The 115,343-nt window shown below is 62.8% G+C and carries 92 protein-coding genes, 1 tRNA gene, 1 pseudogene and 1 riboswitch (1 of these 95 cut by a window edge); of the genes and pseudogenes, 47 read left to right on the top strand and 47 right to left on the bottom strand.

All coding sequences use genetic code 11. The features are described from left to right. Nucleotides 1-18 precede the first annotated feature (18 nt). From fcl to HWX91_RS33580, 7 genes are all read right to left on the bottom strand, one after another. Complete coding sequence (gene fcl / locus HWX91_RS33610; protein ID WP_028199883.1) at nt 19-978, bottom strand: GDP-L-fucose synthase; 960 nt, start codon at nt 976-978, stop codon at nt 19-21. A gap of 5 nt (nt 979-983) precedes the next feature. Next, complete coding sequence (gmd, locus tag HWX91_RS33605; protein WP_028199884.1) at nt 984-2,102, bottom strand: GDP-mannose 4,6-dehydratase; 1,119 nt, start codon at nt 2,100-2,102, stop codon at nt 984-986. A gap of 98 nt (nt 2,103-2,200) precedes the next feature. Beyond that, nucleotides 2,201-4,435 carry a polysaccharide biosynthesis tyrosine autokinase gene (locus HWX91_RS33600; protein ID WP_028199885.1) on the bottom strand — a complete coding sequence of 745 codons (2,235 nt, stop codon included), beginning with the start codon at nt 4,433-4,435 and terminating at the stop codon, nt 2,201-2,203. A gap of 50 nt (nt 4,436-4,485) precedes the next feature. After that, entirely contained in the window at nt 4,486-5,628 is a 1,143-nt protein-coding gene (locus HWX91_RS33595; protein WP_028199886.1) for a polysaccharide biosynthesis/export family protein, read from the bottom strand. Nucleotides 5,629-5,695: 67 nt separating this feature from the next. After that, a complete protein-coding gene (locus HWX91_RS33590; RefSeq protein ID WP_028199887.1) occupies nt 5,696-7,081 on the bottom strand; it encodes an undecaprenyl-phosphate glucose phosphotransferase in 1,386 nt (461 codons plus the stop codon). 63 nt (nt 7,082-7,144) lie between these two features. Next, nucleotides 7,145-8,716 (bottom strand): mannose-1-phosphate guanylyltransferase/mannose-6-phosphate isomerase, encoded by a 1,572-nt coding sequence (locus HWX91_RS33585; RefSeq protein WP_028199888.1) that lies wholly within the window; start codon nt 8,714-8,716, stop codon nt 7,145-7,147. Between the two features lie 112 nt (nt 8,717-8,828). Beyond that, a complete protein-coding gene (locus HWX91_RS33580) occupies nt 8,829-9,812 on the bottom strand; it encodes a helix-turn-helix domain-containing protein (protein ID WP_028199889.1) in 984 nt (327 codons plus the stop codon). Between the two features lie 819 nt (nt 9,813-10,631). On the opposite strand from HWX91_RS33580, the gene HWX91_RS33575 reads away from it, so the two are divergent. The 4 genes from HWX91_RS33575 (at nt 10,632) to HWX91_RS33560 (ending at nt 16,254) form a co-directional block, all read left to right on the top strand. Then, nucleotides 10,632-12,908, top strand: coding sequence for a hypothetical protein (locus tag HWX91_RS33575; protein WP_028199890.1), 2,277 nt, complete (start codon nt 10,632-10,634; stop codon nt 12,906-12,908). Nucleotides 12,909-13,103: 195 nt separating this feature from the next. Then, a complete protein-coding gene (locus HWX91_RS33570) occupies nt 13,104-13,253 on the top strand; it encodes a hypothetical protein (RefSeq protein WP_167346779.1) in 150 nt (49 codons plus the stop codon). A 20-nt stretch (nt 13,254-13,273) separates the two neighbouring features. After that, complete coding sequence (locus HWX91_RS33565) at nt 13,274-13,726, top strand: GDP-mannose mannosyl hydrolase (RefSeq protein WP_028199891.1); 453 nt, start codon at nt 13,274-13,276, stop codon at nt 13,724-13,726. 146 nt (nt 13,727-13,872) lie between these two features. Then, a complete protein-coding gene (locus HWX91_RS33560) occupies nt 13,873-16,254 on the top strand; it encodes an RICIN domain-containing protein (protein ID WP_028199892.1) in 2,382 nt (793 codons plus the stop codon). Between the two features lie 41 nt (nt 16,255-16,295). Here HWX91_RS33560 and HWX91_RS33555 read toward each other — a convergent pair whose 3' ends face one another. Continuing rightward, nucleotides 16,296-17,381: a glycosyltransferase family 4 protein gene (locus tag HWX91_RS33555; protein WP_028199893.1), complete on the bottom strand. Its 1,086-nt coding sequence runs from the start codon at nt 17,379-17,381 to the stop codon at nt 16,296-16,298. Nucleotides 17,382-18,101: 720 nt separating this feature from the next. Here HWX91_RS33555 and HWX91_RS33550 point away from each other — a divergent pair. Next, nucleotides 18,102-20,054 (top strand): glycoside hydrolase family protein, encoded by a 1,953-nt coding sequence (locus HWX91_RS33550; protein ID WP_028199894.1) that lies wholly within the window; start codon nt 18,102-18,104, stop codon nt 20,052-20,054. A 125-nt stretch (nt 20,055-20,179) separates the two neighbouring features. On the opposite strand, the gene HWX91_RS33545 is transcribed toward HWX91_RS33550, so the two are convergent. Both HWX91_RS33545 and HWX91_RS33540 read right to left on the bottom strand, forming a co-directional pair. Next, complete coding sequence (locus HWX91_RS33545) at nt 20,180-21,718, bottom strand: amino acid permease (RefSeq protein WP_030101995.1); 1,539 nt, start codon at nt 21,716-21,718, stop codon at nt 20,180-20,182. Nucleotides 21,719-21,794: 76 nt separating this feature from the next. Continuing rightward, nucleotides 21,795-22,571: an SDR family NAD(P)-dependent oxidoreductase gene (locus HWX91_RS33540; RefSeq protein ID WP_030101996.1), complete on the bottom strand. Its 777-nt coding sequence runs from the start codon at nt 22,569-22,571 to the stop codon at nt 21,795-21,797. Between the two features lie 270 nt (nt 22,572-22,841). Between HWX91_RS33540 and HWX91_RS33535 the strand changes: the two genes are divergently transcribed. Beyond that, on the top strand, nt 22,842-23,816 hold the full coding sequence (locus HWX91_RS33535) for a helix-turn-helix domain-containing protein (RefSeq protein ID WP_028199897.1): 975 nt from the start codon (nt 22,842-22,844) through the stop codon (nt 23,814-23,816). Nucleotides 23,817-25,091: 1,275 nt separating this feature from the next. Here HWX91_RS33535 and HWX91_RS33530 read toward each other — a convergent pair. The 4 genes from HWX91_RS33530 to HWX91_RS33515 all read right to left on the bottom strand — a co-directional run bounded on the left by HWX91_RS33530 (nt 25,092) and on the right by HWX91_RS33515 (nt 30,034). Then, nucleotides 25,092-26,576: an MFS transporter gene (locus tag HWX91_RS33530; RefSeq protein WP_028198768.1), complete on the bottom strand. Its 1,485-nt coding sequence runs from the start codon at nt 26,574-26,576 to the stop codon at nt 25,092-25,094. 91 nt (nt 26,577-26,667) lie between these two features. After that, nucleotides 26,668-27,924, bottom strand: coding sequence for a CaiB/BaiF CoA transferase family protein (locus tag HWX91_RS33525; RefSeq protein WP_028198769.1), 1,257 nt, complete (start codon nt 27,922-27,924; stop codon nt 26,668-26,670). After that, a complete protein-coding gene (locus HWX91_RS33520; protein ID WP_028198770.1) occupies nt 27,921-28,898 on the bottom strand; it encodes a hydroxymethylglutaryl-CoA lyase in 978 nt (325 codons plus the stop codon). Before HWX91_RS33520 ends, HWX91_RS33525 begins: the two co-directional genes overlap by 4 nt. A 242-nt stretch (nt 28,899-29,140) precedes the next feature. Then, complete coding sequence (locus HWX91_RS33515; protein WP_028198771.1) at nt 29,141-30,034, bottom strand: LysR substrate-binding domain-containing protein; 894 nt, start codon at nt 30,032-30,034, stop codon at nt 29,141-29,143. Between the two features lie 179 nt (nt 30,035-30,213). Here HWX91_RS33515 and HWX91_RS33510 point away from each other — a divergent pair, with 179 nt between their 5' ends. Both HWX91_RS33510 and HWX91_RS33505 read left to right on the top strand, forming a co-directional pair. Then, complete coding sequence (locus tag HWX91_RS33510) at nt 30,214-30,867, top strand: LysE family translocator (RefSeq protein ID WP_028198772.1); 654 nt, start codon at nt 30,214-30,216, stop codon at nt 30,865-30,867. Between the two features lie 178 nt (nt 30,868-31,045). After that, a complete protein-coding gene (locus HWX91_RS33505; protein ID WP_028198773.1) occupies nt 31,046-31,834 on the top strand; it encodes a sulfite exporter TauE/SafE family protein in 789 nt (262 codons plus the stop codon). A gap of 50 nt (nt 31,835-31,884) precedes the next feature. Here HWX91_RS33505 and HWX91_RS33500 read toward each other — a convergent pair whose 3' ends face one another. Beyond that, entirely contained in the window at nt 31,885-32,133 is a 249-nt protein-coding gene (locus HWX91_RS33500) for a hypothetical protein (protein ID WP_028198774.1), read from the bottom strand. A 338-nt stretch (nt 32,134-32,471) separates the two neighbouring features. Further along, complete coding sequence (locus tag HWX91_RS33495) at nt 32,472-32,822, bottom strand: BON domain-containing protein (protein ID WP_028198775.1); 351 nt, start codon at nt 32,820-32,822, stop codon at nt 32,472-32,474. 723 nt (nt 32,823-33,545) lie between these two features. Between HWX91_RS33495 and HWX91_RS33490 the strand changes: the two genes are divergently transcribed. The 3 genes from HWX91_RS33490 (at nt 33,546) to HWX91_RS33480 (ending at nt 36,940) form a co-directional block, all read left to right on the top strand. Beyond that, entirely contained in the window at nt 33,546-34,994 is a 1,449-nt protein-coding gene (locus tag HWX91_RS33490) for a TAXI family TRAP transporter solute-binding subunit (protein WP_042276207.1), read from the top strand. Between the two features lie 94 nt (nt 34,995-35,088). Continuing rightward, nucleotides 35,089-35,733, top strand: a complete 645-nt coding sequence (locus tag HWX91_RS33485) for a 2-hydroxychromene-2-carboxylate isomerase (protein WP_028198776.1) — start codon at nt 35,089-35,091, stop codon at nt 35,731-35,733. A 223-nt stretch (nt 35,734-35,956) separates the two neighbouring features. Continuing rightward, nucleotides 35,957-36,940 carry a LysR substrate-binding domain-containing protein gene (locus HWX91_RS33480; RefSeq protein ID WP_028198777.1) on the top strand — a complete coding sequence of 328 codons (984 nt, stop codon included), beginning with the start codon at nt 35,957-35,959 and terminating at the stop codon, nt 36,938-36,940. Nucleotides 36,941-37,009: 69 nt separating this feature from the next. Here HWX91_RS33480 and xdhC read toward each other — a convergent pair whose 3' ends face one another. The 3 genes from xdhC to xdhA all read right to left on the bottom strand — a co-directional run bounded on the left by xdhC (nt 37,010) and on the right by xdhA (nt 41,610). Beyond that, on the bottom strand, nt 37,010-37,576 hold the full coding sequence (gene xdhC, locus HWX91_RS33475) for a xanthine dehydrogenase accessory protein XdhC (protein ID WP_042276210.1): 567 nt from the start codon (nt 37,574-37,576) through the stop codon (nt 37,010-37,012). Between the two features lie 108 nt (nt 37,577-37,684). Further along, on the bottom strand, nt 37,685-40,051 hold the full coding sequence (xdhB, locus tag HWX91_RS33470) for a xanthine dehydrogenase molybdopterin binding subunit (protein WP_028198779.1): 2,367 nt from the start codon (nt 40,049-40,051) through the stop codon (nt 37,685-37,687). Between the two features lie 29 nt (nt 40,052-40,080). After that, complete coding sequence (xdhA, locus tag HWX91_RS33465; protein ID WP_028198780.1) at nt 40,081-41,610, bottom strand: xanthine dehydrogenase small subunit; 1,530 nt, start codon at nt 41,608-41,610, stop codon at nt 40,081-40,083. Nucleotides 41,611-41,998: 388 nt separating this feature from the next. On the opposite strand from xdhA, the gene HWX91_RS33460 reads away from it, so the two are divergent. Further along, nucleotides 41,999-43,210, top strand: a complete 1,212-nt coding sequence (locus HWX91_RS33460) for an MFS transporter (protein WP_028198781.1) — start codon at nt 41,999-42,001, stop codon at nt 43,208-43,210. Between the two features lie 1,100 nt (nt 43,211-44,310). Here the strand turns inward: HWX91_RS33460 and HWX91_RS33455 are convergent. The 4 genes from HWX91_RS33455 to aspT (HWX91_RS33440) form a co-directional block, all read right to left on the bottom strand. Then, entirely contained in the window at nt 44,311-45,540 is a 1,230-nt protein-coding gene (locus tag HWX91_RS33455; protein ID WP_028198782.1) for a pyridoxal-phosphate-dependent aminotransferase family protein, read from the bottom strand. A 110-nt stretch (nt 45,541-45,650) separates the two neighbouring features. Beyond that, the gene (locus HWX91_RS33450; protein ID WP_028198783.1) at nt 45,651-47,315 is read right to left on the bottom strand and encodes a bifunctional aspartate transaminase/aspartate 4-decarboxylase; all 1,665 of its coding nucleotides are present in this window, start codon (nt 47,313-47,315) and stop codon (nt 45,651-45,653) included. 103 nt (nt 47,316-47,418) lie between these two features. After that, nucleotides 47,419-49,101, bottom strand: coding sequence for an aspartate-alanine antiporter (gene aspT, locus HWX91_RS33445; RefSeq protein ID WP_028198784.1), 1,683 nt, complete (start codon nt 49,099-49,101; stop codon nt 47,419-47,421). Between the two features lie 118 nt (nt 49,102-49,219). Continuing rightward, the gene (gene aspT, locus HWX91_RS33440; protein ID WP_028198785.1) at nt 49,220-50,902 is read right to left on the bottom strand and encodes an aspartate-alanine antiporter; all 1,683 of its coding nucleotides are present in this window, start codon (nt 50,900-50,902) and stop codon (nt 49,220-49,222) included. A 539-nt stretch (nt 50,903-51,441) separates the two neighbouring features. Here aspT (HWX91_RS33440) and HWX91_RS33435 point away from each other — a divergent pair. After that, the gene (locus HWX91_RS33435) at nt 51,442-52,440 is read left to right on the top strand and encodes a 2-hydroxyacid dehydrogenase (RefSeq protein ID WP_028198786.1); all 999 of its coding nucleotides are present in this window, start codon (nt 51,442-51,444) and stop codon (nt 52,438-52,440) included. Here the strand turns inward: HWX91_RS33435 and HWX91_RS33430 are convergent. Next, a complete protein-coding gene (locus HWX91_RS33430) occupies nt 52,437-53,054 on the bottom strand; it encodes a plasmid fertility inhibition factor family protein (RefSeq protein ID WP_028198787.1) in 618 nt (205 codons plus the stop codon). The genes HWX91_RS33435 and HWX91_RS33430 overlap by 4 nt on opposite strands. A gap of 80 nt (nt 53,055-53,134) precedes the next feature. Here HWX91_RS33430 and HWX91_RS33425 point away from each other — a divergent pair, with 80 nt between their 5' ends. The 3 genes from HWX91_RS33425 to HWX91_RS33415 all read left to right on the top strand — a co-directional run bounded on the left by HWX91_RS33425 (nt 53,135) and on the right by HWX91_RS33415 (nt 56,687). After that, nucleotides 53,135-53,959, top strand: a complete 825-nt coding sequence (locus HWX91_RS33425; protein WP_028198788.1) for a crotonase/enoyl-CoA hydratase family protein — start codon at nt 53,135-53,137, stop codon at nt 53,957-53,959. A gap of 243 nt (nt 53,960-54,202) precedes the next feature. After that, on the top strand, nt 54,203-55,369 hold the full coding sequence (locus tag HWX91_RS33420) for an MFS transporter (protein ID WP_028198789.1): 1,167 nt from the start codon (nt 54,203-54,205) through the stop codon (nt 55,367-55,369). A gap of 157 nt (nt 55,370-55,526) precedes the next feature. Continuing rightward, nucleotides 55,527-56,687, top strand: a complete 1,161-nt coding sequence (locus tag HWX91_RS33415; protein ID WP_028198790.1) for an MFS transporter — start codon at nt 55,527-55,529, stop codon at nt 56,685-56,687. Nucleotides 56,688-56,866: 179 nt separating this feature from the next. Here the strand turns inward: HWX91_RS33415 and fahA are convergent, their stop codons facing one another. Genes fahA through HWX91_RS33400 form a run of 3 tightly spaced genes read right to left on the bottom strand, consistent with a single transcriptional unit; the run spans nt 56,867 to nt 60,929 of the window. Continuing rightward, nucleotides 56,867-58,195 carry a fumarylacetoacetase gene (gene fahA / locus HWX91_RS33410; protein WP_028198791.1) on the bottom strand — a complete coding sequence of 443 codons (1,329 nt, stop codon included), beginning with the start codon at nt 58,193-58,195 and terminating at the stop codon, nt 56,867-56,869. Then, complete coding sequence (gene hmgA / locus HWX91_RS33405; protein WP_028198792.1) at nt 58,192-59,538, bottom strand: homogentisate 1,2-dioxygenase; 1,347 nt, start codon at nt 59,536-59,538, stop codon at nt 58,192-58,194. Before hmgA ends, fahA begins: the two co-directional genes overlap by 4 nt. 47 nt (nt 59,539-59,585) lie before the next feature. Continuing rightward, nucleotides 59,586-60,929, bottom strand: coding sequence for an MFS transporter (locus HWX91_RS33400; protein ID WP_028198793.1), 1,344 nt, complete (start codon nt 60,927-60,929; stop codon nt 59,586-59,588). 346 nt (nt 60,930-61,275) lie between these two features. On the opposite strand from HWX91_RS33400, the gene HWX91_RS33395 reads away from it, so the two are divergent. Further along, the gene (locus HWX91_RS33395; protein WP_028198794.1) at nt 61,276-62,109 is read left to right on the top strand and encodes an EAL domain-containing protein; all 834 of its coding nucleotides are present in this window, start codon (nt 61,276-61,278) and stop codon (nt 62,107-62,109) included. Between the two features lie 61 nt (nt 62,110-62,170). Here HWX91_RS33395 and HWX91_RS33390 read toward each other — a convergent pair whose 3' ends face one another. Beyond that, nucleotides 62,171-62,956: an IclR family transcriptional regulator gene (locus HWX91_RS33390; RefSeq protein ID WP_028198795.1), complete on the bottom strand. Its 786-nt coding sequence runs from the start codon at nt 62,954-62,956 to the stop codon at nt 62,171-62,173. A 104-nt stretch (nt 62,957-63,060) separates the two neighbouring features. On the opposite strand from HWX91_RS33390, the gene HWX91_RS33385 reads away from it, so the two are divergent. Then, nucleotides 63,061-64,251 carry an acyl-CoA dehydrogenase gene (locus tag HWX91_RS33385; RefSeq protein ID WP_028198796.1) on the top strand — a complete coding sequence of 397 codons (1,191 nt, stop codon included), beginning with the start codon at nt 63,061-63,063 and terminating at the stop codon, nt 64,249-64,251. 152 nt (nt 64,252-64,403) lie between these two features. Here the strand turns inward: HWX91_RS33385 and HWX91_RS33380 are convergent, their stop codons facing one another. Next, nucleotides 64,404-65,042, bottom strand: a complete 639-nt coding sequence (locus tag HWX91_RS33380) for a peroxiredoxin (RefSeq protein WP_028198797.1) — start codon at nt 65,040-65,042, stop codon at nt 64,404-64,406. A gap of 397 nt (nt 65,043-65,439) precedes the next feature. On the opposite strand from HWX91_RS33380, the gene HWX91_RS33375 reads away from it, so the two are divergent. The 3 genes from HWX91_RS33375 (at nt 65,440) to HWX91_RS33365 (ending at nt 66,891) form a co-directional block, all read left to right on the top strand. Continuing rightward, complete coding sequence (locus HWX91_RS33375; protein ID WP_028198798.1) at nt 65,440-65,742, top strand: ElaB/YgaM/YqjD family protein; 303 nt, start codon at nt 65,440-65,442, stop codon at nt 65,740-65,742. Nucleotides 65,743-65,886: 144 nt separating this feature from the next. After that, entirely contained in the window at nt 65,887-66,273 is a 387-nt protein-coding gene (locus tag HWX91_RS33370) for a phage holin family protein (protein WP_028198799.1), read from the top strand. 138 nt (nt 66,274-66,411) lie between these two features. Continuing rightward, a complete protein-coding gene (locus HWX91_RS33365) occupies nt 66,412-66,891 on the top strand; it encodes a DUF3318 domain-containing protein (protein ID WP_028198800.1) in 480 nt (159 codons plus the stop codon). Nucleotides 66,892-66,967: 76 nt separating this feature from the next. Here the strand turns inward: HWX91_RS33365 and HWX91_RS33360 are convergent, their stop codons facing one another. From HWX91_RS33360 to glyA, 7 genes are all read right to left on the bottom strand, one after another. Beyond that, on the bottom strand, nt 66,968-67,399 hold the full coding sequence (locus HWX91_RS33360) for a type IV pilin protein (protein ID WP_028198801.1): 432 nt from the start codon (nt 67,397-67,399) through the stop codon (nt 66,968-66,970). A gap of 10 nt (nt 67,400-67,409) precedes the next feature. Next, on the bottom strand, nt 67,410-67,988 hold the full coding sequence (locus tag HWX91_RS33355; RefSeq protein WP_235429668.1) for a pilus assembly PilX family protein: 579 nt from the start codon (nt 67,986-67,988) through the stop codon (nt 67,410-67,412). Then, nucleotides 67,985-68,794 (bottom strand): PilW family protein, encoded by an 810-nt coding sequence (locus HWX91_RS33350; RefSeq protein WP_028198803.1) that lies wholly within the window; start codon nt 68,792-68,794, stop codon nt 67,985-67,987. Before HWX91_RS33350 ends, HWX91_RS33355 begins: the two co-directional genes overlap by 4 nt. Beyond that, nucleotides 68,791-69,249: a type IV pilus modification PilV family protein gene (locus tag HWX91_RS33345; RefSeq protein ID WP_028198804.1), complete on the bottom strand. Its 459-nt coding sequence runs from the start codon at nt 69,247-69,249 to the stop codon at nt 68,791-68,793. Before HWX91_RS33345 ends, HWX91_RS33350 begins: the two co-directional genes overlap by 4 nt. Beyond that, on the bottom strand, nt 69,246-69,806 hold the full coding sequence (locus HWX91_RS33340; protein ID WP_028198805.1) for a GspH/FimT family pseudopilin: 561 nt from the start codon (nt 69,804-69,806) through the stop codon (nt 69,246-69,248). Before HWX91_RS33340 ends, HWX91_RS33345 begins: the two co-directional genes overlap by 4 nt. A gap of 205 nt (nt 69,807-70,011) precedes the next feature. Next, entirely contained in the window at nt 70,012-70,494 is a 483-nt protein-coding gene (nrdR, locus tag HWX91_RS33335; RefSeq protein WP_027799387.1) for a transcriptional regulator NrdR, read from the bottom strand. A 6-nt stretch (nt 70,495-70,500) separates the two neighbouring features. Continuing rightward, nucleotides 70,501-71,748 (bottom strand): serine hydroxymethyltransferase, encoded by a 1,248-nt coding sequence (gene glyA / locus HWX91_RS33330; RefSeq protein ID WP_028198806.1) that lies wholly within the window; start codon nt 71,746-71,748, stop codon nt 70,501-70,503. A 166-nt stretch (nt 71,749-71,914) separates the two neighbouring features. Continuing rightward, a riboswitch (ZMP/ZTP riboswitch) is annotated at nt 71,915-72,023 on the bottom strand. Nucleotides 72,024-72,261: 238 nt separating this feature from the next. Here glyA and ydfG point away from each other — a divergent pair. From ydfG to HWX91_RS33285, 9 genes are all read left to right on the top strand, one after another. Further along, nucleotides 72,262-73,008 (top strand): bifunctional NADP-dependent 3-hydroxy acid dehydrogenase/3-hydroxypropionate dehydrogenase YdfG, encoded by a 747-nt coding sequence (gene ydfG / locus HWX91_RS33325; RefSeq protein WP_028198807.1) that lies wholly within the window; start codon nt 72,262-72,264, stop codon nt 73,006-73,008. Nucleotides 73,009-73,078: 70 nt separating this feature from the next. Continuing rightward, nucleotides 73,079-73,558, top strand: a complete 480-nt coding sequence (ybgC, locus tag HWX91_RS33320; RefSeq protein ID WP_028198808.1) for a tol-pal system-associated acyl-CoA thioesterase — start codon at nt 73,079-73,081, stop codon at nt 73,556-73,558. A gap of 155 nt (nt 73,559-73,713) precedes the next feature. Beyond that, a complete protein-coding gene (gene tolQ / locus HWX91_RS33315) occupies nt 73,714-74,391 on the top strand; it encodes a protein TolQ (RefSeq protein WP_012431821.1) in 678 nt (225 codons plus the stop codon). Between the two features lie 10 nt (nt 74,392-74,401). Continuing rightward, nucleotides 74,402-74,845 (top strand): protein TolR, encoded by a 444-nt coding sequence (tolR, locus tag HWX91_RS33310; protein ID WP_028198809.1) that lies wholly within the window; start codon nt 74,402-74,404, stop codon nt 74,843-74,845. Next, on the top strand, nt 74,842-75,849 hold the full coding sequence (gene tolA / locus HWX91_RS33305) for a cell envelope integrity protein TolA (RefSeq protein ID WP_028198810.1): 1,008 nt from the start codon (nt 74,842-74,844) through the stop codon (nt 75,847-75,849). Before tolR ends, tolA begins: the two co-directional genes overlap by 4 nt. A gap of 139 nt (nt 75,850-75,988) precedes the next feature. Then, complete coding sequence (tolB, locus tag HWX91_RS33300) at nt 75,989-77,281, top strand: Tol-Pal system beta propeller repeat protein TolB (protein ID WP_028198811.1); 1,293 nt, start codon at nt 75,989-75,991, stop codon at nt 77,279-77,281. 32 nt (nt 77,282-77,313) lie between these two features. After that, nucleotides 77,314-77,823, top strand: coding sequence for a peptidoglycan-associated lipoprotein Pal (pal, locus tag HWX91_RS33295; protein ID WP_028198812.1), 510 nt, complete (start codon nt 77,314-77,316; stop codon nt 77,821-77,823). A gap of 19 nt (nt 77,824-77,842) precedes the next feature. Continuing rightward, nucleotides 77,843-78,592, top strand: a complete 750-nt coding sequence (ybgF, locus tag HWX91_RS33290; RefSeq protein ID WP_028198813.1) for a tol-pal system protein YbgF — start codon at nt 77,843-77,845, stop codon at nt 78,590-78,592. A 200-nt stretch (nt 78,593-78,792) separates the two neighbouring features. Then, nucleotides 78,793-78,868, top strand: a tRNA-Lys gene (locus HWX91_RS33285). Between the two features lie 75 nt (nt 78,869-78,943). On the opposite strand, the pseudogene HWX91_RS33280 reads toward HWX91_RS33285, so the two are convergent. Next, a pseudogene (locus tag HWX91_RS33280) lies at nt 78,944-79,201 on the bottom strand (inositol monophosphatase family protein); the annotation flags it as partial. 259 nt (nt 79,202-79,460) lie between these two features. On the opposite strand from HWX91_RS33280, the gene HWX91_RS33275 reads away from it, so the two are divergent. Beyond that, complete coding sequence (locus tag HWX91_RS33275) at nt 79,461-79,832, top strand: hypothetical protein (protein WP_028198815.1); 372 nt, start codon at nt 79,461-79,463, stop codon at nt 79,830-79,832. Nucleotides 79,833-80,025: 193 nt separating this feature from the next. Then, nucleotides 80,026-80,838 carry a mechanosensitive ion channel family protein gene (locus HWX91_RS33270; RefSeq protein WP_028198816.1) on the top strand — a complete coding sequence of 271 codons (813 nt, stop codon included), beginning with the start codon at nt 80,026-80,028 and terminating at the stop codon, nt 80,836-80,838. A gap of 122 nt (nt 80,839-80,960) precedes the next feature. On the opposite strand, the gene HWX91_RS33265 is transcribed toward HWX91_RS33270, so the two are convergent. Continuing rightward, nucleotides 80,961-81,632 carry a DedA family protein gene (locus HWX91_RS33265; RefSeq protein WP_028198817.1) on the bottom strand — a complete coding sequence of 224 codons (672 nt, stop codon included), beginning with the start codon at nt 81,630-81,632 and terminating at the stop codon, nt 80,961-80,963. A gap of 262 nt (nt 81,633-81,894) precedes the next feature. Between HWX91_RS33265 and mutL the strand changes: the two genes are divergently transcribed. Both mutL and miaA read left to right on the top strand, forming a co-directional pair. Next, nucleotides 81,895-83,934, top strand: coding sequence for a DNA mismatch repair endonuclease MutL (gene mutL / locus HWX91_RS33260; protein ID WP_028198818.1), 2,040 nt, complete (start codon nt 81,895-81,897; stop codon nt 83,932-83,934). A 43-nt stretch (nt 83,935-83,977) separates the two neighbouring features. Beyond that, complete coding sequence (gene miaA, locus HWX91_RS33255) at nt 83,978-84,934, top strand: tRNA (adenosine(37)-N6)-dimethylallyltransferase MiaA (RefSeq protein ID WP_028198819.1); 957 nt, start codon at nt 83,978-83,980, stop codon at nt 84,932-84,934. Nucleotides 84,935-85,002: 68 nt separating this feature from the next. Here the strand turns inward: miaA and purM are convergent, their stop codons facing one another. Further along, nucleotides 85,003-86,058: a phosphoribosylformylglycinamidine cyclo-ligase gene (purM, locus tag HWX91_RS33250; RefSeq protein ID WP_028198820.1), complete on the bottom strand. Its 1,056-nt coding sequence runs from the start codon at nt 86,056-86,058 to the stop codon at nt 85,003-85,005. 258 nt (nt 86,059-86,316) lie between these two features. On the opposite strand from purM, the gene HWX91_RS33245 reads away from it, so the two are divergent. From HWX91_RS33245 to HWX91_RS41180, 8 genes are all read left to right on the top strand, one after another. Continuing rightward, nucleotides 86,317-87,393 carry an AI-2E family transporter gene (locus tag HWX91_RS33245; RefSeq protein ID WP_028198821.1) on the top strand — a complete coding sequence of 359 codons (1,077 nt, stop codon included), beginning with the start codon at nt 86,317-86,319 and terminating at the stop codon, nt 87,391-87,393. Nucleotides 87,394-87,475: 82 nt separating this feature from the next. Further along, nucleotides 87,476-88,270, top strand: a complete 795-nt coding sequence (gene hda / locus HWX91_RS33240) for a DnaA regulatory inactivator Hda (protein ID WP_028198822.1) — start codon at nt 87,476-87,478, stop codon at nt 88,268-88,270. After that, on the top strand, nt 88,263-88,949 hold the full coding sequence (locus tag HWX91_RS33235; RefSeq protein WP_028198823.1) for a histidinol-phosphatase: 687 nt from the start codon (nt 88,263-88,265) through the stop codon (nt 88,947-88,949). Before hda ends, HWX91_RS33235 begins: the two co-directional genes overlap by 8 nt. Continuing rightward, nucleotides 88,946-90,526: a polynucleotide adenylyltransferase PcnB gene (gene pcnB / locus HWX91_RS33230; protein WP_028198824.1), complete on the top strand. Its 1,581-nt coding sequence runs from the start codon at nt 88,946-88,948 to the stop codon at nt 90,524-90,526. Before HWX91_RS33235 ends, pcnB begins: the two co-directional genes overlap by 4 nt. 48 nt (nt 90,527-90,574) lie before the next feature. Further along, nucleotides 90,575-91,123, top strand: a complete 549-nt coding sequence (gene folK / locus HWX91_RS33225) for a 2-amino-4-hydroxy-6-hydroxymethyldihydropteridine diphosphokinase (protein ID WP_028198825.1) — start codon at nt 90,575-90,577, stop codon at nt 91,121-91,123. After that, entirely contained in the window at nt 91,120-91,800 is a 681-nt protein-coding gene (locus HWX91_RS33220) for a deoxynucleoside kinase (protein ID WP_028198826.1), read from the top strand. Before folK ends, HWX91_RS33220 begins: the two co-directional genes overlap by 4 nt. Before the next feature lie 36 nt (nt 91,801-91,836). Continuing rightward, complete coding sequence (gene panB / locus HWX91_RS33215) at nt 91,837-92,652, top strand: 3-methyl-2-oxobutanoate hydroxymethyltransferase (RefSeq protein WP_028198827.1); 816 nt, start codon at nt 91,837-91,839, stop codon at nt 92,650-92,652. Nucleotides 92,653-92,794: 142 nt separating this feature from the next. Beyond that, nucleotides 92,795-92,929, top strand: coding sequence for a hypothetical protein (locus HWX91_RS41180; RefSeq protein ID WP_255246808.1), 135 nt, complete (start codon nt 92,795-92,797; stop codon nt 92,927-92,929). A gap of 98 nt (nt 92,930-93,027) precedes the next feature. On the opposite strand, the gene pabB is transcribed toward HWX91_RS41180, so the two are convergent. The 7 genes from pabB to hrcA form a co-directional block, all read right to left on the bottom strand. Next, nucleotides 93,028-94,926: an aminodeoxychorismate synthase component I gene (gene pabB, locus HWX91_RS33210; RefSeq protein ID WP_028198828.1), complete on the bottom strand. Its 1,899-nt coding sequence runs from the start codon at nt 94,924-94,926 to the stop codon at nt 93,028-93,030. Nucleotides 94,927-94,950: 24 nt separating this feature from the next. After that, entirely contained in the window at nt 94,951-96,090 is a 1,140-nt protein-coding gene (dnaJ, locus tag HWX91_RS33205) for a molecular chaperone DnaJ (RefSeq protein WP_028198829.1), read from the bottom strand. Nucleotides 96,091-96,356: 266 nt separating this feature from the next. Next, the gene (gene dnaK / locus HWX91_RS33200; RefSeq protein WP_028198830.1) at nt 96,357-98,309 is read right to left on the bottom strand and encodes a molecular chaperone DnaK; all 1,953 of its coding nucleotides are present in this window, start codon (nt 98,307-98,309) and stop codon (nt 96,357-96,359) included. A 425-nt stretch (nt 98,310-98,734) separates the two neighbouring features. Continuing rightward, on the bottom strand, nt 98,735-99,319 hold the full coding sequence (grpE, locus tag HWX91_RS33195; RefSeq protein ID WP_028198831.1) for a nucleotide exchange factor GrpE: 585 nt from the start codon (nt 99,317-99,319) through the stop codon (nt 98,735-98,737). A 521-nt stretch (nt 99,320-99,840) separates the two neighbouring features. Then, complete coding sequence (locus HWX91_RS33190; protein WP_028198832.1) at nt 99,841-100,248, bottom strand: RNA-binding S4 domain-containing protein; 408 nt, start codon at nt 100,246-100,248, stop codon at nt 99,841-99,843. A gap of 7 nt (nt 100,249-100,255) precedes the next feature. After that, complete coding sequence (gene hemH / locus HWX91_RS33185; RefSeq protein WP_028198833.1) at nt 100,256-101,326, bottom strand: ferrochelatase; 1,071 nt, start codon at nt 101,324-101,326, stop codon at nt 100,256-100,258. A gap of 184 nt (nt 101,327-101,510) precedes the next feature. Beyond that, on the bottom strand, nt 101,511-102,530 hold the full coding sequence (gene hrcA / locus HWX91_RS33180; protein WP_028198834.1) for a heat-inducible transcriptional repressor HrcA: 1,020 nt from the start codon (nt 102,528-102,530) through the stop codon (nt 101,511-101,513). Between the two features lie 351 nt (nt 102,531-102,881). On the opposite strand from hrcA, the gene HWX91_RS33175 reads away from it, so the two are divergent. Then, on the top strand, nt 102,882-103,784 hold the full coding sequence (locus HWX91_RS33175) for an NAD kinase (RefSeq protein ID WP_028198835.1): 903 nt from the start codon (nt 102,882-102,884) through the stop codon (nt 103,782-103,784). A gap of 95 nt (nt 103,785-103,879) precedes the next feature. Beyond that, nucleotides 103,880-105,547, top strand: coding sequence for a DNA repair protein RecN (recN, locus tag HWX91_RS33170; protein WP_028198836.1), 1,668 nt, complete (start codon nt 103,880-103,882; stop codon nt 105,545-105,547). A 169-nt stretch (nt 105,548-105,716) separates the two neighbouring features. On the opposite strand, the gene glnE is transcribed toward recN, so the two are convergent. Further along, complete coding sequence (gene glnE / locus HWX91_RS33165) at nt 105,717-108,509, bottom strand: bifunctional [glutamate--ammonia ligase]-adenylyl-L-tyrosine phosphorylase/[glutamate--ammonia-ligase] adenylyltransferase (RefSeq protein WP_028198837.1); 2,793 nt, start codon at nt 108,507-108,509, stop codon at nt 105,717-105,719. Nucleotides 108,510-108,706: 197 nt separating this feature from the next. Here glnE and HWX91_RS33160 point away from each other — a divergent pair, with 197 nt between their 5' ends. The 3 genes from HWX91_RS33160 to tldD all read left to right on the top strand — a co-directional run. Then, nucleotides 108,707-112,918 carry a YhdP family protein gene (locus HWX91_RS33160; protein WP_028198838.1) on the top strand — a complete coding sequence of 1,404 codons (4,212 nt, stop codon included), beginning with the start codon at nt 108,707-108,709 and terminating at the stop codon, nt 112,916-112,918. A gap of 118 nt (nt 112,919-113,036) precedes the next feature. Next, entirely contained in the window at nt 113,037-113,924 is an 888-nt protein-coding gene (locus tag HWX91_RS33155; protein WP_028198839.1) for a carbon-nitrogen hydrolase family protein, read from the top strand. 96 nt (nt 113,925-114,020) lie between these two features. Then, on the top strand, nt 114,021-115,343 hold the 5' portion of the coding sequence (gene tldD, locus HWX91_RS33150; protein WP_028198840.1) for a metalloprotease TldD. The gene runs 144 nt beyond the window's last position; 1,323 of the gene's 1,467 nt are visible here — the first part of the coding sequence; the start codon lies at nt 114,021-114,023; its stop codon lies off the right edge, out of view.

The raw sequence follows: 115,343 nt of genomic DNA, 5'->3' as shown, positions 1-115,343 counted from the left end.
CGCCCGCCCAGTGCGCGCCTAGGCCTGCAAGGCGGCGGCAGGTGTCGAGCCGGCGTGTGTTGCCACGAATTCCCGATAGGTGGACGCGATACCCTCTTCGAGGCCAATGCTCGCGTGCCAGCCCATGTTCGCGAGCCGCGATACGTCGAGCAGCTTGCGTGGCGTGCCATCGGGTTTGGACGCGTCGAACACCAGTTCGCCCTCGAAGCCCGCCACCTTGCAGATGCATTCGGCCAGCTCGCGAATCGACAGGTCCTCACCTACCCCGACGTTGAACAGGCCGTCTGTCACGTTGTGCTCGAGAACGAAGAGCGTTGCCGCGGCGAGATCGTCGACGTGGAGAAACTCGCGGCGCGGCGTGCCCGAGCCCCAGACCGTCAGGGTCGCGGAGCCGTTCACTTTTGCTTCGTGCGCCTTTCTCAGCAGCGCCGGCAAAACATGGCTGCTGTTCAGGTCGTAGTTGTCGTTAGGGCCGTACAGATTGGTCGGCATCAGCGAGACATACTGCGTGCCGTATTCGCGGTTGTACGCCTCGCACAGCTTGAGACCGGCGATTTTCGCAATCGCGTAGGCGTCGTTGGTCGGCTCGAGCGGCGAGCTGAGCAGATACTCTTCGCGGATCGGCTGCGGACTTTGCTTCGGGTAAATGCACGACGAGCCGAAAAACACCAGCCGCTCCACCTTCGCGCGATACGCGGCATGAATCACGTTGGTTTCGATCACCAGGTTGTCGTAGATGAACTCACCCGGTTGCGACGCATTCGCAAGAATGCCGCCCACCCGCGCGGCCGCGAGCAGCACCACGTCGATCTTTTCCTGCTGGAAAAAGGCGTTCACGGCGGCCTGATCCTTGAGATCGAGTTCCGCCCTCGAACGCGTGACGACGTTGTGGTAGCCCTCGGCATTCAGCCGCCGGACCAGCGCCGAGCCAACCATGCCACGGTGGCCCGCGACGAAAATGCGTGCTTGTTTGTTCATCGCCGTTACTCGTGATGTTCCAGTGCCGTGAAACCGGCCAGCGTGACAAGCGCGTCACGTCTTGCGATCTGATAATCCGAGCGCACCATCTCCTTCACGAGCGCGCTGAACGGCGTGGTCGGCTGCCAGCCGAGCTTCGCATGGGCTTTCGACGGATCGCCCAGCAACGTCTCGACTTCGGCGGGACGGAAGTAGCGCGGATCGACACGTACGATCACATCGCCGGGCGACATCTTGATCTCGCGCCCTTCCACCTTCTCGACAATGCCGACTTCATCCACACCGGTACCTTCAAAACGCACCGTGACACCCAGTTCGGCGGCGGCGTGCTGAACGAATTCACGCACGCTGTACTGCACGCCGGTGGCGATGACGTAGTCCTCAGGCTGCTCCTGTTGCAGCATGCGCCATTGCATCTCCACGTAGTCGCGCGCATGGCCCCAGTCGCGCAACGCCGACAGATTGCCGAGATACAAGGTCTTCTGCATGCCGACCGCGATGCGCGCCACGGCGCGCGTGATCTTGCGCGTCACGAAGGTTTCGCCGCGCACCGGCGATTCGTGATTGAACAGAATCCCATTGCAGGCATAGAGTCCATACGCCTCGCGATAATTGACCGTGGTCCAGTACGCGAACAGCTTGGCGACCGCATACGGGCTGCGCGGATAGAACGGCGTGGTCTCGGACTGCGGCACCTGCTGCACGAGGCCGTACAGTTCCGAGGTGGAAGCCTGGTAAAAGCGCGTCTTGTGTTGCAGATCGAGAATCCGGATCGCTTCGAGAATCCGCAGCGCACCGAGGCCGTCAGCGTTGGCCGTATATTCCGGCTCCTCGAACGAGACCGCCACGTGGCTCTGCGCTGCGAGGTTGTAGATCTCATCGGGCTCCACGCGCTGAATCACGCGCAGGATGCTGGTCGAGTCGGTCAGGTCGGCGTGATGCAGAAAGAGCCGCTGCTCGGGGTCGTGCGGGTCGCGATAGAGATGGTCGATCCGGTCTGTATTGAACAGCGATGTCCTGCGTTTGATGCCATGCACGTCGTAATTCTTGCTGAGCAGAAGCTCGGCAAGATACGACCCGTCCTGTCCCGTGATGCCGGTGATCAGCGCGACCTTGCGTTTCATGGAACTCTCTCCCTCGTTGAACTTTGCGATGCCGGTTTCGCGGCACGATCAAGTAAGCGGCTCCGTGAGCGAGCCGCTGCTGCATAGACCTGCCGCCGTCAACCGGCGATGCTGTCGTAGCCGTAATAGCCGCCCTGATAGCCGGAACCCAGGAAGGCCCCTTCCTGAGGCACGTCGGTGAGCAATACGCCTTTGAGCGACACGCCGCCGTTGAACAGCCGTTTGGCCGTTTCGGCAATTTCATTCAGCGGATGGCGGCCGTGTCGCACCACCAGCAGCGTCGTACCGGCGTACTTGCCGATCAAAGTCGAGTCCGTCACGGCCAGCACCGGCGGCGTGTCGACAATGACGATGTCGTAGTGCGATTTCAATTCCTCGAGCATCGTTTCGAAGCGTTTGCTCATCAGCAATTCGGACGGATGCGAGGGCAGCGTGCCCTTGGCGAGCACGTCGAGTCCGGGCAGCACATCGCGCTGGATCATCGCGCCGAGATCGCCGCCGCTCAACACATCAGAGAGCCCGGGCTGATGGCCGATGCCGAAATGCGAATGGACGTCGCCGCGCCGCATGTCGCCGTCGATAATCAGCACGCGCTTGTTTGCCGACGCTACCAGCGCCGCCAGATTCACCGACAGGAACGACTTGCCGGCGTCGGGCCGCGAACCCGTGATCATCACGACGTTGTTCTCCGCGTGGTCGAGCGACAACTGCAGCGAGGTCCGCAGGTTGCGCACCCCTTCCACCGCGATGTCTTCCGGCGCCTGCTGCGCAAGCACATGAAGCCCGCGACGGCGCAGCATGACGTTTTCCTGCAGGCGCAACTGGGTCTGACTGCGCGGCACGATCGCGAACACCGGCACGCCGAGCACCGCTTCGAGTTCATCCGGGCGCTCCACGCCGCCGTACATCGCGCGCTTGAAGAAGGTCAGCATGATGCCGATCAGCAAGCCGCCGCCGAGCGAGATCAGGATTGCCAGCACGCGCTTCGGACGCACCGGTTCGTCAGGCGTTTCGGCGAAGTCCACTACGCGCACGTTGCCCACCTGGCCCGCTTTCGCCACCCGCAGTTGCTGCGCGCTGTTCAGCAGATTGGTATAAAGCTCCGTGTCGACGTGCACGTCGCGCAGCAGGCGCAACGCGGTCTGCTCGGTGTCCGGCATCACGGCCACGCTGCGGTTCATGCTGGCCGCCGCGTTCTGCAATGCGGCGATCTGTGCGTCGAGCGCCGCCACCGCCGGGTGATTCGCCGTGAAGCGCTGTGACATCTCCGCGCGTTGCTGCTGCAGATCGAGCAGCTTGGTCTTGTTGTCGACCACCTGTTGCAGCAGCAAGCGGCTTTCCTCGCCGAGATCGACCGTGCCGTGCTGGTTGCGGAACTTGTTGTAGCGTTGCTCGGCGTCGTCGAGTTCCTTGCGCAAACCCGGCAGTTGCTGATCGAGGAAGGCCAGCATGTGCTCCGCTTCGGTCGAACGGCTCTCCACATCCTGACGCACGAATTCGCGCGCCATGCTGTTGACGATCGCCGCGGTCAACACGGGGTCGCCGCCTTCGAGGCTCGTGCGGATCACGCCGGACTGCAGCGTGGTCTCCTGGATCACCAGCGCCTTCTGCAAGCGGTCCACCGTCCCCAGCGTCGAGAAGCGCTGCAACTCGAAACGCGAGCCGGGCGCGCCGACCAGCTTGTCGACGTGCAGCGTGATCGGACCGTCGGCGGTATCGGTTTGCACGGTCTCGCCAACATGGCCGGAGAGAATCGCGATACCGTTCTTGTCGCGCAGCACGTACGAACCGCCCTCGCCGGCGATCAGCGTGAAGGTCGTATCGTAGAGTTCGCTTGTCGTGTCGAACTGCGACACGGCAATGCTTTCGTTACCCCATGCGTAACCCGACAGGTTGATGAACGACGGTAGCTTGAAACCCCATTGCCCGTTCACCAGACCCGCGATCATCCCGCCGATGAACGGCAGGGTGCGCGGCGCGGCCGAAATGTCGAGGTGCAGTTTCTTGACCGTTTCCTCGGTGACGAGCCGCGACTTCAGCAGCTCGATCTCCGCCGCCGTGGAGGGCTTGGTGTCGAACATGCCGGTCAGCGGCGGCAAGGAATCCTTGCCGTTCGCGTTGGCATTGGCCGTCTTGTCCTCGACGTGGAACAGCACATCCGCGCGATACGTAGGCGGAGCAAGAAACGCGTACGCGCACCCCAGCGCGAGCGCGACCAACGTCGCCACGAGGATCGTGCGCCAGCCCCTCACGATCGTGCGCAGATAGTCCGACAGATGCAGCTCGTCCGGTCCGGACACGTCGATGTAGCGATTTTCGAAGTTGATTGCCATTTTTGGTCACCCAACAGAACGCGGCGGTTCAAGGTCACGTTGCACGGTTGTTATTTCGCAAGAACTGCCCCCGTTACAGCCGCATTGATCGCCGGCAGCAGCAGGTTCAACACACGGTTGAAGCGGACCAGTCCGCCCTGGCCGACATACACCACGTCCTTCGGCTGCAGCTCGAACTGATTGGCGAGCACCATGGACACCGGCGAAGTCGCGTCGAGGTGATAGACCTGCGGCGCCTCGCTGGTCGAATTGCGGATCACGAACAGCTGTCTTGGCGCCGACGTGTTCGAATCGAAACTGCCGCTATCGGAAATGGCCTGTGCAAGCGTCAGGGAGCCGTTGCGCATCGGCTGGATGGTTGCCGGTTTGTTGACTTCGCCCATCACGTAGACACCGCTGTCTTCGCGCGAAGCCACTCGCACGATGTCGCCTGCCTGAAGGTAGATGTCCGACGGATTGCGGCCGCGCTTGATCAGGTCATCCACGTTGAGCGGATACGTCACGCCGTTGCGGATCAGTTCCACCCGGCTGCGGTCCGCGTTGGCGCTGAAGCCGCCGCCCTGATTGATTACGCTCGTCAGCGACATCGGAATGTCGTTGAGCGACTGGGCGCCCGGCGTGCGCACTTCGCCGTCCACATACACCTGGGCGTTACGGAACGAGGCGACCCGCACCGTCACTTCCGGCTTCTGATACACGTTGCTCAGGCGCTTGTGCAGTTCTTTCTGGATCGATGCGACGTCCTTGCCGGCCACATGCAGATTGCCTGCATACGGGAACTGGATATCGCCGTTTTCGTCGATCAGAAAACCGGGAGCGGCATCCGTCGGTTTCGTGTTCTGCGCCGGCTGGCCAAGCGCGGCGGCCAGTTCCGGGTGGTCCCACACGACGATTTGCAGCACGTCGCCCGGGCCGACCTTGTATGCCGTCGGTTTGCCGAACAGGCCGAGCGTCTGCGGCGGCAATGCGGCCGACGTCTGCGCCGTACGCATCTGGCGCAGCAGCGCGAGGTTGATATCGGTAATCGGAATCTGCTGTTGCTGCGACGGTTCCGTGCTGTAATCCCCACCCGTGTCCTGAATTGCGGCTGGCGTGATCATCCGTTGCCCCGGGACGGACCCGCATCCGGAAAGCAGTGCTGTCACAGCTGTGAAAATCACGAGACTTCCCGTGCGTATACCAAGCGAGCTCATGGTGTTTCCTCCTTGCGCCAGGGCCTTGTCCTCGGGGGAGGCAGCGCCCAGCGTGCTTGTTAACTACTTAGTAAGCGTTTCGATGCACCAGTCCGGCGACAATCGTCGCGCCGATAATCCGCATATCGAGCGCGAACGACCAATGCCCCAGGTAATACAGGTCATGTTCGACGCGACGCTCCATCTTCTCGATGCGGTCGGTTTCGCCACGAAAGCCGTTGATCTGCGCCCAACCCGTAATGCCCGGCTTGATCCGATAGCGATTGATATAGCCCGCGACCACTTTCTGATAGAGGTCGTCGTGCTCGAGTGCGTGGGGACGCGGTCCAACCACCGACATGTCGCCACGCAAAACGTTGAAAAATTGCGGCAGTTCGTCGAGGCTCGTGCGGCGCAGAAATGCGCCGACTTTCGTGACGCGCGCGTCGTTGCGCGTGGCCTGACTAAGCGTGCCTTTCTCCTCGGTATGCAGTCGCATCGAGCGGAATTTGTAGATCGTGAAGACGCGGCCGTCCGCACCTTTACGCTTCTGCCTGAAGAAAACCGGGCCGCGCGACGAGAGCTTCACCGCGATCGCAATGGCGAGCATGATCGGTGCGAGTCCAATCAGCGCCGTCGCGGCGAACAGGCGGTCGAAGATTTCCTTCTTCAGCATCGAACTCGCGGACAGCGGCGAGGCGACCAGGTTGATCGCCGGCACGCCGAGCAGATCGATCACGCCGCTGCCTTCGAAGAGCGCGAGGCTGCGCACGTCCGGCATGAAGCGGATATTCACCAGATCGTCGCGGAATTCGCCAATCAGCGAACAGATCAGCGGCTCCTCGGCGAGCGAGAGCATCAGCCAGAGTTCGTGCACGTCGTTGGTGCGGATATAGCCGGCGAGCGCATCCACGGTGTCGAAGACCGGCACGCGTGCACTGGTAACGGACGACACGTCAGGACGCGTGTTATAGACGGCTGCCGCGCGAAACCCGGTGGTCGGCGCCGACTCGATCCGGCGGATGATCGCGTCGCACTGCGAGCCGCTTCCGACAATCGCGACCTGATGCAGATTCAGACCGGCGCCGCGCGCACGCGCCAGCACCGCGTGCGCGATCAGCCGCGAGGAGATCAGCAGGCCACCCGTCACCGCCGTCCAGTAAGAGAACCACAGACGCGAGACGAAGTCGGTACGGTGCAGCGAGTACATCAGCACAAGCGCACTGCCTTGCACCATCAGCCATGCGAGCGACGCCTGCCCGGCCAATGAGAGCTTGGAGCGGCCGCGCCACGATTCATAGACGCCGAAAGCCGGAAAAATGGCCAGCGCGAAGGCAGCAGAGAACATCACGAGCGCCCAGTAAAACCCCGATTGGTTGAGGTACTCGAAGCGGATCCGCGACGCCACCGCCGCCCCCGCGATTACTAATCCCACATCGAACACTCGCGCGAGCAAATCCTGAAACTTGCGCATTTTGCTTACCTCGTTCTGGCTCTGGCCGTTCGTTCTTTTCCGCAGATAATCCGTGGCGCGCTGTTACGAGCAGCGGCCGTAGGTGTCGTTGAACCTCACAATGTCGTCTTCACCGAGATAGGTGCCTGACTGGATTTCAATAATTTCGAGCGGTACCTTGCCGGGGTTTTCGAGCCGGTGACGGGTGCCGATCGGAATGTAGGTCGACTCGTTTTCGCTCAGCAGGAACTGCTCTTCGCCGCGCGTGACGAGCGCCGTACCGCGCACCACGACCCAGTGTTCGGCGCGGTGGTGATGCAGTTGCAGCGAAAGCTTCGCGCCCGGCGTGACGACGATGCGCTTCACCTGGAAGCGTTCGCCGTGGTCGATGGAATCGTAGAAACCCCAGGGGCGCCGCACCTTGCGGTGCACATCGGCCTCGGGGGCGTGCTGCGCCTTGATGCGCGACACCAGACCCTTGACGTCCTGCACGTGCGAACGGTCGACCACCAGCACCGCGTCGGCCGTTTCGACCACCACCACATTGGTCGTGCCGACGCACGCAACCAGCCGGCCCTCGGAATGCGCATAGCTCGACACCGCGCCTTCGAACGTCACGCGGCCACGCCCGGCATTGCCGTTGGCGTCCTTCTCCATGGCGGCCCAGACGGCGTCCCATGAACCGAGATCGGACCAGCCCGCATCGAGACGCACCACCACGCCGGCAAGATTCGCAGCGGGAGCTTGCATGTCCGTGCGGTGGGAAGCGTCGGCCTCCTCCGCGATACCTACGTCAGTGAGACGTTCCATCACCGCGTAGTCGATCGAGTCGGCGGGCGAACTCAGGAACGCGTCCGTCAGCGGACGGAAATGCGCGCCTTCTGTACGGCCGTTCACGAAGGCCCGCTCGCAGGCCGCATGCATGTCGGGCTGCAGGCGCTTCAGCGTGTCGAGCCACACACTTGCCCGCACCACAAAGATCCCGGCGTTCCACCAGTACGTGCCCGCAGCAACGTATTGCGCGGCGATTTCCTCAGCCGGCTTTTCGACGAAGCCGTCGATCGCATAGCCACCGTCAGACAATTGCGCGCCAATGCGGATATAACCAAAACCCGTATCGGGACGCGTGGGCGGTACGCCCAGCGTGGCGATCGAGCCCCGTTCCGCGTAACGCGCCGCACATTCCAGCGCGCCTTGCAGCGCGGGCACGTCCGCGATCGAATGGTCGGCCGGCATGACAATCAGAATCGCGTCGTCGCCGTCCGCGCATGCGAGCGAGGCCGCGAGCGTCAACGCCGGCGCCGTATCGCGCCGCGCGGGCTCGACGATCAGACGCGCTGCCATGCCGTTTTCAAGGAGCTGTTCGGCGATCACAAAGCGATGTTCTTCACCGCACACGACGATCGGCGACGCGTCGACCTTCCAGCCGGCGGGAAAGCCGTTCATACGACGTGCGGTCGCCTGCAGCAGCGAGTCGGAGCCGACCACGTCGATCAGTTGCTTCGGAAAGTTTTCGCGCGACACCGGCCACAGCCGCGTGCCCGAGCCCCCGGCAAGAATCACCGGGACGATGCGCAAGCAATGCGCACCGGCAGCCCCGGCATGGGCGCTGTCCGGATTCGCCGACGCAGCGCTTTCAGCTCCCTTAATCAACATATTCGCATTCCTTATAATTCTGTAAAGCAGACGAAACACTTACCGAGACGCTGCCTGACGGGCGCGCCTGGCCAGACGCTCAGCCGCGCCGGGCCAGTTTGCGTCATGTGCGCTATCCGCCCACCATGCGGCGGCTTTGAATCCGGAATTCCGTTGGGGAAATTCGCATCCGTTTGCGGAAGACTTTCGCGAGCCGGTCACCATTGCCCATACCGGTGCGCCGGGCGATCTTGTCCACCGGCAGCTCCGACTCGGTCAGCAGACTGCAGGTCACCGCGAGGCGTTCATGCAACAAAAAACTGGAGGGCGTGATACCCATTTCCATCTTGAAGCGGCGCAGGAAGTTACGCTCGCTCATCGCGGCAAACTGGGCCGCATCGGCAATCGAAATCGACTGCTGGCAGTTTTCTTGCAGCCAGCGGGCCGCCGCGCGCACTTTGTCGCCGGGGCTCAAACCACCGTCTTCGCCAAGCAGCGGCGCAAGGTTCGAGCACGAGTCCGCGAGCAGGCGCTCGGCCACGGTGCGCGCGGTCGCGCCGCCGAGATCGCGCTTGATCATCGCGAGCGCGCTTCTCATCGATTCGAGGCGGTCGCCCGCATCACCGTTCTGCTCGGCCTGGCGCGGCATCGACTGCGGCTGATGAAAATCTCCCGCTTCCCGGCTGTCCGGCACGTAGGCCGCTTCCAGCAACGCACGCCCTTCCGCGATCGGCCGGATCATGCCGGTATTGCGGCGAACGCGCCGCAACCACGCGATCAGGCGCTCGTCGCCGGCTGCGGCGAATGCACCTTTACCGCCGGCGACATATAGCGCGTCGAAGCCGCCGTAATGCCGCGCGTCAAGTCCGTCGGTCCAGACCCGCAGGGCCGATGACGAGGTCACCATGCCGCCGTCGGCCGACAGGAAGGAAACGTCATACAAGCCGCCGCCCGAACCGGACGATGCCAGTTCGTTCGCAGCCTGGAACACCTCGGCAACCACGCCCGCGCCCTGCAGCGAGCAGTCGTTGAACATCAGTATTGCGATGCGACGCGTACCCTTGTTGGGTGCGTGCACCCGGCGCAGCATTGCTGACTCGAGACTCGCGCAGGTCATAGTCATCCTCTCACCAGAAAACGGATCTACTGGATCTACTTTTCAACCTTGAACGCACTCCGCAGAACGATGCTCTGTGCAGTGCATCATAGTCATCCGCAATCAAGCATTTAGCCGCCATGACCGAAACCGCAGACATGTTGGCGTTTAGATATGGTGGCCGCCCAGTGATTTTCGGAACAATCCCGCCATCACCTGTTTGGCAATGAATTAAATACCGTTTCTGCATATGAATGCATTTACGACCTGCGAATCATAATGCTAATTGGCGCGAGTTTTTGTGCGTTGTCACACACATCATCGCTACTCGAAATGGTCGAGTTGCAATTTGATCCGCCCGCCATTCCGCAGATTTGAAGTGACTTCTTTCCCTCACGCCGCGAGAATGAGCGTAGCCGCCCTGCACACACCTGTCATTGCTCTTACCAGATGCCCACAGGGCTTTCTTCTGACGATATTTTTGCCTGGCAGAGACGTGTAAAACAGTGTCCAATATAAGCAATTTTCCAGAGACAAAATTATTTAATTGGTTGTTATTGGATCCGGATAATATAAACGGAACGATTAATGTTTCAAACGTGAAACACAGAAATAAGACAACTTTAGACCGCCCGGCAATAGACGGGCCAATGGCGGATTCTGTCGGATCGGAGGCGGTACATTTCCGCCATCGAATTGCGGAAATGCTCTATGCGGTTTGCGCAACAGATCGCGGCACGCAGTAGCCTTAGGCGGGTCTGGCCTGGTGAACTAGCCATCCGACGACGTTCCATCATAGGAACTCGCCGGAACAGGTACGTCGAATCACACGGGGAACACATGTCGAATGTATGCGAATACCAAGCGCTGCGACCACTCACCAGGGCCCGTGTCGCCCACGGGTTGGCGCTCTACATCGCTGCCTCTGCGGCGGTGTTTATCCTGCTGGGCGGCGTCGCCTCTGCGTGTCATGCGGCGGGGGCTTCAGCCGGGCCTGACAGCGCGAGCAATGCCGAACTTGATGTCGAAGGCAGAAAGTGGGCACCCTGCGCGGCGGAATACGGTACTTGCCGATTCAGCGGCACGCGCGACGTGCTGTATGGCACCGTCGAACACCATGTCATCAAGACGTTCTCGAACAGCGCCGATTGCAATAACGGTGTGTTCGGCGATCCGGCACCCGGAGTGGAGAAGCGCTGCGCGGTCGCGCTCACGGCGGCGAAGGCAGTTGCTGGAGCCCCGGCAAACCAGAACGCCGTGCCGGACACCGGGGGCGCGCTGCCTGCCGCATTGAAGGCGCCACCAGGACCGGGCCTGCGCTGCGCCGCGCCCTCCTCTCAAGCGCGCGCGGCGGCAAACGGCGATCTGCTGGAAGCGGACACGCCGAGCGACGGCACCCGCTTGTTTTCAACCGACAAACCCTTCGCACTCGTCTTCACAACACGTCCGACGCAAAGCGACACGCTCAACTGGCAAATCCGTGACAGCTGGAATACCGTGCGCGCCAGCGGCCGCTTTCCTGTTGCAGCGGGCGCCACGCTATCTACCCTCAGTTGCGCGTCGAGCATCGCCGGCTATTTCGCCGTCTCGGCTTCGCTGGAACGCGCACACGGCCGGCTCGAATCGCGCGGCACACGTCCCGCGGGCATCGCCACTTTCGGCGTGCTGCCCGACACCGCCGCTGCATTGCCCGCAGTGCGCTTTCCCTACGAGGACCTGCATCGATTCGGCGGACAGGGCACGGCCTACCTTGCACCCGGCCAGCACTGCTGCGACGGCGACGGCTACCGGCCGGTCTATACGGCGCTTGGCCTTTCGTGGGCAAACGACAACCGCAACTGGTATACAGAAGAGCCGAAAAGCGCGGGCACGTTCGATCTCGCGAACAAGCAGTTGCTCCCCTATTTCCGGCGCGGCGACATCATGCGCCTGATCCAGCTTGACGGCATTCCTCAGTGGGCCAGTCCGACCGGTAAAGAGACCCACAGCTATGCGCCGACTTCGCTCGTACAAATGAAGGACTACATGGCAAAAGTCGGCGCCGAATCCAATCGCGCGCGGCTCACCTACTTCCCCCAGCAACGCGACAACTACTATCAGGTGACATGGGAGCCGGATGCCGATGGCGGCCTGCCATGGCGCGACACCGACGCGAATTTCGTCGCGATGTATAAGGCCGTGTGGGAGGGCATTCATCAGACCGACCCTCACGCCGTGGTGATGGGTCTGACGTATGCGTCGGTGCAGGCGAACGTCGAGTGGATGCGCCGTCTCGGTCCGCTCGGAATCGGCCGCTATATGGACGGCATGACCATTCACGGGTATTACGACATCGGCACGACACCGTCGCATCCTCCCGAGCGTGTAGCCGATCCAGGCAATCTCGGCACCGTGCAGGGCGCGCTGCCCGCCGCGATGCGGGCGCTGCGTCACGAGATGCATCTGTACCTGAAACCCGGCGCGCCGCTGTTCGTCACCGAGACCGGCATCAGTTATGACATCGGCGAGGCGTACGGCAAGAACTATCCGAATGCGAACGTGCTCTACGCGCAAGCCGCGGTGGTGGCGCGCACGCATCTCATTCTGCTGGGTGAAGGCGCGGATATGACCTATGTGTTCTATCTCGCCGACATGCCGGATGCAGCGCCTGGCTACGGGATTTTCTTCGAACTCGATCATCCGACCGGCGCCTACGGTCCCAGTCACATCAGCCCCAAACCCGCCGCGCTCGCGGTAGCGGCAATGACGCGAATTATCGACGGCACGGATACGCTCGGGCCGCTCAAAGGATTGCCGAAAGGGGTTTATGCCTACGCATTCCGCCGGCTCGGCGGCGGCAAGATCGTGACCGCACTATGGACGCACGACAACGACACATGGAACGCTAAAACTGGTTTCAGCGCGAGTCAGAGTGCGGATTATCGTTTGCGGGTCGACGCGCCCGGCAGCTCGGGCGAAGTGACCGTACTCGACATGATGGGCAACGCATCGGGCCTGCCGTATCGCGACGGCTTCGCGAACCTCAAGCTGTCGCCGGCACCCATCTACGTCGTCTCCACCAATGCCGCCGTGCTCAAGGACGCGGTCAGCACGCCGGAGGGTTATGTTGCCCGCTAGCCGTACCTTACAAAGCGTGCATGTCACACGCTGCCGGCACGGCGTGAGCACCCCCGCGCGCGCTTCGATCAACACGGTTCGCTGTCGCCATGCACCGATACTTCGGCGTGTTGTGACAGTGCAGCCGCCTGTCGACCCACGTAGAATCCAGGCGATTGTTGGTTCGTACGCCTATCAACGCGCTGGAGCCAGGAGATGAGCGGGCTCGCATGGACAATGCTGGTGCTGGCCGCGATGGTCGGGGCGTTCCTCTTCGCCACGATCGGCGCGGTTCTGCTCGCATTGCTGCTGGCCAGTGTCTCCAGCCGTCTTACCGAGGACGATGAGCATCGTCGCGATTACTAGCGCCCCTTTCAGGAGAAACCATGCTGACTGAGATCGACTTCCTCGACGTGGTGCGTCTGACGCCACTGGTCGCAATCGATCTGATCGCGCGCGATGCCGAGGCTCGCGTGTTGATCGGCCATCGGCGCAACCGCCCCGCGCGCGACACCTGGTTCGTTCCCGGCGGACGCATTCATAAAGACGAAACACTCGACGCCGCATTCGCACGCATTGCCGACGCCGAACTGGGCATCGCCAGACTGGCGCGCTCGACGGCACGCTTCGAAGGCGTTTTCGAGCACCACTACGAGGACAACTTCGCCGCCGAGCCCGGCGTGTCGACACACTACATCGTGCTCGCCTATGCGCTGCAACTCACCAGCACCGTTCCGGTGGGCCGGCTCGACCAGCACCGCGAATATCTCTGGCTTTCGCCTGCGGCGCTGCTCGCGCGCCCCGACGTTCACGAGAACACCAAGGCTTACTTCCGCTGACGGCAAGCTTACTGCCAACCCCAGTCGCCCTGTTGCCGGCGCCTGCCGTTGCCCGCGGGCGAAATTAATACCCACTGTGAGTTCGCCAACGTGGCGACCCACGCCGATACAGTATGATCGAGCTCACCATCAGAGCTCGAATCAATATGCGATCATCGGCAGCCAGGCTCGTTCGCGATTCATCCCTTGCTTTTCTAGCGCTACTCTTCTTCGCTCTCATTCCCGCCTCGGCGCGCGCGGCCGATTGCAGCGCCGGTACGCTGGTCACGGTCGTCGCTCACCTCGATGACGATCTGCTCTTCGTGGACCCCGCTATCAGCGAACGGCTCGATGCCGGCTGGTGCATCACCATCGTGCATCTGATCGGCGGCGCCAATGGGGCGAACTTCGCTTACGTACAGACTCGCGAGCGGGCTTCGCGGCTCGCCTACGCGCGGATGGCGGGAGTGCCCGACGAATGGATCGAAACAAACCTTCCCATTGCCGGCAAGCTCGTGCATCAGATGGTGCTGAAGGCGAAGCCGCAGGTGCGCCTGCTCGAATTCCGGCTGCCCGGCGGCGCCGTGCGCGGCGGCCGCGTACCGCTCGGCCTCCTGTGGGAGCAGCACGCCACGCTCTCCACCTATCCGATGAATGCCGACGGATCGGTGCGCGTGCAATACGATCGGGCCTCGCTGTCGGCCACACTGAAAGCGATACTCGCCGAGGCTTCGCAGATCTACACGCTCAATCCCGACACGGTGCCGTTTCTCGAGCATCCCGATCACATCTACGCCGCACGTATTACACGCCACGTCGCCCAGACGCTGAACAAAAGCGTGCCGATCGTCTATCACGTCACCTATCCGACCGGCGACTGGCCCGGCAATGTGCCGGCGGCTGAAGTGCAGCGCAAGCGCGATATCGTCGCCAGCTATTTTTCTATCGACGGCAACGAGTCCTCGCACGTATTCGGCGAGTTCCAGTGGGACGGCAACTGGGTCGCGCGCCGCTATGCGTTTGCCGATCGCAGCGACCACCGCATCGCGGATTTTCAGTCGCGTCCCATACAGCTCTTCAATGCGGCGGCAAACCGCTGCCTAACTTCCGCGGGCAGCGGCCATGCGCCGACACTCGCCGAGTGCACGGGCTCTGCCGCACAACAATGGCGCTGGGATCCGCTCACTGTCTATCCTGGCAATACGCAGAACGCCGCGCTCGTCAGCGTCGCGACTTCGCAATGCATCGCCGAACGCGACGGCTATCTGATCTCCGAGGCCTGCGATCAATGGGACATGGCGCAGCGCTGGACACCGTGGGACTTCGGCCTCGTCTATACGCCGCTGCGGCACTGCCTCGGCGAGAACGACGGCAGGCTGACCATGCGCGGCTGCACGGCGCTTACCACACGCTACCGTTGGGCAACCACGCAACACACCCAGGCAACCGATTTGCGGCTCGCCACTGCCATGATCGGCGACATCGCCGGCACCGGTGAAGCTTCCGCCGTGTACGTGCAGCGACAGCACGACGGGCCCGGATTCAACGTCTATGCGGCGTCGCTCGTGAAAGCCTCGCCCCCCGCGCTCTGGTACGCGAGCACGGTCCCATTCGATCCTCGCGCCACCGCGCCGAGCTGCACGAATAACGCGCTGTGCTTCGACAGCGCACGTTTTCTGCTCGGCGATTTCGACGGTAAAGGCAAGGCTGATTTGATGGTCATCACCGCACGCCAGGGCGGCACTGCGTTCTGGCTGCTGCGCAGTACCGGCGAGCGCTTCGAGGCGCCGCGTCTCTGGCTCCAGACCGGCAATGCGTTCAGGCCTGAGTTGACGCAGCAGTATGTGGCAGCGGATTTCAACGGCAGCGGACGTGCCGGCGTGCTGATCGCGCAGAAGCGAACCGACAGCGGACTCGACCTCTGGCTGGCGTCTTCCACGAACTCCGCGGGCACGGCGCCCACGCTCGTGGCCCAGGCCAGAGCCCTGCCGCAAAACGTCAATCTTCTCCCGGTTCAGGTGCCGGGGTCACGCGCGTCATTAGTTGCGGTGGGGGCTGCGAACGGTCTGCTCGCGCTCACGCAGATCGCCAACGACGGCACTCGCATGAGTGTCGGCGAACGCCGGCTATTGCCGGTGAATTTCCAGCCCGATTTCGTCAAGGTGACCCTCGGCGCCGTACATGGCAAAGCGAGCAATACGCTGATTCTTTCGACACCGCATTTCGACGGCGCAACCGATGACGCGGTCATCGATATCGCCACGCTCGATACAGCGGATGCGAGCAGCGTACCTGTGCAGGCGGCGACATTACGCGGCATGTCCTGGTCGGACGTGTTTCCGTTTTTCGTGCGCGACAAACGCAATGCGGCACTCGTGTTGTTCCGGAGAACCGATGCGACGCTGGGCAATTTCTATTTCACCGGCGGCGCGCCGGCGCTGACGCGCTACCCGGTCGGCAACGGCTTCGCGCTGGGGCCGGCCCAAGACCTCGGCGAGTTGCCGGGACTATTTTCGGAGACGGTGCGGATCGACCGGTTAGCGCAGTAACGGGCACCGTAACGCGTGCCGACCGATCGATCCAGCGTCCTTCAGGCCGACATCTGCAGCGGCTGGACGAACTGCCTCGCGATCTTCATGTAGCGATCCGCGGTGTCGTGCAACGTGTAGCCCGCCAGTTGGCGGCTGGCGCGCGGCGTGTCGAGTGCCTTGAGCAAGGCGCGGCCATAGGCTTCGGGATCGGCCGTATCGACGAGATTGACGCCGGCAAATCCGCTGGCAAACAGGAACGATGGAATCCGGCTCGCCACGACAGGAATACCCGAAGCGAGCGCCTCCAGAAAACCAATGCTTTGCGCCTCGAATTGCGACGGCATCGCAAAGACACGCGACGAACGCAGGATCGCGGCGACATCGGAGCGCGGCCCGCACACAGTCACGCGGCTGTCCAGACCGAGCTGATTAACGAGCGACACTACCGCCTCGTGATAAGCGACGTCTTCGACCACACCACACAGGAGCAGGCGCGCGTCGGGCTCGCTCTGCACGACACGCTCGAACGCGCGGATCGTGTGCAACTGACTCTTGCCTTCTATGTAACGGCCTAGCTGAACGATCTGCTTCGCGGGCGCGGCGCTATCCAGTACCGGTGCGCCGTTGTCCTGCGCGAACAGCGATGCATCGACCCCGTTCGGGATCACGACCAGCGCCGGGTGTTTGCCGATTTCTCTTAGATACTCGTCGATATTTTTCTGCGACACGCCGATCACCGCTCTGGCCCGCCGCGACAGCAGCCGCTCGGCCTGCTTGAGCGCGCCGTTCTCGAAGTCATTGACGCCGGAGTGCATGACCCACGCGATCGGCGTATGCACGGGCAGAAGACGCACATAGAGTGCGGCGAGCGTGGCATGAGCCACGATGAAGTCGGGGCGAAACTGACGCACGACGCGATACAGGTGCAACAGCTTGCCCACCCTGCCGTACTGGACACCTGGAAACAGGCAGGTGACGCCCGCGGCCTCGAGCTCCGCGCGAATGTCGACGAAATCGTCCTGCTGGGGAAGCAGCGATGCGATGCAGACCTCATGGCCGCCGCGCTGATGATGAATCGCAAGCCCCTTTACCAGCACCTCTGCCCCGGAAAGTCGCGGTGCGTGAACCAACTGAAGAATTCTCACGATTTATCTCTCTGGATAACCGCCCTTTTTACGCAGCGGATGGGGATGCCTGCTAGCAAGTACCGGCCCTAAAAAACATCGGCATCCCATCATGTTTGTCTGGCGCACCCTTTTGCGGAACGTCGCCTGGTCTTCCGAAAAAACAGCGACAGTTCCGCCGCGAAGTCACTGTCGCGAGGAAACGTTACACCGAAGGCCCAGCACTTTTACGCCATCCCCAAGGCGCAATCGGCTATGGAATGAGCGCTACCGCCCACTTCCCGGTGGTTCACGCCTATTCGACCAGTTAGGCATCCACCACAAATCTTTTCGACCCCACTTCTGAATGGCGGATAAAGACTAGTCTATCCAGACAATTATTCTGATGTGATCAATGCAATTAGTACTGCATTATTGTTCATACGTAACGACTCGTTACTTCTTTTAAACACACTCCTGCGTATCGTTGCGGTCGATTCTCCCCAGCAGTGGCTTTCCTTCTTACAGAACAGTAAAAAGTTCATCGAGCGGCGCCATGGACTCAGGCACTGCGATATGAATTGCGCTGTGGCTCACGACATTGGTTGTTTTCGTCGCACCTTCCCGGGCCGTCCGATTCCGCCAGATCCGCCATGACGAGCGGCGCGAATTCGTACGACGTTAATTTCTGTTCACTTCGTCTCCCGCCGCGCGTTGCGCGAAGAGACGCAAATGTTCAGCTCACGCATTGGTTAGAGATTGATGAAATCGCAACTCCTCCTACTCTCGACACTTTCCCTCGCACTAGCCGGCTGCGGTGGCGGCGGCGGTGGTAGCGCCGGCACCAGCGCCGCGACCCAGGCCAACGGCAGCGCCGCTCCATCCAGCGCCGCCAACCTGAGCGCGGCAGGAAACAGCAGCACCGGCGGCACCGCCACGGTGAATGGCGCGGGCACCACGGCCGCGGCACTCAGTTGCGCAGCGCCGGCCGTCTCGGCCGGCTCGGGCAGCGCCACCATTTCAGCCGATACGCCGAGCACGGACGGCACGCGTATCTTCGCCGCCGGAAGCACATTTCAGCTCGCCTTCACCACCAACGTACCGAATGCCGACACGCTGAAGTGGGCCGTCACGGACACCCTCGGACGGGTGGCCGCGAGCGGCAGCACCGCCGTGCCGAGCGGTTCGAAAACCATCACGTTCAACTGCACCTCGACGCTCGCCGGCTATTTCGCGGCGACCGGCACGCTTGCGCAGAACGGCGGGCAGTTGCCGCAAGCGGGCACCCGTCCGGTCGGCATTGCGAGCTTCGGCGTGCTGCCGAACCTGGCCGGTGTCGTGCCGGCCGTCACCTACGCGCACCAGGAGCAGCATCGCTTCGGCATGCAGGGCGCGAACGACAACGGCCCGCTACTCGCCGCCCTCGGTATTTCGTCGACGATCGACGATCGCCAGCTCTCGACCATGGAACCGAACGGACCGAACACATTTAATCCGTCAGCCAACAGTCTCGATCCGTTCTACACGAGCGGCAAGGTGATGCGCCTGATCCGCCTGGACGGCATTCCCGCATGGGCGAGCGGCACCGGCGCGTTCCAGGACGATACGAGCGTGCCGACCAATCTGTCGTACTACCAGAGCTATATGAGCCGCGTCGGCACCGAATCGAACGCGATTCGTGCGGCGTATTTCCCGACCCAGTTGGCGAACTACTATCAGGTGACGTGGGAACCCAACCAGTTCTGGACCGATACCGACGCCAACTTCATCGCGCTGTATCAGTCCGTCTATCAAGGCCTCCACTCGACCGATCCGAATGCGGTGGTGATGGGTCCCGCCGATGCGTTCCCGAGCCTGACGACGACCCGTCTGAAGCGCCTCGCGCCGCTCGGCTTCGGCCAATACATCGACGCGGTTGCCACCCACGGCTACTACGACGCGGGAACCTCGCCGTCGCATCCGCCGGAGCGCTACGATGCCGACCCGTCTACCGCGGAAGGTTCGCTGCGCGGCCAGATGCGTGATCTACGCGCGGAAATGGCCGCCGATTACCGTCCGGGCATGAAGCTGTTCTCGACGGAAGCCGGCATCAGCTACGACCTCGGCACCTCGTACGGCCCGAACTATCCGACTGCCAACGTGCTGTATGCGCAGGCGGCGGTCGCGGCGCGCATGCACATCATTACGCTCGGCGAAGGCGCGGATCAGACCTACGTGTTCTACGGCGCGGACTATCCGGGCGAAGTCGGCTATGGCACCTTCTTCGATCTGAACGACGCGCAGGGCGCATTCGGTGCGACGAACATCAGCCCGAAGCCGGTCGCGATGGCAATCAGCGCGATGACGCATACGCTCGACGGCACGCATACGCTCGGACCGGTAAACGGCACGCCGACCGGCATCTACGCGTACGCGTTCCAGCAGGTGGGCAACGGCGCGGTAATCACGGCGCTGTGGACGCACAACAACAGCGTGTGGGACGCGAGCGTCGGCTTCAGTTCGAGCTACAGCGTGCCCTATAGCCTCACGGTGGATGCCCCGGGCACGAGCGGCACCGTCAAGGTTATCGACATGATGGGCAATGCGTCGAGCGCGAACTACAGCAACGGTACGCTGACGCTCAACCTGACCGAATCGCCGGTGTATGTGGTGTCGAACAACGCGTCGGTCGCCAAAGCCAACACGACGGTTCCGGTGGGATACGCCGGGATCTGAGCCTCATCCGTCACACCATGCGGCAGATGTAAAGACGTCAGCCGGCTCCAGGGCCGGCTGACGTTTGTTCTTTCAGACATGAAGGGCGGCCGCGGGCCGCGCGTTCGCAGAGTTTCGGTCTGCTTTCAGCTTTCCCCCAGCCGTCCCTCCAGGCCGCTCAGCTCCTGCTCGCGCTCCTTCGACACCTTGCCGACCGGCGGCCCTGCAAAGCTCTTGCGCACACCGGCGCCGTACCAGATCGCCAGCAGTACCGCGAGCAATCCGACAATCACGTACACCACTTTCTGGTTCGGCGGCTGCATGCCGACGTAGGCGAGCACGAGTGCACCGAACACCGCGGCCACTGCGAACGGCTTCGACAGCATGCCTAACTGGAATGGTCCCTTCTCTTTCCACGTGCGGCCTTCGGCAAAAATACCGGACGCAATCGGCATGGCGTAGGAGATGAACAGGAATACGGCGCTACCCGCGCTCAGCACCGTGAACGCATCGCCGTACAAGGTCACGACGATTGCCAGCACCGCCGAGGTCCAGATCGCGGCACCCGGCGTACGGTGCGCCGCATTCACTTTGCGCAACCACTTCGAACCCGGCAAACCGCCATCGCGAGCGAATGCGAACATCATGCGCGAGGTCGATGTGACGGCGGCGAGACCGCATACGTAGTTGATGAAGAACATCAGCAGTTCGATCAGGATGCGCAGCGGTCCCGGAATCGGCGCGAGAATCGCTTCGAAGAATCCCGTGCCCTGCTTTACCGCAGCACCGATATCCGGCATGACCAGCACGAAGGCGCACACCATCACGTAGCCGAACGTGGTCGACCAGAACACCGAACCGACAATGCCGCGCGGCACATTGCGCGCCGCCTGATGGGTTTCCTCCGAGGTATGCGCGGAAGCGTCGAAGCCCGTGATCGTGTAGGCGGTCAAGAGCAGGCCCGACAGAAATGCCATGGCGATAGTCTGCTTGGGCCACGCGCCGCCATCGACACCGGTGAAGTTGGTGAAGGTATAGAGCCGTGACAGATCGATCTTGACTGGCGAATAGACCAGCAGAGACACCACCAGCATGATCGTCACCACGAAGATCAGATAACCCGACAGGTCCGTGATCTTGCTGGTGATGCGAATGCCGCGATGATTCAGGAATGCTTGCGAAGCGGTAATCGCCGTCAGAAAGAGCGTCTGCTGCCACCAGCCGAGCGAATCGGGACTGACACCGAACATCGGCGCGATCAGTGTGCGAAAGAACGGATCATAGGTGCCGTAATTGATCGCGGCGACAACAAACACGAGACCGAGCAGATTCAGCCACGCGGTGAGCCAGCCCCACATCTTGCCGCCCAGGATGGAACTCCAGTGATAGAGACCGCCGGCGGTCGGATAGGACGACGCAATCTGCGCCATCGCGGCCGCCACGATCAACGCGAACAGCGAGCCGAGTGGCCAGCCGAGTCCGATCGACGCCCCGCCCGCCGCCGACAACCCCATCTGGAACGACGTGATGCCGCCCGACAGAATGCAGATCAGCGAGAACGACACCGCGAAGTTCGAGAACGCCCCCATGCGCCGTGACAGTTCCTGCGCGTAGCCCATCTTGTGCAACAGCTTGACGTCGTTGTCGACGGGTTCCGCCGACGGCACGGCCGTGTTGATGTCCATGACGCGATCCTTTGAACAGGGTTATGGCGAAGCGGCTAAGCAATAGACCAGCGTGAGCGCGCGACGCAAGACCGGCTCACGCAGCCGTAAAGCAGTTATCCACGTACAGGTGGGCGCCGTTGACGAAACTGGCGTCGTCGCTGGCGAGAAAGAGCGCGGCGCGTGCGACTTCTTCCGGCGCGCACAGACGGCCTTGCTGCACCGACAGAGCCGCTTCGCTCGCATCGAAACCATATTTGGCGAGCGCGCTGATTTCGCGCCGTCCGTGCGGCGTGTCGATGAAGCCTGGGCACACCGCATTGCAGCGAATGCCGCGGTCGCGATACTCGACCGCAATCGAACGCGCGAACATCGCGCACGCGCCTTTGGTCGTGCAGTACAGCACTTCGAGCGGCGTGGCCGCCACTGATGAGATCGACGCCGTACACACAATCGAGCCGCCGCCCGCGGCGAGCATGTGCGGCAGCACTGCGCGCGTCATCATGAACATGCTTTTCACGTTGACGTTCATGAGCCAGTCGTAGTCTTCGTCGGTGGTATCCACGAAGGGCTTCACGACGATGCTGCCCGCGTGGTTGAACAGCACGTCGATACGCCCGAAACGCGCCATGACGTTCGCCACGGCGGCATCGACCGCTGCGCGCTTCGATACATCGGCGGCAAACAGTTCGGCTGTTCCGCCTGCCGCGCGAATGCGCGTCACGACTTCCTCGCCCGCATCGGTATTGATATCGACCACCGCGACCTGCGCGCCTTCCTGCGCGAACAGCAGCGACGCCGCGCCGCCCGCGCCCGTCGCGCCGCCCGACACGATTGCGATCTTGCCTTCCAGCCTGCCTGCCGATCTGCTCATGCGTGACTCCTCTTCCAGTGCCTGATGCGTTGCATTGCGTGACGTGTTGTGCACAAAGTAGGGGCGGCAAAAAGCGGCGACTATCCAAAATTGGCAAAAAAGTAAAAATCCCGTAAAAATTCGGCTTGCTGACAAATGCATTACACGCTGACATTCGTGCGCCCTGCTGCCTGTGCGGACGGCCTGCTCCAGAAGCGCGACGCGGTTTTTTTTCGCATACACTGGTCGGCACCATGCGTTTGGGGAGCGCCAACAGAATCGGGAGAAGCTATGCAGCCGGTCAATCAGACAAGCAGCGCCGTCGAGATCCACTGTTGCCGGAACATCGACGAACAGGCGATGTTGCTCGACGCGTGGAATCAGAGCTATTGCCAGATTTCGCGCGGCGCCTTCGACGGCTCGGTGAGTTCGTTCTCCGCGGGCGGGGTACGGGTGCTGGTGGAGCGCCTGAACCGCACGGTTTATCAACGCGGGCAGGTCGCGCTCTCCAGGCTGGCCGTGGGCGTTCCATTTCAGCTCGAAGGACATGCGCTGCTGTGCGGGCAGACGAGTCATCGTGACGGTCTGCATGTTTTTTCCGGCGATGGCGGGTTTGAGTTTTTATCGCCCGACAAGCACGTGGTGGTGAACCTGGAGATTGAGCCTCGCGCGATTGCCGATGAACTGGTGCGCGTGCAGCTCGAGGACATCGCGCCGTTACTGGGCGCGAGGCCTGGCGTACTGAATGTCGACCCGGCGAGGTTGCAGGGCTTTCGCGAGGTGCTTAAGCACTTGCTCGACGCGGTGGCGGCTACGCCGACGTTGCTCGATAACGCGGGCGTGGCGGCTTCGTTCGAGAAGTCGGTGATCTTTGGTCTTGCCGAGGTATTGCAGGGGATGCGGGATGCCGATCCGCACGGGCAACTCGAGGCGCGGACCGCGCGGAACTGGCAGCTTGTGCGCGGTGTACGCGAGATGGTGGAGGAGTCGCCGGATTGTCCGCTGTCGGTCGCTGAGCTATGCGCGCGGTTTCGCGCGAGCCGGCGGACTTTGCAGTATGCGTTTGAGGATACGGTTGGGGTGAGTCCTTCGGCTTATATACGAGCTGTTCGGCTCGATCATGTGCGGCGGGAATTGCGGAGTGCCGGGTCGGTTACCGAGGTCGCTACGCGGTGGGGGTTTTGGCATTTTGGGAATTTTTCCAACGAGTATCGGGGGCAGTTTGGGGAGTTGCCGAGGGAGACCTGGCGCAGGAGTAGAAGTTAAGGGAGTTTTTTTTGCCTGCCCGGCAGGGGAGGTCTTCGCGACGATTGTTGGTTTTGTGCCGTTGGCCTTTTGGTTGATCTGGATTTTTGGATTTCCTTGCGGTGCTCGTTGTCTGCTCTGGTGTTGGTCTTTTGGCCTTTCCTTGCTTTCTTATCGGTCTATTAGCGTTGCCGCTGTGCTGGTGTTGGTCTTTTGGCCTTTCCTTGCATTGTTAGTGGTCTATTAGCGTTGCCCCTGTGCGGGGCGGCACCTACTTTTCTTTGCCTGCCGCAAAGAAAAGTAGGCAAAAGAAAGCGGCTCAAACCGCTAATTCTTAAGCGGGTCCCCCGCGCAGTAACGGTAGTGGTGCATCTGGAATCCGTGCCCCCGCGCACTCCGCGCTAGTGACAAGGCGCTCATCAGCTCCCACTCCGCACTGCGTGCGTCGCGGATGGGTCTGCCAGGGAAACCAGTGGGGTTGCTTCGCGCAGCGAGCAGGCCGCAAGGGCTTACGCTGTTAAAAGTTCGTCATTCGAATGGAATGAGGCCGGCGATAGAGGCTCACCAGGCACCGGCGGCCCGCACGACATAATCGATGTGTGCGAACCGTAGAGACGGTTTTAAGAACTGGGTATCGGCGCGCGCAGCGCCGCCGGAGGTATGACTGCCTTGTCACTGGGGCGGAGTGTGCGAGGCGACAGATTCCAGATGCACCACTACCGTGGCTGCGCGGGGGACCCGCTTATGAGCTTGCGGGGTGAAGCCGCTTTCTTTGCTTATCTTTCTTTGCGGCGGCAAAGAAAGTAAGTGCCGCCCCGCACAGGGGCAACGCTAATAGACCACGAACAAAGCAAGGAAAGGCCAAAAGACCAACCCAAACAGACCACGAACAATTCAAGGAAAGGCCAAAGACCAGAAGGGCAACGCCAAACCAAACCACAAACCCAGCAAGGCACCGCCCAAATTCCAGATCAACAAAAAAAGCGTCGCGAAGACCCCTCCCAGCCGGGCAGGCAAAAAAAACCCCGCCAAAAACACCAAATTCAGCGCACACTCCGTAACTGCTCCCTCGCGGAGGGACAAACGCCTATTGGGGAGCCCATCATGGCAAAAGGTCAAATGCGCAGCAACCGCGAAGTAAAGAAACCGAAACAGGCCAAGAAACCTACACCGGCCACAACACCGTCGGGCGCGCCGCCGATCCGCGTTGCCCCAAGCAGCTCGGCAACCCAGAAAAAGAACTAGGCAAGCACCAACCCGGCAGCAAGCCCGCCCCCACCAGGCGGGCCTCAACCATCACTTCGAAATATCCTCCAGCGCAACATCCCGTGTCTTCGGCCCAAGCGTTCCGATCGCCACCATCACCACCACCATCGCGCCCGAAATAAACACGAACACGCCATTCACACCAAAACGGCTCAAACACCCCGCAATCACAAACGCGGAAAACATCGCGGAAAGCCGGCTCCACGAATAAACAAATCCCACCGCCCTCGCCCGAATACCAGTCGGAAATAGCTCGGCCTGATAGGCGTGGTAGCTATACGAAATGATATTGCCCGCCAGCACGAGGCACACACCCAGACTCACGAGCAATACCGTCTCCCGAGCCTGGCTGAACAGCAGCCCGCACACCACGTTCACCGCCGCCATGCAGATAATCACCGTCTTACGCTCGAAGCGGTCAGCAATCAGCATCCCCAGCAATGGTCCCAACGGCGCAGCAATCGCAATGACGCTCGCATACATCAAGCTCGTCGTGACCGTAATGCCCTGCCTGATCAACAACGTCGGAATCCAGTTCGCAAAACCGTAATAACCCATCGTCTGGAACACGTGGAAAATAATCAGCATCAGTGTGCGCTTGCGGTACGGCGGCATCAACAGATCGCGAAACGCCGCACGCGCACGCACCGGTTCGGGCAACGCCGGCTCCGGCAAAGGCCGTCCATATTCCCGCTCGACGCGCGCTTCAAGCCGCTTCATCACCGCGTCGGCTTCCTCGATGCGGCCCTTCTGCGCGAGCCAGCGCGGGCTCTCCGGCAAACGCCGGCGAATCCACCACACCACGATCGCGCCCACTACGCCGGTCAGCACAACCAGACGCCAGCCGTCGAGACCGAAGTAACGGTGCGGCACCAGCAAGTACGATAGAAACGCCACGATCGGCACCGCGCAGAAACCGACAGCCTGCGAAAAGGCCGCTGCGCGACCACGCACGTGCTTCGGCACGAGCTCGGAGATGTACGTGCCGATCGTCACGATCTCCACGCCAATGCCAATCCCCGCGATGAAGCGCCAGAGGTTCAACCCAAGCGCCGTGTCCTGGAACGCCATGACGACGTTGGCCGCGGTGTACCAGAGCAACGACCAGGTGAAGATCGCGCGCCGCCCGAAACGGTCGGCGAGAAAACCGCATGCCGCCGTGCCAATGAACAGGCCGGCAAACAACGCCGCGATGAAACTCGCCACGCCGCTCGTGCCGAACAAACCGTGCGTCGTCGCGGTCAGAATGCCGCTACGCACGAGACCCGGCGCGATGTAGCCGGAGAACATCAGGTCATACAGCTCGAAGAAAAGCCCGAGGCTCAGCAGCATCACCAATTGCCAGATCGAGCGCGTGGCGGGCAGGCGGTCGAGCCGCGCGGAAATGCGCGCACCGCCTAGCGCGATCTCTTCAGCGCGGCCGCCCGCCGATGCACCAGCGTCCGAAGGCAAACCACCCAGCGCGCCAGCATCGCCAACCGCTGTCGCATATACCGCATGATTCGACGATTTCATCGTCTGTCTCCATGATTTCCGGTCTGATGCCGGATGAGATTGATCGACTACGTTTCATGCAACGAGTACTCACTGCCTCACACCATCACGCTCACGCAGCTTCTCGCGGCACCTGCCCCGCACCGCCGCCCAACGCCGCGATCTGTGCCTCGTCGTAGCCCAAACCGCGCAGGACGTCGGCGGTGTGCTCGCCGATCTTTGCGATTGGCTGGCGCGGTTGCAAACGCGCGCCGTCCATCGAAATCGGCAACAGGGGCATCGCAGTTTCGCTGCCGTCGTCGAGGGTCAATCGCGCAAGGCCGCCGCTCTCGTTCAGGTGCGGATCGTCGAACAGGTCTTCGGGTTTCGTGATCGACGCAAACGGAATGTGGTCACGCTCGAACAGCGGCACAAGCGCGGCGCCTTCGAAGCGGCTCAAGGTTTCGCCGAGCGTCTGCAGCAGCCACTCGCGCGCCAGCACGCGGTCGTTGTTGGTCGCAAGGCGCGGGTCGGCCAGCAGGTCGGCACGCTCGAGAATCGCGCACAGCGCGCGCCATTGGCCGTCACCGGTGGCAGCGATAAACATCTGCTCGTCGTTGGCAAGCCGGAACACGTCGTAGACCGCCCATGCGCTGATGCGCTCGGGCATCGGCGCGGCAGCCACGCCGGTCGCGGCGAACTGCTGCATGTGCTGCGCGGACAGCAGGACGCAGTTTTCGAACAGCGCGCTCTGCACTTCCTTGCCGCACCCGCTCGTATGCCGCTCGTGCAACGCCGCAAGCACGCCGATCGCGCCGAACATGCCGCCCATGATGTCGTTGACCGAACTGCCCGCCCGCAACGGACGGCCTACCGGCCCGGTCATGTAGGCGAGACCGGCCATCATCTGCACCACTTCGTCCAGCGCGAGACGGTGTTCGTACGGACCGTTCAGAAAGCCTTTGTGCGAGACGTAAATCAGCCGGGGATTGCGTTCGCGCAGCGACACATAATCGAGACCCAGGCTCGCCATGCGGCCCGGCTTGAAGTTCTCGACGAAGACGTCCGCGGTATCGACCAGCTTGTGCAGCGCGGCCAGTCCCGCTTCGCTATCGAGGTCGAGTGCGACACTCTTCTTGTTGCGATTGAAGGTGCGAAAAAAACCCGCACCCGTGCCAAGCAAACGGCGCGTACCGTCGCCGCGCGGCGGTTCGACCTTGATGACTTCGGCGCCAAGGTCGCCAAGAATCATCCCGCAGGTCGGCCCCATCACCATATGCGACAACTCGACCACGCGGATGCCCGCCAGCGGCAACGCGCCCTGTTGCTCCGCCAGAGAAACGGATGCGGAAGTGGTCGAAGAAACGGGAGCGGAAGAATCTGAAGTCATTGCAACACCTGTGAGTCGGAAGGTTCGATACGTTGCGGCGCGGCGCTGAACTGCTTCGGCAAACCGGCTCGCGCCAGATAGCCGTACAGAGGTTCGCCAGGTAGCGCCTCAGCGAGAATGCGGCGCGAGGCGATGAGTCGAGTAAGGTCGATGCCGGTGTCGTAGCCCATGCTGTCGAGCATGAACACGACGTCTTCGGTGTTCACGTTGCCGGTTGCGCCCGGCGCATGCGGGCAGCCACCGAGACCGGCCAGCGACGCGTCGAATTCACGGATACCGTGCTGCAACGCGATCAGCGTATTCGCGAGGCCGAGGCCGCGCGTATCGTGGAAATGCAGCGAGCGCAACTTGCTTCCCGCCACCGCTCGCACCAGCTCGATGATCTCGCCCACCTGGCGCGGCGTCGCTTCACCCGTGGTGTCGCCGAGTGCAATGGCATCGGCGCCGGCCTGCAACGCGGCGCGCGCAATCTGCTCGATGTCGGTATAGGGCACCGCGCCTTGCAGCGTGCAGCCGAACACGGTCGACAATCCCGCAATCAACTCCACGCGCCGCGCGTTTGCACCAGCCGCGCTATCGATCAGCTCGCGCATCGCGGCAAACGATTCGATCATCTCAGCGGGTGTCTTGCGGACGTTGGCAAGGCTATGCGCCGTACTCACCGAAATCGGCGCGACGATCCGATGTACACCGGACGCGAGCGCGCGCTGTGCGCCCTTCAGGTTCGGCACCAACGCCGTCACGATCAGATCGCCGTAGGTCAGCGCGTGGGCGATCACGTCCTCGGCGTCGGCCATTTGCGGCAGCAGCTTCGCCGGCACAAACGACGCGACTTCCATATGCCGCACGCCGGCGGCATAGGCCGCGTCGATCCAGCGTCGCTTGAATTCGGTGGGCATCGTGCGCGCAATGCTTTGCAGACCGTCGCGCATGCCGACTTCGGTCACGACGACGCGCTCATGGGTGTCACTCATGGTCTTGAATCCCGGTCTTGAATCTTGCGTGGAGGGCAGGGAAAGAAGTTGCTGAGCGACAGCGTGCCCGCGCGCGGCCGCGCGGCAAAGTCTGCGTTGACGACGTTCTCCATCGCCGCTCGCGATGGCGGCTCAGGCAAGCTGGACGGGCGTGCTCCGTCACAAAGGGAAAACCCTTAAGGACTTGTCAGAGGGTGTTCAGAGCGCGTTCGACCCGCGCTCAATCTACGTTCCGCGCACGCTCAGGCGAGGCGCAGCAGATGGTCGAGCAAATTCGACGCCGCCAATGTCAGCGCCTTCCGGTCGCGCATGCAGATCACGAAGCGCCGCTCGGCCCATGCTTCGCTCAACGGCACGGCAGTAATGCCGTACTCGTCGGCGGCATGCCGGGACAACGCCTCACGTGGCAGGATCGCGACCGCAAGGCCGGCCTGGATAAAACGATAGGCGGCGTCGAAGGTCGATACGTAAGTTCGGTAGTTGAGCTCGTGGCCTTTTTCCGCCGCAATGCGCTGCATCAGCGCGTTCATCGAGGCGTTCGACGCAAGCCCGAGATGGTCGAACGCCAGGCTCTGCTCAAAACCGATTGCGGCCTCGCCGGCCAGCGGATGATCGCGCGGCACAAGTAGCGCGAGATGATCGGAGCGATACCGCAACACGTCGAGATTGCCCATAGGCACCGAATCGCGGCAGATGCCGAGATCTGCCACGCCCTCTTCCAGACCGCGCACGATCTCGGTACTGACGCGCTCTTCGACATCGACGCGAATCTGCGGATTGGCCTTCAGAAACACCGACAGCGCCTCGGGCAAGAACTCGACCATCGACGACACATTCGCCAGCACCCGTACATGACCGCGCGCGCCGGCCGCGTATTCGCTGAGCTCGGCCTGCAGGCGTTCGTGGCCCCGCATGATGAGCCGCGCGTGCCTGAGCAGCGCCTCGCCGGCGGCAGTCGCGCGCACGCCGCGCTGGCTGCGCGAGAGCAGCGCGACGTCGACCAGCGCTTCGAGATCGGCGAGCCGCTTGCTGACCGCGGACGGCGCAATGAACTCGCGTTCGGCCGCGCGCGCGATCGTGCCCTCCTCGCAGACGGCGATAAACAAGCGCAGTGTCACCTGATCGATTTGCCACATGGACGGGCGTGCCCTGGGTGTTTGGAGTCGGAAAATTATGCCCGAGGAACGCGGCGGGCAGCTTGCCCGGGATTTTCGCTCCGACTATGCTTGTGGACGCGCCGGCCGGACGCCTGCATGCACACTAGAAGCGCGGCGCGCGGCCCACCACCGAACAGAACAACCTATCAAGGCTCTCCATGTCCACCGCCAGTCTCTTCGTCACCTCCGCCGGTGTCGGCCTCGCGATTGCCGCGCCGGTCGGCCCGATGGGCATGCTGTGCATTCGCCGCACGCTGACGGGCGGCCCGCGCGCGGGGCTCGCGATCGGCTTCGGCATTGCCACCGGCGACGCGGTTTACGGCCTGATCGCGGCGCTCGGCCTCGTCGGCATTTCGCAGTTCATGCTGGCCTACGACCGCCCCTTGCATCTGGTCGCCGGCCTGTTCCTGCTGTATCTCGGCGTGCGCACGCTGTTGCAGAAAGCTCCAGCGGAAGCCGCCAACGGCAATGGCGGCAGCGACGCTAACGGCAAACTCGCGCAGGTGGGCCGCGCCGGCGCGCTACGCGCGTATGCGAGTTCATTGCTGCTCACGCTGACCAATCCGCAAACCGTCATCATGTTCGCCGCGCTGTTCACGACACTCGCGCCGCGTGGGGCATTTTCATCGAGCATCGCATTGACCACGGTCGGCGGCGTATTTTGCGGTTCGATCGCGTGGTGGTGTTTTCTCGTGACGGTCGTGTCGCTCGCGCGTCATGCGATCGGCAGCAAGTTGCGCGTCGCGATCGACCGGATCGTTGGGTTCACGCTGGCGGCATTCGGTATCGTCGAAATTCGCCGCGCGCTTTGAGTGGGGTTTAAGGCCTGGCGGCGCGCTTCGTACGCGAGCGCGGCAGTTTTGCGACAATAGCGGCTTTCGCCGTGCCGCCACGCGCCTGCCGCCGACCTTCGCCGACACTCGAAGGCCGGTGCGCGTAGGCCTTGCCGCCTGATCCGTCCAACCCACCCGACCGTCACCGGTCCGCTCAATGGCTCTTCCCCACATCGATCTGCTGTACTCCGTCTCCGGCCTGTTCGTCGGCTTCCTGGTCGGCCTGACGGGTGTCGGCGGCGGCTCGCTGATGACGCCGATCCTGGTTCTGCTGTTCAACGTGCATCCGGCTACCGCGGTCGGCACCGACCTGCTGTACGCGGCCGCCACCAAGGCGACGGGCACGCTGGTACACGGCCTGAAAGGCTCCGTCGACTGGCAGATCACACTGCGTCTCGCGGCCGGCAGCGTACCGGCCGCCACCCTCACCTTGATCCTGCTGCATCGGTACGGGATGGACACGCCGGGCGCGAGCCGGCTGATCCAGATCGTGCTCGGCGCCGCGCTGCTGGTCACTGCCGTGGCGCTGGTGTTCCGTCCGCAACTCGCGGCGCTCGGCGCGCGCCGCCGGCGCGCCCCGCGGCAAGGCCGCACGCTCGCGCTCACCATACTGACCGGCGCGGTGCTGGGGGTGCTGGTGTCGCTGACTTCGGTGGGGGCCGGCGCCATCGGCGTGACGGTGCTGCTGCTGCTCTATCCGTTGCTGCCGACCACGCGCATCGTCGGCTCCGATATCGCGCATGCGGTGCCGCTCACACTGCTGGCGGGCGCGGGGCATTGGCTGCTGGGCTCGATCGACTGGTCGATGCTGTTGTCGCTGCTGGTGGGTTCGCTGCCCGGCATCGCGATTGGCAGCTATCTGTCGTCAAAGGCACCGGACGCGCTGCTGCGCAACGTGCTCGCCGCCACGCTCACGCTGGTCGGTGTGCGCCTCGTGCTGGCGTGAAGCGGGCCTGAGAGACATAGACGGCGGCGCTGGCGGCCCCGCTTGCGCTTCTATTTGAAAAACCGGCAGGTCAGGTCGGCTTCGAACTGCTTGACCCATTGCCCGCGACGGTCCGGATAACTCTGTGCCCAGCCGCCGCGACGAACCGTGACGAGGCGCTCATGTGGAGCCTCGCCCGGATTCAGGCGGGCGCTGATGTCGAAATGCACCGGCGCAAAGCCGTGCCGTGCGCATACCAGTTCGAAAGCCGCCCGATCGCCGATAGGCAAATCGGTGTAGCGCAAAAGCGTGATGTCCATGGCGAAGGCTCCCGTTTCCCTCACATCACAGTACGCTTCATGACGCGTTAATTGTGTGTCGCAGCGCACGCAGGGGCCGTTGCGGCGCCGGCGTCCGACCCGCAACGGGTCTAAGCCATCATCGCCGCTTTAAAAATAATCGCCACGAAAAATAAAGCGAAAAAAAAGCTCCGGGTATTAGCCGGAGCCCTCGCACTGGCATGCCTCAGAATGACGCATAACGATCTTGAATCGCCCACGCCCTCCGATACAGCTTTGCGCGCCTGACGGCGCCTCGTGCGCCAGTTGCAAACTGCTGGTGCCAGGCCGCCTGATGCGGCCTGCCGATTGCAACTGTCTTACTGCTGTACAACGGTCAGCTTGTTGGTTACCGACGTCACGCCGGCAACGCCCTTGGCCACCGTACCGGCGTTGTCGATCTGGCCTTGATCAGGCACCGAGCCCGTCAGGGTCACCGCACCGCCACGAGCACGCACGGCGATGTTCGACACGTCGATACCTTGCGCCTTGGCAAGCGCGCTGCGCACCTTGCGGCCGAGTTGGCCATTCGCCTTCTTGGTGGCCTTGGCGCTTGCAGCCGGCGCGGCGGTCGTGCCCATCGTTGCATCGCTTGCCTGAGCGTACACGTTGCACGCCACCACCATTGCCACGACCGAGCCCAGCGTTTTCAGAAAACCGACCGATTTCATAGTTTCTATTCTCCTTAGCTACACATTGGACCGCATATACCAGCAGCGGCTTCGTTACGACTACGTGCGGCTATCCAGGACGCGACAAGGCGCGGCTCAGCGACGGCCGACTATGGCTGCAACACGGTGTGCGAGAGGCGAGAGAAGCCGGCCGCCGTTATCGCATGCGCATCCACGCATACATGCGGTACGAGAGCCGGCAAGCCGCGAAGTCCGCCGGCGCGCCCGGTTCTTATCTGTCGTGCCGGGTCACGCCGCGCAAACATTTGTTCGCGACAGCGATGCACAATTTAATCTAGCCGCGCCAGAAGCGCAAAGGGTTTAGTCATCCCTCGAGGTGGCTGCTGGTTGTCATCCGGTCATGGATCGTGTTTTATTCATGCACTGTTCATATTTTTGGCCGGGAGCCGGTTCACCGGCCGCTCACGAGGCCGTCATGGACCATTCGTGCGTCATTCATGCTTCGGTCATTTCCCCTTCACGGGCTGTTCACACGCTGTTCACTCGCTGTTCACGAATTGTTACGGGTTTGACAGCGCCCGCGCCGGCCCGGCGCTGCGCCACCGCGCGATTCTCGGGTACCATCGGCGCGACGCGCGCTGCCGTGCGGCGTGCCGGTTCGGCGTGGTCGCCGGCCCGGCATGGCGCGCGCCTCGTCCCGGTTCGCGTGCCGCACGGCGCCGCCACCCTGTCCACTTTCGACCGTAGCCGTCACGTCACCCGATGAAGCCAGCCACCGGCCGCAAACGCCCTCCCCGCCTCGTCGCCCGTTTTGTCGCGATCTCCTGGCGCGATCTGGCGGTCTCGTTCGGACCGCTCGTGCTGATCGCCGTCGCGGCGATCTGGGTCGCCGTGCGCCTGATCCAGCCCGCGCCGCCCAATACGCTGACGATCAGCGCCGGCCCTGAAGGCAGCACCTTCTGGAACGCCGCACAGAAGTACAAGGCGATTCTGGCGCGCAACCGCATCACCCTGAACGTCCTGCCCTCGGAAGGCTCCGTGCAGAATCTGAAGCGGCTTTCGGACCCGAAGTCGAACGTCGATGTCGCCTTCGTGCAAGACGGCATTTCGCCCGGCCCGGTCAGTCCGGACCTGATGTCGCTCGGCAGCGTCGCCTATGTGCCGCTGGCGATCTTCTATCACGGACCGACCATCAGCCGGCTCTCCGAATTCAAGGGCTTGCGCCTCGCGGTCGGCGCCGAGGGCAGCGGCACGCGTGAACTGGCGCTCGCGCTGCTCAAGGCCAATGGCATCGTGCCAGGCGGGCCGACCAAACTGCTGCCGCTCTCGGGCGACGACGCCGCCCAGGCCCTCGTTGCCGGCAAGGTCGACGCGGCTTTTCTGGCCGGCGATTCGGCACAACCGGCGGTGATGGGCAAGCTGAACCGCACGCCAAATGTGCAGTTCTACGATTTCACCCAGGCCGATGCCTATACCCGCCGGTTCCCCTATCTGACGCAGCTTCAGATACCGATGGGTGCGTTCGACCTCGGCAAGAATCTGCCGGCCGCGCCGATGCACATGGTGGCGCCGACCGCCGAACTGGTGGCGCGCGACTCGCTGCATCCGGCCCTCTCCGATCTGCTGATCGAAGCGGCACGCGAGGTCCACGGCAAGGCAAACATCCTGCAGCGCGCCGGTGAATTCCCCGCGCCGCTCGCGCACGACTTCCCGATCAGCGACGACGCCGCCCGATACTACAAATCGGGCAAGAGCTTCCTCTACCGGGTCCTGCCGTTCTGGCTGGCCAGTCTCGCAGACCGGCTGCTGGTGGTCGTGGTGCCGCTGATCGTGCTGCTGATTCCGGCGCTGCGCGTGGTGCCTTCTCTGTACACGTGGCGGGTGAAGTCGCGCATCTACCGCTGGTACGGCGCGCTGATCGCGATCGAGCGAAGCGCGCTCAGCGAGCATTCGGCCAGCGAACGCGCGTCGCTGATCGAACGGCTCGATGCGATCGAAGAATCGGTGAACGGTCTGAAAATGCCGCTCGCCTATGCGGATCAGTTCTACGTGCTGCGTGAGCACATCGGCTTCGTGCGCGAGCGGCTCACCCATAGCCGCGAGGCCCAGCGCGACGCAGCGGGCGAGCCGGACGAGCCCGGCGATCCGGATGCACCGGGCGAGTCCGGCGGCGGATCCGAACCGGCCGTCGCGGGTCCAAAGTCATATTGATCGGTGCAAGCCTCGGCTGCACCGCGTAAGATCATTACAAATCCGACGATCCAGCAGACAACATCGTCTGGAACAGGCAATCCGGGAGACATTTATGACCGTTGGCATCGACGCCAGGCAACCGCTGTGGTTTTACGATTTTGTCTCGCCGTTCACGTACCTGTTGCTTGAGCAACACGACAAATGGCCGGGCTTCGACTTCGCGTTCACGCCGGTCGTGCTGAACGAGTTGTATCGCCACTGGGGCCAACGGCCCGCTTACAGCGTGCCCGCAAAGCGCACTTTCATGTATCGCCACGCGCTGTTTCGCGCGGAGCAACTCGGCATTCCGTTCAAGATGCCGCCGGCCCATCCGTTCGATTCGATGAAACCGCTCCTGCTCGCCACCGCGGCGAAGGGCGATATCGGCTTCGTACGCGAGATTTTCCGTTTCATCTGGCGCGAAGGCCGCGATCCGTCGAGCGATACCGCATTCGCCGAACTGTGCGAGCGCGTGGGCATGCCGGACGGCCCGGAACTCATCAAGAGTGAAGAAGTGAAAGCGCAACTGCAACGCAACACCACGGACGCAATCGGTCTGGGCGTGTACGGCGTGCCGACCTTCTTTCTGAACGATCAATTGTTCTGGGGCGAAGACGCGTTGCCCATGGTGCTGTATTGCGCGCGCACCCCGAACTGGCTCGACTCGAAGGAAGTGAAACGGATCAGCTCGCTGCCTTCGGGACTTGCGGACGTTTGAGCGAAAGCAAAAAGTAATGTTCGTGCAATCAGGCTCGCTTTTGCGGGCCTGATTGCGCCAAAAAGCCCGTCCTGATGCCGGCCATACCGTGCCCGCTATGCCGCCACACCATAAACGGCCTAAGGTTATAACCTTTGCGCCCTGCTCTCGCGATCCGGCTCGCCGGCGGCTCCGTAAGACGCTTCATCCGGACCTGACCTGCTTGCATCGCCTCCCCTGAACCATGGACGACGACTCCGCCGCCTCCCTCGACATCTGGCTTGTGCGCGTGCTGCGCACGCTGATCGTCGAGCGCAGCGTCACACAAACCGCGCTACGTCTGAACCAGACCCAGCCCGCCATCAGCACGGCGCTGCGCAAATTGCGCGAAACGCTGAACGACCCGATCCTCGTGCGCGGCAAGTCCGGCATGGTCCCGACGGAATACGGCGAATCCTTGCTGGCCTCGGCGCAACGTGTGCTGCGCGAAGTCGATTTCGTGGCGACGCCGCACGGCGACTTCGATGCCGGCCGCTCGCGCCGCACCTTCCGCGTGGCCGCGCCGGATTATCTGAACGACTTCTTCATGCCCACCGTGATCGCGCAATTTCGCGAAGCGGCGCCGCATGCGCGTCTGGAGATCGATTCGCTGAGCCCAATGCTCGATCATTCGGCCGCGCTCGACGCAGGCGAACTCGATCTGGTGATCGGCAACTGGCCGAAACCCGAGCCGCGTTTCGAACGCAGCGATCTGTTCTCCGATACGGTGGTGTGTCTGATGCGCGCCGATCATCCGCTCGCACGCGCGCCGATGACGCGCGAAGCCTACCTCGCCGCGCCGCATCTCGCGCCGACGCCCTATAGCGGCGCGAGCGGCGGCGCCGTCGACATCGGTTTCGCACGGGCCCGCGCCGAGCGGCGCATCGTCGCCACGCTGCCTTACTTCGGCCTCGTGCCGCAAACGCTGCTGCAATCGGATCTGATCTTCACGACGACACGCCGGTTCGCGATGCACTACGCCAACATGCTGCCGCTCGCGGTGGTCGACGTGCCGATTCCGTTTCCGCGCATCAAGTGTTATCAGCTATGGCATCCGCAGCCGGACCGGCCGAGCGATATCGGCTGGCTGCGCACCTTGATGTCGCAAGTTTCGGACGCACTGGTCGCACAGAAGGTTCGGCGCACAAAAGGGCCGCCGAAAAAGGCAACGTCAGCCGCGGCGGACTGACGTTCTCGTTTGAACTGCTGGCTTGAACTTACGCTGAACGCCTGATGCCAGGTGTCTTGCTCTACCGGTTCACACGCTCGCGCAGAGTTTCTGTGTCGCTGTCTGCGCCATAGCCTGACGCGTACGGATCTGCAGCAACTCCGCACACACCGCGACCGCGATGGCCGCAGGTGCTTTATCGACAATGCCGCCGACGCCGATCGGGCACGTCATCTCCACCAGCCGATCCAGATCCACCCCGCGATCCAGCAAACGGCGCTCGAATTTCACGCGCTTCGTTTTAGACCCGATCATGCCGAAGTAGGTGAAATCGCGCCGCCGCATGATGCGCGCGGCAAGCGAAAAGTCGAGCGCATGGTTATGCGTCATCACGAGAAAATACGCGCCGGGCGGCGCCGTATCGACGATCGCATCCGGCGTGTCGGTTGCTTCGACCTGCACGTTGGCGGGCGTTTCGTCAGGGAACAGTTCATCGCGCTCATCGACCCACTGGACGACGCACGGCAAGCTGCCGAGCAGCGTGACGAGCGCATGGCCGACGTGCCCCGCGCCGAACAGCACGATGTGCATCGGTGCCGGACGCGGTGCTTGCTCGGCGCTGCGCCGGCCGATCTGAACGGAAGAAAAATCGTTCATGGCGATCAATCCAGTTGGTTTCAATGATTGCACAATTGCGTTGGCGGGTCAGTGTGTTAGCCGATCATGGCGCGACCCGCGAAAGGCCGCACCATGCGCACCGCTCGCTTACTGCCGCGCCGCCGCAGTCGCAGCCCGCACGGCACCGACGGCCTTGAGGATTTCCTCGCTGGTCGCAGGCGCGTTCAGCGGCGGATTGACCTTGTGGTCGCCCACGGCCGAGATGGCATCGCGCACCGCGAAGAACACCGAGAACGGCAGCAGCAGCGGCGGCTCGCCGGTCGCCTTCGAGCGATGGATGCTGTCCTCCGCGTTGCGGTTCTTGAACAGGCGCACGCGGAAATCGGGCGGCGTATCGTTGACGGTCGGAATCTTGTAGGTGGACGGCGCGTGCGTCATCAGCTTGCCGCCGGCATTCCACCACAGTTCTTCGGTTGTGAGCCAGCCCATGCCCTGGATGAACGCGCCTTCCACCTGACCGACGTCGAGCGCCGGGTTCAGCGACGCACCCACGTCATGCAAAGCGTCCGCGCGCAACACGCGCATTTCGCCGGTCAGCGTGTCGATCACCACTTCCGACACCGCCGCGCCGTACGAGTAGTAGTAGAACGGCCGGCCTTGCAGCTTCGATTGATCCCAGTAGAGCTTCGGCGTTGCGTAGAAGCCGTCCGACCAGAGCTGGATGCGCGCGACGTAGGCCTTCGCGATCACTTCTTCGAACGGCACGATCACTTCGCCGATCACCACGCGGTCGTGCACGAAACGCACGTCCGAAGCCGCCACCTGTCCCGCGCCGAAACGCTCGGCGGCAAACGCCGACAGACGTTCGCGCAACTGGCGCGCGGCATCTTGCGCGGCCTTGCCGTTCAGGTCCGAACCGGTCGATGCGGCGGTCGCCGACGTGTTGGCGATCTTGCTTGTATCGGTCGCCGTCACGCGAATGCGGTTGAAGCCGATCCCGAGTTCATGCGCGACGACCTGCGCGACCTTGGTGTTCAAACCCTGGCCCATTTCGGTGCCGCCGTGGTTCACCAGCACGGAGCCGTCGGTGTAGATGTGGACCAGCGCGCCGGCCTGATTGAAGTGGGTCACGTTGAACGCGATGCCGAACTTGACCGGCGTGAGCGCGAGCCCCTTCTTCAGCACTTCGTTGTTCGCATTGAACTCGTTGATCGCCTCACGACGCGCGCGGTATTCGCTGGTCGCCTCGAGTTCGTCGATCAATTCGTGAATCACGTTGTCTTCGACCACCTGACCATACGGCGTCTGGTTGCGCTCGGTCTTGCCGTACAGATTGCGGCGGCGCACGTCGAGCGAATCCTCGCCGACCGAGCGCGCGACGTTGTCCATGATGTACTCGATCGCGAACGCGCCCTGCGGACCGCCGAAGCCGCGGAATGCGGTATTCGATTGCGTGTTGGTCTTGCCGCAGAAGCCGTCGATCGACACGTCGGACAACCAGTACGCGTTGTCGAAGTGGCACAGCGCGCGCGTCATTACCGGACCGGACAGATCGGCGGAGAAACCGCAACGCGAGGTCATGTCGACGCTCACGCCGTCGATCACGCCCTTGTCGTCGTAGCCCACTTCATACGTGTAGTGGAAATCGTGGCGCTTGCCGGTCACCATCATGTCGTCGTCGCGGTCCGGTCGCAGCTTGACCGGGCACAGCAGCTTCCATGCAGCCAGCGCCGCGCAGCACGCGAACAGACCCGATTGCGATTCCTTGCCGCCGAAACCCCCGCCCATGCGGCGGCACTCGATCAGCACGTTGTGCGAGGCCACGCCCAGCGCGTGCGCGACCATGTGCTGCATTTCGGTCGGGTGCTGCGTCGAGCAGTAGACGTGCATGCCGTCGTCGTCCTTCGGCACCGCGTACGAAATCTGGCCTTCCAGATAGAACTGTTCCTGGCCGCCAAGCAGCATCTCACCGGCTTCGCGATGCGCTGCACGGGCGATCTTCGTGCCGGCGTCGCCGCGCGCCAGTTTCATCGGCGGCAGGACGTGCTGGTTCGCGGCGCGCGCCTGTTGCGCGGTGAGGATCGCGGGCAATTCTTCGTAGACGACTTCGGCGCGGCGCGCGGCGAGACGCGCGGTTTCATGCGAGGTCGCGACCACGATGAACATCGGCTGGCCGACGTATTGCACGACGCCGTCGGCGAGAATCGGATCGTCGCCGTGGATGATCGGGCCGACGTCGTTGACGCCGGGGATATCCTGCGCGGTGAAGATCGCAACCACGCCGGGCGTGGCGCGCACTTTATCGAGCGACATCGAGACGATCTTCGCGTGCGCTTTCGGCGACAGGCCGAGCGCGGCATGCAGCGTGCCGGCGAGCGTCGGGATGTCGTCGGTGTAGGTTGCGCGGCCGCTCACGTGCAGATGCGCGGACTCGTGCGGACGCGAGATGTGGACCTGGGTAAAGTCGTCGAGATCCTGAAGGTCTTTCAGGAACGGTTCGGCATGCTGATTCATTCTTGTGTTCTCCGTATCCTTGTGGCGTCTCAGGCGCTTGCGCCGACCGGGGCGCAGGCAGCGGCAACCGCGCGAACATCCAGCGCGCTTCTCGGCAGCGGATTGTTCGGACGCGTTTCGAGCCAGAAGCGGTACAAGGTGTTCTTCGCCGCTTCGAGGCGGTAGTTGCTGGTCGCGCGCATGTCGCTGAGCGGCGCGTAGTCGTTGCCGAGCGCGAGCATCGCGGCCTGCGCGGTGGCTTCGTGCCATTCGGCGTCGCGCAGCACGGCTTCGGCGTGCGTCGCGCGCTTCGGTGTGGCGGCCATGCCGCCGAACGCAATGCGCGGCTCGCGGATCAGGTTGCCGTCGGCGATGAAGGAAAATGCGGCGCACACGGCCGAGATGTCCGAGTCGAAACGCTTCGACAGTTTGTAGGTGCGGAACTGCAGGTTCTTGCGCGCGCCGGTACGGGTCGGCACCTTGATCCCGACCACGAACTCATGCTCGGCCATGTCTTTCTTCTGATACGCGAGGTACAGATCTTCGAGCGGCATTTCGCGTTCGATCTCACCGCCGCGCACGATCACATGCGCGCCGAGTGCGATCAGGCCTGGCATCGAATCGCCGATCGGCGAACCGTTGGCGACGTTGCCGCCGAGCGTGCCGGCATTGCGGATCGGCAGCGATGCGAAGCGTTGCCACATTTCATGGAGTTCCGGATATTGCTTCGCCAGCTCAGCGTACGCCTTCTCGACCGTTACGCCCGCGCCGATCTCGATCCAGTCGTCATTGGTTTCGAGCTTTTGCAGCGCGGCGATCTGCCCGACGTAGACGATGTTGCCCAGTTCGCGCATCTGCTTGGTCACCCACAAGCCGATGTCCGTGCTGCCGGCAAGGATACGGGCGGCCGGTTCGGCTTCCTTGATTTTCGCGAGCGCGTCGACGGTGCGCGGCGCATTGAACTGCTGGCCCGCATGCTGGTAGTGGAAGGTGTCCTTGCGCTCGAGCGTGGCGAGCGTTTTCGACAGCGCCTCGACATTGACCGGCGCTTTCGGCGCGGGGGCTTCGAACATGCGCACGGCTGCGTCGACGATCGGACGATAGCCGGTGCAACGGCACAGATTGCCGGTCAGCGCGTTGCTGATCGCTTCGCGTGACGGCACGGTCTTGTTCGCGCAGCTATGTTCGTGGCCGTGCTTTTCGTACAGCGACCACATCGACATCACGAAGCCCGGCGTGCAGAAGCCGCACTGCGAGCCATGGCACTCGACCATCGCTTCCTGCACCGGATGCAGCGAGCCGTCAGGCTGGCGCAGGTCTTCGACGGTGTAAAGCGCTTTGCCGTCAAGGGTCGGCACGAACTGGATGCAGGCGTTCACCGCCTTGAAATCGACGCCGCCCGCCTCGTTGCGCTCACCGATCACGACCGTGCACGCGCCGCAGTCGCCTTCGGCGCAGCCTTCCTTGGTGCCCGTGCAATGCGCGTCTTCGCGCAGATACTGCAGGACGGTGCGGGTGACGGGCGCGTCCTTGATCTCGCGGATCGCGTTGCGGTGGTAGAAGCGAATCGGCTCAGTCATGTCTCGTTACTCTCAGTGTTCTGTGTCCGTGGGACGTGCTGCGATGATGGTTCGAAAACTATCACCGTCAATAAATACAACCCATAGCGGGGACCGCATGCGGGACATATCCGCAAAACGATATCGAGATGGGTTTAGGGGGCGGTTGACTTATGTTGATATGGCTGGTTTTCCGTATTTTCACAAAAATATCGTCTTTACCGCCATCCTGGATCTTGGCCTTCTGATGCGTGGCGCACGAAAAGCTCGCCTTCATGGAGATAGAAGCGACCTTTATATAGCTCTGGCACCGTTTTTCGGGTGGTACCGCTATTAAGCAATCCCTGCAAGGGAATCGGTTCCATGGGAAAATCACGCCTTTCCGCCGTTTTCAAGTCTCGTTTTCCCCATGCCCACCGACTCAGCGACACCTCGCAGCGAATTTTCGACGACCATGCAGATCATTCCGGTCGTCTTTTTCACGTTTCTTTGCTACCTGACGATCGGAATTCCGCTCGCGGTGCTGCCGGGCTACGTTCATGACGACCTCGGGTACAGCGCGATCCTGGCGGGCGCGGCGATTAGCGTTCAGTACCTCGCGACGCTGGCATCGCGGCCGCTTGCCGGCCGTTCGGCCGACACATTGGGGCCGAAGCGGACCGTGTCGATCGGCTTGCTGGGTTGTGGCGCGAGTGGGGTTCTGTTGCTGCTGGCCGTGTTGTGTGGGCGCTGGCCGGTGCTGAGCCTCGGGCTGCTGGTGTGCAGCCGTCTGGTGCTCGGATTCGGCGAAAGTCTGTGCGGGACGGGGGCGATTCTGTGGGGGATCGGCCGGGTGGGCACGAGCAACAACGCTCGGGTGATTTCGTGGAACGGCATTGCAACGTATGGCGCGCTCGCGATTGGCGCGCCGCTGGGTGTTGCGATTGCGCATTCGATCGGGTTCGCCGCGTTGGGCACTCTGGTGATTTTGCTGGCGGGGCTTGGGTTTTATCTGGCGCGGCTTATCGCGCCTGTGCCGATTGTGCATGGCGAGCGGATGTCGTACCGGAGCGTGTTCACGCGGGTGTTGCCGCATGGGATCGGGTTGGCGCTGGGCTCGGCCGGCTTTGGGTCGATTGCGACGTTCATTACGCTGTTTTATGCGGCACGGCATTGGCCCAATGCGGCTTTGTCGCTGACTGTTTTCGGCACGCTGTTTATCGGCGCGCGCCTGTTGTTTGCCAATACGATCAAGGTCTACGGTGGGTTTCGTGTCGCGATTGCTTCGTTTTCGTTTGAGTGTGCCGGGCTGTTGATGTTGTGGTTGGCGCCTGAGCCGCATATTGCGCTTGCGGGGGCTGCGTTGACCGGGTTTGGGTTTGCTTTGGTGTTTCCGGCTCTCGGCGTTGAGGCGGTTGGGCTTGTGCCGCCGGCTAGCCGCGGGGCGGCTTTGTCGGCGTATTCCGTGTTTCTCGATCTCTCGTTGGGGATTACCGGGCCGTTGGCCGGGTATATCGCTGGGGAGTTCGGCTATGCGCAGGTGTTTTTGTTTGCGGCGGTCGCGTCTGCGATGGCTGTTGTGCTGTCGACTATGATGTATTTGCGCAATGCGCGGGCGCCGAATGCGCCTGCGGCGACTTGATTGTTGTTGCCTGGTCGGCGGGTTTTTTGTTGATCTGGAATTTGGGCGGTGCCTTGCTGGGATTGTGGTTTGGTTTGGCGTTGCCCTTCTGGTCTTTTGGCCTTTCCTTGCTTTGTTCGTGGTCTGTTTGGGTTGGTCTTTTGGCCTTTCCTTGAATTGTTAGTGGTCTATTAGCGTTGCCCCTGTGCGGGGCGGCACCTACTTTTCTTTGCCTGCCGCAAAGAAAAGTAGGCAAAAGAAAGCGGCTCAAACCGCTAATTCTTAAGCGGGTCTCCCGCGCAGTAACGGTAGTGGTGCATCTGGAATCTGTCGCCTCGCACATTCCGCCCCAGTGACAAGGCAGTCATACCTCCGGCGGCGCTGCGCGCGCCGATACCCCGTTCATATCGCCACCCCGCTACGGCTTCCACCCCCGATCCGCCCGCTGCGGTTTCACGCCTTGATCCGCCTGCTGCGATCTCGCGCCTTGATTCGCCCGCTGCGGTTTTCGCGCCTCGATTTGTTCGGATTCGGACTCGTCGGCGCATCGCTGTCACCAGGCCGCGGCCTCACTCTTCCGATTGCCCCGGCTCTCTGCCCGCTGCCCCGCTGCTGCGAGCGCAACCGCGGCAGCAATCGCGATCGCGATCGCACCGCGAAAGCGAAAGCGAAAGCAACGCACCGACATTTCCGAAGTGGGGTTGGCCAATCAGAGCGGGGGCATCTCGCCGAGGCGGAGCCGAGGGCACCCGCTGCGCGAAGCGAGGCCGCTGGTTTTCCTGGCAGACCCATCCGCGACGCACGCAGTGCGGAGTGGGAGCTGATGAGCGCCTTGTCGCTAACGCGGAGTGTGCGAGGCGACAGATTCCAGATGCACCACTACCCCCTCCAAGCCAGGGGACCCACTTAAGAACTAGCGGTTTGAGCCGCTTTCTTTTGCCTACTTTTCTTTGCGGCAGGCAAAGAAAAGTAGGTGCCGCCCCGCACAGGGGCAACGCTAATAGACCACGAACAAATCAAGGAAAGGCCAAAAGACCAGCAGCAGAACAGAGACAACTACCACAGCAAGGAAAGCCCCAAAACCCAGACCAACAACAACCCCGCCGACCAGGCCCAAACCCTTATTTCCCCTCCGACAACCCTCTCTCAAGCGCCGCCACGCCAGCCGGCAACTCAACCTTAACCCCAAGATCCACCATCGTCCGCCCAAGCGCATGCAACGTGCGAAACAGATTGTGCTCCCGGCACTGCTCCCCCATCTGCCCGATCCGCACGATCGGCAAACCAAACGAACCCGAGATTTCCACCTGATGGTGCCGCGAAATGTGCCCACAAATATCAGCAGGACTCAACCGCTCCGGCACAACAATACCGACCACCGAATTCAACCGGCAAGGCGCCGGCGCATACAACTGCAAGCCCAATGCAGTAATCCCCGCCTGCAACGCCACCGAACACTTCAAGTGCCGCGCAAAGCGCTTCTCAAGCGTCTCGGCGCAAACAAGACGCAGCGCCTCATGCAAAGCAAGCACGCCGGAAACCGGCGCCGTATAGTGATACCCCGCGTTATGCCAGAAATTCTCCGCCAGCGAAGCATCAAGACACCAATGCGCATTCGCCGCCGTACGACCCTTCACACGTGCCCATGCCTCATCCGAAAACGCGATCAGCGAAACACCCGGGATCGAAGACAAACCCTTCTGCCCACCCGTGATCACCGCATCGATCCCCCACGCGTCCATCTCCAGCGGCATCGTGCTCAGCGTGCACACCGCGTCGACAATGACCAGCGCGCCCGCCGCTTTCGCCAGCGCCGCAATGTCCTTCAGGTGATGATTCCACACGGTGTTGGACGTCTCGCCCTGCACCACCGTGACAATCTCAGGCCGCTCGCGGCGGATCGCCTCGGCAACCGCGTCGAGACTCGCCACCGTGCCGTCCTCGACGTCGAGCGTGACAACGTGTGCACCAACTCGCCGGCCCATCTCCGCCATCCGCTCGCTGAAAAAACCGTTCCTGATGCTCAGCACGCGCGTGCCTTCCCACGCCAGGTTGGAGATCGCCATTTCCATCGCGGCTGAACCCGGCCCTGCGACCCCCAGCACCCACTTCGAATTCGTCTGGAAGACGTAGCGCGCCATGGTCTTCACCTGGCCAATCACCTTCACCATCGTATTGCCCAAGTGATTGATCACCACCGTATTGGCCTTCGCGACCGCCGCGGGAATCGGCACGGGACCGGCGCCCATCATCAGCAACGGTTCTTCGGGAAGAATGGCGTCGAGCGATTCGACAACTGGACAGGGCACAAGGTGGGAAACGGATTCGGTCGAGAGCGATGATGTCGGCATGATCGGTACGTGAATGTCAGGGCACAAGGAACAAGCGGCCCCGCCAGCAGTGACACTGGCGGGGCCGTTCGTCCGATCATTCACCGATCCGCGCGATTGCGCAAGTTTTTTTACTTCACTTTGGTCTTATCGAGCTTCTTGCCGGTTGCCGCGTTATACCGCTCGACATACTCCTCGATCAGCTTGCGCATCGCGCGGCCGATCTGCCGGTAGTCCGACTCGTTCAGGTTCGCGAGCGATACCCGTCCCGACGGATGCTGCGTACCGAAGCCGCGTCCCGGCAACAGCACCACACGCGCCTCGCGCGCGAGGCGGAACAGCAACTCCGACGGCTCGGTGTTCTTCAGCAGCCACTCGACGAACTCGCGGCCGAACATGCGCTCGCCGAGGAACTCGATGTCGAGAATCGTGTAGTAATCGACCTGATTCGGATCGCTGTCCTCGAACGAAATACCCACCTCTTCGTACAGCGCCTGCTTGCGCTTGCGGATCAAACGCTTCAACGCGTTCTTATACGCGTCCGGCGTGTCCATCAACGAGAACAGCGAGAACAACACCATCTGCACCTGCTGCGGCGTCGACAAACCGGCGGTGTGATTCAGCGCGACAGTGCGGCTGTCGGCGACGAGGCGGTCGATGAACTTGAGCTTGTCCGGTTCAGTCGTGATCGATTCATAACGCTCGTGCAGCTGGTGCTTCGCTTCTTTCGGCAACTCGCCAATCAGTTTGTCGAGTACGTTGTCGCGATGCGTCGCGATCACGCCGAGACGCCAGCCGGTTGCGCCGAAATACTTCGAGTACGAGTACACAAGAATCGTGTTCTTCGGCGCGAGCGCGAACAGCGAGACGAAATCGTCGGCGAAAGTGCCGTACACGTCGTCGGTCAATAGAATCAGATCGGGGCGTTCCTTGACGATGTCGGCGATGTATTGAAGGCTCTCGTCGTCGATCTTCACCGAAGGCGGATTGCTCGGGTTCACAAGGAAGAACGCCTTCACCTTGGGATCGCGCAGCTTGTCGAGTTCCTTCTTCGAATACTGCCAGCCGTTCGCAACGTCCGCCTCGAGATTCACGACGTTGAGCTGATAGTCGTTGAGACGCGGAATTTCGATGTACGGCGTGAAGATCGGCAAGCCAAGCGCGATCGTGTCACCGGGCTTGATCAGGTGATTCTCGCGCATCGTGTTGAAGATGTAAGTCATCGCCGCCGTGCCGCCTTCCACCGCGAACACGTCGAATTCGCCGACAAACGGATGGTTGCCGATCATCTCCTTGCGCAGATACTGCCCAACGATCAGTTCGGACAACTTGAGCATCCGGTCCGGCACCGGATAGTTCGACGCGAGAATGCCCTCGCACATTTCATAGAGAAAGTCGCCCGCGGAAAGTCCGAGCTGATCGCGCACATACGACACCACACCACGCAAAAAGTCGATTCCCGGTACGCCCTTGTTTTCGCGCAGGAACAGATCGAAGCGCTCCGTGAGCCCTTCGCGACGCGGGAACCCTCCCACGCCTTCCGGCATATAGGCAAACGAACGTTCCGACTCGCGCATCGCGAAGAGACCAAGCTGCCAGAAGCCGTGGCGCGGAATCGTCGCGAGGAAGTTCGGGTTGCCGCGGCCGGCGTTGAGCATCGACGCGTTGGCGGCACGCTCTACCGCACCGCCGCCGGCGGCCTTGATCAGTTCGTCCTTGAGTTCGAACGGGCTGAGCGCCGCGAAGCCGGCTTGAGCCATGTCGCCTTGTTTCTTGCCGCTTTTCTCTTTTGCCATGATGCGTTCTCCAGTGTGCAAGTGAATGACGCCGGCCTCGCGTGTGAAACTCTCAGTTGAGGCAGGCGTTAGAGAGATCGATAAATGCGTGTGCTAAACCGGGTTAAACCAGCCCGACCACGAGCGGTCCGAGCAACGTCAACGCGACGTTCGCAATCGCATAGGTGATCGCAAACGGCACCGTCGGCACGGCGCTTTCCGCCTTGTCGAGCACGCCGCCAAACGCCGGATTGGCACTGCGCGAACCCGAGAGCGCGCCGGCCAGAATCGCCGCGTTCCTGTAGCCAAGTACATAGCGGCCGAACAGCATCGTCAGAAGCAGTGGGAACAAGGTGACGAACACGCCGAGCAGGAAAATCGTCATGCCGCTCTGCTTGACCGTTACGACCGCCTGCAAGCCGGAGTTCAACCCGACCACCGCGACGAACGCCGCGAGACCAAAGTCTTTCAGCAATTGCGAAGCCGCTGTCGGCATCGCGCCGTACATCGGATGTTTGCCGCGCATCCAGCCGAACAGCAGACCGGCCAGCAGACAGCCGCCGCCGGAGCCGAGCGTGAGCGGAATCCCCGCCACGTTGACGACGATCAGCCCGATCAGCAGACCGAGCACAAGGCCGACGCCCATATAGATGAAGTCGGTCTTGTTGCTGTACGGCAGTTCATAGCCGGCTGCATCGACGGCGCGCTTGGTGTCTTTCGGCGAACCGTAAAAGGTGATCACGTCGCCGTGTTCGAGCTTCGTTTCAGGCAGGATCGGCAGCGGCTGGCCGGCACGCGAAGCACTCTGGATAAAGACACCATGGCGCAAATCGCGGTCCACGACCTCACGTGCCGCGGCGATCGTCGTGTGATTCATGCCTTTGCGCGTGAATACACCCTGGCGCGTCTGCATCACGACGCCACTGTCCTCGACGTTGGCAATTTCATTGCCGTTCGCACCGAAGGCGACCACCGCCTCGCGGCGGCCCACCACCAGCACTTCGTCGTTGGGTTGCAAGATCACGTCGGGCGTCGGCTCCAGGTTCTTGCCGTCACGCTTGATCCGCTCGACCGTCAACAGGTCCTGATGCAGGGTCTCGACGGCCTTGACCGTTTTCCCCGCACTGACATCGATCCGGTACGCACGCCCCACCAGTTCGGGTAACGCACTAATTTGCCCCGCGCTGAGGGACGGCGTACCCGCGGACAGTTCACGCTCCGCTTCGATCGACGCCTCGCGCAAGCCTTGCCCCATAAACTTCGGCAGGATGTTCACGCAGACGATGATCGCGCCGAGCGAGCCGAACACGTAGGTCACGGCGTACGCGATGGCGACGTCGGATTGCAGCGACTTGACCTGATCGGCGGGCAGACCAAGACGCGCGATCGCGTCGCCGGCCGTGCCGATAATCGCCGACTGCGTCAGCGCACCGCCCGCGAGCCCCGCGGCGAGGCCCTTGTTCAGATGGAACAGCTTCGCGCACACCACCACGGTGATTAGCGCGGAGACGGCGAGAAACACCGCCATCGCGATCTCACGCAGCGTCTTGCGGTTCAGGGAGTTGAAGAAGCCCGGCCCGGAGTCGTATCCGACCGCGTAAATGAATACGGCGAACATCACCGATTTCACGCCGTTGTCGATCGTCACACCGGCCTGACTGATCACGACCGCGGCGAGCAACGAACCGCCCACGCCGCCTAGCTGGAATTTACCGAAGTTGATCTGCCCGATGAAGTAACCCGCTGCAAGCGACAAAAACAGCGCAATCTCGGGTGATTTCTGAAAAATGTGATGTAGCCAGTCCATCGTGCCCTCGCTGGATAGTTTGCGATACTGAGTACTGGGTGCTGCATGTGCAGACGGACCTCACGGCATCCGCATGCGGTCGACCGCGCGCCACGCCGCGCGCAGTCCATCTGCCCGGCTAGCCGAACTTCCCGGCAAGGCCGACGACGATCGGCCCCATCAACGGCAACAGAATGTTCGAGAGTGCATAGGTGATCGTGTAGCCGATCACGGGCGTCGAGTTGCCGGTCACGCCGACCAGCGCGCTGATCGCCGGCGTACTGCATTGCTGACCGGCAATGGCGCCGAGCAGCATGGGCGTTTCGAGCTTGAGGAACACGCGGCCGATCCACAGCGACAGCAGACCGGGCACGAGCACCATCAGAATGCCGGCGACCGGCAACGCCAGACCGTATTCGCGCACCAGCTTGATGGCGTCGGGGCCGGCCGACAGTCCGACGGCAGCAATGAATGTGGCAAGCCCGAAGTCCTTGAGAATTTGTGCGGCGGCGGAAGGCAGCGAGCCGATTAACGGATGGCGCGAACGGATCCAGCCGAACAGCAGCCCTGAGAGCAGGCAGCCGCCGCCTGTACCGAGCGCGATCGACACACCGCCGATACGCCCGCCAAGGTGACCGATCGCCATGCCGAGCAGCACGCCGAGGCCCAGATAAACGAAGTCGGTTTTCTGGGTTGCGGGGAGCACGTAGCCCAGATGTCGCGCGCCGCGCTCGACGTCGGCCTTAGCGCCCACCAGCGTCAGCACATCGCCGCGATTGAGTTCAGTGCCGGGCAACGCGGGCACCGTCGTTTCGAGCCGCGTGACGGCCGCGATATAAACGCCGCGCCCCTCTTCCGGCTTCGCCCGTTCGCGCACCTGCGCGACCGTCAGACCCTCCGCCTCGCGGCGTGTCAGCACGACGTCGAGCTTCTCCGCAATGAGTTGGCCGAAGCCGGCGTCCGCCACTTCTTCGCCGAGGCCGGCGGCCGCGGTCACGATCGCCTCGCGCCGCCCGGCCACCAGAATCACGTCGTCGTCTGCCAGCACCAGTTGCGGCTCGGCCGGCACCTCGGCGCCATTGCGTCGGACCCGCTCGACGGTGAGGTTGAAGCCGTAAGTCTGTTCAAATGCATGGATCGTGCCGCCCGCCGCCGCACCCACCCGGAACGCACGGCCGACCAGGGCCGGCGCCGCGGCCCGCTGACCCTCGCCGAAGGCGCCGTCGCCACCCAGCTTGTGCCATACGCGCTCGGCTTCTTCGCGCAAATTGACGCGCAGCAGCAGCGGCGCGAACTGGCTGGTGAACAGGACGATGGTGATCAGGCCGAACAGGTAACTCACGCTGTATGCGGTCACGATGTTGGCCTGCAAGCGCAAGGTCTCCGCATCGCCGAGGCCGAGCTTGGCGATCGCCTCCGAAGCGGTGCCGATCACGGCCGATTCCGTCGCGGCGCCGGCCAGCAGGCCGGCCGCCGTGCCGGCGTCGAGCCGCATGACGAAGACGGCGATCATGATCAGCACCAGCACCGACACGATCTCGACCACCGACAGCAAGCCGTAACGCCACCCCCGGCCGATATTGGCGAAGAACTGCGGGCCACCGGTGAAACCCAGCGCGAAGATGAACAGCGCGAAGGCGATGTTCTTCAGATCGGGCGCCAGCCGCGCCCCTGTCTGACCCAGCAGCAAGGCCACGATCAGGGTGCCGCACACACCCCCGAGCTGGATTGGCCCCACGCGAAACGACCCGATGAAGTACCCGATTGCAAGACTTGCGAACAGCGCGATCTCCGGTTGAGATCTCAGCAATTCACCGATCATGTTGGCTCGCCGATTTACGGTTTATTAGCAGAAAGTTGAAGAATCTCTCTCTGGGATTCGAAGCGAATTCGATCCGGGTCTTCACGACCCGAAAATGACGCATCCGGCATAACCGGTTTTCATCAAATCGAAATTTATGGCAATGACATGACGCTATGGGCGTCACAATAGATATGCCGCAATGCAATGAAGGTAGCGAAACGCTCTACGGTAAGCTTGACGGTCACGCTTTCCTCGCGAAGTTTGCCTGATGCCCAGACACAAACATAGTCTATGGATGGCCGATTTTCAGCACGATATCTTCATGCTTTTTTGGGATTGCTTTTTTAATAAATATTGTAGTTCGGCATCGCTGTCAATATTATTTTCAATTACGGCCGCTTTTGCTTCGCAAAAGATGATCTTTAGTAAATTCGAAACGTATTGCGAACTGCGCATGCAAGCGGCGTCCATTAGCTATAGGGTCGATATACTGTCCTGCCCGCCTGCCACGCAGTGAGTCCATTTGCCGCGCCGGCACGCTTTCTTCGGAGCCATTCATGCGCATGATTCTGTTCAGCAGCCGCCAATACGACAGCGATACGTTCGCCGAAGCGAACGGCACGCATCGCTATGAACTGCACTTCCAGGAATCTCATCTCGACGTCGAAACCGCGATCCTCGCGCAGGGCTATGAAGTGGTCTGCCCATTCGTCAACGACAACGTCGACGCCGCCGTGCTGGAACATCTCCATGCCGGCGGCACGCGCATGATCGCGCTGCGCTCGGCGGGCTTCAATCACGTCGACCTGGCCGCTGCCGAGCGTCTCGGCATAACGGTTGCCCGGGTGCCGGCCTACTCGCCGCATGCGGTCGCCGAGCATGCGGTCGGCCTGATTCTCGCGTTGAACCGGCGCTTGCCGCGTGCGGTCGCGCGTACCCGTGAAGGCGATTTCTCGCTGCATGGGCTGCTCGGCTTCGATCTGCACGGCAAGACCGCGGGTGTGATCGGCACCGGCATGATCGGCCGCGTATTTGGCCGCATCATGGCGGGCTTCGGCATGCAGGTGCTGGCTCATGACCCCGGCACGCCGGCCGAGGATCTGCTCGCGCTCGGCGCGCGCTACGTGCCGCTCGACACGCTGCTGGCCGAAAGCGACGTGATCAGCCTGCATTGTCCACTGGTGCCCGGCACGTACCATCTGATCGACGGGCCCGCGTTGGCAAAGATGAAGCGCGGCGCGATGCTGATCAATACCGGGCGCGGCGGCCTCGTCGAAAGCAATGCGCTGATCGGCGCGCTGAAAGATGGCCAGCTCGGCCATCTGGGGCTCGATGTGTACGAGGAAGAAGGCGGCCTCTTTTTCGAAGACCACTCGAACCTGCCCCTGCAGGACGACGTGCTGGCACGCCTGTTGATGTTCCCGAACGTGATCGTCACCGCGCACCAGGCGTTCTTCACGCGCGAGGCGATGAACGAGATCGCGCAGACCACGCTCGAGAATGTCGCGGCATGGCAGGCCGGCGCACCGCGCAATGTCGTGCAGGCACGAAGTTAAGCGCTGCCGCCGCCATCTACCGTAGTCGGGCGAATCGCCGTGCGGGCGTCGTCCGCTGCGCCGCAAATCTCGCGCAGCAAGGCCGCCTCGCGCTCGTGCACTTCCACCGGAAACCAGCGCGCGCCCGCATCGGCCAGATAGCGCGCGCGATGCTGCCCATTGCGAAACGCCACCACGCCTTCGCGCTCGAGACCGACCCAGCCCAGCAAACCCGGCGCGCGACGCGTCGAGATCGTCACATACGGCATCTGCGGAATACGCGGATTGTCCGGATCGAGAAACTCGCGAATCCCGCGCACTTTGCCCGCATGCCATTCGGCAACCGGCTTGAGCACGTAATCGGTGTTGTCGCGATCCGCGCACTCCAACAGCTTGCGAGCATCGACCATGACCACTTGATGGCGCGTGCCGTCAGCCACAAAGACGCGCTTCAGGCGCACATGGTCGTACCATTGATGGTCATGGAGGGGTACGGTCCAGACCGTCTCCGCACAAGCCGGCACAGCTTCGGGTGATGAATTGGACAAGGACAAAGGCAAGCTCGAAAAGCTAGCTGAAATCCGCCAGCGCGTTAAAAGAGCGCTAACGCTACGAGCCGATTGTGAAAGACGCATGACAACCATCGGGATTAAGCGCAGCGCATGAGCACACTGACTGGATCAGCGGCCGGGCACCGCCCTCAACGGAGACAACGATGATAACGACGCAACATTTGAATGAGCATGTGCGCATCGAAGCCAACGAAGACACCGGCGTCGCCACCATCGTGCTCCAACGGCCCGCGCGGCGCAATGCCGTCGATCGGCCTACGGCGGAAGCGCTCAGTGCAGCCTTCGTTCGTTTCGAAGCGGAGCCGGCATGGCGCGCGGCCGTGCTGTTCGGCGCAGGCGGCACCTTCTGCGCCGGCGCGGACCTCACCGCGCTCGCCGACGAGAGCCGCCGCAATGAACTGCACGCCGACGGCAGCGGACCTGGTCCGATGGGCCCGACGCGCATGAGCTTCAGCAAACCGGTGATCGCCGCGATCGCCGGCCATGCGGTCGCCGGCGGCCTCGAACTGGCCGCGATGTGCGATCTGCGCGTGGTCGAGGAAGATGCCGTGCTCGGCGTGTTCTGCCGACGCGTCGGGATTCCGCTGATCGACGGCGGCACGGTCCGCTTGCCGCGTCTGATTGGCCTGTCGCGGGCGCTCGATCTGATTTTGACGGGCCGCGCGGTGGAGGCGCAGGAAGCGCTCAACCTGGGGCTGGCCAACCGCGTGGTACGCAAAGGTGAAGCCCGCGCCGCGGCGGAACAACTGGCCGCTGAACTGGCGGCCTTTCCGCAGGGCGCGCTGCTGGCGGACCGCCGCTCCGCGCTCGAAAACAGCACGCTCGAGGATCTTGCCCTCGCGTTGCAACGCGAAGGTGCCGGCGGCTATCAGGCCGTCTTCGAAGAAGGCGTCGCGGGCGCCGCACGTTTCGCCGAAGGTGCCGGCCGTCATGGCAGCACTTTCAAATCAGACGAAAGCGCGCCATAAAACTGCGTTATTGTGCTGCCGCATCTCAAACACATGCAACGCCCACGCCACGCGCATTTCAAATCCGCTCTCGAAGCCAGCTTCAGAAAAAAACAACAACTGGCTTGACGCTCAGCAAGGCTGTTTTGACTTAGGTAGAATCCCCTACTGTTTTCCCCTTGCATGGCGCATGCGTTCTCGCCCCGAAAAATGCGCGCCTGCCGCGCGACGCTTCCCGTCGCGCCGATTCACGCTCCGTCACCCATGCCTTTACCCCTGCTCGCCCTTGCCGTTGCTGCCTTTGGAATCGGTACCACTGAATTCGTGATCATGGGGCTACTGCCCGATGTTGCCCGCGACCTGTCCGTATCGATTCCCGCCGCCGGCATGCTGGTGTCGGCCTATGCGCTCGGCGTCACCATCGGCGCACCGATTGTCGCGATCGCCGTGGCCAATATGCCGCGCAAGAAAGCGTTGATGAGCCTGATCGGGGTCTTTATCGTCGGCAACCTGCTGTGCGCGATCGCGCCTAGCTATGCGGTGCTGATGGCCGCGCGCATCGTCACGGCGTTCTGCCATGGCGCGTTCTTCGGCATCGGGTCGGTGGTCGCGGCCGGTCTGGTTGCGCCGAACCGCCGCGCGCAAGCCATCGCGCTGATGTTCACGGGCCTGACGCTCGCCAATGTGCTCGGCGTGCCGCTCGGCACCGCGCTCGGGCAGGCAGTGGGCTGGCGCGCGACCTTCTGGGCGGTCACCGGTATCGGTATTCTTGCCGCGCTGGCGCTCGCGGTTTGCCTGCCGGCCAGAATCGAGATGCAGAAGGCAAGCCTTGTGCGCGAATTCAGCGTGCTGAAAAACCCGCAAGTGCTGATGGTGCTCGGCATCAGCGTGCTCGCGTCGGCCAGCCTGTTTTCCACCTTCACCTACATCACGCCGATTCTCGAAGACGTGAGCGGTTTCACGCCGCACGCGGTCACCTTCGTGCTGTTGCTGTTCGGCCTCGGCTTGACGGTGGGCAGCACGCTCGGCGGCAAGCTCGCGGACTGGCGGCTGATGCCCTCGCTGGTCGCGTTTCTGCTGGCAATCGTCGTGATCCTGACCATTTTCGCCGGCACGATGCATGCGCAGATTCCGGCCATGATCACTATCTTCGTGTGGGGTGTTCTGGCTTTCGCGATCGTGCCGCCGCTGCAAATGCTGATCGTCGACCGCGCAAGCCATGCGCCGAATCTGGCGTCGACTCTCAATCAAGGCGCGTTCAACCTCGGCAATGCAACCGGCGCGTGGCTCGGCGGCATGGCGATCGGCGCGGGCGCGCCGCTTACCACGCTGCCGTGGGTCGGCGTGGCGACCTCGATCGGTGCACTGGCGCTGACGCTGTGGTCGGTGTCGATCGACCGGCGCGCGCAACGGATGGCGGTAGCCGGCTGATTGGTGGTTGAATGGTGGTTGATTGGCGGCAGATTGACGGCGCCGCGGCATGCTAGCGGCGAGGCGCCCACCTCGTATGCGCTAACTACCGTTCTTACCCACTCCGCACGAAGGTGCAAAGGACGAATGACTTGAGGCCGTAGTAGCATCTCGGCCGATGAAAGTCATCTTCACACGCGATTTCCTCGCACTGATCCTGAGTGTCGCCGTCGTCGGACTCGGCAGCGGCGCCACGCTTCCGCTCACCGCCCTCGCGCTGACGCAGGCAGGCTATGGCACCGACGTGGTCGGCCTGTTGACCGCCGCGCAAGCCGGCGGTGGTCTGATCGTCGTGCCGCTGGCCGCTTGGGTCGCGGCGCGCTTTGGCGGCCGCCAGGTAATCGTCGGCGCGGTGCTGACCGTCGCGCTCGCCACCGCGCTGATGCAATTCACCTCGAACCTATGGTTATGGGCGGTGTTGCGCGTGCTCTGCGGCGCGGCGCTGATGCTGCTCTTCACGATCAGCGAAGCATGGGTCAACCAGCTCGCCGACGACGCCACCCGCGGCCGGGTCATCGCGATCTACGCGACCACCTTCACCCTATTCCAGATGTCGGGCCCGGTCCTGGTGAGCCAGATCGCCGATTTCATGCACGGGCGTTTCCTGATGTGCGGCGCGATCTTCCTGCTCGCCTTGCCGACGCTCGCCAGTATCCGCAAAACACCGCACGCGTCCGAGGATGAACACGCAGCGCACGGCAGTTGGCGCCACGTGCTGCCGCAAATGCCGGCGCTTGTGATCGGCACGGGCTTCTTCGCGCTGTTCGACACGATCGCGCTGTCGCTGCTGCCGCTCTTCGCCATGTCGCATGGCATCACGAGCGAAGTGGCCGTGCTGTTCGCCTCGGCCCTGCTGCTCGGCGACACGACACTGCAGTATCCGATCGGCTGGCTCGCCGACCGGCTTGGCCGCGAACGCGTGCATATCGGCTGCGGTGTGATCGTGGTGGTGCTGCTGCCGTTGCTGCCCTGGGCGATTCAGTCACCGTGGCTGTGCTGGCCTCTGCTATATGTGCTCGGTGCGGCGGCTGGTGCGGTCTATACGCTGTCGCTGGTTGCGTGCGGCGAGCGTTTCCGCGGCGTCGCGCTGGTGTCAGCGAGTTCACTGATGGGCGCGTCATGGAGCGCCGCCAGTTTCGGTGGTCCGCTGGTGGCCGGCGCATTGATGAAGGGGGTCGGCAATGATGCGATGGTCGGCGTGCTGCTTGCCGCGGCGCTCGCGTTTCTCGTTGCTGCGTGGTGGGAAAGGCGGCGCGCGCCGGCGGGAGCGATCGGCTGACGGTGTGGCTGACGGTGTGGCTGACGGTGCGGCTGCGGCCGCGGTGCTGATGCTAACGCGGATACTCTGTTGCCCATGCCGGAGCCGGTAGGCAAAACGGGGAAGCCGCGATGGCCTCCCCGTTTTGCATTGCGCTTCGTGCCGCGCTTGTTCCGCGCTTCTTCCGCGCTTCTTCCGCGTTATTTCAACGCCGGCAGAATTTCTCCAACGCAAGTCCCGAAGCCGACACGGTAGCCATCGCCCTGACACCAACCGGCAAGCGTCAGCTCGTCGCCGTCTTCGATAAAGCCTCGCGTGCCGCCTTCCTTCAGTTCCAGCGGATTCTTGCCGTTCCAGGTGGATTCGAGCAGGCTGCCGCATGAATCCGTAGTGGGGCCGCTGATCGTGCCGGAGCCCATCAGATCGCCGACCCGCGTGTTGCAGCCCGACACCGTGTGATGCGCGAGCTGTTGCGCCATCGTCCAGTACATGTGCTTGAAGTTGGTCCGCGAGATCGTGGTGGCCTGCTTTGCGGTTTGCGGCCGCAGCGTCACTTCCAGTGAGATGTCGAACGCGTGCTTGCCGTCGTGGCGCAGGTATGCCAACGGTTGCGGCTCCTGCACCGGCTGCTCGACGCGGAACGGTTCGAGCGCGTCGAGCGTCACGATCCACGGCGAGATCGTCGTCGCGAACGTCTTCGAGTTGAACGGGCCGAGCGGCACGTATTCCCATTGCTGGATATCGCGCGCGCTCCAGTCGTTCAACAGCACCATGCCGAAGATGTGCGCTTCGGCATCGGCGCAGGCAATCGGCTCGCCCAGCGTATTGCCGCTGCCGATCACGAAACCAGTCTCCAGTTCGATATCCAGCTTGCGGCACGCGCCGAACACCGGACGTTCCTGATCCGGCAGTTTCAACTGACCGTTGGGCCGCCGCACCGGCGTGCCGCTTACCACCACCGACGACGCGCGTCCGTTGTAGCCGATCGGCATCTCCGACCAGTTAGGCAACAGCGCATTCTTGGGATCGCGGAACATCGAGCCCACATTGGTCGCGTGCTCCTTCGACGAATAGAAATCGGTGTAGCCGGGAATCTGCACCGGCAGGTGCAGTTGCGCATCGGCCTCGCGCACCAGGGCTTTTGAGCGCAAGGCGGCATCGTCGCGCAAGGTCGCGGTGTCGCGCGCCAGCAGACTGCTCAACTGGATGCGCACGCTGCGCCATGCATCGCGGCCAAGCGAGATGAAATCGTTGAGGGTGTCCTGCTCGAACGCCCGATCCTTCAGCGCAATGAATTGATCGGCCGAGGCGACCGGAAGCTTGAGCAAGCCGGCCGATTTGAGCACGCTCAGATCGACGATCTGGTCGCCGATCGCCACACCCACGCGCCGCGCGGGGTTGGCCTTGTCGCTGAAAATGCCGAACGGCAGGTTCTGGATCGAAAAATCGTTGGTCGGGTCGTTAGCCGACTCGACCCAGCTCTTGCGCGACGGATCGAGCGTCGCCTGAAGATCGCTCAATGCGTTCATCGTTGCTCCGGGTTGAAGTGTTTCTTGAGACCTTGCCAGCACTCGTAGTAATGCGCCTGCAGTTGCGCCGTTTCGAGCGCGAAACGGGTCGGCTTGATCAGGGTGCGCGTTTCGAACATGAAGGCCATCGTGTCGCCGACCTTCTTCGGCGTGGACGTATCGCTGTGCGACGCTTTCTCGAAGGTGTCCGCGTCCGGTCCATGACCCGACATGCAGTTGTGCAGACTCGCGCCGCCCGGCACGAAACCCTCGGCCTTCGCGTCGTACACGCCGTGCACGAGGCCCATGAATTCGCTCGCCACGTTGCGATGGAACCAGGGCGGGCGGAACGTATCTTCGGCCGCGAGCCAGCGCGGCGGGAAAATCACGAAGTCGATCGTATCGACGCCCGGCGTATCGCTTTGCGACTGCAGCACCAGAAAGATCGACGGGTCCGGATGGTCGAAGCTGATCGAACCGATCGTGTTGAAGCGGCGCAGGTCGTATTTGTACGGCGCGTAGTTGCCGTGCCACGCCACTACATCGAGCGGTGAATGGCCGATGTCCGCGCGCCACAGATTGCCGTTCATCTTGGCGACGAGTTCGAAATCGCCTTCGCGGTCTTCATACGCGGCATGCGGCGTGAGGAAATCACGCGGATTGGCAAGGCCGTTCGAACCGATCGGGCCGAGGTCCGGCAGACGCAGCAACGCGCCGAAGTTCTCGCAGATGTAGCCGCGCGCCGCGCCATCCGGCAGGCTCACCGCGAAGCGCACACCGCGCGGGATCACGGCGATTTCGAACGGCTCGACATCGAGTTGGCCCATTTCCGTGGCGATATGCAGGCGGCCTTCCTGCGGCACGATCAGCAACTCGCCGTCGGCGTTGTAGAAGAAGCGGTCCTGCATCGAGCGATTCGCGGCGTACAGGTGGATCGCGCAGCCGTTCATCGCTTCGGCCGAACCGTTGCCTGCCATCGTCACCCAACCGTCGATGAAATCGGTCGGCTCGGTGGGCATGGGCAACGCATCCCAGCGCAACTGGTTGGGCGGTGTAGGCGGCACTTCGGCGAAGTTGGCGACGAGCCGTTCCGACGGCAGTTGCGTGAACGGCTTGTGAACGGCCGCCGGACGAATCCGGTACAGCCACGAACGGCGATTGTGTCCGCGCGGCGCCGTGAACGCGGTGCCCGACAACTGCTCCGCGTACAAGCCATAGGCCGCACGCTGCGGCGAATTGCGGCCTTCGGGCAACGCGCCCGGCAAAGCCTCCGAAGCGAATTCGTTAGCGAATCCCGACTGATAGCCCGGCTCGATCTCGAGCCGCGAACTGGCGGTGTTCGGTGTACGGGTTGAGGTTTCCATGCAAGGTTCTCCGTTGATACTCGATCGGCCGGCGTGAGCGGTTTATCTCAGGCCGTGCGCGGTTCGGATGGACTGCGTTGCCGTGTCGCCGCGGCCAGTGCGATCACCAGCAGCGCGGAGCACAGCACCGGCAGCGCAGCCGCGTGAAACAGCGATTCGTTCGACCAGTTCAGTGCAATCAATTGTCCGCCGACCAGCGGCCCGATCACCGAGCCGATGCGGCCGATGCCGGTGGAACGCAACGCGGTCGGATAAAAGTGGCCGGCCAACGCGTTGACCGCAGGTTGGCCGCCAACCACGCAGAAGCCGCCCACGAACACGACAAGCAGCAGCCACGGCAACGCATGCGCCACCGTACCGATGGTGCCGACGGCCAGCGCCGCGCCCGCGAAACACACAAACAGTACGCGCACAAAACCAAAGCGCTCGATGAACCAGCCAAGCAGCAAAGTGCCGACCACGCCGCCGGTTTGCAGCACGGTGCCGACGATCACCGCCGTGCCCGGCGAGTAGCCGGCGTCGCGCATCACGGTGGGCAGCCAGTTCGACAGGAAATAAAGATCGATCAGGTTCATGAAACTGATCGCCCACAGAATCAGTGTGACAGCACCCCGTCCCGCACGGAACAGCTCGGCAACCGGCGCGCCGCCGTTGCCCTTCTCACGCACGACGACACGCGTGTTCGCATCGATCGGCAACGTCGGATCGAACCTGGCGAGCCAGCGTAACGCGCGATCGCTGCGTCCTTTGAGAACGAGGAATTGCAACGACTCCGGCAACGCCGCCAGCATCGCGAACGCGAGCAGCAAGGGCACCGCGCCGCCTACCCAGAACACCGCGCGCCAGCCGTACGCGGGAATCAGCGCGGCACTGATGAAGCCGCCGAGCGCCGCGCCCAGCGTAAAACCACACGACACCAGCATCATGCGCTTGACGCGATGCGCGGGCGTGGAGAACTCGCCGACCAGCGCCATCGCGTTCGGCATGATGCAGCCGAGGCCAAGCCCGGTGATGAAGCGCAGCGTGATCAAGACGGGGATCGTCGTGGCGAAGGGCGTGGCCAGCATCGACAGCGCGAAGAAGAACGTTGCGCCGATCAGAACCGGCCGCCGGCCAATCCGGTCAGCCAGCACCGACAAGCCCAGCGCGCCCAGCAGCATGCCGAACAGACTGGCGCTGAACACTGGCCCGAGCGCCGCCTTGGAAACATGCCATTCGCCGATCACGCTTGGCGCGACGTAGCCCATCGCCTGCGCGTCAAAGCCGTCGATCACGAGACACAGACCGCATAGCGCGAGCAGCATCAATTGAAATGCGGGGTGATGCGATTCGCCGAGCACGCGCTCGACTTCGATGACATTGGCGGCGGCTGCGGCCGGTTTGGCGCTCATTAGGTCGTCCCCTCGTCCTGACTGGATTGCTGATTCGCGGTGCGCACCAGGCGATGGTCCGCACAGGCGGGCGCCTTTCCCGCAAAGAAAGCGCAGACGCCACCACGCTGCGCTGCCGCGCAGAGATTTACGTATAGTAAAACCAATTACGAATAGTGAAATTAACGTATACCCTGAATGCTTGCGGTGAACACGCCGGCAGCCCGTGCTGACAGGCGCTCGACCGATAACGTTATGAGCATTTTGTTCAAGTGCGCGCGGCGCGGACTGCTACCATCAATGGATGCGGCAACCGCGTCGTGTTGCCGGGCGCCCAGTGCGCACCTATCTCCATCCATTCGCCTACATGATTCCGCCGACCATCCCCAACCTGATTGCCCGCGCCGCCGAGCACCCCTTTCTCGGCGAACATCTGGTGATGGGAACGGGCGTGCATAGCGAGATCGCGCTGGCGCGGTTCGACGGCGTCGAGCTTGCCAGTGCCTATGAGCCGATCTTCGATATCAGCGTGCATGCGTTGGCGCAGTCGCTGACGTCGGGTGCCGAAGGCGTGGATCGTTTCGGCGATGAACTCGGCTTTCAGGCGGTCACGCAACGTCTCGACGGCGCGGCCTTCGATGCTTTCGATCCCTTCGACCGGATCGCCGACGATCAGCAACTGGTCGCGCTCGACCGCATGTCACGCGCACTGCACGCGATCAATTTCTTCGGCGCGCAGCGGCACGGGCTGTTGTTTCTGCGGGTGCACGAGCGCCTGCTCAAGAGCGTCAAGTACGACCACGGACGGCATTTCTCGAGTGTGCTGCTGTCGTTCGGGCTGAACCCGTCGCGCGTGGTGATCGAACTGCCCGCCGCAGCGGTCGCGCATAAGACGTTCCTTGGTTATCTGACCACGAGCTATCAGCGCTACGGCTTCAAGGTGGCGGGGAATCTGTCGAACGCGGGGCAGATTCTGTCGGTCTCGGAAACGGCGCGGCTCGACTTCATCAAGATGGATGCGGCAATCGCGTTGCGCGATGCAATGGTGAAGCCGCTAGTCGGCTATGCGAGCCGGCTGCGGGTTCCGTTGATCTTCAATCGGGTGATCGATGAGCCGCAGTTCCTCGCGCTGCAGCAGTACGACGTGCGCTTCGTGCAAGGGCCGTTGTTCACCGCGCATTATCACGATCGGGCAGTGTGACCCGGTTCTCCGGGATTCACCGGAGCTCGTCCGGATCAGCCGGGGTTGAGCCCGCCGGCGCTCAACCGGTATCCCCCAGACGGCGCGCCAGCGCCTTCAGACGCGGCGCCACGGTTTCCCGAAACACCTCCTCCCCCATCGACGACGCCGGCCCGCTGCAACTCAACACCAGCCAGCGGCCTTCTCGTGGCTCGCGAAACGGCACCGCGACCGCGTTCACGTCGTCATGCCACGCGCGGAACGAATAGCAGCAACGCTCGTGCGCGAAGGCCTCGATTTCCTTTTCGGCATCCGCCAGCAATGCAGCGCCCTCCTTGCCGGCGGCTTTCTTGAGCTCGGCCAGCAATGCGACGCGCACGTCCGGCGCCTGCACCGCCAGATACGCGCGCCCCATCGAACTCGTCAACATCGACAGTTTCGAGCCGGAGGCGAGTCCGAGCGTCAATGCGGTTTCGCTGCGGATCGTCTCCAGATAAATCATGTCGAGACCGTCGCGGCACCCGAGCGACACCGCCGCGCCCACTTCGCGCGCGAAGGTGCGCATGTGCGGGCGCGCGAGTTCGAGCGTGTCGGTACCCGAGAGCAGCGCGAAACCTAGCGACAGCACGCCGGCGTCGAGCGCATATTTACCCAGGGTTTCGTCGAACCGCAGATAGCCGAGCATGGTCAGCGTGTAGGTCAAACGGTTGACGGTCGCCTTCGGCAAACCCGTGCGTTCGACGAAATCGCGATTACCGAGCATCGTGTCGCCCGGCTTGAACGCGCGCAGCAAGTCCAGACCACGAGCGAGGGCGACGACAAATTTTCGCTCGTCGAGCGGTTCGGAGAGAGTGGATGCAGGCGTCATGTGGTGATACACTCGGTCGTGGTTTGCAAAACATTGTTCCGCATAGCGGAACTTAAGTCAAGCACAAATCCGTTTTGGTCAAGCAAGGAATCAGGAGATACGTCATGGCAGAGGCCGCGCAGTTTCACTGGGAAGACCCGTTGCTGCTGGATCAGCAGCTCACCGAAGACGAACGCATGGTGCGCGACGCCGCCGCCGCTTACTCGCAGGACAAGCTGCAGCCGCGCGTGCTCGAAGCGTTCCGTCACGAGAAGACCGACATCGAGATCTTCCGCGAAATGGGCGAGCTCGGGCTGCTCGGGCCGACGATTCCGGAGCAATACGGCGGCCCCGGCCTGAACTACGTGGCGTACGGTCTGATCGCGCGCGAAGTGGAGCGCGTCGATTCCGGCTACCGGTCGATGATGTCGGTGCAGTCATCGCTCGTGATGGTGCCGATCTACGAATTCGGCTCGGAAGCGCAAAAGCAGAAGTACCTGCCGAAGCTCGCCACCGGCGAATGGATCGGCTGCTTCGGACTGACCGAGCCGAACCACGGCTCCGATCCGGGCAGCATGGTGACGCGGGCGAAAAAGGTCGACGGCGGCTATTCGCTGTCGGGCTCGAAGATGTGGATCACCAATTCGCCAATCGCCGACGTGTTTGTCGTGTGGGCAAAGCTCGAGGAAAACGGCAAGGACTCGATTCGCGGCTTCATTCTCGAGAAGGGATGGAAGGGGTTGTCGGCGCCGACCATCCATAGCAAGGTGGGTTTGCGCGCTTCGATCACCGGCGAGATCGTGCTCGACGAAGTGTTCGTGCCGGAAGAGAATCGCTTCCCCGAGGTCAGCGGTTTGCGCGGCCCCTTCACGTGCCTGAACTCGGCGCGCTACGGGATTGCCTGGGGCGCGCTTGGCGCGGCTGAGGCCTGCTGGCACACGGCGCGTCAGTACGTGCTGGACCGCAAGCAGTTCGGCCGGCCGCTCGCCGCGAACCAGTTGATCCAGAAAAAGCTCGCCGACATGCAAACCGAAATCACGCTCGGCCTGCAAGGCGTTTTGCGTCTGGGCCGCATGAAAGACGAAGGCACGGCTGCCGTTGAAATTACGTCGATCATGAAACGCAATTCGTGCGGCAAGGCGCTGGACATTGCGCGGCTCGCGCGCGACATGCTCGGCGGCAACGGCATCTCGGACGAGTTCGGCATCGCACGGCATCTGGTCAATCTGGAAGTCGTGAACACCTATGAAGGGACGCACGACATCCACGCGCTGATCCTCGGGCGCGCGCAAACCGGAATTCAAGCGTTTTTCTGACGCGCCGATTGCGTTGATGGCGGCGTTTCGCGGTCTGGTTCTGGCCGCTGACTTGCTGGATGGAAAAGAAAAGGCCGGTTCCTGTGAACCGGCCTTTTTCTATTGCGGCGCCACCATGAATCCAAGGGGGCGCCGCGTGCTCCATCAGCCGCTTACTTGTTCGGATGCGGCGTCAAACGCAGATACGGGCGCAGCGCCTTGTATCCCTTCGGGAATTTCTGCTTGATGACTTCTTCATCTTTCAACGACGGCACGATCACCACGTCGTCGCCCTGCTTCCAGTTGCCGGGCGTGGCGACTGAGTGAGAGTCGGTGAGTTGCAGCGAGTCGATCACGCGCAGCACTTCGTCGAAGTTGCGCCCGGTGCTGGCCGGATACGTAATGGTCAAACGGATTTTCTTTTTCGGATCGATCACGAACAGCGAGCGGACGGTGAACGTCTCACTGGCGTTCGGGTGAATCATGTCGTACAACTGGGAGACCTTGCGGTCGCCGTCGGCGAGAATCGGAAAACCGACATTGGCGGCTTGCGTCTCGTTAATGTCCTTGATCCATTCCTTGTGCGATTCGGCGCTGTCGACCGACAACGCAATCGTCTTGACATTGCGCTTCTCGAATTCGTCGGCCAGCTTCGCCGTCAAACCCAGCTCGGTCGTGCAGACCGGCGTGAAATCAGCGGGATGCGAGAACAGCACACCCCAACTGTCACCCAGCCATTCGTGGAACCTGATACGGCCAACACTCGACTCCTGCTCGAAATCCGGCGCGATATCGCCAAGACGTAGACTCATAATGCAGCTCCTTGATTGTGTTCGGACATTCCGCGCGTTCGCCGGCGACGCCACGCCAAAGGGCCCCTGGCGAAGACACCTCGGCTAAAGCGTCCCTGGCTAATGCGCCCCCGGCAAAGCTACAGCATACGGGAGTGACCGTACACACCTAACGAACATCGCGTCACTACTTTATGCGTTTTTGTAATTTTCACCGTTTTAGTGGAAACTTTGCGGGACAGATCAACTCCATCTTAGGCAAACTTTGCTGCACGGTGCCGCATAGAGGGAGTTTTTAAGCTTTCCTTCAACCAGGAACGGTTCGTGCGTTCGTTATCGAGAACCGAGCACTGCGCTCGCCAGCGGCCGTTTCTTTGGTTACGATTCACGCGTGGCGTGAGACGAAGGGGAGCTGTCAATGTCGGAAGTCAACAAGGAGAGATTGATGTCGGATATCAAAACCGTCCTCGCGGACGCTGAGGATCTGCTGAAACAGGCCGCGAGCGCCACTGGCGAGCGCGCTTCGGAACTGCGTGAAACGGCGCTCACGCGCCTGAAGCAGGCTAAGGAAAAGGCGGCTGACGTACAGGTCGTGGTGGTCGAGAAAGGCAAGAAGGCCGCCCGCGCAACCGACGATTACGTGCACGAGCACCCGTGGGCATCCATCGGCATCGCCGCGGGCGCCGGCGTACTGCTTGGGCTGTTGATCAACCGCAAGTAACACTGCGCACACTGGTGACGCTGCGGCGTATCGCGTCCAGCACACCAGCGAATCAAGTTGACCGGCGCATTTTGGCCGGTCCGCTTCTCCTGGCGCGCTCGTTTTCACGCGCCGGTTAGGCCTTCACGCGCAACGCCCAAAGCCATGACGATCGAAACACAATCGCAGCACGGCGAACATAGTCCGTTGCGCCGTATCATCGGATCCGTGTTTGCCATTTTGCAAACGCGGCTGGAACTGGTCGGGATCGAACTCGCCGAAGAAAAAGATCGTCTGATCGGCGTGCTGTTCCTTGGCCTCGCCGCCATGATGCTCGCGACGATGGCCCTGATCGCCTTGACGGCGCTGATCGCGATCGCGTTCTGGGACACCTACCGATGGCAAGCGCTCGCCGGCATCACGGCGGTTTATGCCATTGCTGGAATAGTCTGTGCACTGAAAGCGCGCAGCGGTTTGCGCAATGCCCCAATGGTGTTCGAAGCCACACTTGCCGAGTTCGAAAAAGACCGCGACCTGTTTCGCAAACCGTGATGCGGTAGGCAGCTTGGGTTGATGTTGGGTTACTGGACGCGCCCCAACCGGTTCACAGTTTTTACAGATACTCCGCAAACACCTCGAGCGACTTGCAGCACCGTTTTACCGCCCTACTTCCACTGCAGCCGACACGCCATGAGCCAATCCCATTCCGATACCGCCTTTCGCAACAAACGCTACCAGGCCAAGGATCTGAGCGCGCCGCATCTGCGAGCGCTGCGCAAGGAATTGCTGCTGGTGCGCGCGGATGTCGAGCGCCTGGAACTCGCTCAGGCGACCATCGAACTGCGGCAGGCCGTCACGCACTTCAGCTGGCTCAAATTCATTGTGCCGGGCTTCGGCGGCTTGCGCGTAGGTAGCGGATCGAAGGCGAGCGTTCTCAACGCCGGGAGCATCGGCGCGCTTCTCAAACAATATCCGCTCATCAGTTCGATCGCTTCGCTAGTACTGGCCAAGCCGCTGCGCGCGACGCTTGCCGCAAGTGCGAAGCCCGCACTCAAATGGGGCGGCCTTGCGCTTGCCGCCTGGGAAGCGTATCGAATCTGGCAGCAAATGAAGAGCGACTCCGCCACGTCTACCAACGACAATGAAGGTGCTGTCGATAGCGGATACTGAGAGGCCGCACAAGCATGGCCTGTCTGTGTGCCATCGCGTTTCGACTCCCTGGTCGGCACGTTCCCGGTAGCAGGCCCTAGCTCGTATTCCAGCACTCGCCGCTTGCCGGCACTGTAGCGCTTGCGCCGCTTCTATTGCCTCGCAACCCTGTCGCATCCAGCGTAAAGATTCCACAAGCGTCGTCGCGCATCGGACCGCTATCCAGCGGTGCGGCCTCTACCGAATAACCGCCGTTTGTGTCGTCCGCCGGCAGCACTTGCAGCCGATAGATTGGCGTGCCGAATTGTGGCGTCTGATCCAGGCCCGGCGGCAATGTCGCGGCGCCGTCGCTTGCCGCTCGCTCGACGAATTGCGCGGCTCGATAAAGCGCGGATGCCGCGTCGATCCTGTGCGTTCGCGCAACATGATTCCGGTAGGAGGGCACGGCAAAAGCGACCAGCGTCGCCGCTATTGCCAGCGCGATCATCAGTTCCAGTAGCGTAAATGCCCGTGTGTGCTGCCTCGTCATGAACCTCCCGTCAAAATGGTCGCGCCACGACATGACGCCAATGGCGCTCGATCTGTTCACCCTCGATCACAAGTTCCATCTGCAACCACACCTGCGACTCTGCCGTCCGGCCAAAGCCACGCGAGGTGAGTAAATAGGCGCGGGCATCGGCACGCGTGCCCAGACGCCAGGCTTCGATCAAACACTGCGGCGCACGCAGCGATCCTGGCCACTGCGCGACCGGCGCGACGGCGCCGGCTTCAAAGGCGGCTTCGCGCGTCCATTGCGTCGGCTCACCGGGCAAGAGCGAAGCCACTGGCTGCGATTCGAAAGCTGCCGCGGCGATCGCGCTCCGCGCACAGAGGGTCAGCGCCGAATCCGCGGCATGAAATGCCTGCAGGTAGTCGTGCGCGTTATTGGCGCCGCGCGCCGCCGCTAGCGCTGTTTCGAACCAGGCTGCGGAGGTTGTCAACATCATCGCGGAAATCAGCAGGACGATCGGCAGGACAGTGCCGACGTTGCGAATACGTGATCCAGGACCGGCATGGATAGAACGTGCCGGATTTTTCAGCGACACACGACGCGTCGGGCCACGAAGTTCTCCTGTCATGGCGAATCCTCCGGGTGATTACGCATCGCCGCCCGCCGCCAGAAGGCCTGACGCGCGCCCATGTCGGTCCCCAGAGTGCTTACGCCATCGCAATCCACGTAGCGCACGCGCCGCCCTTGCGGCGCTCCGCGAACGAGCACGCAGAGATCGACGGCGACGATCTCCGCCCATTGACTGGCCGTCACTACTGAAGCGTCTACGGCCGCCAGCCCGCCGCGCAGCCAGTACTTGAAACGCACACGTTCGACGCCTTCGACCAACGGTTGCGCGGACCCCGCCTTGCCATTGCCTTCACAGTAAAGTTCCGGCTCACCCGTCGACCCGCTGACCCTGGCGAAGTATCGATTGACCACTAACACACCCTGGCCACCGAGTGCCGCATCGTTGTTCGCTACAGCCTGACCCAGACAGTCGGTCGATTGGCCGGTCGCCGACGGCCATGTCGACACGGTGTCTCCGACATAACGAACCAGAATGCCGTCCGAGCGGCCAGGCAATGCCTCGCAGGCAACGCTGCCGTCCGTGCCGGTCGGGCGTCCTCCCGAACATCCGAACAACGCTGGCGGACTGTTGAACCTCACGACGTCCGCAGGCACGAAGCCGGCCATTTGAACTTGCTGTCCCAGCAGCGTAAGCGCGGTCAGGCCAGCTTCGCGGATCCGCATCGCATCGCTCTCGCGCTCGAACACGTTACGCTGCGTTGTATAAAGCGAGACTGCACCGGCGGTCACCACCAATCCCAGTGCGATTGCGATCACGAACTCGACGAGCGTATGACCACGCGCGCTATCGATACGCCGCGTCATTTCGCGAACGCCAGCGCAACGCATGAGGAGCCGGCGGGAACATCCGCACCGCCGCACGACTCGGGTTTGTCGATGACATCGTCGGCACGCGGCAGATTGCGCAGGGCAGCCCAGGTGACGCGTGCGGCAGACACACCGCCACTTTCCCGCACCGACGCCTCGCCGTGCGGCAACAGGGCCGCAGCAAGCGCACTCCATTGCCTGATCGCAGCATCGCCTGCCGCAGGCTCGCGCATCGCCTCGGCGACGGCATCGGCAATCCATGCCGCGTGCTCGCGCATTGCCATCGCACGGGCTTCGCGCGCAATCCACAATTGACCGGCGATCAGCCCGAGCGTCGTCACTGCCAGCAGCGCAACGGCCAGCATCACCTCAATCAGCGAACTGCCTCGATGCCTCGTTGAGCGGCTTACCGGGCCGTTGTGCGCCCGTGAGTTCGACGGATATCGGCTCATGATGCCGCTCCACAGGTGCCTGCGACAATGCGCGGCCGCCCGCCTGCCGCGATGCGGATGCAGCGCCGCCACTGGTCACCCCGCGTCCCTTTTGACGGCACCCGCGGCGCGATATCGAAGCTGCGGAAGGCACCGATCAGCTGCCCCGCCGGCGGCGTAAACGTGAGACTGGTCTGCGTCCCGGTGATGCTGACCGCTGCGAGCGATGGCTGGGCGCGCAGCAGCGAAAGCGAACCGCCCCGCTCGGCCAATACAGCCCAGCCGCACGACCAGTCGGTGACGCCATTGCCGCAAGCTTGCCCTGCGGCAAGGCAATGCCGCGCCGCATCGATTCGGCACACCGTGACGCGAGCACCGCGACGCAATGCCTCGCTGCGCGCATAAGCGAGTGTTGCGGCAAGCACTTTTGCGCGGGCGTCGACCTGGTCGCGCACATGCCATGCAACGAACGACGGCGTCGCCATCACGGCGATTATCGATAGCAGCGTGACCACAGCCAGTGTTTCCACAAGCGTAAAGCCGCGATGCTGCCGCCAACAAACTGCATTCCATTTCATCTGCATCCCTGATCGTTGCAAAGAATGCAGCCAATCTAGCGATTCGCAAACGGCTCAACAATCGGCCGAATGGCCAGGTGGCACTCAGGCGCTAACCCGCGCAAAAATGCACGCGTAACGGACCATAACGGGAGTGGAGATGCAGATGCGTGAACCTACGCTGCGGAAAACAGAGTCTGGAGCGCGGCTTCAGGTACGGCAGCAATCAGCGCTTGCGAGAAGGCTTGGGAGGAGAAGAGGCGCGGCGAAATTCCTCGATCACGTCCTCGAATTCGGAGACGTCTTCGAAGCGCCGGTAGACAGAAGCGAAACGCACGTAAGCAATGGTGTCGAGCGCACGCAACTCGTTCATCACGAGCTCGCCGAGGCGCTCGCTGCGCACTTCGCGCTCGCCGCTGCCGAGCAGTTGATATTCGATGCGTGCGACTGCCGCGTCGATCGCGTCCGCCGCGACCGGGCGCTTGCGCAGCGCCAGTTGCATGCTCGCTACGATCTTGCGTCGATCGAATTCCGTGCGGCTGCCATCCTTCTTGACGACCGACGGCAACGCCAGCTCGACCCGCTCATACGTCGTGAAACGTTTGTCGCAGGCCGGGCAGCGGCGGCGCCGGCGAATCGTCGCGCCGTCTTCGGATACGCGCGAATCCACAACTTGCGTATCGGCGTGACGGCAGAAGGGGCAATGCATGGCGTCTTAACGGTAGACCGGGAAGCGCTGGGTCAGCTCAGCGACTTGTGCACGCACGCGTTCGATCGTGGCTGCGTCTTCCGGGTTGTCCAGCACGTCGGCGATCAGGTTACCCACCTGCTCCGCTTCCTTGACGCCGAAGCCGCGCGTGGTCATGGCGGGCGAACCGAGACGCACGCCGCTCGTGACGAACGGCTTTTCCGGGTCGTTCGGAATCGCGTTCTTGTTGACGGTGATGTGCGCCGCGCCGAGCGCAGCTTCCGCTGCCTTGCCGGTGATCTTCTTCGCGCGCAGATCGACCAGCATCACGTGGCTTTCGGTGCGCCCCGAGACGATCCGCAGACCACGTTTGACCAGCGTTTCAGCCAGCACGCGCGCGTTCTCAACGACTTGTTGCTGATAGGCCTTGAACTCAGGCGACAGTGCTTCCTTGAACGCGACGGCCTTGCCGGCGATCACGTGCATCAGCGGACCACCTTGAATGCCCGGGAAAATTGCCGAGTTGATCTGCTTTTCGAACTCGGCCTTCATCAGGATCACACCGCCGCGCGGGCCGCGCAGGCTCTTGTGCGTGGTGGTGGTGACGAAATCAGCGTGCGGCACCGGGTTCGGGTAGACGCCCGCGGCGATCAGGCCGGCATAGTGCGCCATGTCGACCATGAAATACGCGCCAACCGACTTGGCGATCTTCGACAGGCGTTCGAAATCGATACGCAGCGCGAATGCGGAGGCGCCCGCCACGATCAGCTTCGGCTTATGTTCCTGAGCCAGCTTCTCGGCGGCTTCGTAGTCGATGTCTTCAGCTTCGTTCAGGCCGTAGCTCACCACGTTGAACCACTTGCCCGACATGTTGACCGGCGAACCATGCGTCAGGTGACCGCCGTGCGCGAGGCTCATGCCCATGATCGTGTCGCCCGGCTTGAGCATGGCGAAGAACACGCCCTGGTTCGCCTGCGAGCCGGAGTTGGGCTGCACGTTGGCGGCTTCGGCGCCGAACAGTTGCTTGACGCGGTCGATCGCCAGCTGCTCGGCGATGTCGACGTATTCGCAGCCGCCGTAATAGCGCTTGCCCGGGTACCCTTCGGCGTACTTGTTGGTGAGTTGCGAGCCCTGCGCAGCCATCACGGCCGGGCTCGTGTAGTTTTCCGACGCGATCAGTTCGATGTGCTCTTCCTGACGGCGGTTTTCCTGCTGGATGACGCTCCAGAGTTCAGGATCGACGTTGGCGATGGTGCTTTGGGCTCTATCAAACATACGGATTCCGTTGAGTGTGTTCAGGTTGACCGGATCGTGCGCCGAATCTTGCGTAGAGGGTACGCAGCGCTGCTGGCGGCTCGGCCAGCCCTGACGTGGCGGATGGAGATTCGCCGCACACGCGAGGCAGGACAGCCACCGTCAGCGCAGATAAATGCGCGCGGATCACAGCTGCCCAGGCGAACGGCAAAACGGCACCCCGCGCTTCACGGTGGGTTGTTCCACCTTGAATCCGATTGTTTGAACCGGTTCTATCGCCAGTCACGCAGGGATGAGCGCGTTAGTTTATTGGAAGAGGATCGAATAGGCAACCGGCTTCCCGCCGCCCCGGCGGGTGCCCGCCAGGCCGGTTGTGGCGCCGCCGCAAGCCGTGCGCCAACGGCCGCTCAAAGCGGGCCCGGAACCCGCTCTGCGTGCCTCCCCCAGCCGTTTGTACGGCTGGTTCATCCTTGCCGCAGCGCCGCATTGGAAGTAGGCTTGGCGCCTTTCTCCTCTACCAGCCAGGAAACTGCAATGATCGTGTTCGTCACCGGAGCGTCCGCGGGATTCGGCGCCGCCATCGCCCGAGCTTTCGTCAAGGGCGGCCACCGTGTCGTCGCCACCGCGCGCCGTAAAGACCGCCTGCAGGCACTCGCCGACGAACTCGGCGACGCCCTTCTGCCGTACGAGCTCGACGTGCGCGATCGCGCCGCCGTCGAGGCGGTGCCGGCCTCCCTGCCCGCGGAGTTCGCGGCGCTCGACGTGCTCGTCAATAACGCCGGCCTCGCACTCGGCATCGAGCCGGCGCAAAAGGCGAGCCTCGACGAATGGAACACCATGATCGAGACCAACTGCACGGGCCTCGTGCAGGTCACGCACGCGCTTCTGCCCGGCATGGTGGAGCGCAATCGTGGCCACATTTTCAATCTGGGTTCGGCGGCGGGAAGCTGGCCGTACGCGGGCGGCAACGTTTATGGCGCCACCAAGGCGTTCGTGCATCAGTTCAGCCTGAATCTGCGAGCCGATCTGGCCGGTACGGCATTGCGCGTGACCAACATCGAACCGGGCCTGTGCGGCGGCACCGAGTTTTCGAACGTGCGTTTTCGTGGAAACGACGAAAAAGCGGCCAAAATGTACGAAAACGTACAACCGCTGACGCCCGAAGACATCGCCGACTCGATCTACTGGGTCGCCACCCGGCCTGCACACGTCAACGTCAACACGATCGAGCTGATGCCGGTGGCCCAATCGTTCTCCGCCTTGTCGGTGCAGCGCGGCTGAAATCCCCGCTCAGGCCCGCCAGGCGGGGCGCACATCTTGATACAGACCTCGGAGTGTGCGTTCCGGTAAAATGCGCCGCATGAATATGTCGACCAGCCAGCCCGGCACGGAAATCGGCTTCACGTGGCCAATCCGCGTGTACTACGAAGATACCGACGCCGGCGGCATCGTGTTTTACGCGAACTACCTGAAATTTTTTGAGCGGGCGCGCACCGAATGGCTGCGCGCGTGCGGCGTCGACCAGAACCGGCTTGCCGACGAAGCGAACACGATCTTCATCGTCCGCAGTACTGCAATCGACTATCGGGCGCCGGCCCGGCTTGACGATGTCGTCAAGGTGGTAAGCCGAATCGAGCGTCTCGGCCGCGCCTCCGTCGACTTTGCGCAGGAAGCGTGGCGCGACGATACGCTGCTGGCGAGCGGCGCGATCCGGGTCGGCTGCGTCGAGCGTATGGCGCTGCGGCCGGCTGCGATTCCTGCACCGGTTCTTGCTGCTTTGCGGCGCGGGCCGAGCGTGAACGGTGGCGGTATGTCAACGGACAACGACTGAGCCCCGTTGTTACGGGGCCAGTGAACTCATATCGATCAAGCAACACAAAGCATGGTTCGGCTTGCAATATCGCCGATGCTTCCGTTTTGCTCACGGCAAGCTTCGAGTGACCTTGCAGCCGGACGCCCCCTTCCGGGACGTTAAAACGAACCTTTATGAACACTACACAAGATCTGTCGATCGTTTCTCTCGTACTTAATGCGAGCCTTCTGGCACAGGCCGTCATGGCCCTGCTGCTTCTGCTGTCGCTGCTGTCGTGGACTTTCATCTTCCGCAAGTGGTTTGCGATCCGCCGGGCCCGCGCGCAAACTGAACGCTTCGAACGCGACTTCTGGTCGGGCGGCGACCTGCAGGCGCTCTACCAGAGCGCAGCGAACAACCGCCACACGATCGGCGCGCTGGAACGGATTTTCGAATCCGGCATGCGAGAATTCCTGAAGGGCAAGGAAAAGCGCCTGAACGATTCGGGAGCGATTCTCGACGGCGCGCGCCGCGCCATGCGCGCCGCTTTCCAACGCGAAATGGACGTGCTCGAGGCAAATCTGGCGTTTCTCGCGTCGGTTGGCTCGGTCAGCCCGTATATCGGTCTGTTCGGTACGGTGTGGGGGATCATGAATGCGTTCCGCGGCCTCGCCAACGTGCAGCAGGCTACGCTTGCGAACGTGGCGCCTGGCATCGCCGAAGCGCTGACTGCCACCGCGATCGGCCTGTTCGCCGCGATTCCGGCCGTGGTCGCCTACAACCGCTACGCGCACGACATCGACCGTCTGGCGATCCGCTTCGAGACCTTCATCGAAGAGTTCTCGAACATCCTGCAGCGTCAGGCACAGTAAGGAGTCCACGATGGCAGGCTCTTCCTCAAGCATGCGCGGCTCGCGTCAGCGCCGCGCCATGGCCGACATCAACGTTGTGCCGTACATCGACGTGATGCTCGTGTTGCTCGTGATCTTCATGGTGACCGCGCCGCTCGTCGCCCCGTCGATCGTCAATCTGCCGACCGTCGGCGGCGCCGCGCCCCAGCAGCAAACACCGCCCGTGATCGTGAATATTCGCGCGGACGGCAATATGAGCGTCAAATACAAGGACGACGCCGGCGCGCAGCAACAGGAAGACATGACGAAGGCCGATTTGCACGGCTTCATCGCCGATCGCGCGCAATCGCACCCCGACCAGCCGGTCGTGATCGCCGCCGACAAGACCGTGAAGTACGAAGTCGTGATGAATGTGATGTCCGATCTGAAGGCTCAGGGCGTCAAGCGCGTTGGATTGCTCGTCAAATCGCAATGATCCGCAAGAATTCCGAATACCCGCTCCAGCCACCGCGTGAACGCGGCACCGGGCGAGCCTTTGCGTTCGCGCTGGTGATGCATGCGCTGCTCGGATTCTTCCTGTACCACGGCATTCATTGGCAAAACAGCACGCCGGCCGGCGCGGAAGCCGAGTTGTGGACCGAGGTGCCCGACACGGCCATCCCTCGCCAGCCTCCTGCGCCGCCCGCGCCGGTAGCCCCAGCCCCGCCACTGCCGGACGAACAGGCCGACATCGCGCTGCAGGAAAAGAAACGCCAGCAGCAGGAAGCGGCCCGTCAGGCGCAACTGGCCGAACAGCAGCGCCTGCAGAAGCTGCAAGCCCAGCAGGAAGCCGAGGCAAAGCGCCAGCAGCAACTGGCGGCCGAGCAGGCCGCGCAGCTCGCCGCGCAAAAAGCAGCGGCAGCCAAACAGAAACAGTTGCAACAACAGCAACAGCAGGCCGAAAAACTGAAGCAGCAGCAATTGGCCGAACAGCAAAAACAGCAGCAGCTGGCCGAGCAGCAGAAGCAGGCCGAAGCGGAGGCGCAGAAGAAGGCTGACGCGCAGAAAGCGGCGAAGGCCAAGGCGCAAGCCGATGCCGCAGCGCAAGCGAAGAAGCTGGACGCTGAACGTCGCGCGCGGCTCGCGCAGATGCAAGGTTTGGCGGGCGGCGAAGGCACGACCGGCAACGGGCTGGCGAAGAGCGGCACGGGTAGCGGCTCGGGTGGCACCGCGACTTCGCCGGGTTATGCGGATAAGGTGCGCCGTGTGGTGCGTCCGAACATCTCGTGGGGTGGCGAAACGGAAGGTCTGGAGACCGTCATCTCCGTACGCTGCTCGCCGACAGGCACGTTGCTGGACGCGCAGATCTCGCGCAGCAGCGGCAATGCGGCATGGGACGACGCGGCGCTTCGGGCGGTCCAGCGTTCCAATCCGATGCCTCAGGATATCGACGGGAAAACGCCGACCAGCTTCAAGATTACGTTGCGCCCGGCAGGTTGATAGCAGCAACTTGACAGTCAGTTGACAGCAGAGCCCATGCCCCGACGGGCGTGGCGCGCCTGGGAACGAATTAGTTGTTTTCAGGTCTCTCTGCTGTCGCGAATTGTTAGTAAAACCGTTTTTGGGGAAACCATTCAGCATGAGTTTGATGACCAAGCTAGGCCTGCGGACACTTGTAGCGTCGTGCCTGATCGCCGTCGGCGGCGCCGCCAATGCCCAGCTCAACGTCCTTGTGACGGGCGTCGGGTCCACCCAGTTTCCGATCGCAACGGCGAATTTCGCCAATGAAGCAAACTCGCCGCAGCAGGTCAGTACAATCGTGCGTCAGGATCTGCAACGCAGTGGAAAATTCACGAATATCGACGCGGGCAGCACGCCGGTCGCGGAATCCGATTCCGTCGACCTCGGCAGCTGGAAAGCCAAGGGCGCCAATGCGTTCGTCGCGGGCAGCGTGAACCGTTTGCCGAATGGCCAGTATGAAGTGCGTTTCAAACTGTACGACACCGTGAAGGGCGAAAGCCTTGGCGGCCTCGTGCTGGTGAGCCCGGAAAGCGGCTTGCGCATGAGCGCGCACAAAGTCGCGGACTATATCTACGCGAAGCTGATGGGCAGCCGTGGCGTGTTCGCCACGCGCCTGTCGTATGTCATCAAGACCGGTGGGCGTTATCAGTTGCAGATTTCCGATTCGGACGGCCAGGACGCGCACATCGCGTTGTCGAGCCCCGAGCCGATCATCTCGCCCGCATGGTCGCCTGACGGCACCAAGGTCGCTTACGTTTCGTTCGAAAAGAAAAAGCCCATTGTCTACATCCACGATCTGCCTACGGGCCGTCGCGTGATCGTATCGGACCAGAAGGGTAACAACAGCGCGCCGGCGTGGTCGCCGGATGGCCGCACGCTGGCTGTCGCGCTCTCGCGCACGGGCAACACGCAGATTTTCGCCGTCAATGCGGACGGCAGCGGCCTGCGGCGCCTGACGCAAGGCAGCTCGATCGACACTGAACCGTGCTTCTCTCCCGACGGCCAGTGGATCTACTTCACCAGCGACCGTGGCGGTCAGCCGCAGATCTACAAGATGTCGGCTCAAGGCGAGAGCGCCGGCGCCGCGCAACGGGTAACGTTCACGGGCAGCTACAACACCAGCCCGCGCGTGAGCCCGGACGGCAAACAGCTCGCCTATATCTCGCGCGTCGGCGGCGGGTTCAAGCTTTATCTCCAGGACCTGCAAGGCAATACGGCCACGGGCCTGACGGACACCACACATGACGAATCGCCGAGCTTCGCGGCGAACGGTCAGTACATTCTTTACGCCACACAGGTGAACGGCCGTGGCGTGTTGGCCGCAGTATCGACCGACGGTCGCACTCGGCAGGTCCTGTCCGTTCAGGGTGGCAGCGTACGCGAGCCATCCTGGGGCCCGTTTATGCAGTAACGTTGATGCAATAACACAAGGAGAGTAACAAAATGATGTCTAAACTTCGTTTCGCATTTGCCGTATTGATGGTCGGTGCGCTGGCCGCATGTCACTCGGGCGTCAAGCTCGATGAAAACGCTAACAAGGGTGGTGCAGTTTCGACGCAACCGAATCCGACCGATGTCGCTCAGGTCAACGTCGATCCGCTGAACGATCCGAACAGCCCGCTCGCCAAGCGCAGCATCTACTTCGACTTCGACAGCTACTCGGTCAAGGACGACTACCAATCGCTGCTGCAACAACACGCGCAATACCTGAAGAGCCATCCGCAACGTCACGTCCTGATCCAGGGCAACACCGACGAACGCGGCACCAGCGAGTACAACCTGGCACTCGGCCAGAAGCGTGCTGAAGCTGTGCGCCGTTCGCTGTCGCTGATGGGCGTAGCAGACTCGCAAATGGAAGCCGTGAGCCTCGGCAAGGAAAAGCCGCAAGCGACCGGTCATGACGAATCGTCGTGGGCACAAAACCGCCGCGCCGACCTCGTGTACCAACAGTAAGTAACGGGTGATGAGCCGAATGACGCATCGTTTCTCCTGGCTGCGGTTTGCCGCAGCGGCCTGCGTCGCGGGCACGGCCTTCGCGGCTGTGCCCGCGCATGCGGGTATCTTCGACGACGATCAGGCCCGTCAGGCCATTCTCGATCTGCGTTCGAAGACCGATAGCCTGTCGAGCCAGCTGTCGGCCGCACAGCGCACGATTCTCGATCAGTCCAACCGTCTCGATCAGCTGAATCAGCAGGTCGCGACGTTGCGTGGGCAGAACGAGGATATGGGCAACCAGCTCGCCACGCTGCAAAAACAGCAGAAGGACTACTACACCGATCTGGACACGCGGCTGAAGAAATTCGAGCCGCAGCAACAGACGGTGGACGGCGTCCAGGGCGAGGTGCAGCCGGGTGAAACCGATTCGTTCAATGCGGCTTCACAGCAGTTCCGCAACGGCGACTTCAAGAATGCGGCGGCGTCGTTCCGCAGCTTCATCTCCAAGTATCCGAACAGCCCCTACCAGCCGACCGCGCAGTACTGGCTCGGCAACGCGCTGTATGCACTGCGCGACTACAAGGGCTCGACGGCAACCTGGCAAGGTGTGGTGAAGAACTACCCGCAACATCCGCGCGCGCCGGAAGCGCTGCTCGCGATTGCGAACAATCAGCTCGAGCAAGGTCAGAAGGCTGCAGCCAAAAAGACGCTCGAGCAGATCGTCGCGCAGTACAGCGGCTCGGACGTCGCGCAGTCGGCTCAGAGCAAGCTGTCGCAGATCAAGTAGTCGCGTCGCGCAGGGTTAGTGCAGTTGATGTAACGCGCAGTGGCTGCGCAGTCTCCAAATCAAGGCCACGCGCGCCTCTCGCCGGAAAGCCCGGGGTAGCGATACCTCGGGCTTTTCACTATCTGAAGTGCGGATATCCAAACTAGCCACCATGGGTTGACAGCCCACAGGAGCTATCGCTATAATCTCGCTTCTCTTTTGGGTCGTTAGCTCAGCTGGTAGAGCAGCGGACTTTTAATCCGTTGGTCACAGGTTCGAATCCCGTACGGCCTACCAAAGATTTAAAGGGCTCAGCGCAAGCTGAGCCCTTTTTCTTTTGTGAGGCCAACGCCCCACGCTCCGCACGCAACCTCAGTGCAATCCCTGTTTCGTACGGCTGTACCCGACGAGCAGCGGCACCATCTGCGCGTATAGCTTCGGGTTGCCCGCGGCAGTTTCGCCGACGCGCAGAAAGTCGGCGCCGCCGGCATAGTCGCCAACCAGCCCACCGGCTTCCGTGATCAGCAGGCTGCCGGCCGCCATATCCCACGCGCTTGATCCCTGTTCGAAGAAGCCGTCGAGGCGGCCGGCCGCGACATTCACAGGATCGAGCGCACCTGCAACGGTCCGACTCGGCGAGGCTCAGGCTTCAGAAGCGCCCACGTGGGAAACATTCTCACAACACAGACCGCCACACCGCACACAGCCCCGAGACTCTTCCTACAACGTGCCTATTCGATACCGACTGAGATACAACGGACTCCGAACATTGATATTTATTGAGACGTGAAGACATGCAATGATCGCCGCCGATTCCGCTCACGGTGCCATTCCGCGTGAGCAGACGCTCTGGCAAAACCGCAGCGCTCCGCGCTTTCATTCCATCGACATGACCAATTTTCTGTTCGGCCTTATTTCGAACCTTGTTTTGCTGGCCATCGTGCTGAGCGTGTGTCTTCTGTGCAACCGGCTCGTACCCGGCGCCACACTCAATGGTCCGCACGTTTTTGTCGCACTGGCTTCAACGGCGCTGCTGCTCGACGCCGCACTGACCTTTCTCGTGTTCGCCGATGCGCAGAACCGCTACGGCAGGTTCAGCTCGTCGAGTGCATTCTTCGAACGCGGCAGCGCTTATGTGGTGGCAGCCATTGCCGCTCTGGCATGGCAGCATGTAACGCGTCGCGCCCGTCATGCCAAAACAGACAACAACACGCTGGTCATTCGCACATCTGCGTATTCCGAATCCCATCTGCCGATGTAACGCCGCACGAACTGTTTTCGTGCGTCACGCAATGCGCATCGTCGTCAGGAACGGACCTTGCGTACGGGCGCGCCGTCGCCTATAACTTCCGAAGACCGAGAGTTACCGTTTGCGCCCGTCACCGGGCATTTGCCGCTGTATTGCACTCCCGCCGTTCAATCAGTCGAAGGCAACTTAACCAACGAGGAACATCTTGGATCTCGATACCGTACGCGTGTTCATCATGACCCGAGGCATCGACCTCGGCACCAAGGTACTCGGCGCGATCGTGTTGTGGATCGTAGGCCGCTGGGTCATTGGCCTGATCACCGGCCTGCTTCGCAAGCTGCTGTCGAAAAACGGCCGGGTCGATCCAACCCTCGCTCATTACCTCGGCTCGATTCTCGGCGCACTGCTGAACCTGCTGCTGATCCTCGCGATCCTGCAGGTATTCGGCGTTCAGACGACCTCGTTCGCCGCCTTGCTCGCCGGCCTCGGTCTCGCTATCGGCACTGCGTGGGGCGGCTTGCTTGCCCACTTCGCGGCGGGCATCTTCATGCAGGTGCTGCGGCCGTTCAAGGTGGGCGATTTCGTTATGGCGGGCGGCGTCACAGGCACGGTCTCGGAACTTGGGCTGTTCGGCACGACCATCGTGACGCCCGACAATGTGACAACGATCATCGGCAACAACAAGATCTTTTCGGACACCATCTCGAACTACAGCGCATTGCCGGTGCGGCGCGTCGAACTGACCGCGAAGATCGCGAACGGTGTCGATCCTACGGATGCGATGAACCGGCTCAAGGCGGCCGTTACACAAATTCCGAACGTGGCCGAAAGTCCTGCTCCGGATATCGAAGTATTGAGCTTCACGCCTGAAGGACCGCTGCTGTGCGTGCGCCCCTACACGCACACCGACCATTACTGGCAGGTCTACTTCGACACCAACCGCGCGATCATCCAGACCTTCAGGGAGGCGGGCTATCCGACACCGGAAACACCGCTTGCACCGCGCATAGTCAGTTGAGCCCGATTGGGGCTTAGGCCGCTGGATGGAGGTTGACGTTCGCTGAGATGAGGTCTGCAAAAAAAACGGCGTCGCGAGTTTCGCGACGCCGTTTGTTCTTCTGCCCGGTGCGAGCTGCAGAGTCAGCGGGTGCCCGCCTTCGACGTGTTCTTGCGCGTCATCTTCCATACCGCGCCAAGCACAACCGGCACCACGGCCGCGCCGATACCCACCAGCACGATCAGGTTCAGATACTGCCGGATGAACGGAATGTTGCCGAAGAAGTAGCCGAGCAACACGAGCAGGAGCACCCACAAAAGCGCCCCGAGAATGTTGAACAACTGGAACCGGCTAACTGTCATTTCCGATGCGCCGGCAACGAACGGGGCGAATGTCCGCACGACCGGAATGAAGCGCGCCAGCACGATAGTTTTGCCGCCATGCTTTTCATAGAAGTTATGCGTCTTCTGCAGCGCGGCACGGTCGAGAAAGCGCTCGAGAAGCGGGATATGTGAATTGAACACCCGCGGCCCGATGGCCCGTCCGACCATATAGTTCACCGTGTTGCCGGCGATCGCGGCAACCAGCAGCAGCACGATCAGTAACCCGAGGTTCATTTCACCGGTCGCGCAAAACGCGCCGCCGATGAACAGCAGCGAATCGCCCGGAAGAAACGGCAGAACAACCAGCCCGGTTTCACAGAATACGATCAGAAACAGCACCGCATAGACCCAGGCGCCGTACTCGTGAATAAAGACTCCCAGAAACTTGTCGATGTGCAAGACAAGATTGGCGAACTGCAGCAGCGTGTCCAAAAAGCGTCCTTTATTGAGCGAATGTGAGCGTGGCAGGAATGGCCGCTCGAGCGGCCTTGCGGATGCTGAGCGGCGAACGCGTGTTCGCCGCCGGAAACTGACCGCGTCATGATACCGAAAGTGCACGGATGCGATTAAAAATCTGCCGTGCGGGACCGATTTGCTACCGTGCGGCAGTTCAGTGGCAGCGGCGCAAGAGCACCTCAAACCGCGCCTTCGGTCCGCACCCGGCCTGCCCGCGCCGAATCGCTATAATTTCGCCATGTCAGAATTCTCCGAAACGCCTGCCGGCACCGCCGACGCGGCCACGGTTTCCGCCGCCGCGCCCGCCCCACGCCCGTTGCGGGCGATCCAGCCCCTGCCCGATCAACTGATCAGCCAGATTGCCGCTGGCGAAGTGGTCGAGCGGCCGGCCTCGGTGGTCAAGGAATTGCTGGAAAACGCGCTCGACGCCGGCGCGCAGACGCTGCGCATCCTGCTCGACGAGGGCGGCGTCAAACGCATCTCAATCACCGACGACGGCTGCGGCATCCCCGAAAACGAGCTCGCGCTCGCGCTGATGCGTCACGCAACCAGCAAGATCCGCTCGCTCGCCGAACTCGAAGCGGTTGCCACACTGGGGTTTCGCGGCGAAGCGCTGGCGTCGATTGCGTCCGTCGCGCAAATGAGCATCACCAGCCGCACGGCCGACGCGCCGCACGCCGTGCGTGTCGACGCGCAAACCGGCGTGCTGAGCCCCGCCGCTGGCACGCAAGGCACCACGATCGAAGTCCGCGAGCTGTATTTCAATACGCCTGCACGGCGCAAATTCCTGAAAAGCGAGCAGACTGAACTCGGCCATTGCCTCGAACAGATTCGCCGCGCCGCGCTGGCACGGCCGGACGTGGCGATTTCAGTCCTGCATAACGGTAAGGCGGTCGAACACTGGAATGCCAGCGAGCCGCCCGCGCGGGTCGCGAAGATTCTTGGCGAAACCTTTGCGACGGCGCATTTGCCGCTCGACGAATCCGCCGGACCGCTCGCGGTCTACGGTTGCGCGGGGCTGCCGACCGCGAGCCGCGGACGTGCGGACCAGCAATACTTCTTCGTCAATGGCCGCTTCGTGCGCGACAAGCTGCTCACGCACGCTGTGCGCGCCGCCTACGAAGACGTGCTGCACGGCGATCGCTATCCGTCATACGTGCTGTTTCTCGATTTGCCGCCGGAAGCCGTCGATGTAAACGTTCACCCGTCGAAAATCGAAGTGCGGTTTCGCGATTCGCGTTCGATCCACCAGTTCGTGTTCCATGCCGTGCAGCGTGCGTTGGCGCGGCACGCGGGTGCGTCGCCGGAAACCACCGCCGGTGGGCATGCGGCGCATCTCGAAGCGGCGACGGGCGGACCGGCTTCGTTCGGCGCTACGCCGCTGGGCGGTGCGGGTGCGGGAAGCGGCGTGGGCTTCGGCACGGGGGCAGGCGCGCCTGGTAGTGCGGCGGGAGGCGGATTCGGCGCCTCGCAGCCCGGCAATACCTGGATGCGTCAGGCGCGCATGACGCAGGGCACGTTGCCGGTCGCGCAGCCACTGGCCTTCTATGACGCACTGTTCGGCCGCAGGGACACGAACGCCGGCACGGCGGAAGGCGCGACACTATTCGAAGCGCGCGATTCGGCTGCGGAAACGCCGTCCCCGTACAACACCTCGGGACCGTACGCGTCGCCTGCTTTCAATGCCTCGGATGAGCAACCGCTCGGCTTCGCCCTCGGCCAGATTCACGGTATCTATGTGCTTGCGCAAAACGCGCACGGACTCGTGATTGTCGACATGCACGCCGCGCACGAGCGCATCCTGTATGAGCAGTTCAAGAACGCACTGGCCGATCGTACGATTGCCGTGCAGCCGCTGCTGATCCCGCAAACGATGCAGGCCGATCCGATCGAAATCGGCACGGTCGAAGAAGAGCGCGACACGCTGGACGCACTCGGCTTCGATCTCGCCGTGCTGTCGCCGACCACGCTCGCGATCCGCGCAGTGCCCGCGCTACTGAAAGACGCCGATCTGCAGGCGCTGGCACGCGCGGTACTCTCCGACCTGCACGCGTTCGGCGGCTCCCGCGTGTTGACCGAGCGTCAGCACGAACTGCTCGGCACACTCGCGTGCCATCACGCGGTGCGCGCGAACCGGCGTTTGACGCTCGATGAAATGAACGCGCTGTTGCGTCAGATGGAGGCAACCGAACGCGCCGATCAATGCAACCACGGGCGTCCCACGTGGTATCAGTTGACACTGTCCGATCTCGACCGACTGTTCATGCGCGGCCAATGACGGTGCGCCTGACTACGCTGATTCGGCGCGCGCCGTCTTGCCCATGACCTCAAGCACTTCACCCACGCCCGCGCCGGTTCCTTGCCTGCTCGGCCCGACCGCGTCCGGCAAAACCGCTGCCGCGCTGGCGCTGGCCGCACGCAGACCGGTCGAAATCATCAGTGTCGATTCGGCGCTGGTGTATCGCGAGATGGATATCGGTACCGCCAAGCCCACACCGGAAGAACGCGCGGTGGCGCCGCATCATCTGATCGATATCGTCGACCCGGCGGATTCCTACTCGGCAGCAGAGTTTCGCAGCGAAGCGTTGCGCCTGATCGGCGAGATCAGCGCGCGCGGGCGGCTGCCTTTGCTGGTTGGCGGAACCATGCTGTACTACAAGGCGCTCACGCAGGGACTCAACGACCTGCCCGCCGCCGATGCCGACGTGCGTGCGACGCTCGACGCCGATGCCGCGCGTGACGGCTGGCCGGCGCTGCACGCGCGGCTCGCGGCGGCCGATCCCATTACAGCCGCACGCCTCGCGCCAAACGATTCGCAGCGAATTCAGCGCGCGCTTGAAGTTTTCATGCTGACGGGGCAAGCGATGTCCGCTCTGCTGGCCGCGCCCGCCCGAACGGACGACGCCGCTTTGGCCTGGCGCTTCGTGCCGATTGCGCTTGAGCCATCCGAGCGGAGCGTGCTGCATGCTCGCATCGAGAAGCGCTTCGACGCCATGCTGGCCAATGGCTTTATCGACGAAGTCGTGAAATTGCGCGAACGCGGAGATTTATCGCCCGAGATGCCCTCCATGCGCTGCGTGGGATACCGGCAGGCCTGGGAATATCTCGACGGCACGGTCGACTATTCGACCATGCGGGACAAGGGGGTCTTTGCTACCCGGCAATTGTGCAAGCGGCAACTCACATGGCTGCGCAGCATGACGGAGCGGGTTGTGGTGGATTGCTGCGATCCCGGCGCGACTGCGCAGGCCGTGAGCTTGATTGAAGCGATGATCTGAGGTTTTTTACCCGCGCGGCGCTCTTTGTGTGCGCCGCGCGGGCCGACCGGCCTTGAGTCAGGCGCGGATTAGACGACCACCGTCTGAGCTTCGCCTGCCGCGCTTTCGCGGATCACGCCGATCTTCCAGACCTGCTCGCCGGCGGCCGACAACAGGCCGATTGCCGCATCGGCGTCAGCAGCGGACACCACCACGGCCATGCCAATCCCGCAGTTGAACACGCGATGCATTTCCGCATCCGCCACGCCGCCGTGTTTCTGCAGCCACGAGAACAGCGGCGGCAGCGGCCAGCTGCGATGATCCAGCTCAGCCGTCAGGCCTTCACGCAGAACACGCGGAATATTCTCGACCAGGCCGCCGCCGGTGATGTGCGCCATACCCTTGACAGCGATCTGCTGCATCAAGGCCAGCAAAGGCTTCACGTAGATATGCGTAGGCGCCATCAACGCGTCGGCCAGCGAGCGGCCGTCAAAATCCGCATTCAGATCAGGCTGCGCGCGCTCGATGATCTTGCGCACCAGCGAAAAACCGTTCGAATGGATACCACTCGAAGCCAGACCCAGCACCACGTCGCCCGGGGCGATCGTGCTGCCGTCGATAATCTTGCTCTTTTCCACCGCGCCGACCGCGAAACCGGCCAGATCGTACTCGCCGTCCGGGTACATGCCCGGCATTTCAGCCGTTTCGCCGCCGATCAGCGCACAACCGGACAGTTCGCAACCATGCGCGATGCCCTTCACGACCGTTGCCGCGGTACCGACGTCCAACTTGCCGCAAGCGAAATAATCGAGGAAGAACAGCGGCTCGGCGCCCTGAACCAGAATGTCGTTGACGCTCATTGCCACCAGATCCTGGCCAACCGTGTCGTGTTTGTTCAGTTGAAACGCGAGGCGCAGCTTGGTGCCGACGCCGTCGGTGCCCGATACCAGCACGGGTTCCTTGTACTTCTTCGGCACTTCGAACAGTGCGCCAAATCCGCCGATGCCGCCCAGCACGCCGTCGCGCATCGTCTTTTTGGCAAAGGGCTTGATCGCGTCGACAAGGGCGTCGCCCGCGTCGATGTCCACGCCGGCGTCGCGATAGGACAAACCTTGGGCATCTGGAGCGGATTTGGGTTGATTCATGGGGAAGAGCAAGAAGGTCGGTAAAATGCGATTTTACCCGATGACGACCCGAGTTGGCGCTTCAGCGCCTACTCGGGTCCCATACAGAGTTGACGACCCGAGTTGGCGCTTCAGCGCCTACTCGGGTCCCATACAGAGTTGACGACCCGAGTTGGCGCTTCAGCGCCTACTCAGGTCCCACACCGAGTTGCCGGCCGGCTGGCTGGAATTTGAATCATCCTGAATCTTCCGGTCGGGACGACACCTGGGAAACAAACTTTGCAACAGAACTCCTCGATCCTGACACCTGTGCAGCGCCGCGCCTTTATCTGGCTGGCGATCGCGCTGGTTGTCGGTATTCTGCTCTGGCTCCTGAGTCCGGTCCTCACGCCGTTCCTGCTCGGCGCGATTCTCGCGTACATTCTGCAGCCGGGCGTCGCGTGGATGGTGCGCCGGCGTGTGCCGCGCGGACTCGCCGCCTTGCTGATGATGCTGCTGTTCACGTTGCTGATGACAATGCTCGTGCTGCTGGTGCTGGCCGTCATCCAGAAAGAAGGCCCGCAGTTGAAACAGCAGGTGCCCGTGCTGTTTGCGCATGTGAGCGCGTGGCTGCAACCCAAGCTTGCGTGGCTCGGTCTCGCCGACTCGCTCGATTTCGCCAGTATTCGCGATCTCGTGATGGGGCAGCTCGAAGGCAGCGCGCAACAGGTCGCGATGTATGCATGGACCTCGATCCGCACCAGCGGCAACGTCATGATGACGGTGGTCGGTAACCTCGTGATGGTGCCGCTTGTGCTGTTCTATCTGCTGTACGACTGGAATCGGATGCTCGCGCGGGTGCAGATCGTGGTGCCGCGCCGCTGGCTCGACAAGACGCTGCAACTCGCGCGCGACATGGACCAGATGCTGTCGCAATACCTGCGCGGCCAGTTGCTCGTGATGGGCGTGCTCGCGGTCTATTATGCGATTGCGCTGACCATCGCCGGTTTCGAGATCGCGCTGCCGGTAGGTATCTTCACCGGCCTCGCGGTGTTCATCCCGTACATCGGCTTTGCGACCGGGCTTGCGCTCGCGCTGCTCGCGGCGCTGCTGCAATTCGGCGACTGGTATGGCTTCGGCGCGGTTGCGTTGATTTACGGCGTCGGCCAGATCGTGGAGAGCTTTTATCTCACGCCGCGCCTCGTCGGCGAGCGGATCGGCCTGCACCCGCTCGCGGTCATCTTCGCGTTGCTCGCGTTCGGCCAGCTGTTCGGCTTTTTCGGCGTGTTGCTGGCGCTGCCGGTCAGCGCGATTCTGTCGGTGGCGATGCGCGAGTTGCGTCAAAGCTATCTGACGAGCACGCTTTATAAAAACTGAGTCACTGACTGCTCATTGACGTTTCAGGGCCCGAGGTTCGGGCCATTTGCGGCCCAAGCCCCATTTTCGGCATTAACCTACTGTGCTTCGTCAACTGACGCTCGATCTCGGCACCCCGCCGCCATCGACATTCGACAATTTCTTCGCCGGCGCCAACTCCGAGCTGGTCACGCGGCTACGCGAGCTCGACAACGCGCTCGCGGCCGGCCCGGTGGCCGATCGCACCTTCTACATCTGGGGCGAAGCCGGCAGCGGCCGCACGCACCTGCTGCAGGCGCTCGTTCACGAAGCGCCGCCGGGCCATGCCCGCTTTGCGGGCCCGCAGAGCAGCCTCGCCGCCTTCACGTTCGACCCGCGCGTCGCGCTGTATGCGATCGACGATTGCGACGGCCTGTCCGCGGCCCAGCAAATCGCCGTGTTCAACCTGTTCAACGAAGTGCGCGCGCATCCCACCAGCGCGCTGGTCGCCGCGGGCAATGCGCCGCCGATCGGCATGACGGTGCGCGAAGATCTGCGCACGCGCCTCGGCTGGGGCCTCGTGTTCCACCTCGCGCCGCTGCCGGACGAGGGCAAAGCCGCGGTGCTCAAACACGCGGCGCGCGAGCGCGGCATCATGCTCGCCGACGACGTCCCCGCCTATCTGCTGACGCATTTTCGCCGCGACATGCCGAGCCTGATGGCCCTGCTCGACGCGCTCGACCGCTTCTCGCTCGAACAGAAACGCGCGGTCACGCTGCCGCTGCTGCGCACCATGCTGGCCTCGCCCGAGGCCGACGACCGGCGCGGCGCGGCCGGCTCATCGGCTGCATCCGCGTCGGCCGCCGCCTCATCCGCGTCCCCCGACGCCGCTTCAAGTAAAATAGGCCCCCATGGCTAACCTCGCACTCTTCGACCTCGACCACACGCTCATTCCCACCGACAGCGACCACGAATGGGGCCGCTTCATGGTGAAACAAGGCATGGTCGACCCGGAAAACTTCGCCCGTGAAAACGACCGCTTTTTCGCCGACTACAAAGCCGGCAAGCTGGACATTCACGCTTACCTGATCGCCATGCTCACGCCGCTATCGAAGTACACGCGCGCCCAGCTTGCCGATCTCCACGCGCAGTACATGCATGAAGTGATCACGCCGGCGATCTTTCCAGTCGCGTTGGAGCTGGTCAGGGAGCACCGCGAAGCCGGCGATCTGTGCTGCGTGGTCACCGCCACCAACGAATTCATTACCCGCCCGATCGCTCAGGCGTTCGGCGTCGACGCGCTGATCGCCTGCGAGGCGGAAACCGTCGACGGTCAGCCGCATTCGCCGTACACCGGCCGCCCTACCGGCACGCCGAGCTACAAGGAAGGCAAGATCGTCCGTACCGAAGCGTGGCTGGCATCGCTCGGCAAGACCTGGAGCGATTTCGAGCACAGCTATTTCTATAGCGACTCGCACAACGACATCCCGCTGCTGGAAAAGGTCACCGATCCGATCGCGACCAATCCCGACGACACATTGCGCGCCCATGCGCAGGCCAAAGGCTGGCGCATCCTCGAACTCTTTCAACCCTCGTGATCAAAAAACTTATCCGCAAGCTATTCGGCCAGGACTCGGCGCCCGCTGACAACGCCTCGCCCGCCGCAGCCGAAGCAGACGAAGCCGGTGAATCGCCGGCACGCAATACATCCGGCGCCGGCAAAACGCGCCGCAAACCGGCGCGCCCCGTCGTCAAAACCGTGCGGGACCCCGACGTGCCGGTCATCATTCCGCACGACGTGCACGGCATCGATCAGTCGCTGATCTCACGGAACGCGATTCGCGTTACCGAGGGCCTGCAGGAAGCGGGGCATCGCGCGTTTATCGTCGGCGGTGCGGTGCGCGATCTGCTGCTCGGCATCAAGCCGAAAGACTTCGACGTCGCGACCGACGCCACGCCCGAACAGGTGCAGAAACTGTTCCGCCGCGCCCGCATCATCGGCCGCCGGTTCCAGATCGTGCACGTGCAGTTCGGCCAGGAAATCATCGAAACCTCGACGTTCCGCGCGCTGGTCGATCCGCCCGCGGCCGACGCGGCGCCCCCGCGCCGCCTGAAGCGCGACGAACTCGACCGCCGCACCCATGCGGTAGACGCCAGCGGCCGCGTGCTGCGCGACAACGTCTGGGGCGAGCAGCACGAAGACGCCACGCGCCGCGACTTCACGATCAACGCGATGTACTACGATCCGGCCACGCAAACCGTGCTGGACTATCACAACGGCATGGCCGACATGCGCGCGCGTCTGCTGCGCATGATCGGCGACCCGGCCACGCGCTATCGCGAAGACCCGGTGCGGATGCTGCGCGTGGTGCGTTTCGCCGCCAAGCTCGACTTCGAGATCGAAGACACGACTCGCGCGCCGATCGTCAACATGGCCGATCTGATCAACAACGTACCGGCCGCGCGTCTGTTCGACGAGATGCTCAAGCTGATGCTGTCGGGGCACGCGCTCGCCTGTTTGAAACGTCTGCGCCAGGAAGGCCTGCATCACGGTCTGCTGCCGCTGCTCGACGTCGTGCTGGAACAGCCGATCGGCGAGAAATTCATCACGCTCGCGCTCTCCAATACAGACGCCCGGGTGCGCGCCGGCAAGCCGGTTTCGCCGGGCTTCCTGTTTGCCACCCTGCTGTGGCACGACGTGCAGACGCGCTGGCAGCAATTTGAAGCAAACGGCGAATATCCGGTGCCGGCGCTGCATCGCGCGATGGACGAAGTCCTCGACATGCAAACCGAGAAACTGGCGATTCACAAGCGCTTCTCGTCCGACATGCGTGAGATCTGGGGCCTGCAGTTGCGCCTTGAAAAACGCTCGGGAAGAAGTGCGCTGAAGCTGCTGGAACACCAAAGATTTAGAGCGGGGTATGATTTCCTCCTGTTGCGCTGCGAATCGGGCGAACTCGATGAGTCGGTCGGTGCGTGGTGGACGGAGTTCATTGAAGGAGACGTCGCTGCGCGTGAGACTCTGCTCACGCAAGGCGGGAAGGACCGGAGCCCCAGAAAACGACGGAGGCGCAGCAGTGGCGCCAGAACCCGCAAACCGGGCGACGGAATGGAGGGCGGTTCGCCAGAACGCGCAGCCAACGAGGCGGGCCATGACAGCTCGCACGATGACTGACACGGCGTTGGCTGAGGCCGTCGAACGATAGTTGCAGGAAGTTATGCCATGACGGTTGCTTATCTCGGCCTCGGCGCGAATCTCGGGGACGCGCGCCAGACCCTGAAAGACGCGGTGGTGTGTCTCGCCCAACAGCACACCATCACCGTGCTCGCGAAGTCGAGCTTTTATCGTACTGCCCCGATCGACGCGGGCGGCGACGACTATTTCAACTGCGTCGTGAAGGTCGATACGACGCTCCCCGTGCGGCATCTGCTTGCGCTGTGCCACAAGATCGAACATCAGTTCGGCCGGGAACGGCCGTTTCGCAACGCACCGCGCACGCTCGATCTCGACATCCTGCTCTACGGCGATCAATCGATCGACGAAGCCGATCTGATCGTGCCGCATCCGCGTTTGATCGAGCGCGCCTTTGCACTTGTCCCGCTCGTCGAGATCGACCCGGCGCTGATCATTCCGCAACACGGCCGTGCCGAAGCACTGCTCGAAGGTGTCCGCGATCAACGCATCGAAAAGGTCAAAGGGCCCTGTCAGTGTCCAATGCTCAATGCATTGACTGCCGGCGCCCCCGCCGCGGACAAGGGACGTTGCGAATGAGTTCGCCGCCGCTTACCGTCACCGCCCCGCAATTGCGGCCGCCGTTTGGCTATCTCGCGATCGAAGGGCCGATCGGTGTCGGCAAGACCTCGCTCGCGCGGCGGCTCGCACAGCGCTGGTCGATGCAGGAGTTGTTCGAGCGGCCGCAAGACAATCCCTTTCTCGAACGTTTTTATCGCGACACCGCGCGTTATGCGCTTCCCGCGCAATTGCACTTCGCGTTGCAGCGCGCGCAGCAGGCCCAGGAGGTCGCGGCCGCGCATGTGGCGGGCACACCGCTTATCGCCGATTTCATGACGCAGAAGAACGAGATCTTCGCGCGTCTGACGCTGCAGGAAGATGAGTGGCAGCTTTATCGCGCCCTCGCCGCGCGACTCGACGTCAGCGCGCCGGCACCGGATTTCGTGGTCTACCTGCAAGCCAGTCCTGAAGTACTGTTCGCGCGCATCCAGAAGCGCGCCGTGCCCATGGAACTGCAGATTTCCGATGCGTATCTGCACGCGCTCTGCGACGCCTACAACGAGTTTTTCTATCACTACGACCGCACGCCCGTGCTGACGGTCAATGCTGAACATCTGAATCCGCTCGACTCGGACGCGGACCTTGCGCTACTCGCCGAACGCATCGAAACCATGCGTGGCCGCAAGGAATTCTTTGTCAAAGGCACGTCGCTTTAAGCGGCGCGCTCCCTCTTTTTCCAACGGATTTTCTCCATGACCTATTTGCAGGAAACGAGCCGGAACGCCGTCACCGTGCCGAAACTGCAGGCGATGCGCGATGCCGGCGAAAAGATCGCCATGCTGACCTGCTACGACGCGAGCTTCGCGGCGCTGCTGGATCGCTCGGGTGTCGACGTCCTGCTGATCGGCGACTCGCTCGGCAACGTGCTGCAAGGCCAGACGACCACGCTGCCGGTGTCGCTCACCGACATCGCCTATCACACGGCGAGCGTCGCGCGGGCGCGACCCTCGGCGCTGGTGGTCGCCGATCTGCCGTTCGGCACGTACGGCACGCCGGAGGACGCCTTTAAAAGCTCAGTAGAACTCATGCGCGCCGGCGCGCAGATGGTGAAGCTCGAAGGCGGTGAGTGGCTCGCGGACACGGTGCGTTTTCTGGTCGAACGGTCGATTCCGGTGTGCGCGCACGTCGGCCTGACGCCGCAATCGGTGCATGCGTTTGGCGGCTTCAAGGTGCAAGGCAAAACCGAGGCCGGTGCGAGCCAGTTGTTGCGCGACTCGCTGGCCGTACAGAACGCGGGCGCCCAACTGATCGTCATGGAAGCGATCCCGACACTGCTCGCGAGCGAAGTCACGAAGCAATTGCGGATTCCGACGATCGGTATCGGTGCGGGTCTCGACTGCTCAGGTCAGGTGCTGGTGCTGCACGACATGCTGGGAATTTTCCCCGGCAAGCGGCCGCGCTTCGTGAAGGATTTCATGCAGGGTCAACCGAGCATTCAGGCGGCCGTGGAAGCGTATGTCCACGCTGTGAAGGACGGTACGTTCCCGGGGCCGGAACATACGTTCTAAGTTCGGGCCGGACTTGGGAACCGTCTTGATCACGCGCATCCGGGCACGTTTTGAGACCAGTCTGATATTGTCTTAAAGCCGGGTCATCTATCTTCGTCTACCTTGTTAACGCGGCCCTGCCGCCAGCCGAAGAGAGATGACCATGAGCCCCTTTTGCCTGATCGATGTAGCAGAAATCCGCAGTCACGCCACCGCGCCGCATGACGTGCGCGAAAACACATGGCATGCGCGCCTTGCGGGATGGGTGGCACGCCTGCTGCACGTTCGCCACGCTTGAGCTGCCTGTGGCATGGCGGCACGCGGCGCTCAAGTCCTCGTTCGCCCGCCGGCACGGCCGACTTGTTTGGTCTTTCTTCTATAGCCCTGCGCGCTGCCTTAGCCCACCACGCGCGCCTGTACCGCGCCTCGCAGCGCGTTGCACACCAGAAGCGCTTCCGCATTCCGCACATCGATTCGAGTCAACACGCGTTCCGCTGCGTGAAGGTCGATATCCTCCAGCAGCAAGCCTCGCATGATCCCGGGCAGAACGCCTGACTCCAATGGTGGCGTCCACCACCGTCCCGCCAGCTTCACAAACACGTTCGAGCGCCCGCCTTCGGTCAGTTCACCGCGCTCGTTGAAGAACAACGTGTCGAAGGCGCCCCGCGCTTCGGCTTCGCGCCAGCCACGATCGTATTCGGCACGGCGCGTGGTTTTGTGTCGCAGCAGCGGATCATCGGCATGCGTAACGGGGAATGCATGATCCGGCCCGAGCAACACACCGACGGTCGAGTCGGCCAGCGGCGTCAACACCGCCGCCGTTAATTGCACCGCGCCGTTCTTGCTCAGCGCGAGACGCATGCGGTGCGGAATGTGCGCAGGCAACGCCGCACATTTCTCCGTGATTTGCGCGCGAATTTCGTTTTCGTCGTCGAGTCTGAAACCCAGCGCCGCGGCGCTCGCCGAGAGTCGTGCGAGATGGCGCGATAGATGGCGCACGCCTTCTTCCTGTGTCGCGTACATGGTCTCGAAAAGCTCGAAACCGGGTTCCGCGCCGGTCAGAAAGCTGGCTTTCAATTGGCACTCCGCATATTCGTCGGCGGCCACGCTGTCGAGCACGATGCCGGCGCCCACGCCCATCGTGCCTCGCAGCATGCCGGGCTGTGCGGCCGGGCTTAAGGTCAGGGTGCGGATCGCGACGGACAGGCAGAAGTCGCCGCAAGTGGTGTCGTTTGCGGTGCTTGCGGTGCTTGAGGGCACCTCGAGCCAGCCGATCGCGCCGGTGTAAAGTCCGCGCGGCGTGCTTTCGAGCTCGTCGATCAATTGCATCGTGCGGTGCTTCGGCGCACCGGTGATCGAGCCGCACGGAAACAGCGCCCGCATGATCGCAGCGAAAGACGTGCCGGCCCGCAGCGTCGAATGGACCGTCGACGTCATCTGCCATACCGACGCATACGGTTCAACCGAAAACAACGCCGGCACCTTGACGGAGCCCGTCTGCGCCACACGCGACAGATCGTTGCGCAACAGGTCGACGATCATCACGTTCTCGGCACGATTCTTCGGGTCGTTGGCCAGGAACTCGGCGGCGTGACGATCGGCCACGGGGTCGGTTGATCGCGGCGCCGTGCCCTTCATCGGCCGGGCGCGCAACATGGCGCCTTCTTTCTCGATGAACAACTCCGGCGAGCACGACAAAACCCACTCGTCGCCCGGCAACGCGATCAGCGCGCCATACGGAACCGGCTGGCGCGCCCGCAGGCGCCGATAAAGCGCGGCCGGCGAGCCGAATACATCGAAACCGAGCCGATACGTATAGTTGACCTGATAAGAATCGCCGGCGCGCAGGGCGGCATGGATCGCATCGATCGCTTCGTTGAATTGCGTGGGATCGACGCTCGCGCACACATTCGCTGTGCCCGCCACGGACGGCTCGGCCGTGCCGCCGTCGCGTTCCACGAGCCACGTATCGACGTCGTCGCGAGATAGTTTCTCGCAACGTTCAAACAATAAAAAACGCAGCGTGGCATCGCCACGCTGCGTTTCATTTGATGCCCGGTGAGCCTGGTCGCCATCGAGAAGATGCCGGCCAAACTCATAGTCGGCAAGCACGACGGCATGCAAACCACGCCGAGCATCCGCAGCCACGGTCTCGCACATGAGTTCCAGCTGCGCGGCGTCCACGCACACTCGTTCACGCACAAAACCCGTGTACAGACGACTCGAACGGCGCGCCGCCGTCGCGTCGCAATCGTCGAGCAACGCGAAAACCGCGTTGCGCTCAGCTGCCGTCATGCTTACCGCCAAATCAAACCGCAATTAATCGAAGAAGCTCTTCACCCGATCAAACCAGCTCTTGCTTTGCGGGCTATGCCGCGCGCCGCCTTCCACGAGGGCTTTCTCGAATTGCTGAAGCAGATCGCGCTGCGACTCGGTGAGCTTGACCGGCGTTTCGACTTGCACATGCACGTACAGATCGCCGGCAATGCTCGAACGCAGACCCTTGATCCCCTTGCCACGCAGACGGAAGGTCTTCCCCGACTGCGTGCCTTCCGGCACCGTAAAGCTCGCGCGGCCCGCGAGGGTCGGCACTTCGATTTCGCCGCCAAGTGCCGCCGTGGTGAACGGAATCGGCATCTGGCAATGCAGATCGTCGCCGTCGCGTTCGAACACCGAGTGCTGCTTGATGTGAATCTCGACGTACAGATCGCCCGACGGACCACCGTTGATACCAGGCTCGCCGTTGCCGGCCGACCGGATACGCATGCCGTCGTCGATACCCGCCGGGATCTTCACTTCCAGCGTCTTGGTTTCCTTCACCTTGCCCGCGCCATGGCAGTGTCCGCACGGCTCGGGAATATAGGTGCCGGTGCCGTGGCACTTCGGGCAGGTCTGCTGGATGCTGAAAAAGCCCTGCGACATCCGCACCGAACCCGAACCGCTACAGGTCGGGCAGGTCTCCGGCTTGGTGCCGGGCTTCGCGCCCGAGCCGTGACAGACTTCACACGACACCCAGCTCGGCACGCGAATTTGCGTGTCGTAGCCGTGCGCGGCCTGCTCCAGCGTGATTTCCATGCTGTAGCGCAGATCGGCGCCCCGATACACCTGCGGACCTGCACGGCCGCCGCCACGTGCGGCACCGCCGGCAGCCTGGCCGAAGATGTCGCCGAAAATATCGCCGAATGCATCGGCAAAACCGCCGAAGCCTTGCGCACCGGCTCCGCCCATGTTCGGATCGACGCCCGCGTGACCGTACTGATCGTACGCTGCACGCTTTTGCGAGTCCGACAGCATTTCATAGGCTTCCTTCACCTCTTTGAAATGCTCTTCCGCATCCTTGTTGCCCGGATTGCGGTCGGGGTGGTGCTTCATCGCAAGCTTGCGATAAGCCTTCTTGATTTCGTCGTCGCTCGCGTTCTTTGCGACGCCCAGAACCTCGTAGTAATCCCGTTTCGCCATATCGGTTCAACGCCACTCGCGCAATGGGGCGCGGTGGCTCCTCTTGAATGCTGGAGTCTTGCGACTCGTCCGGCCGCTGTTCACGCCGCTTTCAGGCGGTTCAAACAACGTCCTCCATAAAACAAATGTGCCCGGAGAGCCCAAACAGGCTCACCAGGCGCGATAACCGCTTTGCAGGTTCATGCTCCCGAACGGGAGTAGACCGTTTTGCAGCCGGGCCGCACACATTGCTGTGTGCGGCTTTACGGTCAAATTGCGACCTGGCTTTAGTCTTTCTTGACTTCCTTGAACTCGGCGTCGACCACGTCGTCCTGCTGCTGGCTCGCGCCACCTGCCGATGCGCCCGCACCTGCCGCGCCCGCTGCCGCAGCTTCGGCACCTTGTGCAGCCTGCATGTCGGCGTACATCTTCTCGCCCATCTTCTGCGAGGCGGTCGCCACCGCTTCGATCTTGGCTTCGATCGCGGCCTTGTCGCTAGAACCGCTCTTCAGCGTTTCTTCAAGGTCCTTCAGCGCGGTTTCGATCGCTTCCTTCTCAGCGGCTTCGAGCTTGTCGCCGTATTCGGTAAGCGCCTTCTTCGTGCTGTGGACCAGCGCGTCGCCCTGGTTGCGGGCGTCGGCCAACTCACGCAGCTTGTGATCTTCTTCCGCGTTCGCTTCCGCGTCCTTCACCATCTTCTCGATTTCAGCTTCGGACAGACCCGAGTTCGCCTTGATCGTGATGCGGTTTTCCTTGCCGGTTGCCTTGTCTTTCGCGCCGACGTGCAGAATGCCGTTCGCGTCGATGTCGAAGCTCACTTCGATCTGCGGCGTGCCGCGCGGTGCCGGCGGAATGCCTTCCAGGTTGAACTCGCCGAGCAGCTTGTTGCCCGCTGCCATTTCGCGTTCGCCCTGATACACCTTGATCGTCACGGCGCTCTGATTGTCGTCAGCCGTCGAGTAGACCTGCGCATGCTTGGTCGGAATCGTGGTGTTCTTGTTGATCATCTTCGTCATCACGCCGCCGAGCGTTTCGATGCCGAGCGACAGCGGGGTCACGTCGAGCAGCAGAACGTCCGTACGGTCGCCCGACAGAACCTGACCTTGAATCGCGGCGCCCACGGCGACGGCTTCGTCCGGATTCACGTCACGGCGCGGATCCTTGCCGAAGAATTCCTTAACCTTGTCCTGCACCTTCGGCATGCGGGTCATACCGCCGACCAGAATCACGTCGTCGATTTCGCCGACCTTCACGCCCGCGTCCTTGATCGCCAGACGGCACGGCTCGATGGTGCGTTCGATCAGTTCTTCGACCAGCGCTTCCAGCTTCGCACGCGTGATTTTCAGGTTCAGGTGCTTCGGACCCGACGCGTCGGCCGTGATGTACGGCAGGTTGATTTCGGTTTGCTGGCTCGACGACAGTTCGATCTTCGCCTTTTCAGCCGATTCCTTCAGGCGTTGCAGCGCAAGCACGTCTTTCGACAGATCGACGCCCTGTTCCTTCTTGAACTCACTGATGATGTAGTCGATGATGCGTTGGTCGAAGTCTTCACCGCCCAGGAACGTATCGCCGTTCGTGGACAGCACTTCGAACTGCATTTCACCGTCGACATCCGCGATTTCGATGATCGACACGTCGAACGTACCGCCGCCCAAGTCGTACACCGCGATCTTGCGGTCGCCCTTTTCCGCCTTGTCCAGGCCAAAAGCCAGTGCAGCTGCGGTCGGTTCGTTGATGATCCGCTTCACTTCCAGACCGGCGATGCGGCCTGCATCTTTGGTGGCCTGGCGCTGACTGTCGTTGAAGTACGCGGGAACCGTAATCACAGCTTCGGTGACCGGCTCGCCGAGGTAATCTTCAGCGGTCTTCTTCATCTTGCGCAGCGTTTCCGCGGAGATTTGCGGCGGTGCGAGCTTCTGGTCGCGCACTTCGATCCATGCGTCGCCGTTGTCGGCTTTGATGATCTTGTACGGCATCAGAGCGATGTCTTTCTGCACTTCTTTTTCTTCGAAGCGGCGGCCGATCAGGCGCTTGACGGCGTACAGCGTGTTCTTCGGGTTCGTGACCGACTGACGCTTGGCCGGTGCGCCGACGAGAATTTCGCCGTCTTCCATGTAAGCGATGATCGACGGCGTGGTGCGCGCACCTTCCGAGTTCTCGATCACTTTGACCGAATTGCCTTCCATGATCGCCACGCACGAGTTGGTCGTGCCGAGGTCGATACCGATGATTTTGCCCATTTTTACTAATCTCCTAACTTTGATCGCTGCGGGAATCGCCGGTTTTGCCCATCTGGCGGTACGGCGATCCGCTCTAAATTCCTACCTGCACCCAACATAAGTGCGTCCGCATCGTTTTCAAGACCTCTTTTACGATGCGGTCTTTAATTTTTTTCAATCAGTCGAACTTTTGCCGCTTTTTTCACCACCTGCCGTGCTCCCGACCGCATTGACCGGCCAAATCTTGTCCCGCTCGGCGGCAATCGCCCCCCAAGTGGCCCAAGGCCGCGCCAGCCAGTTGCCAGGCCGAGCCGCTTGCCTCGGTATAAGAAGAGCCAGGTCGGCACGCCATGAGGCATGAGCCCGGCGGCGACGGGAACGCCGGCCATAACGGCCCGTGTCAGGCGCAACGGCAAATAAACGGCTCGGACAGCGCGTTGCGATGCTTACTTCGGCGCCGCGACAGTTACGAGAGCCGGGCGCAGCACGCGGTCGGCGATCACGAAGCCTTTTTGCAGCACGGCGACGACGGTGTTCGGCTCCTGATCGGCCGGCACCATTGAAATAGCCTGATGACGATGCGGGTCGAACTTCTCGCCAACCGGGTTCAAGGCGACGACGCGCCCCTTCTCCAGTGCGCCGGAAAGCTGACGCAGCGTGAGTTCGACGCCCTCACGAACCTTCTGCAGGTCGTCGGATGAATGGGCAACCGCTGCCTCAAGACTGTCGACCACCGGCAGCAAATGCTCAGCGAAGCTTTCGATCGCGAACTTGTGGGCCTTGGCGATATCTTCCTGAGCGCGGCGGCGCACATTCTCGGTCTCGGCCTTTGCGCGCAGGAAGCTTTCCTGCAACTCGGCGATCTTTGCCTCAGCTTCGGTCAATGCAGCTTCCACGCCGGTTGCCGGCGCTTCCGGGGCCGCGCTCGCAGCCGCGTCCTGCTGGGAGGTCGCGGCCTCCGCGGCCTGACGCGCGGTTTCGTCGGCGGGCGTGGGATTCTGGCTCGTCGGGTTCTCTTGCGTGTTTTCCATGTCGCTGAAAGTCGTTAAAAAGTTAAAGCTAAAAGTGACGGCAACGCGTCGAAGCCCGCGCAATTTGTGCGTTGCAAAATTGCGACAGACAACTTGGCGCAAAACCTGGTGCGTTGACGCTTTTCGAAACGGCAGATGGGGCCGGAAAGACCCATTTCAAGCGCCTCTCCCGGAACTTTTCACGCCGCGCGCACGCAGCCGAAATGCTCCGTTACAACCATTATTGCGTCGCAATCAGATTGAGATTGAGTGCGCCCGCCAAGTGGCCTATGCTCCAATAAAGCATCGGAAAAGACACGTTAACCCTAATCTAACGTAATCCTTACCGAAATTTTTCAATCCACCTGATTCGCCTGTTTCCGTCCCGAATCTTCCCAAGGGGAGTACCGTGAAACTGACCTTTGCAATATCGGTGGTCGCATTGGTACTCATCGCGGGCACCACGACCATCTGCATGTCCGGGGCCGTCAACGATCACACTACCGAGTACGGCGGTGTGCACGCGACGATGGAACAGTTGTTCAATCCCCACCTGAAAGTTTGTCGATAGTGCGCCGGTCGCGCTTGGTCGGCCTTCCGTGCAAGGCGGCGGCCGGCTCGCGGTACGTCTTGCGCCGCTCCTGTTCGACCTGCCGCTTCACCCTGCTCTCTTCGGTTTCCGCATAAAGCGTCTGCGCAACGCTGGCCGGGCCACGCACGTCGCATACGCCCAGCACTTCCACCTGCCACACAATCCGCTCGATCTCGACTTCCACCAGATCGCCGACGCGCACGTCTTTGGCCGGCTTGACGCTGGCGCCGCCAATGCGCACGTGGCCTTTGTCGACAGCATCCGCCGCGAGCGAGCGGGTTTTGAAGAAGCGCGCAGCCCACAGCCATTTGTCGATGCGCAACTTCGCGCCCGCTTCAGTTGAAATCCTGTAATTCATGAGCTGCTTAAGCCCCTGTCGTATGCGGCACCGGCACCGCTTGCACGGGCCAGCCCTGCAGGTTCTGGGCGACGATTTCGCCTAGCGCGGCGATCCATGGCTGCGAGGCATTCACGCAGGGAATCCGATGAAACTCCTTGCCACCCGCATGCAGGAACTCGTCGCGTACTTCCATGCCGATTTCTTCAATCGTTTCAAGGCAATCGGCGGTAAAGCCCGGACAGAACACGTCGGCTCGGCGCACGCCTGCCGAACCGAGTTCCTTCAGGGTGGGCGCAGTGTACGGTTGCAGCCATTCGGCCTTGCCGAAGCGCGACTGAAACGTAATGCGGCATTCCACCTGCGTCAATCCCAGCGACTGCATCAACAGCGCGCCGGTCTGCTGACATTGCTCGTGGTACGGATCGCCGAGATCCATCGTGCGCTTGGGCACGCCGTGAAAGCTCAGCACCAGTTTGTCTCCCGCCGCAAAATCCGGCCGCCCGTGCTGATGCCAGTATTGATGCACTTGGGCGGCAAGCGCGGCGATATACGCCGGATGATCCGCGTACTGCCGCACCGTGCGGATTTCCGGCTGATTGCGCATGCGCTTGAGGGCCGAAAAAGCGTCGTCGAAAGCCGTGGCCGTGGTCGACGACGAGTATTGCGGATACATGGGCACCAGCAGCACGCGCTCCGCGCCAGCCAGCTTCAACTGGTTCAGCATGGCCGGAATACCGGGCGTGCCGTAGCGCATGGCGTAGTCGACCAGCACCGTGTAGTCGTTCAATTGCAACAGGTGGCGCAAACCCTCCACCTGCTTCTCCGTGAAGACACGCAGCGGCGAGCCCTCCGGCATCCACACGGCCGCGTACTTCTTTGCCGACGCGCGGCTGCGGAACGGCAGAATCAACAACCGCAAGATCACTTGCCAGAGCAGCGCCGGAATTTCGACCACGCGGGGATCGGACAGGAACTGCGCAAGATAGCGACGGACTGCACGCGGCGTCGGCGCGTCGGGCGTGCCGAGATTGATCAGCAGCACGGCGACACGGTGTGACGTAGCGTTCTGTGAAGGCCGCTCGAGGTCGAAGCGCATAGGCAGCAGGGATAACCGCTTGGGGCGGAGAGTCGGTTGAGGTGGAATTCATTATAGCGGCGCGGTCCAATGCAAGGTCCGCCAGGGACCCCTGGCCATTCGGCCAATTGGCAAGCCGCGCGCCGTCGCGCATCATTTGCAGCATGAGATGCCGCAGGAGACAGCGACCGGAAGCCGGTGCGGATTACTGCTGGCTGAGCGTGAGGGAAAGCAGCCGCGCGGTGATGTCGACAATCGGAATCACGCGGTTATAGGCCATGCGAGTCGGCCCGATCACGCCGAGCGTGCCGACGATCTTGCCGTTCACTTCGTAAGGCGCGGTCACCACGCTCATTTCCTCGATCGGCACCAGATTCGATTCGCCGCCGATGAAAATCTGCACGCCCGCGGCATGACTCGACACGTCGAGCAACTGAAGGAGACTGGTTTTTTGATCGAACACATCGAACAGCTTGCGCAGGCGCGCCATGTCCGACGAAAGGTCGGCCACTTCGAGCAGGTTACGCTCGCCGGAAATCAGCACGGTCTCGCCGGTGTCGGTTTCATCCGTGCTCGCCGTGACCGCCGCGTGCATCAGCGTGGTCATGTCACCACGCAATTCGTCGATTTCTTCGCGCAGCCGGCGGCGCACGTCGTCGAACGAGAGGCCGGCGAAGTGCGCGTTGATGTAATTGGACGCTTCCACCAATTGCGACGGCGAGAAGTCACGCTGGGTCGCCATGATGCGGTTCTGCACGTCGCCCTCGGGCGTCACGATGATCAGGAGAATGCGCTTGTCCGACAGCCGCATGAACTCGATCTGCTTGAACACATGACTGCGGCGCGGCGTGAGCACCACACCGGCGAACTGCGACAGATTGGACAGCACGCTGGCCGCCGCGGCGACGATTTTCTGCGGCTCGCCCGCTTGCAGCGTGGTTTTGACGATGCGCATCACCGCTTCTTCGTCCGCAGCGGATTCCAGAGTCAGCATGGTATCGACGAACAGCCGGTAGCCACGCGGTGTGGGAATGCGGCCAGCAGAAGTATGCGGACTGATCACGAGCCCCAGATCCTCGAGATCGGACATCACGTTGCGGATCGTCGCCGGACTTAGTTCGAGGCCGGAATAACGTGACAGCGTACGCGAGCCGACCGGCTGACCTTCGGCGATGTAGCGCTCGATCAGCGTTTTGAGGAGGGTTTGTGCGCGGGGATCTAGCATGACGGAAAATTTTAGCTCAATGACGCGACTACAGCGAGCGCTAACGGCGCCCACCCCTGACTATCGCGCCGCCTGCCGGCGGGGCGGCGCCTGGTATTGCATGCGGCGCGTTGACTGGCGCTGGGTCCAGCATGGTCGGCGCGTCGCCGGGATTCAAATCCTGCGTCTTGCCAGCCGCCGGTCCGGCAAGTCCGCTGGCGACGCGCCGCCGAACTATAACCGGCGCGCATGTCATCAAGACTTCACCATTCTAACGATAATCGCTCAATGCGCCGGCAGCCCGCTTGCGCAGGCCCGCTACCGGGTCTGTCTGCGGTTCTTTTCAGGCCCTACCTATGGTGTAATGCCGGCATGCAAGTGACCAGCCAGTTCAAGACCGTCGCGCTCGTCGGGCGCAACAATACGCCAGGTATCGGCGAGCCGCTGACCGCGCTCGCCTCGTGCATCGCGAAGCGCGGCTTCGAGGTCGTATTCGAAGCCGACACCGCCGCCGAAATCGGCATCACCGACTACCCGGCGCTGCGCCCCGCCGAGATCGGCGCGCGCGCCGACGTAGCCGTGATCCTCGGCGGCGACGGCACGATGCTGGGCATTGGCCGCCAGCTTGCGCCCTACCGCACGCCGCTGATCGGTATCAACCACGGGCGGCTCGGCTTCATTACCGACATTCCGATCTCCGACATGCGCGAGATCGTGCCGCAAATGCTCTCGGGCAACTTCGAGCGCGAAGAGCGCACGCTGCTCGAAGCTCGCATCATGCGCGACGGCACGCCGATTTACCACGCACTCGCCTTCAACGACGTGGTGGTCAACCGCAGCGGCTTCTCCGGGATGGCGGAACTGCATGTGTCGGTGGATGGCCGCTTCATGTACAACCAGCGCTCGGACGGGCTGATCGTCGCCACGCCTACGGGCTCGACGGCCTATGCGCTGTCGTCGCAGGGGCCGATCCTGCACCCGCAATTACAAGGCATCGTGCTTGTGCCGATCGCGCCGCATGCGCTGTCAAACCGGCCAATCGTGCTGCCGGACGACTCGAAGGTGAGCATCCAGATCGTTTCGGGCCGCGAAGTCAACGTCAACTTCGACATGCAGTCGTTCACTTCGCTGGAATTGGGTGACACGATCGAAGTGCGCCGCTCGCGTCATACCGTGCCGATTCTGCACCCGGTCGGCTACAGCCACTACGCCACGCTGCGTAAAAAGCTGCACTGGAACGAATACCCGTCGCACGAAGAAGATACCAAGCCCTGAGCGGCCGGGCCGCCGGAACGCCGGGCCGCCGGCCTCCTGGAACGCGAACGCCACCGCTGCCGAACCCTGAATATCAAGCTCACCAGACGACCTCCATGCTTCGCCACCTCTCGATACGCGACTTCGTCATCGTCGCCGCGCTCGACCTCGAATTCGACAGCGGCTTTACCGTTTTCTCGGGCGAAACAGGCGCCGGCAAGTCGATCCTGATCGACGCGCTGGCCCTTGCGCTCGGTGCCCGCGCCGATGCGAGCGTGGTGCGCACCGGCGAAAGCCGCGCCGACATCACCGCGGAATTCGACACGCATGCGCAAGTCGAGCAATGGCTCGACGAGCAGGCGCTCGGCGCGCCCGTCGACGACGCTCATCAGGGCACCGTGATGCTGCGTCGCGTGGTGGATACAAACGGCCGCTCGCGCGCGTTCATCAACGGTACGGCGGCAACGCTCACGCAGTTGCGCGAAGTCGGCGAGATGCTGGTGGATATTCATGGCCAGCATGCCCACCAGTTGCTGATGCGCCCCGACGCGCAACGCGAACTGTTCGACACCCACGCGGGCCTCACGGAAACCGCGGCAACCGTCACGCGGGCATGGCGGGCATGGCGCGAAAAGGTTCAGGCCGTCGAGCACGCACAAACGCGCGACCGCGAACTGCAACTGGAGCGCGAGCGGCTCGCCTGGCAACTCACCGAACTGGACAAACTTTCGCCGCAGCCAGGCGAATGGGAAGAGGTCAACAGCGAACACCGGCGACTGTCGCACTCAGCCAATCTGATCGACGGCGTTCAAGGCGCGCTCAGTGCGTTGTCTGAATCGGACGAGGCGATGATCACGCATCTCGCCTCGATCGTATCGAAGGTGCGCGACCTGGCCGAGATCGACCCGGCGCTGAACGACGTGCTGGCGGCGCTGGAGCCGGCCGAGATCCAGTTACAGGAAGCGGCTTATTCGCTCAGCCACTACGCGCAAAAGCTCGAACTGGATCCGGACCGGCTCGCCCAGGTCGAAAAGCGTCTGGACGCGCTGCACTCGGCCGCGCGCAAATTCCGCCTGCAACCCGAGACGCTGCCGCAAGAGCACGAAGCGCGTCGCGCGCAACTCGCCGCGCTCGACGCGGCCGCCGATCTCGACAGCCTGCATGCGGCCGAAGCCAAGGCAAAAGAAGCCTTCCTCACCGAAGCGAAAAAACTGTCAAAGGCGCGCGCCAAGGCCGGCAAGGCCCTGGGCGCCGCCGTGACCACCGGCATGCAGGAACTGTCGATGAAAGGCGGCAGCTTCGAAGTAGCGCTGGTGCAGCTGCCGGAAGGCGGCGCACATGGGCTCGAGCAGGTCGAATTCCGCGTCGCCGGTCACGCCGGCGTACCGCTGCGGCCGCTCGCGAAAGTTGCTTCAGGCGGCGAACTGGCGCGGATCAGTCTTGCATTGGCGGTCATCGCGAGCGCCGCGAGTCCGACTCCAACGCTGATCTTCGACGAAGTGGATACCGGCATCGGCGGCGGCGTCGCCGAAGTGGTTGGACGGCTGCTGCATCAACTGGGACAGGCGCGTCAGGTGCTGTGCGTCACGCATTTGCCGCAGGTCGCCGCGCGTGGCGACCATCATTTCCAGGTGGCGAAGTCGGGCAACGGCAAGGGCGGCACGGTCAGCAGCGTGACGCCGCTCGACCGCGCAAGCCGCGTCGAAGAAGTCGCGCGGATGCTCGGCGGGCTGGAGATCACCGCGACGACGCGCAAACACGCCAAGGAAATGCTGGCGGCCTAGCCTTTCGTCGGCCGGGAACCCGAGCGGGAGCCGACCGCGGGCCGCTGGGGAGCCGATCGGGAGCCGCTGTGAAGCCGCCGCGACCGTTCGTCGGAAAACGCGCGAAGGCAGCGCCGCTTGCCTTCGCGTCAGTCATCCAGCCGTTCAGTTCAGACGCAGACTCCAGTCCTCAGCCGAACACCCGCTTCCAAAGCCCCAGCACCGCCTCACGCTCAGTCACCACCAAGGCCGGATCGACCCGAGCCTTCTCCATCCCGTCGAGACGCAGCTTGTGCTGCAACTTCCGGTAGGTCCGGTAAGCCGCGCCGACCGTCTCCGCTTCCTCTTCACTCATCAAGCCGAAGCGCGATACTTCGCGCAGCAACGCAATGTTGCCGGTATTGCGGATCAGTTCCGGATCGCTCGCCGCGTGCAGCAGCACCCAGTACTGCACGGTGAATTCGATATCGACCATGCCGCCACGATCGTGCTTCAGGTCGAACAGCGCCGTCCGGTTCGGGTGACCCGCCTCGACACGCTCGCGCATTTCGACGATTTCCTTCGCAAGCGGCGCGGCTTCGCGCGGCGTGGTCAGCACCTGCTCGCGGATCAGTTCGAATTTCGCGCCGATTTCAGCGTCGCCCGCGCAGTAGCGCGCTCGGGTCAGCGCCTGATGCTCCCACACCCAGGCGGTATTGGCGGCGTCGCCTTCGCGTAATTGATAGCGGCGGAACGCATCCAGATCGGTGACGAGCAGACCCGACTCGCCGTTCGGCCGCAACCGCAAGTCGACATCGAACAAGGTACCCGCGCCGGTGGCCGTCGTCAGCCAGGTGATGAGGCGGCGGGTGTAGGTGGCGTAGACGTCGGCGGCGGCATCGTCCGGATCGTCGTAGAGGAAGATGACGTCGAGGTCGGACGCGTAACCCAGTTCCTTGCCACCCAGCTTGCCGTAGGCAATCACCGCGAACTTCGGCACCTCGCGATGGCGTTTGGCCAACTGCTTCCAGACCGCTTCGAGCGTGACGTCGAGCACCGCGTCGGCGAGTTCGGACAAACGGTCGCTCACATGTTCGACGCTCAGCCGGCCGGCCAGATCGATCAACAGGATGCGGAACACCTCGGCTTGGTGCGCGTGGCGCAGCAGGTCCATCTGTTGCTCGACACCGTCCGCCGCGGCCAGACGCAAACGCAGTGTGCGCTTGAATTCGGGCCAGTCGAACGGACTGTCCATTGCCTCGTCGTCGAGAAGTTCGTCGAGCAATTGCGGATGGCGGATCAGGTAACCGGCAGCCCAGCGCGAGCCGCCCAGCACCGACAGCACCCGATGCAGCGCCTGTGGATATTCCGTTAGCAGCGCAAGGTACGCACCGCGCCGGCTCACGGCTTCGAGCAGGTCGAACAGGCGCGCCAATGTATCGCCACGCCGTTCGGGCGGCTCCAGCGTCTGCGCGGCTTCCAGCGCACGCTGCGCGACGATGTCGAAGCGCTGCCGGCTGCGTTCGGCAAGCCCCGCGTAACGCGACGACTGCCACACCGCGCGCAAACGCGCCAGCAGTTCGCCCGGCTCGGGCACGCCCAGTTCAATCAGGCGCGCGCGCAGCGCTTCGTCGGCGCTATCGTCGGCGAGCGCGCTGCTCCAGACCCAGGTCGCCGCGCCGTCTTCCCGTGCGCCGCACCCGTCGCGGCCGCTCACCTTGTCGGCGAAAATCTGGTCGAACTGCTGCTCGACGAACTCGCGGTGCGCGTCGAGCTTGAGCATCAGCGCAGCATAATCGTCGCAGCCCATGGCGTGCGCGAGCGCCACGCGCTCCTCGGGATCGACCGGCATCGCATGGGTTTGCGCGTCGTTGCGGTATTGCAGGCGGTGCTCGAGTTCGCGCAGGAAGCGATACGCCTGCGACAGTTTCACGCAAACCGACGTATCGATCAGCCCCTGCGTTGCTGCATGCCGCAAGACGGCGAGCGTCGGACGCACCCGGAAGCCGGCATCCTGGCCGCCCCGAATCAGCTGAAATACCTGCGCGCTAAATTCGATTTCGCGGATGCCGCCACGGCCCAGCTTGATGTCGTCAGCCTTGTCGGGCCGCATCGAGGCGCGCCGCTGCGCTTCCTGGCGAATCTGCAAATGCAGCGCGCGAATCGCGCTGATCACGCCGAAGTCGAGATAACGCCGATAGACAAACGGCGTGACGATCGCGTCGAGCTGCTTCTGCAGCCGCACGGCCGCCTCGCTCGCGCCTTCGGACACGAGCCGGCCCTTGATCCAGGCATAGCGTTCCCACTCGCGGCCCTGCACGTAGAAATATTCTTCGAGCATGCCGAGGCTGCACACGAGCGGCCCTGAATCGCCGTTCGGCCGCAAACGCATATCGACCCGGAATACGTAACCGTCGGCAGTCACTTCGGCCAGCGCGCCGATCAGGCGCTTACCGAGCCGTGTAAAAAAGTCCTGCGTCGCGATCGGCGAACGCTGACCGCCGGCGGTCTCGCCGTCTTCTTCATAGACGAAGATCAGGTCGATATCCGACGACACATTCAACTCACGCCCGCCCAGCTTGCCCATTCCGACCACGCCGAGCGCAAGGCGCTCGCCCTGCGGTCCGCGCGGTTCGCCGTAAAGCGCTTCGAGTTCGGCCGACACAACCGCCAGGGCGCGCTGGATCGTCGTCTCCGCCAGATCGGTCATCGCGCCGGTGACTTCGGCGACATCCGCCTCGCCCGCCAGGTCGCGCTCCATCACGGCGCAAAATACTTCGGTGCGCAACCGGCGCAAGGCCCGTTTGAGTGCATCCTCGCTCAACGGGCCGCCGCCCGCGTCGGCGCCCTCGGCGCACAGCGCGTCAAAGCGCGCGTCGATCCGCTCGCGCGTGAGAGGCGCGGACGCGAGCGCCGCCACCTGTGCCACGATTTGCGGACGGGCCGCCGCGGCACGCGCCGCATAATGTGAATAGCTGGAACTCAGGAGTGTGGCGTCAGTCATCTAGGGTCTGGCTCGCTCGTTGCTTTAACAGCGTGGTTCAGTTCGCTGCAGCACACGGGTCGAGGCGCAGCCGGGCAACCTCGCGCAGGTCGCGAGACGGCATGCAGAAAGGGTTTGCCGGAGGTCCGCCGACGCTTTCCCGTGTGTTACATTTCGTCGTTAATTCGCAAAACTACCATACGCCCACCCGCCGCAGCATGTCCGAGCGAAACGAATCCGCCGACCCGCACGAAACAGGGCAGGTCCGGCCTGCGAGCGGAAGCGACCACATCGTGCTGCGTCGGACCCTTCGCGTGGTCCTCGCGCTGGCCCTCGTCCTGTACTTCATCGCGGCGAGTCTCTTTCTCGGCCTCCGTTACGTCGTGTTGCCGCGTGTCGATTCGTTCCGGCCGCGCATCGAAGCCACGGTCTCCGAAAAGCTGCACGCGCAGTTCACCATCGGCAAGCTCGCGCCGTACTGGAGCGGTTTTCAGCCCGGCCTCGACGTCACCGACCTTGTAATCCGCGCTCCTGACGGCAAAGCGGCGCTGACCATTCCGCACGCCACCGCCACGCTTTCGTGGAAGTCCCTCTGGCAGTTCCATCCCGCGCTTTCCAGCCTGATCGTCGATCAGCCCGACGTGTTGGTGTCGCGCAGTGGCGACGGCGTGATCTCGGTTGCAGGGGTGCCGGTGCCGACCCGGCACAGCGGCAACGACACCTTGTCCACGTGGCTCCTGCGCCAACAGGCCATCGTGGTGCGCGGCGGGGTGCTGCGCTGGCGCGATGCCCAACATCAAGCGCCGGAGCTCGCCCTGCGCGACATCCGGATCGCGATTCTCAACGAGGGCTACGATCACCGGCTGGCGTTGCAGGCGCCCGCCGACGGCCAGGTGCTGCACGGGCCGATCGACTTCCGCACCCATTTCAAACACGCCCGCCTCTCCGCGATCGGCAAACCGGTCAACTGGGCCGGCGAGGTTTACATGTCGACCGGTCCGGTCGATCTGCCGACTCTCGCGCGTTACATCAATTTCCCGATCGAGACCTTCGCCGGCCGCATCGACAATGCGATCTGGGGCGACTTCGCCGACGGCCGCATGACCTCGGCGAGCGGGCAACTGGCCGGCACGAATGTCTCGATGCGGGTCCGCCCGACCCAGCCGAAGCTGGACGTGCCGATCGCCAACTTCTCGTGGCACGTCACGGCCGACCAGGGCGACTACACGCTGCAGCTCAATAATCTGCGCGCCGAGCTCGGCCAGCCGCCGCTCGACGACGGCACGCCGCTGACCCGCACCCTCGCGCTCTCCACGTTGAACGGCCGCTTCCGGACCGCGTCGCAGCAGCATGGGCAACTCGTCAGCTTCAGCGGTGACCGCGTCGATCTGGGCATCCTCGCGGAATTCAGCCGCGCGCTGCCATTGCCGCGTCCGTTGCTGAACAATCTGGTGCGCTTCAATCCCCGCGGCATGGTGGCGAACTATGTGATCGAAGTCGAACGCGGCAAGCCGGAATCCGGCGAAGCGGGCAGCGACCACCGGCCAAGCGGCACCGAGCCGATCGAGCGCTATCGCTTCAAGGGTGACCTGCAAGGCATCAGCTTCGCCGCGCAGGAGCCGCCGCCGGGGCTTACCCCGCTGAATCACCCGCGCGCCGGCATTCCCGGTATCGAAAACCTGTGGGGCAGCGTCGACGCCGACGAAAAACACGGCACCGCGACGCTCGACACCTCCAAGGTCGCGATTACGTTCCCGGGCGTGTTCGACGACCCGCGCCTGAAATTCGACCGCCTGCATGGCCGGGCCGACTGGACCATCACACCGAAGGCGCCGGGCGAGAATCACCCGGCCTTCACTGTCAAACTGGCCGACTTCGGCGTGTCGAACGCGGACGCGGACGCCACGGCCACGGCCAATTACAGCAACCCGGGCCATGGCCGCGGCTCGCTCGACCTGAAGGCCGAATTCCAGCGCGCGCAGGTCACCCGCATCGTCCGCTATATGCCGACCAGCGTCAGCGAAAAGCTGCGCATTTACCTGGGCCATGGGCTGCAGGCCGGCACGTCGCACGGCGCGACGATCGAAATCCACGGCGATCTGACCAAATTCCCCTACTCGCGCGCGCCGGAAGCCGGCATCTTCCATATCGTCGCGCCGTTCAAGGGCGGCAAGTTCGACCCTTCGCCGTACCCGCCGCGCAAGATGAAGAACGGCACACCGAACGTGTGGCCACCGCTGGATGGCATTGACGGCATGTTCGAACTCAAACAGAACGTGCTGCGCTTCGACATCGATCGCGCCCATTACAAGCGGGTCGCCTTGAACAAAGTAAACGGCAAGATCGACGATCTCGGCACCAAGTCATCGGATCTCGTCATCACGGGCAACGGCCGTGGGCCGCTCGCAGACATGCTCGACTACGTCAACGAAAGCTCGCTCGGCATCATGTCCAAACATGCGACCGAAAAAGTGCGCGCCGAAGGGCCCGCCGCGCTGGCGCTCAAACTAACCGTGCCACGCACGCCGAAGCCGCATATCGGCGTGGAAGGCGCAGTGGGCTTCCAGAACAACCGCCTGACGGTCGACAACGTGCCGCCGTTGTCGCAACTGAACGGCAAGGTGCGCTTTACCGAACATACGGCGCAGCTCGACCGGCTCTCGGGCCAGTTCCTCGGCGGCGACGTGCACGCCGACGGCGGCCTGAAGCAGGACGGCACGTATTCGCTCGCGCTCGGCGGCCATATCGCCGTGGATGCCGCGCGCGGTCTGAATCTGCACGGCCCGGCCGCCGAAGTGCTGACGCGCATGAGCGGCAGCGCGCCCTACGCGCTCAACGTGCGCGGCGCCAAGGGGCGCTTGCCAGAGGTCACGGCGAACTCCGATCTCAGCGGCCTTGCGCTCGACTTCCCCGCGCCGTTCGACAAACCGGTCGGCACGCCGATGCCGCTGCGCTTCGCGGTCAAACCATCCACCGATGCGGGCGAAGCCGGTCTGGAACGTGCCGACCTCACCTTCGGCCCGATCGTCGCCACCTATCTGCTGCGCTATGAGCCCAAAGCCGGGCCAAAGACGCCACCCACGGTCGTACGCGGTGCGATCGGCGTCAACAAGCCCGCGGACCTGCCGTCCGATGGCGTGATCGCCACCGTCGACGTCGAAGCCTTCGACGCCGATGCCTGGCGCGCGCTCCTCACGCAGATGCGCAACAAGGATGCCCCCACTCCGTCGCCCGGCGCCGCAGCAGCGCCCGCTGCACCGAATCCGGCCCTCGCGCAGTTCCTGCCGAACCGCTTCGCGCTGCATATCGGCACGCTGACCCTGCTCAAGCGGCATTGGGATAGCGTGATCGTCGGCGCGTCGCATGCGGACGGCAAATGGCAGGCCAACATCGCATCGAATCAGGTGTCAGGCCACGTTTCCTGGCTGCCGGGCGCCAACAAGGCGTCGCCCGGCACGCTGCAGGCACGCTTTGCCAGGGTGGTGATTCCGTCCGTCACAGACCGGGATCTGCTTGGCCAGGCCATGTCGGCGCCGGCGCAGAACATGCCGTCGATCGATCTGGTGGTCAACGAATTGATCGTGCGCAATCGCAACATTGGCCGGCTCGAAGTCGACGCGCACAACTTCGAGGAAGACGGCGTGCCGGTCTGGCAACTCGACAAACTCGACATCACTAACCCCGCCGCCACGCTGAGCGCCACGGCCAACTGGCGCACTTCGACGGGCCTCGGCAATACCGCCGACGAGGCCACGCCGCGCCGTACCGTGTTCGATTTCAAACTCGACATCAAGGATGCCGGCGCCCTGCTGGAGCGCTTCGGCCAACCGCACACGCTCAAGTCCGGCAATGGCACACTGTCGGGCAAGGTGGTGTGGCGCGGCGGCCCAACCGCCATCGACTATCCGACCCTCAATGGAAATCTGGCCGTCGACCTGCGTCATGGACAGATTCTCAAGGTCGACCCGGGCGTCGCGAAATTGCTGGGCGTGCTCAGCCTGCAAAGCCTGGAGCGCTTCGCCACGCTCAATTTCCGCGACGTGATCGGCGAAGGGCTGCCGTTCGAACACGTCACCGGCACGGGCGAGATCCACAACGGCATTGGCCGCACCGAAAATTTCGAAATGGTGACCGCGCCGGCCCGCGCCGAGATGAAGGGCTCGGTGGATCTGGCGCAGGAAACCCAGGATCTGCACGTGCAGATCGTGCCGACCGTCAGCGCCGGCGCCGCCGTGATCGCCGCGACCGTTATCAATCCGCTCCTCGGGTTAGGCGCGCTGGTGGCCGATCTGGCGTTCAGCAAATCGGTCTCCACGGCGTTTGCGCGCGAGTACGCGATCACCGGTTCGTGGTCGAAACCGCACGTCGAGCGGGTGAAGAGCGATCGCGGTAAGATGGACGTTCCGGCTTCGACCGTGGGCGCACACTGAACTCGAACCCTCGTTTGATCAGAAGCGTGCTGCGCCACAGGCCCCAGCCGGTCTTGAACGACGTATGCGGCGCCGGCAGTCCGCGCCGCTGCCTTGCCGGGAGTTCTTCGAAACGCTCATGAGCGAAACACACGTCTCTTCACCTTCGTCCGCTGCTTCATCCACCGCCTCGCCTGCGGCGTCCGGCGGCTCCTCCGGCAGCGCCTTTCGCGTTGCCGCGCTGCAAATGGTGAGCACGCCGGATCGCGAGCGCAATCTGGCCGAAGCGGAACGCCTGATCGCCGAAGCCGCCGCCGACGGCGCGCAACTCGTCCTGCTGCCCGAGTACTTCTGCTTCATGGGTTTCAAGGACACAGACAAGCTCGGCGTACGCGAGCCCTATCAGGACGGCCCGATCCAGCGTTTTCTCGCCGATGCCGCGCGCCGGCACAAGGTGTGGGTGATCGGCGGCACGCTGCCGTTAATGTCGCAGGAACCCGCACGCGTGCTGAACACCACGCTGGTGTTCGACCCGCAAGGCAACGAGGTCGCGCGCTACGACAAGATCCATTTGTTCAACTTCGAAAAGGGCGAAGAATCGTTCGACGAGGCGCGCACCATCTGCCCCGGCGGCGAAGTCCGCACCTTCGAAGCGCCGTTCGGCCGGGTCGGCCTGTCGGTCTGCTACGATTTGCGCTTTCCTGAGCTGTACCGGCGCATGGGCGACTGCGCGCTGATCGTGGTGCCGTCGGCGTTCACTTACACCACCGGCCGCGCGCACTGGGAAATGCTGCTGCGCGCGCGGGCGGTCGAGAACCAGTGCTACGTGCTGGCCGCCGCGCAAGGCGGCAAACATGAGAACGGCCGCCGGACATGGGGCCACAGCATGCTGGTCGACCCGTGGGGCGAACTCGTCGCGGTGCGCGACGAAGGCGCCGGCGTGGTGGCCGGCAATCTCGAGCGTGCGCGCATCGACGAAGTGCGGCAGAGCCTGCCCGCCTGGCGTCACCGCGTGCTGAGCTGCTGACGTATTACCTGACATTGAAAGTGCGGCGCCTGTCACCCATATCCCGGTGATAGCAGCGCTAACCGAATCCTTCGTATCGAGCAGAACATACTTCGCATGAACATCATCGAACCCGGTATCCGTAATCTCGCCACCGCCAAGGATATTCTCCTGACGCCCTACGGTCTCGACGAGTCCCTGCTCACCCGCACGCTCGCCGAAATCTTCACGCACAAGATCGACTACGCCGACCTGTACTTCCAGTACACGCGCAGCGAAGCGTGGAGTCTCGAAGAAGGCATCGTGAAGTCGGGCAGCTTCAGCATCGACCAGGGTGTCGGCGTGCGCGCCGTGTCGGGCGATCGCACGGCTTTCGCGTATTCGGACGATCTGTCGCCCGAGGCGATCCGTCAGGCGGCGCTCGCCACCCGTTCGATTGCCAAGGCGGGCGGCGGCAAACAGAAGATCAAGGCGGCCTCGTCGCTGACCGGCATTGCCGGGCGCGATCTGTACCTGCCGTCCGATCCGCTGCATTCGCTCGACGCGACCGCCAAGGTCAAGCTGCTGGAGCGCATCGAAAAGATGGCGCGCGGCCGCGATCCGCGCATCCAGCAAGTGATGGCAGGCCTCGCCGGCGAATACGACGTGGTGCTGGTCGCACGTAGCGACGGCGGCTTCGCGGCCGACATCCGTCCGCTCGTGCGTGTGTCGGTCACGGTGATCGCCGAGCAGAACGGCCGCCGCGAAATCGGCAGCGGCGGCGGCGGCGGCCGCTTCGACTACGGCTACTTCACCGACGAAGTGTTGTCGCGCTATGTCGACGACGCCGTGCATGCAGCGCTCGTCAATCTCGATGCCCGTCCGGCTCCGGCCGGCGCCATGACCGTCGTGCTCGGCCCGGGCTGGCCCGGCGTGCTGCTGCACGAAGCAATCGGCCACGGCCTCGAAGGCGACTTCAACCGCAAGGGATCGTCGGCATTCGCGGGTCGGATCGGCGAGCAGGTTGCGGCGAAGGGCGTGACGGTGGTCGACGACGGCACGCTGCCGAACCGCCGCGGCTCGTTGAACATCGACGACGAAGGCAACCCGACCCAGTGCACGACGCTGATCGAAGACGGCATCCTGAAGGGTTACATCCAGGACACGCTGAACGCGCGACTGATGAAGATGCCGGTCACCGGCAACGCGCGTCGCGAATCGTACGCCGCGCTGCCGATGCCGCGCATGACGAACACGTACATGCTCAATGGCGACAAGGACCCGCAGGAAATCATCGCGTCCGTGAAGAACGGTTTGTACGCGGTGAACTTCGGCGGCGGCCAGGTCGACATTACGAACGGCAAGTTCGTGTTCTCGGCCTCCGAGGCGTACATGATCGAAAACGGCAAGGTCACCTACCCGGTCAAGGGCGCGACACTGATCGGCAGTGGGCCGGAATCG

This window comes from Paraburkholderia fungorum (genome assembly GCF_902833645.1).
Lineage (GTDB): Bacteria > Pseudomonadota > Gammaproteobacteria > Burkholderiales > Burkholderiaceae > Paraburkholderia > Paraburkholderia fungorum.
This window is presented reverse-complemented; position numbering and strand designations above follow the sequence as displayed.

What these genes read in the sequence shown, in the direction of transcription:
- fcl (WP_028199883.1), bottom strand. Translation starts at nt 978, where the DNA reads ATGAACAAACAAGCACGCATTTTCGTCGCGGGCCACCGTGGCATGGTT.
- gmd (WP_028199884.1), bottom strand. Translation starts at nt 2,102, where the DNA reads ATGAAACGCAAGGTCGCGCTGATCACCGGCATCACGGGACAGGACGGG.
- HWX91_RS33600 (WP_028199885.1), bottom strand. Translation starts at nt 4,435, where the DNA reads ATGGCAATCAACTTCGAAAATCGCTACATCGACGTGTCCGGACCGGAC.
- HWX91_RS33595 (WP_028199886.1), bottom strand. Translation starts at nt 5,628, where the DNA reads ATGAGCTCGCTTGGTATACGCACGGGAAGTCTCGTGATTTTCACAGCT.
- HWX91_RS33590 (WP_028199887.1), bottom strand. Translation starts at nt 7,081, where the DNA reads ATGCGCAAGTTTCAGGATTTGCTCGCGCGAGTGTTCGATGTGGGATTA.
- HWX91_RS33585 (WP_028199888.1), bottom strand. Translation starts at nt 8,716, where the DNA reads ATGTTGATTAAGGGAGCTGAAAGCGCTGCGTCGGCGAATCCGGACAGC.
- HWX91_RS33580 (WP_028199889.1), bottom strand. Translation starts at nt 9,812, where the DNA reads ATGACCTGCGCGAGTCTCGAGTCAGCAATGCTGCGCCGGGTGCACGCA.
- HWX91_RS33575 (WP_028199890.1), top strand. Translation starts at nt 10,632, where the DNA reads ATGTCGAATGTATGCGAATACCAAGCGCTGCGACCACTCACCAGGGCC.
- HWX91_RS33570 (WP_167346779.1), top strand. Translation starts at nt 13,104, where the DNA reads ATGAGCGGGCTCGCATGGACAATGCTGGTGCTGGCCGCGATGGTCGGG.
- HWX91_RS33565 (WP_028199891.1), top strand. Translation starts at nt 13,274, where the DNA reads ATGCTGACTGAGATCGACTTCCTCGACGTGGTGCGTCTGACGCCACTG.
- HWX91_RS33560 (WP_028199892.1), top strand. Translation starts at nt 13,873, where the DNA reads ATGCGATCATCGGCAGCCAGGCTCGTTCGCGATTCATCCCTTGCTTTT.
- HWX91_RS33550 (WP_028199894.1), top strand. Translation starts at nt 18,102, where the DNA reads ATGAAATCGCAACTCCTCCTACTCTCGACACTTTCCCTCGCACTAGCC.
- HWX91_RS33545 (WP_030101995.1), bottom strand. Translation starts at nt 21,718, where the DNA reads ATGGACATCAACACGGCCGTGCCGTCGGCGGAACCCGTCGACAACGAC.
- HWX91_RS33540 (WP_030101996.1), bottom strand. Translation starts at nt 22,571, where the DNA reads ATGAGCAGATCGGCAGGCAGGCTGGAAGGCAAGATCGCAATCGTGTCG.
- HWX91_RS33535 (WP_028199897.1), top strand. Translation starts at nt 22,842, where the DNA reads ATGCAGCCGGTCAATCAGACAAGCAGCGCCGTCGAGATCCACTGTTGC.
- HWX91_RS33530 (WP_028198768.1), bottom strand. Translation starts at nt 26,576, where the DNA reads ATGAAATCGTCGAATCATGCGGTATATGCGACAGCGGTTGGCGATGCT.
- HWX91_RS33525 (WP_028198769.1), bottom strand. Translation starts at nt 27,924, where the DNA reads ATGACTTCAGATTCTTCCGCTCCCGTTTCTTCGACCACTTCCGCATCC.
- HWX91_RS33520 (WP_028198770.1), bottom strand. Translation starts at nt 28,898, where the DNA reads ATGAGTGACACCCATGAGCGCGTCGTCGTGACCGAAGTCGGCATGCGC.
- HWX91_RS33515 (WP_028198771.1), bottom strand. Translation starts at nt 30,034, where the DNA reads ATGTGGCAAATCGATCAGGTGACACTGCGCTTGTTTATCGCCGTCTGC.
- HWX91_RS33510 (WP_028198772.1), top strand. Translation starts at nt 30,214, where the DNA reads ATGTCCACCGCCAGTCTCTTCGTCACCTCCGCCGGTGTCGGCCTCGCG.
- HWX91_RS33505 (WP_028198773.1), top strand. Translation starts at nt 31,046, where the DNA reads ATGGCTCTTCCCCACATCGATCTGCTGTACTCCGTCTCCGGCCTGTTC.
- HWX91_RS33500 (WP_028198774.1), bottom strand. Translation starts at nt 32,133, where the DNA reads ATGGACATCACGCTTTTGCGCTACACCGATTTGCCTATCGGCGATCGG.
- HWX91_RS33495 (WP_028198775.1), bottom strand. Translation starts at nt 32,822, where the DNA reads ATGAAATCGGTCGGTTTTCTGAAAACGCTGGGCTCGGTCGTGGCAATG.
- HWX91_RS33490 (WP_042276207.1), top strand. Translation starts at nt 33,546, where the DNA reads ATGAAGCCAGCCACCGGCCGCAAACGCCCTCCCCGCCTCGTCGCCCGT.
- HWX91_RS33485 (WP_028198776.1), top strand. Translation starts at nt 35,089, where the DNA reads ATGACCGTTGGCATCGACGCCAGGCAACCGCTGTGGTTTTACGATTTT.
- HWX91_RS33480 (WP_028198777.1), top strand. Translation starts at nt 35,957, where the DNA reads ATGGACGACGACTCCGCCGCCTCCCTCGACATCTGGCTTGTGCGCGTG.
- xdhC (WP_042276210.1), bottom strand. Translation starts at nt 37,576, where the DNA reads ATGAACGATTTTTCTTCCGTTCAGATCGGCCGGCGCAGCGCCGAGCAA.
- xdhB (WP_028198779.1), bottom strand. Translation starts at nt 40,051, where the DNA reads ATGAATCAGCATGCCGAACCGTTCCTGAAAGACCTTCAGGATCTCGAC.
- xdhA (WP_028198780.1), bottom strand. Translation starts at nt 41,610, where the DNA reads ATGACTGAGCCGATTCGCTTCTACCACCGCAACGCGATCCGCGAGATC.
- HWX91_RS33460 (WP_028198781.1), top strand. Translation starts at nt 41,999, where the DNA reads ATGCCCACCGACTCAGCGACACCTCGCAGCGAATTTTCGACGACCATG.
- HWX91_RS33455 (WP_028198782.1), bottom strand. Translation starts at nt 45,540, where the DNA reads ATGCCGACATCATCGCTCTCGACCGAATCCGTTTCCCACCTTGTGCCC.
- HWX91_RS33450 (WP_028198783.1), bottom strand. Translation starts at nt 47,315, where the DNA reads ATGGCAAAAGAGAAAAGCGGCAAGAAACAAGGCGACATGGCTCAAGCC.
- aspT (WP_028198784.1), bottom strand. Translation starts at nt 49,101, where the DNA reads ATGGACTGGCTACATCACATTTTTCAGAAATCACCCGAGATTGCGCTG.
- aspT (WP_028198785.1), bottom strand. Translation starts at nt 50,902, where the DNA reads ATGATCGGTGAATTGCTGAGATCTCAACCGGAGATCGCGCTGTTCGCA.
- HWX91_RS33435 (WP_028198786.1), top strand. Translation starts at nt 51,442, where the DNA reads ATGCGCATGATTCTGTTCAGCAGCCGCCAATACGACAGCGATACGTTC.
- HWX91_RS33430 (WP_028198787.1), bottom strand. Translation starts at nt 53,054, where the DNA reads ATGCGTCTTTCACAATCGGCTCGTAGCGTTAGCGCTCTTTTAACGCGC.
- HWX91_RS33425 (WP_028198788.1), top strand. Translation starts at nt 53,135, where the DNA reads ATGATAACGACGCAACATTTGAATGAGCATGTGCGCATCGAAGCCAAC.
- HWX91_RS33420 (WP_028198789.1), top strand. Translation starts at nt 54,203, where the DNA reads ATGCCTTTACCCCTGCTCGCCCTTGCCGTTGCTGCCTTTGGAATCGGT.
- HWX91_RS33415 (WP_028198790.1), top strand. Translation starts at nt 55,527, where the DNA reads ATGAAAGTCATCTTCACACGCGATTTCCTCGCACTGATCCTGAGTGTC.
- fahA (WP_028198791.1), bottom strand. Translation starts at nt 58,195, where the DNA reads ATGAACGCATTGAGCGATCTTCAGGCGACGCTCGATCCGTCGCGCAAG.
- hmgA (WP_028198792.1), bottom strand. Translation starts at nt 59,538, where the DNA reads ATGGAAACCTCAACCCGTACACCGAACACCGCCAGTTCGCGGCTCGAG.
- HWX91_RS33400 (WP_028198793.1), bottom strand. Translation starts at nt 60,929, where the DNA reads ATGAGCGCCAAACCGGCCGCAGCCGCCGCCAATGTCATCGAAGTCGAG.
- HWX91_RS33395 (WP_028198794.1), top strand. Translation starts at nt 61,276, where the DNA reads ATGATTCCGCCGACCATCCCCAACCTGATTGCCCGCGCCGCCGAGCAC.
- HWX91_RS33390 (WP_028198795.1), bottom strand. Translation starts at nt 62,956, where the DNA reads ATGACGCCTGCATCCACTCTCTCCGAACCGCTCGACGAGCGAAAATTT.
- HWX91_RS33385 (WP_028198796.1), top strand. Translation starts at nt 63,061, where the DNA reads ATGGCAGAGGCCGCGCAGTTTCACTGGGAAGACCCGTTGCTGCTGGAT.
- HWX91_RS33380 (WP_028198797.1), bottom strand. Translation starts at nt 65,042, where the DNA reads ATGAGTCTACGTCTTGGCGATATCGCGCCGGATTTCGAGCAGGAGTCG.
- HWX91_RS33375 (WP_028198798.1), top strand. Translation starts at nt 65,440, where the DNA reads ATGTCGGAAGTCAACAAGGAGAGATTGATGTCGGATATCAAAACCGTC.
- HWX91_RS33370 (WP_028198799.1), top strand. Translation starts at nt 65,887, where the DNA reads ATGACGATCGAAACACAATCGCAGCACGGCGAACATAGTCCGTTGCGC.
- HWX91_RS33365 (WP_028198800.1), top strand. Translation starts at nt 66,412, where the DNA reads ATGAGCCAATCCCATTCCGATACCGCCTTTCGCAACAAACGCTACCAG.
- HWX91_RS33360 (WP_028198801.1), bottom strand. Translation starts at nt 67,399, where the DNA reads ATGACGAGGCAGCACACACGGGCATTTACGCTACTGGAACTGATGATC.
- HWX91_RS33355 (WP_235429668.1), bottom strand. Translation starts at nt 67,988, where the DNA reads ATGACAGGAGAACTTCGTGGCCCGACGCGTCGTGTGTCGCTGAAAAAT.
- HWX91_RS33350 (WP_028198803.1), bottom strand. Translation starts at nt 68,794, where the DNA reads ATGACGCGGCGTATCGATAGCGCGCGTGGTCATACGCTCGTCGAGTTC.
- HWX91_RS33345 (WP_028198804.1), bottom strand. Translation starts at nt 69,249, where the DNA reads ATGAGCCGATATCCGTCGAACTCACGGGCGCACAACGGCCCGGTAAGC.
- HWX91_RS33340 (WP_028198805.1), bottom strand. Translation starts at nt 69,806, where the DNA reads ATGAAATGGAATGCAGTTTGTTGGCGGCAGCATCGCGGCTTTACGCTT.
- nrdR (WP_027799387.1), bottom strand. Translation starts at nt 70,494, where the DNA reads ATGCATTGCCCCTTCTGCCGTCACGCCGATACGCAAGTTGTGGATTCG.
- glyA (WP_028198806.1), bottom strand. Translation starts at nt 71,748, where the DNA reads ATGTTTGATAGAGCCCAAAGCACCATCGCCAACGTCGATCCTGAACTC.
- ydfG (WP_028198807.1), top strand. Translation starts at nt 72,262, where the DNA reads ATGATCGTGTTCGTCACCGGAGCGTCCGCGGGATTCGGCGCCGCCATC.
- ybgC (WP_028198808.1), top strand. Translation starts at nt 73,079, where the DNA reads ATGCGCCGCATGAATATGTCGACCAGCCAGCCCGGCACGGAAATCGGC.
- tolQ (WP_012431821.1), top strand. Translation starts at nt 73,714, where the DNA reads ATGAACACTACACAAGATCTGTCGATCGTTTCTCTCGTACTTAATGCG.
- tolR (WP_028198809.1), top strand. Translation starts at nt 74,402, where the DNA reads ATGGCAGGCTCTTCCTCAAGCATGCGCGGCTCGCGTCAGCGCCGCGCC.
- tolA (WP_028198810.1), top strand. Translation starts at nt 74,842, where the DNA reads ATGATCCGCAAGAATTCCGAATACCCGCTCCAGCCACCGCGTGAACGC.
- tolB (WP_028198811.1), top strand. Translation starts at nt 75,989, where the DNA reads ATGAGTTTGATGACCAAGCTAGGCCTGCGGACACTTGTAGCGTCGTGC.
- pal (WP_028198812.1), top strand. Translation starts at nt 77,314, where the DNA reads ATGATGTCTAAACTTCGTTTCGCATTTGCCGTATTGATGGTCGGTGCG.
- ybgF (WP_028198813.1), top strand. Translation starts at nt 77,843, where the DNA reads ATGACGCATCGTTTCTCCTGGCTGCGGTTTGCCGCAGCGGCCTGCGTC.
- HWX91_RS33275 (WP_028198815.1), top strand. Translation starts at nt 79,461, where the DNA reads ATGACCAATTTTCTGTTCGGCCTTATTTCGAACCTTGTTTTGCTGGCC.
- mutL (WP_028198818.1), top strand. Translation starts at nt 81,895, where the DNA reads ATGTCAGAATTCTCCGAAACGCCTGCCGGCACCGCCGACGCGGCCACG.
- miaA (WP_028198819.1), top strand. Translation starts at nt 83,978, where the DNA reads ATGACCTCAAGCACTTCACCCACGCCCGCGCCGGTTCCTTGCCTGCTC.
- purM (WP_028198820.1), bottom strand. Translation starts at nt 86,058, where the DNA reads ATGAATCAACCCAAATCCGCTCCAGATGCCCAAGGTTTGTCCTATCGC.
- HWX91_RS33235 (WP_028198823.1), top strand. Translation starts at nt 88,263, where the DNA reads ATGGCTAACCTCGCACTCTTCGACCTCGACCACACGCTCATTCCCACC.
- folK (WP_028198825.1), top strand. Translation starts at nt 90,575, where the DNA reads ATGACGGTTGCTTATCTCGGCCTCGGCGCGAATCTCGGGGACGCGCGC.
- HWX91_RS33220 (WP_028198826.1), top strand. Translation starts at nt 91,120, where the DNA reads ATGAGTTCGCCGCCGCTTACCGTCACCGCCCCGCAATTGCGGCCGCCG.
- panB (WP_028198827.1), top strand. Translation starts at nt 91,837, where the DNA reads ATGACCTATTTGCAGGAAACGAGCCGGAACGCCGTCACCGTGCCGAAA.
- HWX91_RS41180 (WP_255246808.1), top strand. Translation starts at nt 92,795, where the DNA reads ATGAGCCCCTTTTGCCTGATCGATGTAGCAGAAATCCGCAGTCACGCC.
- pabB (WP_028198828.1), bottom strand. Translation starts at nt 94,926, where the DNA reads ATGACGGCAGCTGAGCGCAACGCGGTTTTCGCGTTGCTCGACGATTGC.
- dnaJ (WP_028198829.1), bottom strand. Translation starts at nt 96,090, where the DNA reads ATGGCGAAACGGGATTACTACGAGGTTCTGGGCGTCGCAAAGAACGCG.
- dnaK (WP_028198830.1), bottom strand. Translation starts at nt 98,309, where the DNA reads ATGGGCAAAATCATCGGTATCGACCTCGGCACGACCAACTCGTGCGTG.
- grpE (WP_028198831.1), bottom strand. Translation starts at nt 99,319, where the DNA reads ATGGAAAACACGCAAGAGAACCCGACGAGCCAGAATCCCACGCCCGCC.
- HWX91_RS33190 (WP_028198832.1), bottom strand. Translation starts at nt 100,248, where the DNA reads ATGAATTACAGGATTTCAACTGAAGCGGGCGCGAAGTTGCGCATCGAC.
- hemH (WP_028198833.1), bottom strand. Translation starts at nt 101,326, where the DNA reads ATGCGCTTCGACCTCGAGCGGCCTTCACAGAACGCTACGTCACACCGT.
- hrcA (WP_028198834.1), bottom strand. Translation starts at nt 102,530, where the DNA reads ATGCTAGATCCCCGCGCACAAACCCTCCTCAAAACGCTGATCGAGCGC.
- HWX91_RS33175 (WP_028198835.1), top strand. Translation starts at nt 102,882, where the DNA reads ATGCAAGTGACCAGCCAGTTCAAGACCGTCGCGCTCGTCGGGCGCAAC.
- recN (WP_028198836.1), top strand. Translation starts at nt 103,880, where the DNA reads ATGCTTCGCCACCTCTCGATACGCGACTTCGTCATCGTCGCCGCGCTC.
- glnE (WP_028198837.1), bottom strand. Translation starts at nt 108,509, where the DNA reads ATGACTGACGCCACACTCCTGAGTTCCAGCTATTCACATTATGCGGCG.
- HWX91_RS33160 (WP_028198838.1), top strand. Translation starts at nt 108,707, where the DNA reads ATGTCCGAGCGAAACGAATCCGCCGACCCGCACGAAACAGGGCAGGTC.
- HWX91_RS33155 (WP_028198839.1), top strand. Translation starts at nt 113,037, where the DNA reads ATGAGCGAAACACACGTCTCTTCACCTTCGTCCGCTGCTTCATCCACC.